This is a genomic window from Acinetobacter pittii (assembly GCF_034064985.1).
Classification (GTDB): Bacteria; Pseudomonadota; Gammaproteobacteria; order Pseudomonadales; family Moraxellaceae; genus Acinetobacter; species Acinetobacter pittii_H.
Genome location: NZ_CP139249.1, coordinates 3,566,751 through 3,682,093, shown reverse-complemented (window position 1 = coordinate 3,682,093; position 115,343 = coordinate 3,566,751). Strand labels below are relative to the sequence as shown.

102 protein-coding genes, 7 tRNA genes, 3 rRNA genes, 2 pseudogenes and 1 riboswitch (1 of these 115 only partly in view) are annotated in these 115,343 nt (G+C 40.3%); of the genes and pseudogenes, 78 read left to right on the top strand and 36 right to left on the bottom strand.

Going from position 1 to position 115,343, the window contains the following annotated elements:
* Positions 1–899, bottom strand: partial view of an oxygenase MpaB family protein gene (locus SOI76_RS17635; RefSeq protein WP_104080475.1) — the 5' portion only. It extends 316 nt beyond the left edge of the window; the window shows 899 of its 1,215 coding nt (coding positions 1–899); the start codon lies at positions 897–899; its stop codon lies off the left edge, out of view.
* Positions 900–985: 86 nt separating this feature from the next.
* Between SOI76_RS17635 and SOI76_RS17630 the strand changes: the two are divergent.
* From SOI76_RS17630 to cysK, 8 genes and pseudogenes are all read left to right on the top strand, one after another.
* Positions 986–1,556: pseudogene (locus tag SOI76_RS17630) on the top strand (TetR/AcrR family transcriptional regulator).
* A gap of 518 nt (positions 1,557–2,074) precedes the next feature.
* Positions 2,075–3,612: ribosomal RNA gene (locus SOI76_RS17625) — 16S ribosomal RNA — on the top strand.
* Positions 3,613–3,671: 59 nt separating this feature from the next.
* Positions 3,672–3,748: transfer RNA gene (locus SOI76_RS17620), tRNA-Ile, on the top strand.
* 55 nt (positions 3,749–3,803) lie between these two features.
* A tRNA-Ala gene (locus tag SOI76_RS17615) sits at positions 3,804–3,879 on the top strand.
* Between the two features lie 362 nt (positions 3,880–4,241).
* Positions 4,242–7,132: ribosomal RNA gene (locus SOI76_RS17610) — 23S ribosomal RNA — on the top strand.
* A gap of 183 nt (positions 7,133–7,315) precedes the next feature.
* A 5S ribosomal RNA gene (gene rrf, locus SOI76_RS17605) occupies positions 7,316–7,430 on the top strand.
* The 16S, 23S and 5S rRNA genes sit together here with 2 tRNA genes alongside, the layout of an rRNA operon.
* 182 nt (positions 7,431–7,612) lie before the next feature.
* A complete protein-coding gene (locus SOI76_RS17600) occupies positions 7,613–8,056 on the top strand; it encodes a hypothetical protein (protein WP_104080681.1) in 444 nt (147 codons plus the stop codon).
* 157 nt (positions 8,057–8,213) lie between these two features.
* Positions 8,214–9,212 (top strand): cysteine synthase A, encoded by a 999-nt coding sequence (gene cysK / locus SOI76_RS17595; protein ID WP_104080682.1) that lies wholly within the window; start codon positions 8,214–8,216, stop codon positions 9,210–9,212.
* A 55-nt stretch (positions 9,213–9,267) separates the two neighbouring features.
* Here cysK and SOI76_RS17590 read toward each other — a convergent pair whose 3' ends face one another.
* From SOI76_RS17590 to SOI76_RS17575, 4 genes are all read right to left on the bottom strand, one after another.
* Complete coding sequence (locus SOI76_RS17590) at positions 9,268–9,876, bottom strand: lytic transglycosylase domain-containing protein (RefSeq protein ID WP_104080683.1); 609 nt, start codon at positions 9,874–9,876, stop codon at positions 9,268–9,270.
* A 280-nt stretch (positions 9,877–10,156) separates the two neighbouring features.
* Complete coding sequence (locus tag SOI76_RS17585) at positions 10,157–10,348, bottom strand: DUF2798 domain-containing protein (RefSeq protein WP_250621818.1); 192 nt, start codon at positions 10,346–10,348, stop codon at positions 10,157–10,159.
* Between the two features lie 46 nt (positions 10,349–10,394).
* Complete coding sequence (locus SOI76_RS17580; protein WP_104080684.1) at positions 10,395–10,961, bottom strand: flavodoxin family protein; 567 nt, start codon at positions 10,959–10,961, stop codon at positions 10,395–10,397.
* An 18-nt stretch (positions 10,962–10,979) separates the two neighbouring features.
* The gene (locus SOI76_RS17575) at positions 10,980–11,465 is read right to left on the bottom strand and encodes a DUF2938 domain-containing protein (protein WP_104080685.1); all 486 of its coding nucleotides are present in this window, start codon (positions 11,463–11,465) and stop codon (positions 10,980–10,982) included.
* Positions 11,466–11,546: 81 nt separating this feature from the next.
* Here SOI76_RS17575 and SOI76_RS17570 point away from each other — a divergent pair, with 81 nt between their 5' ends.
* From SOI76_RS17570 to SOI76_RS17555, 4 genes are all read left to right on the top strand, one after another.
* The gene (locus SOI76_RS17570) at positions 11,547–11,951 is read left to right on the top strand and encodes a helix-turn-helix domain-containing protein (RefSeq protein WP_104080686.1); all 405 of its coding nucleotides are present in this window, start codon (positions 11,547–11,549) and stop codon (positions 11,949–11,951) included.
* A gap of 150 nt (positions 11,952–12,101) precedes the next feature.
* On the top strand, positions 12,102–13,361 hold the full coding sequence (locus SOI76_RS17565; RefSeq protein ID WP_104080687.1) for an esterase-like activity of phytase family protein: 1,260 nt from the start codon (positions 12,102–12,104) through the stop codon (positions 13,359–13,361).
* Between the two features lie 212 nt (positions 13,362–13,573).
* Positions 13,574–15,952, top strand: a complete 2,379-nt coding sequence (locus SOI76_RS17560; protein ID WP_104080688.1) for a YgiQ family radical SAM protein — start codon at positions 13,574–13,576, stop codon at positions 15,950–15,952.
* 314 nt (positions 15,953–16,266) lie between these two features.
* A complete protein-coding gene (locus tag SOI76_RS17555; protein WP_104080689.1) occupies positions 16,267–16,767 on the top strand; it encodes a DUF2726 domain-containing protein in 501 nt (166 codons plus the stop codon).
* A 145-nt stretch (positions 16,768–16,912) separates the two neighbouring features.
* On the opposite strand, the gene SOI76_RS17550 is transcribed toward SOI76_RS17555, so the two are convergent.
* Positions 16,913–17,266, bottom strand: a complete 354-nt coding sequence (locus SOI76_RS17550) for a RidA family protein (protein ID WP_005065666.1) — start codon at positions 17,264–17,266, stop codon at positions 16,913–16,915.
* A gap of 193 nt (positions 17,267–17,459) precedes the next feature.
* Here SOI76_RS17550 and SOI76_RS17545 point away from each other — a divergent pair.
* A pseudogene (locus SOI76_RS17545) lies at positions 17,460–17,522 on the top strand (hypothetical protein); the annotation flags it as partial.
* A 58-nt stretch (positions 17,523–17,580) separates the two neighbouring features.
* Here SOI76_RS17545 and dinB read toward each other — a convergent pair.
* The 4 genes from dinB to SOI76_RS17525 form a co-directional block, all read right to left on the bottom strand.
* Positions 17,581–18,636, bottom strand: coding sequence for a DNA polymerase IV (dinB, locus tag SOI76_RS17540; protein WP_104080690.1), 1,056 nt, complete (start codon positions 18,634–18,636; stop codon positions 17,581–17,583).
* Position 18,637: 1 nt separating this feature from the next.
* Positions 18,638–19,396, bottom strand: coding sequence for a GH25 family lysozyme (gene yegX / locus SOI76_RS17535; RefSeq protein WP_104080691.1), 759 nt, complete (start codon positions 19,394–19,396; stop codon positions 18,638–18,640).
* A gap of 77 nt (positions 19,397–19,473) precedes the next feature.
* The gene (gene mdtD, locus SOI76_RS17530; RefSeq protein WP_069122032.1) at positions 19,474–20,865 is read right to left on the bottom strand and encodes a multidrug transporter subunit MdtD; all 1,392 of its coding nucleotides are present in this window, start codon (positions 20,863–20,865) and stop codon (positions 19,474–19,476) included.
* A gap of 171 nt (positions 20,866–21,036) precedes the next feature.
* Positions 21,037–21,660, bottom strand: a complete 624-nt coding sequence (locus SOI76_RS17525; RefSeq protein WP_205668479.1) for a TIGR00730 family Rossman fold protein — start codon at positions 21,658–21,660, stop codon at positions 21,037–21,039.
* A 326-nt stretch (positions 21,661–21,986) separates the two neighbouring features.
* Between SOI76_RS17525 and yoaE the strand changes: the two genes are divergently transcribed.
* The 6 genes from yoaE (at position 21,987) to fadD (ending at position 30,559) form a co-directional block, all read left to right on the top strand.
* Entirely contained in the window at positions 21,987–23,579 is a 1,593-nt protein-coding gene (gene yoaE / locus SOI76_RS17520; RefSeq protein ID WP_104080692.1) for a TerC family protein, read from the top strand.
* A gap of 71 nt (positions 23,580–23,650) precedes the next feature.
* Positions 23,651–24,118 (top strand): YchJ family protein, encoded by a 468-nt coding sequence (locus tag SOI76_RS17515; RefSeq protein WP_104080693.1) that lies wholly within the window; start codon positions 23,651–23,653, stop codon positions 24,116–24,118.
* 45 nt (positions 24,119–24,163) lie between these two features.
* Positions 24,164–24,808: a trimeric intracellular cation channel family protein gene (locus SOI76_RS17510; RefSeq protein ID WP_002121256.1), complete on the top strand. Its 645-nt coding sequence runs from the start codon at positions 24,164–24,166 to the stop codon at positions 24,806–24,808.
* An 82-nt stretch (positions 24,809–24,890) separates the two neighbouring features.
* Positions 24,891–26,210, top strand: a complete 1,320-nt coding sequence (locus SOI76_RS17505; RefSeq protein WP_104080694.1) for an MFS transporter — start codon at positions 24,891–24,893, stop codon at positions 26,208–26,210.
* A 152-nt stretch (positions 26,211–26,362) separates the two neighbouring features.
* Positions 26,363–28,582, top strand: a complete 2,220-nt coding sequence (gene parC / locus SOI76_RS17500; protein ID WP_104080695.1) for a DNA topoisomerase IV subunit A — start codon at positions 26,363–26,365, stop codon at positions 28,580–28,582.
* Between the two features lie 297 nt (positions 28,583–28,879).
* Positions 28,880–30,559 carry a long-chain-fatty-acid--CoA ligase gene (gene fadD, locus SOI76_RS17495; protein ID WP_104080696.1) on the top strand — a complete coding sequence of 560 codons (1,680 nt, stop codon included), beginning with the start codon at positions 28,880–28,882 and terminating at the stop codon, positions 30,557–30,559.
* A gap of 40 nt (positions 30,560–30,599) precedes the next feature.
* Here the strand turns inward: fadD and SOI76_RS17490 are convergent, their stop codons facing one another.
* On the bottom strand, positions 30,600–30,989 hold the full coding sequence (locus tag SOI76_RS17490) for a hypothetical protein (protein ID WP_104080697.1): 390 nt from the start codon (positions 30,987–30,989) through the stop codon (positions 30,600–30,602).
* Between the two features lie 106 nt (positions 30,990–31,095).
* On the opposite strand from SOI76_RS17490, the gene SOI76_RS17485 reads away from it, so the two are divergent.
* Both SOI76_RS17485 and ppa read left to right on the top strand, forming a co-directional pair.
* Positions 31,096–31,494, top strand: a complete 399-nt coding sequence (locus SOI76_RS17485; RefSeq protein WP_002121258.1) for an MAPEG family protein — start codon at positions 31,096–31,098, stop codon at positions 31,492–31,494.
* A 127-nt stretch (positions 31,495–31,621) separates the two neighbouring features.
* Complete coding sequence (ppa, locus tag SOI76_RS17480) at positions 31,622–32,146, top strand: inorganic diphosphatase (protein ID WP_002121243.1); 525 nt, start codon at positions 31,622–31,624, stop codon at positions 32,144–32,146.
* A gap of 106 nt (positions 32,147–32,252) precedes the next feature.
* On the opposite strand, the gene SOI76_RS17475 is transcribed toward ppa, so the two are convergent.
* Positions 32,253–33,527, bottom strand: coding sequence for an OprD family outer membrane porin (locus SOI76_RS17475; RefSeq protein ID WP_104080698.1), 1,275 nt, complete (start codon positions 33,525–33,527; stop codon positions 32,253–32,255).
* A 737-nt stretch (positions 33,528–34,264) separates the two neighbouring features.
* Here SOI76_RS17475 and SOI76_RS17470 point away from each other — a divergent pair.
* Positions 34,265–34,453 carry a hypothetical protein gene (locus SOI76_RS17470; protein WP_104080699.1) on the top strand — a complete coding sequence of 63 codons (189 nt, stop codon included), beginning with the start codon at positions 34,265–34,267 and terminating at the stop codon, positions 34,451–34,453.
* A gap of 38 nt (positions 34,454–34,491) precedes the next feature.
* Positions 34,492–35,304: a TorF family putative porin gene (locus SOI76_RS17465; protein ID WP_205668480.1), complete on the top strand. Its 813-nt coding sequence runs from the start codon at positions 34,492–34,494 to the stop codon at positions 35,302–35,304.
* 43 nt (positions 35,305–35,347) lie between these two features.
* Here SOI76_RS17465 and SOI76_RS17460 read toward each other — a convergent pair whose 3' ends face one another.
* Positions 35,348–36,226 carry a dihydrodipicolinate synthase family protein gene (locus SOI76_RS17460; RefSeq protein WP_104080701.1) on the bottom strand — a complete coding sequence of 293 codons (879 nt, stop codon included), beginning with the start codon at positions 36,224–36,226 and terminating at the stop codon, positions 35,348–35,350.
* 15 nt (positions 36,227–36,241) lie between these two features.
* Positions 36,242–37,018, bottom strand: coding sequence for an aldolase (locus SOI76_RS17455; protein ID WP_104080702.1), 777 nt, complete (start codon positions 37,016–37,018; stop codon positions 36,242–36,244).
* 111 nt (positions 37,019–37,129) lie between these two features.
* Here SOI76_RS17455 and SOI76_RS17450 point away from each other — a divergent pair, with 111 nt between their 5' ends.
* Positions 37,130–38,563 (top strand): PLP-dependent aminotransferase family protein, encoded by a 1,434-nt coding sequence (locus SOI76_RS17450; protein WP_104080703.1) that lies wholly within the window; start codon positions 37,130–37,132, stop codon positions 38,561–38,563.
* A 14-nt stretch (positions 38,564–38,577) separates the two neighbouring features.
* On the opposite strand, the gene yifB is transcribed toward SOI76_RS17450, so the two are convergent.
* A complete protein-coding gene (yifB, locus tag SOI76_RS17445) occupies positions 38,578–40,065 on the bottom strand; it encodes a YifB family Mg chelatase-like AAA ATPase (RefSeq protein WP_104080704.1) in 1,488 nt (495 codons plus the stop codon).
* A 65-nt stretch (positions 40,066–40,130) separates the two neighbouring features.
* The gene (locus SOI76_RS17440) at positions 40,131–40,358 is read right to left on the bottom strand and encodes an accessory factor UbiK family protein (RefSeq protein WP_002121136.1); all 228 of its coding nucleotides are present in this window, start codon (positions 40,356–40,358) and stop codon (positions 40,131–40,133) included.
* Between the two features lie 278 nt (positions 40,359–40,636).
* Here SOI76_RS17440 and glnK point away from each other — a divergent pair, with 278 nt between their 5' ends.
* From glnK to ribC, 6 genes are all read left to right on the top strand, one after another.
* Positions 40,637–40,975, top strand: a complete 339-nt coding sequence (gene glnK, locus SOI76_RS17435) for a P-II family nitrogen regulator (RefSeq protein WP_000780326.1) — start codon at positions 40,637–40,639, stop codon at positions 40,973–40,975.
* A gap of 57 nt (positions 40,976–41,032) precedes the next feature.
* Positions 41,033–42,427, top strand: coding sequence for an ammonium transporter (gene amtB / locus SOI76_RS17430; RefSeq protein WP_104080705.1), 1,395 nt, complete (start codon positions 41,033–41,035; stop codon positions 42,425–42,427).
* Positions 42,428–42,591: 164 nt separating this feature from the next.
* Positions 42,592–43,050, top strand: a complete 459-nt coding sequence (gene nrdR, locus SOI76_RS17425; protein ID WP_000543541.1) for a transcriptional regulator NrdR — start codon at positions 42,592–42,594, stop codon at positions 43,048–43,050.
* 15 nt (positions 43,051–43,065) lie between these two features.
* Positions 43,066–44,151, top strand: a complete 1,086-nt coding sequence (gene ribD, locus SOI76_RS17420) for a bifunctional diaminohydroxyphosphoribosylaminopyrimidine deaminase/5-amino-6-(5-phosphoribosylamino)uracil reductase RibD (RefSeq protein WP_104080706.1) — start codon at positions 43,066–43,068, stop codon at positions 44,149–44,151.
* Positions 44,148–45,440 (top strand): DNA adenine methylase, encoded by a 1,293-nt coding sequence (locus SOI76_RS17415; protein ID WP_002121221.1) that lies wholly within the window; start codon positions 44,148–44,150, stop codon positions 45,438–45,440. Before ribD ends, SOI76_RS17415 begins: the two co-directional genes overlap by 4 nt.
* A 42-nt stretch (positions 45,441–45,482) precedes the next feature.
* The gene (gene ribC / locus SOI76_RS17410; protein WP_005301612.1) at positions 45,483–46,142 is read left to right on the top strand and encodes a riboflavin synthase; all 660 of its coding nucleotides are present in this window, start codon (positions 45,483–45,485) and stop codon (positions 46,140–46,142) included.
* Positions 46,143–46,200: 58 nt separating this feature from the next.
* On the opposite strand, the gene SOI76_RS17405 is transcribed toward ribC, so the two are convergent.
* The 4 genes from SOI76_RS17405 to pepA form a co-directional block, all read right to left on the bottom strand.
* A complete protein-coding gene (locus SOI76_RS17405; RefSeq protein ID WP_032055635.1) occupies positions 46,201–46,419 on the bottom strand; it encodes a hypothetical protein in 219 nt (72 codons plus the stop codon).
* A gap of 132 nt (positions 46,420–46,551) precedes the next feature.
* Entirely contained in the window at positions 46,552–47,190 is a 639-nt protein-coding gene (locus tag SOI76_RS17400; protein ID WP_104080707.1) for a hypothetical protein, read from the bottom strand.
* A gap of 40 nt (positions 47,191–47,230) precedes the next feature.
* Positions 47,231–47,638, bottom strand: a complete 408-nt coding sequence (gene holC, locus SOI76_RS17395; protein ID WP_032070644.1) for a DNA polymerase III subunit chi — start codon at positions 47,636–47,638, stop codon at positions 47,231–47,233.
* On the bottom strand, positions 47,631–49,079 hold the full coding sequence (pepA, locus tag SOI76_RS17390; protein ID WP_032055630.1) for a leucyl aminopeptidase: 1,449 nt from the start codon (positions 49,077–49,079) through the stop codon (positions 47,631–47,633). Before pepA ends, holC begins: the two co-directional genes overlap by 8 nt.
* 143 nt (positions 49,080–49,222) lie before the next feature.
* Here pepA and lptF point away from each other — a divergent pair, with 143 nt between their 5' ends.
* From lptF to ctpA, 4 genes are all read left to right on the top strand, one after another.
* Complete coding sequence (gene lptF / locus SOI76_RS17385) at positions 49,223–50,323, top strand: LPS export ABC transporter permease LptF (protein ID WP_002121169.1); 1,101 nt, start codon at positions 49,223–49,225, stop codon at positions 50,321–50,323.
* Complete coding sequence (lptG, locus tag SOI76_RS17380; protein ID WP_104080708.1) at positions 50,323–51,393, top strand: LPS export ABC transporter permease LptG; 1,071 nt, start codon at positions 50,323–50,325, stop codon at positions 51,391–51,393. The genes lptF and lptG overlap by 1 nt, the downstream gene beginning before the upstream one ends.
* 126 nt (positions 51,394–51,519) lie before the next feature.
* The gene (gene gpmI / locus SOI76_RS17375; RefSeq protein ID WP_017400161.1) at positions 51,520–53,067 is read left to right on the top strand and encodes a 2,3-bisphosphoglycerate-independent phosphoglycerate mutase; all 1,548 of its coding nucleotides are present in this window, start codon (positions 51,520–51,522) and stop codon (positions 53,065–53,067) included.
* A 15-nt stretch (positions 53,068–53,082) separates the two neighbouring features.
* Positions 53,083–54,267, top strand: a complete 1,185-nt coding sequence (ctpA, locus tag SOI76_RS17370; RefSeq protein ID WP_104080709.1) for a S41 family peptidase — start codon at positions 53,083–53,085, stop codon at positions 54,265–54,267.
* A 3-nt stretch (positions 54,268–54,270) separates the two neighbouring features.
* On the opposite strand, the gene pilR is transcribed toward ctpA, so the two are convergent.
* The 3 genes from pilR to gacA are packed head-to-tail and all read right to left on the bottom strand — an operon-like array spanning position 54,271 to position 57,922.
* A complete protein-coding gene (gene pilR, locus SOI76_RS17365; RefSeq protein WP_104080710.1) occupies positions 54,271–55,683 on the bottom strand; it encodes a sigma-54-dependent transcriptional regulator in 1,413 nt (470 codons plus the stop codon).
* Between the two features lie 24 nt (positions 55,684–55,707).
* Positions 55,708–57,276 carry a sensor histidine kinase gene (gene pilS / locus SOI76_RS17360; RefSeq protein ID WP_205668481.1) on the bottom strand — a complete coding sequence of 523 codons (1,569 nt, stop codon included), beginning with the start codon at positions 57,274–57,276 and terminating at the stop codon, positions 55,708–55,710.
* A 10-nt stretch (positions 57,277–57,286) separates the two neighbouring features.
* Positions 57,287–57,922 (bottom strand): response regulator, encoded by a 636-nt coding sequence (gene gacA, locus SOI76_RS17355; RefSeq protein ID WP_002121174.1) that lies wholly within the window; start codon positions 57,920–57,922, stop codon positions 57,287–57,289.
* A gap of 212 nt (positions 57,923–58,134) precedes the next feature.
* Between gacA and pbpG the strand changes: the two genes are divergently transcribed.
* The gene (gene pbpG / locus SOI76_RS17350) at positions 58,135–59,181 is read left to right on the top strand and encodes a D-alanyl-D-alanine endopeptidase PBP7/8 (protein WP_146065070.1); all 1,047 of its coding nucleotides are present in this window, start codon (positions 58,135–58,137) and stop codon (positions 59,179–59,181) included.
* A 105-nt stretch (positions 59,182–59,286) separates the two neighbouring features.
* Here the strand turns inward: pbpG and thrC are convergent, their stop codons facing one another.
* From thrC to xerD, 4 genes are all read right to left on the bottom strand, one after another.
* Complete coding sequence (thrC, locus tag SOI76_RS17345; protein WP_002048893.1) at positions 59,287–60,426, bottom strand: threonine synthase; 1,140 nt, start codon at positions 60,424–60,426, stop codon at positions 59,287–59,289.
* Between the two features lie 54 nt (positions 60,427–60,480).
* Positions 60,481–61,782: a homoserine dehydrogenase gene (gene hom / locus SOI76_RS17340; protein ID WP_002121263.1), complete on the bottom strand. Its 1,302-nt coding sequence runs from the start codon at positions 61,780–61,782 to the stop codon at positions 60,481–60,483.
* Positions 61,783–62,025: 243 nt separating this feature from the next.
* A complete protein-coding gene (gene dsbC / locus SOI76_RS17335; protein ID WP_032055623.1) occupies positions 62,026–62,838 on the bottom strand; it encodes a DsbC family protein in 813 nt (270 codons plus the stop codon).
* 146 nt (positions 62,839–62,984) lie between these two features.
* Entirely contained in the window at positions 62,985–63,905 is a 921-nt protein-coding gene (gene xerD / locus SOI76_RS17330) for a site-specific tyrosine recombinase XerD (RefSeq protein WP_032055622.1), read from the bottom strand.
* 143 nt (positions 63,906–64,048) lie between these two features.
* Between xerD and feoA the strand changes: the two genes are divergently transcribed.
* From feoA to ftsW, 5 genes are all read left to right on the top strand, one after another.
* Positions 64,049–64,312: a FeoA family protein gene (gene feoA, locus SOI76_RS17325; protein WP_001991212.1), complete on the top strand. Its 264-nt coding sequence runs from the start codon at positions 64,049–64,051 to the stop codon at positions 64,310–64,312.
* Complete coding sequence (gene feoB, locus SOI76_RS17320; RefSeq protein ID WP_104080713.1) at positions 64,309–66,162, top strand: ferrous iron transporter B; 1,854 nt, start codon at positions 64,309–64,311, stop codon at positions 66,160–66,162. The genes feoA and feoB overlap by 4 nt, the downstream gene beginning before the upstream one ends.
* A 20-nt stretch (positions 66,163–66,182) precedes the next feature.
* Positions 66,183–66,434, top strand: coding sequence for a DUF6587 family protein (locus SOI76_RS17315; RefSeq protein ID WP_032006841.1), 252 nt, complete (start codon positions 66,183–66,185; stop codon positions 66,432–66,434).
* A gap of 160 nt (positions 66,435–66,594) precedes the next feature.
* The gene (murD, locus tag SOI76_RS17310) at positions 66,595–67,941 is read left to right on the top strand and encodes a UDP-N-acetylmuramoyl-L-alanine--D-glutamate ligase (protein WP_104080714.1); all 1,347 of its coding nucleotides are present in this window, start codon (positions 66,595–66,597) and stop codon (positions 67,939–67,941) included.
* Positions 67,942–67,965: 24 nt separating this feature from the next.
* On the top strand, positions 67,966–69,162 hold the full coding sequence (ftsW, locus tag SOI76_RS17305) for a putative lipid II flippase FtsW (RefSeq protein ID WP_104080715.1): 1,197 nt from the start codon (positions 67,966–67,968) through the stop codon (positions 69,160–69,162).
* A 54-nt stretch (positions 69,163–69,216) separates the two neighbouring features.
* On the opposite strand, the gene gluQRS is transcribed toward ftsW, so the two are convergent.
* The 6 genes from gluQRS to SOI76_RS17275 all read right to left on the bottom strand — a co-directional run bounded on the left by gluQRS (position 69,217) and on the right by SOI76_RS17275 (position 75,690).
* Entirely contained in the window at positions 69,217–70,200 is a 984-nt protein-coding gene (gene gluQRS, locus SOI76_RS17300) for a tRNA glutamyl-Q(34) synthetase GluQRS (protein WP_104080716.1), read from the bottom strand.
* 2 nt (positions 70,201–70,202) lie between these two features.
* A complete protein-coding gene (gene dksA, locus SOI76_RS17295) occupies positions 70,203–70,739 on the bottom strand; it encodes an RNA polymerase-binding protein DksA (protein ID WP_002121205.1) in 537 nt (178 codons plus the stop codon).
* A 211-nt stretch (positions 70,740–70,950) separates the two neighbouring features.
* On the bottom strand, positions 70,951–71,763 hold the full coding sequence (gene cpdA / locus SOI76_RS17290; RefSeq protein WP_104080717.1) for a 3',5'-cyclic-AMP phosphodiesterase: 813 nt from the start codon (positions 71,761–71,763) through the stop codon (positions 70,951–70,953).
* A gap of 4 nt (positions 71,764–71,767) precedes the next feature.
* Positions 71,768–72,394, bottom strand: coding sequence for an NUDIX domain-containing protein (aspP, locus tag SOI76_RS17285; RefSeq protein WP_057076011.1), 627 nt, complete (start codon positions 72,392–72,394; stop codon positions 71,768–71,770).
* A gap of 75 nt (positions 72,395–72,469) precedes the next feature.
* On the bottom strand, positions 72,470–74,347 hold the full coding sequence (gene thiC / locus SOI76_RS17280) for a phosphomethylpyrimidine synthase ThiC (RefSeq protein WP_104080718.1): 1,878 nt from the start codon (positions 74,345–74,347) through the stop codon (positions 72,470–72,472).
* A gap of 88 nt (positions 74,348–74,435) precedes the next feature.
* Positions 74,436–74,570, bottom strand: a riboswitch (TPP riboswitch).
* A gap of 34 nt (positions 74,571–74,604) precedes the next feature.
* Complete coding sequence (locus tag SOI76_RS17275; RefSeq protein WP_205668482.1) at positions 74,605–75,690, bottom strand: hypothetical protein; 1,086 nt, start codon at positions 75,688–75,690, stop codon at positions 74,605–74,607.
* Between the two features lie 108 nt (positions 75,691–75,798).
* Here SOI76_RS17275 and SOI76_RS17270 point away from each other — a divergent pair, with 108 nt between their 5' ends.
* The 4 genes from SOI76_RS17270 to phoU all read left to right on the top strand — a co-directional run bounded on the left by SOI76_RS17270 (position 75,799) and on the right by phoU (position 79,533).
* Positions 75,799–76,380: a TetR/AcrR family transcriptional regulator gene (locus tag SOI76_RS17270; protein WP_104080720.1), complete on the top strand. Its 582-nt coding sequence runs from the start codon at positions 75,799–75,801 to the stop codon at positions 76,378–76,380.
* On the top strand, positions 76,373–77,278 hold the full coding sequence (gene ywfM / locus SOI76_RS17265; RefSeq protein WP_104080721.1) for a DMT family transporter: 906 nt from the start codon (positions 76,373–76,375) through the stop codon (positions 77,276–77,278). Before SOI76_RS17270 ends, ywfM begins: the two co-directional genes overlap by 8 nt.
* A 95-nt stretch (positions 77,279–77,373) precedes the next feature.
* Positions 77,374–78,705, top strand: coding sequence for a TolC family outer membrane protein (locus tag SOI76_RS17255; RefSeq protein ID WP_104080722.1), 1,332 nt, complete (start codon positions 77,374–77,376; stop codon positions 78,703–78,705).
* 105 nt (positions 78,706–78,810) lie between these two features.
* A complete protein-coding gene (gene phoU / locus SOI76_RS17250; RefSeq protein WP_000075183.1) occupies positions 78,811–79,533 on the top strand; it encodes a phosphate signaling complex protein PhoU in 723 nt (240 codons plus the stop codon).
* 304 nt (positions 79,534–79,837) lie between these two features.
* Here the strand turns inward: phoU and SOI76_RS17245 are convergent, their stop codons facing one another.
* Positions 79,838–80,107: an oxidative damage protection protein gene (locus SOI76_RS17245; protein ID WP_000089995.1), complete on the bottom strand. Its 270-nt coding sequence runs from the start codon at positions 80,105–80,107 to the stop codon at positions 79,838–79,840.
* 9 nt (positions 80,108–80,116) lie between these two features.
* Complete coding sequence (gene argH / locus SOI76_RS17240) at positions 80,117–81,550, bottom strand: argininosuccinate lyase (protein ID WP_104080723.1); 1,434 nt, start codon at positions 81,548–81,550, stop codon at positions 80,117–80,119.
* Between argH and SOI76_RS17235 the strand changes: the two genes are divergently transcribed.
* From SOI76_RS17235 to SOI76_RS17090, 30 genes are all read left to right on the top strand, one after another.
* Positions 81,541–82,680 carry a sensor histidine kinase gene (locus tag SOI76_RS17235; RefSeq protein WP_104080724.1) on the top strand — a complete coding sequence of 380 codons (1,140 nt, stop codon included), beginning with the start codon at positions 81,541–81,543 and terminating at the stop codon, positions 82,678–82,680. The genes argH and SOI76_RS17235 overlap by 10 nt on opposite strands.
* A gap of 60 nt (positions 82,681–82,740) precedes the next feature.
* Entirely contained in the window at positions 82,741–83,481 is a 741-nt protein-coding gene (gene algR / locus SOI76_RS17230) for a LytR/AlgR family response regulator transcription factor (protein WP_104080725.1), read from the top strand.
* Positions 83,482–83,581: 100 nt separating this feature from the next.
* The gene (gene hemC, locus SOI76_RS17225; RefSeq protein WP_205668483.1) at positions 83,582–84,499 is read left to right on the top strand and encodes a hydroxymethylbilane synthase; all 918 of its coding nucleotides are present in this window, start codon (positions 83,582–83,584) and stop codon (positions 84,497–84,499) included.
* A gap of 3 nt (positions 84,500–84,502) precedes the next feature.
* Entirely contained in the window at positions 84,503–85,270 is a 768-nt protein-coding gene (gene hemD / locus SOI76_RS17220) for a uroporphyrinogen-III synthase (RefSeq protein ID WP_104080727.1), read from the top strand.
* Positions 85,271–85,278: 8 nt separating this feature from the next.
* Positions 85,279–86,121: a hypothetical protein gene (locus SOI76_RS17215; RefSeq protein ID WP_104080728.1), complete on the top strand. Its 843-nt coding sequence runs from the start codon at positions 85,279–85,281 to the stop codon at positions 86,119–86,121.
* Between the two features lie 9 nt (positions 86,122–86,130).
* Positions 86,131–87,324, top strand: coding sequence for a heme biosynthesis protein HemY (locus SOI76_RS17210; RefSeq protein ID WP_205668484.1), 1,194 nt, complete (start codon positions 86,131–86,133; stop codon positions 87,322–87,324).
* Between the two features lie 7 nt (positions 87,325–87,331).
* Positions 87,332–87,772, top strand: a complete 441-nt coding sequence (locus SOI76_RS17205; RefSeq protein WP_032055594.1) for an acyl-CoA thioesterase — start codon at positions 87,332–87,334, stop codon at positions 87,770–87,772.
* 194 nt (positions 87,773–87,966) lie between these two features.
* On the top strand, positions 87,967–88,293 hold the full coding sequence (hvrA, locus tag SOI76_RS17200; RefSeq protein ID WP_000801427.1) for an H-NS family nucleoid-associated regulatory protein: 327 nt from the start codon (positions 87,967–87,969) through the stop codon (positions 88,291–88,293).
* A 334-nt stretch (positions 88,294–88,627) separates the two neighbouring features.
* The gene (gspN, locus tag SOI76_RS17195; protein ID WP_032055592.1) at positions 88,628–89,371 is read left to right on the top strand and encodes a type II secretion system protein N; all 744 of its coding nucleotides are present in this window, start codon (positions 88,628–88,630) and stop codon (positions 89,369–89,371) included.
* Positions 89,371–90,207 (top strand): type II secretion system protein N, encoded by an 837-nt coding sequence (locus SOI76_RS17190; protein ID WP_104080729.1) that lies wholly within the window; start codon positions 89,371–89,373, stop codon positions 90,205–90,207. Before gspN ends, SOI76_RS17190 begins: the two co-directional genes overlap by 1 nt.
* Positions 90,208–90,248: 41 nt before the next feature.
* Positions 90,249–92,519, top strand: coding sequence for a type II secretion system secretin GspD (gene gspD / locus SOI76_RS17185; protein ID WP_104080730.1), 2,271 nt, complete (start codon positions 90,249–90,251; stop codon positions 92,517–92,519).
* 40 nt (positions 92,520–92,559) lie between these two features.
* Positions 92,560–93,186, top strand: a complete 627-nt coding sequence (locus SOI76_RS17180) for an FHA domain-containing protein (protein WP_104080731.1) — start codon at positions 92,560–92,562, stop codon at positions 93,184–93,186.
* Positions 93,187–93,251: 65 nt separating this feature from the next.
* A complete protein-coding gene (gene gph, locus SOI76_RS17175) occupies positions 93,252–93,920 on the top strand; it encodes a phosphoglycolate phosphatase (RefSeq protein WP_104080732.1) in 669 nt (222 codons plus the stop codon).
* A gap of 109 nt (positions 93,921–94,029) precedes the next feature.
* Entirely contained in the window at positions 94,030–95,523 is a 1,494-nt protein-coding gene (gene trpE, locus SOI76_RS17170) for an anthranilate synthase component I (protein WP_032055585.1), read from the top strand.
* A gap of 98 nt (positions 95,524–95,621) precedes the next feature.
* A tRNA-Thr gene (locus tag SOI76_RS17165) sits at positions 95,622–95,697 on the top strand.
* Between the two features lie 54 nt (positions 95,698–95,751).
* A tRNA-Tyr gene (locus SOI76_RS17160) sits at positions 95,752–95,835 on the top strand.
* Positions 95,836–95,872: 37 nt separating this feature from the next.
* Positions 95,873–95,948: transfer RNA gene (locus tag SOI76_RS17155), tRNA-Gly, on the top strand.
* A 13-nt stretch (positions 95,949–95,961) separates the two neighbouring features.
* Positions 95,962–96,036 (top strand) — tRNA-Thr (locus SOI76_RS17150).
* A gap of 147 nt (positions 96,037–96,183) precedes the next feature.
* On the top strand, positions 96,184–97,374 hold the full coding sequence (gene tuf / locus SOI76_RS17145) for an elongation factor Tu (protein WP_016142009.1): 1,191 nt from the start codon (positions 96,184–96,186) through the stop codon (positions 97,372–97,374).
* Between the two features lie 60 nt (positions 97,375–97,434).
* A tRNA-Trp gene (locus SOI76_RS17140) sits at positions 97,435–97,510 on the top strand.
* 75 nt (positions 97,511–97,585) lie between these two features.
* Complete coding sequence (secE, locus tag SOI76_RS17135; protein ID WP_002114837.1) at positions 97,586–98,026, top strand: preprotein translocase subunit SecE; 441 nt, start codon at positions 97,586–97,588, stop codon at positions 98,024–98,026.
* Positions 98,027–98,033: 7 nt separating this feature from the next.
* Positions 98,034–98,567, top strand: a complete 534-nt coding sequence (gene nusG, locus SOI76_RS17130; protein WP_016142418.1) for a transcription termination/antitermination protein NusG — start codon at positions 98,034–98,036, stop codon at positions 98,565–98,567.
* Positions 98,568–98,676: 109 nt separating this feature from the next.
* Positions 98,677–99,105 (top strand): 50S ribosomal protein L11, encoded by a 429-nt coding sequence (gene rplK / locus SOI76_RS17125; RefSeq protein WP_001074682.1) that lies wholly within the window; start codon positions 98,677–98,679, stop codon positions 99,103–99,105.
* A 3-nt stretch (positions 99,106–99,108) separates the two neighbouring features.
* Positions 99,109–99,804 (top strand): 50S ribosomal protein L1, encoded by a 696-nt coding sequence (gene rplA / locus SOI76_RS17120; RefSeq protein WP_005065788.1) that lies wholly within the window; start codon positions 99,109–99,111, stop codon positions 99,802–99,804.
* A gap of 312 nt (positions 99,805–100,116) precedes the next feature.
* Positions 100,117–100,623, top strand: coding sequence for a 50S ribosomal protein L10 (gene rplJ / locus SOI76_RS17115; RefSeq protein WP_002115099.1), 507 nt, complete (start codon positions 100,117–100,119; stop codon positions 100,621–100,623).
* Positions 100,624–100,665: 42 nt separating this feature from the next.
* Positions 100,666–101,037, top strand: a complete 372-nt coding sequence (gene rplL, locus SOI76_RS17110; RefSeq protein ID WP_001229360.1) for a 50S ribosomal protein L7/L12 — start codon at positions 100,666–100,668, stop codon at positions 101,035–101,037.
* Between the two features lie 304 nt (positions 101,038–101,341).
* Positions 101,342–105,430, top strand: a complete 4,089-nt coding sequence (rpoB, locus tag SOI76_RS17105; protein ID WP_016142416.1) for a DNA-directed RNA polymerase subunit beta — start codon at positions 101,342–101,344, stop codon at positions 105,428–105,430.
* Positions 105,431–105,516: 86 nt separating this feature from the next.
* Positions 105,517–109,710, top strand: coding sequence for a DNA-directed RNA polymerase subunit beta' (rpoC, locus tag SOI76_RS17100; protein ID WP_025470394.1), 4,194 nt, complete (start codon positions 105,517–105,519; stop codon positions 109,708–109,710).
* Positions 109,711–109,889: 179 nt separating this feature from the next.
* Positions 109,890–110,255, top strand: coding sequence for a hypothetical protein (locus SOI76_RS17095; protein ID WP_016142414.1), 366 nt, complete (start codon positions 109,890–109,892; stop codon positions 110,253–110,255).
* A gap of 206 nt (positions 110,256–110,461) precedes the next feature.
* Entirely contained in the window at positions 110,462–110,818 is a 357-nt protein-coding gene (locus SOI76_RS17090) for a hypothetical protein (protein WP_032054250.1), read from the top strand.
* Positions 110,819–110,862: 44 nt separating this feature from the next.
* Here SOI76_RS17090 and SOI76_RS17085 read toward each other — a convergent pair whose 3' ends face one another.
* Positions 110,863–111,348 (bottom strand): DUF4442 domain-containing protein, encoded by a 486-nt coding sequence (locus SOI76_RS17085; RefSeq protein ID WP_104080675.1) that lies wholly within the window; start codon positions 111,346–111,348, stop codon positions 110,863–110,865.
* Between the two features lie 117 nt (positions 111,349–111,465).
* Between SOI76_RS17085 and SOI76_RS17080 the strand changes: the two genes are divergently transcribed.
* The 4 genes from SOI76_RS17080 (at position 111,466) to SOI76_RS17065 (ending at position 115,329) form a co-directional block, all read left to right on the top strand.
* Positions 111,466–112,344: an alpha/beta fold hydrolase gene (locus SOI76_RS17080; RefSeq protein ID WP_104080674.1), complete on the top strand. Its 879-nt coding sequence runs from the start codon at positions 111,466–111,468 to the stop codon at positions 112,342–112,344.
* Between the two features lie 101 nt (positions 112,345–112,445).
* A complete protein-coding gene (locus SOI76_RS17075; RefSeq protein ID WP_104080673.1) occupies positions 112,446–113,870 on the top strand; it encodes a Na+/H+ antiporter family protein in 1,425 nt (474 codons plus the stop codon).
* 327 nt (positions 113,871–114,197) lie between these two features.
* Positions 114,198–114,788 carry an OmpW/AlkL family protein gene (locus SOI76_RS17070; RefSeq protein ID WP_104080672.1) on the top strand — a complete coding sequence of 197 codons (591 nt, stop codon included), beginning with the start codon at positions 114,198–114,200 and terminating at the stop codon, positions 114,786–114,788.
* 187 nt (positions 114,789–114,975) lie between these two features.
* Complete coding sequence (locus SOI76_RS17065; RefSeq protein ID WP_104080671.1) at positions 114,976–115,329, top strand: lysozyme inhibitor LprI family protein; 354 nt, start codon at positions 114,976–114,978, stop codon at positions 115,327–115,329.
* Positions 115,330–115,343: the final 14 nt, after the last annotated feature.

Genomic DNA, 115,343 nt, shown 5'->3' with positions numbered 1-115,343 from the left:
AAGCTCAATCCTAATTCAATACTGCTGTGATCGGAGCGAGGGTGAGCAAACTGCATCCAGTAAAGTAACCTCCAACCCTCAGATTCAGATTGAATAAGCCATTTTTCATCAATACCCATCAACCAGCCAACATAACGCCAAAAATGTAGAAAACTCTTGGCTTCTTGTTTGGTCGGCCATACACCTAAAGCCCTAATACCGAGTAAAACTACACTGCTAAAAGCCAAATTAGTCATGGCTAAATCAAATTGATTAAGTGGAATTCCCCAAACTTCACTATCCCAACGATCAGACTTTTTTAATTGTCGGCGAACGAGTGTATGAATAAAGCGAACATAAATCGTTGATGTAAAACCTGCGCTTAGACGCTCAAGTCCTTGAGGTTCAGTAATATCAACCCACCATTTAGTGGTTTCAGCTAAATGAGTACCTGCCTGTTTCTTTAATGCACCCGTTAAAATTAGCGGCTGATTAAATCCTGGATATAAATATCCCGCCATTAAGGATAAATCTCTAAGAATAAAACCATTATTTATTCCTAAACGATGAGTAAATTTAACAGCCTCATCAATTTGACGCTGATCTAACCATTCAGGCTTTTGCTCAATGTAATTAAAGAAATTTTCTAACTCAGTAGGTATACGCTCAGATAGATTATCGCGGCCTTGAAATAATATCTTCTCAAAAATCATGCGGTGATCTTTGGGATTTTGCATAACCCAATCAATCACCTTATCCATTTCAATATCCCCTTCATAAAGAGCATGTTGTAAAGACATATATTCCGTATAGTTTGGTTGTACAGGTTTTTCACAACAGATATTTAAAAACTGAGTAAAAAAATTGCTGTCTTGCATGTCATTAAAAGAAGCAAGTCGAGTCGGGCTAATCATTTGCATATCGTTACTTACTTATTGAACTGAATAATAAATAGGCTAATATGAATAATTATTCGCATTCAATTCGCATTTAACGAATAAAAACGATGAGAAAAGCCCCACAGCAACAGCGTTCAAAAATTATTGTTGACCATATTTTAGAGGCGACACAGCAGTGTATCGCCCAGTATGGATTACTACATACGACGACGCCTAAAATTGCAGAGAAATCTGGAGTAAGTGTTGGGTCGATTTACCAATACTTTGAGAATAAAGATCAAATCATAGAAGAACTATTGCGCCGTAAAAGCGAATTGCTGGGGCTGCAACTTAAAGAATTAGTTGTGCGACAAGGAAATATTCCTTTAGAGCTGCTCATTCCCTTAGCAATAGAGTTGGGATTTAATGCATTAAAAGCTGATCAAGGCTTTTTTATAGAAGTGCTGAAACACTGGCATGACTATAGTCATTCGCAAGCTGCTCAGATTTTAGAAAAGCATTTTTTTGAAGTAGGGCTATATACATTCAGTAGAAATCCTCATCAGTGGGACTTCGAACAGGTAAAGTATAAATCCTTTGTAATTATTAATAGTACGCTTTTTACGATGATGCGTTATGTAAGCCAGAACAATTTTCTTATCTCAGAACAACAACTTAAGCGAGAATTATCGAGCATGATACTGGCTTATTTAAGTCAAAAATAAAAAATTAAAATAATTATTAATATAAAACAATAGTTTAATGTGTGTTGTGGTTTAAAAGTAAACGCTCAAGTCATTAATTTTTAATTTTCGCTTGCAAAGGGAATGAGATGGTCTATAATGCACATCCATCGGCGGTGATGCAGATAGAAACTTGTTGAAAAACAGTTACTTGTGATTAGATTGGTTGCTTTAAGTGATGAATTTGATGGTAAGTTGGTTTTGAGAATAAGTTTTAAAAATATCGAAATTACCTGTTGACTTTTAAGAGATTAAGAGTAATATAGCCGACCTAGCTTGCTGGTGACGAACCAGGAAGAAGATCATTAAGAGAATTGAAGAACAACTTGTGTGGATTTTTACTGATTGATTAATCGAAATAATTTTCATTGATTGATTGGTTTAAATTACTCGAAGTTTATTTGAGCGAAATTTAAGTCAGTAATTGATGAGCCAGAATTGGCACCTTGTCTTTAATAAGGTGCAAAATGATTTTAACTGAAGAGTTTGATCATGGCTCAGATTGAACGCTGGCGGCAGGCTTAACACATGCAAGTCGAGCGGAGAGAGGTAGCTTGCTACTGATCTTAGCGGCGGACGGGTGAGTAATGCTTAGGAATCTGCCTATTAGTGGGGGACAACATTTCGAAAGGAATGCTAATACCGCATACGTCCTACGGGAGAAAGCAGGGGATCTTCGGACCTTGCGCTAATAGATGAGCCTAAGTCGGATTAGCTAGTTGGTGGGGTAAAGGCCTACCAAGGCGACGATCTGTAGCGGGTCTGAGAGGATGATCCGCCACACTGGGACTGAGACACGGCCCAGACTCCTACGGGAGGCAGCAGTGGGGAATATTGGACAATGGGCGCAAGCCTGATCCAGCCATGCCGCGTGTGTGAAGAAGGCCTTATGGTTGTAAAGCACTTTAAGCGAGGAGGAGGCTACTTTAGTTAATACCTAGAGATAGTGGACGTTACTCGCAGAATAAGCACCGGCTAACTCTGTGCCAGCAGCCGCGGTAATACAGAGGGTGCAAGCGTTAATCGGATTTACTGGGCGTAAAGCGCGCGTAGGCGGCTAATTAAGTCAAATGTGAAATCCCCGAGCTTAACTTGGGAATTGCATTCGATACTGGTTAGCTAGAGTGTGGGAGAGGATGGTAGAATTCCAGGTGTAGCGGTGAAATGCGTAGAGATCTGGAGGAATACCGATGGCGAAGGCAGCCATCTGGCCTAACACTGACGCTGAGGTGCGAAAGCATGGGGAGCAAACAGGATTAGATACCCTGGTAGTCCATGCCGTAAACGATGTCTACTAGCCGTTGGGGCCTTTGAGGCTTTAGTGGCGCAGCTAACGCGATAAGTAGACCGCCTGGGGAGTACGGTCGCAAGACTAAAACTCAAATGAATTGACGGGGGCCCGCACAAGCGGTGGAGCATGTGGTTTAATTCGATGCAACGCGAAGAACCTTACCTGGCCTTGACATAGTAAGAACTTTCCAGAGATGGATTGGTGCCTTCGGGAACTTACATACAGGTGCTGCATGGCTGTCGTCAGCTCGTGTCGTGAGATGTTGGGTTAAGTCCCGCAACGAGCGCAACCCTTTTCCTTATTTGCCAGCGAGTAATGTCGGGAACTTTAAGGATACTGCCAGTGACAAACTGGAGGAAGGCGGGGACGACGTCAAGTCATCATGGCCCTTACGGCCAGGGCTACACACGTGCTACAATGGTCGGTACAAAGGGTTGCTACCTAGCGATAGGATGCTAATCTCAAAAAGCCGATCGTAGTCCGGATTGGAGTCTGCAACTCGACTCCATGAAGTCGGAATCGCTAGTAATCGCGGATCAGAATGCCGCGGTGAATACGTTCCCGGGCCTTGTACACACCGCCCGTCACACCATGGGAGTTTGTTGCACCAGAAGTAGCTAGCCTAACTGCAAAGAGGGCGGTTACCACGGTGTGGCCGATGACTGGGGTGAAGTCGTAACAAGGTAGCCGTAGGGGAACCTGCGGCTGGATCACCTCCTTAACGAAAGATTGACGATTGGTAAGAATCCACAACAAGTTGTTCTTCATAGATGTATCTGAGGGTCTGTAGCTCAGTTGGTTAGAGCACACGCTTGATAAGCGTGGGGTCACAAGTTCAAGTCTTGTCAGACCCACCATGACTTTGACTAGTTGAAGTTATAGATAAAAGATACATGACTGATGATGTAAGCTGGGGACTTAGCTTAGTTGGTAGAGCGCCTGCTTTGCACGCAGGAGGTCAGGAGTTCGACTCTCCTAGTCTCCACCAGAACTTAAGAGAAGTTCGGATTACAGAAATTAGTAAATAGAGATTTTAAGATCTTGGTTTATTAACTTCTGTGATTTAAGTATCACGGTATTAAGCATGACCTGACGAAGGCATGTTTATTCATTAACAGATTGGCAAAATTGAGTCTGAAATAAATTGTTCACTCAATAACAAAAAGAGAGGAAGTAATTCTGATCTTGGAGTTGATTGAGAACTAGCAAATTAACTGAATCAAGCGTTTTGGTATATGAATTTAGATTGAAGCTGTACAGTGTTTAAGTACACAGACAACAGATAGTAGCGATGAAGAATCGCACGGACAACACTCACTTGTAGGTGTTGACGACTGTTTGGGGTTGTATAGTCAAGTAATTAAGTGCATGTGGTGGATGCCTTGGCAGTCAGAGGCGATGAAAGACGTGATAGCCTGCGAAAAGCTCCGGGGAGGCGGCAAATATCCTTTGATCCGGAGATTTCTGAATGGGGGAACCCACCTACTTTAAGGTAGGTATTGCAACATGAATACATAGTGTTGCAAGGCGAACGAGGGGAAGTGAAACATCTCAGTACCCTTAGGAAAAGAAATCAATTGAGATTCCCTCAGTAGCGGCGAGCGAACGGGGATCAGCCCATTAAGTTATGTGTGTTTTAGTGGAACGCTCTGGGAAGTGCGAACGTAGAGGGTGATATTCCCGTACACGAAAGGGCACACATAATGATGACGAGTAGGGCGAGGCACGTGAAACCTTGTCTGAATATGGGGGGACCATCCTCCAAGGCTAAATACTCCTGACTGACCGATAGTGAACCAGTACCGTGAGGGAAAGGCGAAAAGAACCCCTGTGAGGGGAGTGAAATAGATCCTGAAACCGCATGCATACAAGCAGTGGGAGCACCTTCGTGGTGTGACTGCGTACCTTTTGTATAATGGGTCAGCGACTTATATTCAGTAGCAAGGTTAACCGTATAGGGGAGCCGTAGGGAAACCGAGTCTTAATAGGGCGTTTAGTTGCTGGGTATAGACCCGAAACCAGGCGATCTATCCATGAGCAGGTTGAAGGTTGGGTAACACTAACTGGAGGACCGAACCCACTGTCGTTGAAAAGCCAGGGGATGACTTGTGGATAGGGGTGAAAGGCTAATCAAGCCTGGTGATAGCTGGTTCTCCCCGAAAGCTATTTAGGTAGCGCCTCGGACGAATACCATAGGGGGTAGAGCACTGTTTCGGCTAGGGGGTCATCCCGACTTACCAAACCGATGCAAACTCCGAATACCTATGAGTACTATCCGGGAGACAGACTGCGGGTGCTAACGTCCGTAGTCAAGAGGAAAACAATCCAGACCGCCAGCTAAGGCCCCAAAATCATAGTTAAGTGGGAAACGATGTGGGAAGGCATAGACAGCTAGGAGGTTGGCTTAGAAGCAGCCACCCTTTAAAGAAAGCGTAATAGCTCACTAGTCGAGTCGGCCTGCGCGGAAGATGTAACGGGGCTAAAACTATGTGCCGAAGCTGCGGATTTGACATTAGTCAAGTGGTAGGGGAGCGTTCTGTAAGCCGATGAAGGTGTATTGAGAAGTATGCTGGAGGTATCAGAAGTGCGAATGCTGACGTGAGTAACGACAAAACGGGTGAAAAACCCGTTCGCCGAAAGACCAAGGGTTCCAGTCCAACGTTAATCGGGGCTGGGTGAGTCGACCCCTAAGGCGAGGCCGAAAGGCGTAGTCGATGGGAAATTGGTTAATATTCCAATACTTCTGTGTAATGCGATGAGAGGACGGAGAAGGTTAAGTCAGCCTGGCGTTGGTTGTCCAGGTGGAAGGATGTAGGTATGTATCTTAGGCAAATCCGGGGTACTCTATACTGAGATCCGATAGCAAGCTGTACTTGTACAGTGAAGTGGCTGATACCATGCTTCCAGGAAAAGTCTCTAAGCTTCAGTTACACAGGAATCGTACCCGAAACCGACACAGGTGGTCAGGTCGAGTAGACCAAGGCGCTTGAGAGAACTCTGCTGAAGGAACTAGGCAAAATGGTACCGTAACTTCGGGAGAAGGTACGCTGTTGTTGGTGATGGAACTTGCTTCCTGAGCTGACGACAGCCGCAGAAACCAGGCCGCTGCAACTGTTTATTAAAAACATAGCACTCTGCAAACACGAAAGTGGACGTATAGGGTGTGATGCCTGCCCGGTGCTGGAAGGTTAATTGATGGGGTTAGCGTAAGCGAAGCTCTTGATCGAAGCCCCAGTAAACGGCGGCCGTAACTATAACGGTCCTAAGGTAGCGAAATTCCTTGTCGGGTAAGTTCCGACCTGCACGAATGGCATAATGATGGCGGCGCTGTCTCCAGCAGAGGCTCAGTGAAATCGAAATCGCTGTGAAGATGCAGTGTACCCGCGGCTAGACGGAAAGACCCCGTGAACCTTTACTGCAGCTTGACACTGAACTTTGACCTTACTTGTGTAGGATAGGTGGGAGGCTTTGAAGTTGGAACGCTAGTTCCAATGGAGCCGTCCTTGAAATACCACCCTGGTAATGTTGAGGTTCTAACTCTGTCCCGTTATCCGGGACGAGGACCGTGTCTGGTGGGTAGTTTGACTGGGGCGGTCTCCTCCTAAAGAGTAACGGAGGAGTACGAAGGTGCGCTCAGCGTGGTCGGAAATCACGCGTAGAGTATAAAGGCAAAAGCGCGCTTAACTGCGAGACCCACAAGTCGAGCAGGTACGAAAGTAGGTCTTAGTGATCCGGTGGTTCTGTATGGAAGGGCCATCGCTCAACGGATAAAAGGTACTCTGGGGATAACAGGCTGATACCGCCCAAGAGTTCATATCGACGGCGGTGTTTGGCACCTCGATGTCGGCTCATCTCATCCTGGGGCTGAAGCAGGTCCCAAGGGTATGGCTGTTCGCCATTTAAAGAGGTACGCGAGCTGGGTTTAGAACGTCGTGAGACAGTTCGGTCCCTATCTACCGTGGGCGCTGGAAATTTGAGAGGATCTGCTCCTAGTACGAGAGGACCAGAGTGGACGAACCTCTGGTGTACCGGTTGTGACGCCAGTCGCATCGCCGGGTAGCTATGTTCGGAAGGGATAACCGCTGAAAGCATCTAAGCGGGAAGCCTACCTCAAGATAAGATTTCCCTAGGAATTTATTCCTCTAAAGAGCCGTTCGAGACTAGGACGTTGATAGGTTGGATGTGGAAGCATAGTGATATGTGAAGCTGACCAATACTAATTGCTCGTGAGGCTTGACTATACAACACCCAAGCAGTTGTATGTGAAGCATCAATCGATTCATAAACATGCAAAGCAACTTGATTTAGTTAAACGCTTAGCTAAAATGAACAAAATCAGATTCAATCAGCCCGTCTGTAAAGATTTGGAAAACGCAACGTATCACACAGTGAATAAAACGAAGCAAGTATCCATAAACAGTTGTGCTGGCGACCATAGCAAGAGTGAACCACCTGATCCCTTCCCGAACTCAGAAGTGAAACCTCTTAGCGCTGATGGTAGTGTGGGGTTACCCATGTGAGAGTAAGTCATCGCCAGCTCATTATTCTAAACACCCCCGTTCCAATGAATGGGGGTGTTTTTTTATTATCAGAAAAATAATTAAAAATCTAAATAAGTACGCTGATCCCATATAGTAATTTAATCTAAAAGGTGAAAAAATAAGCAGAATATGAAGAAATAATATCTTAATTTCTTTTTGTGATTTGAATTTAGGTATTTTATGAGAATAATAGCCTTTTTATTTGCTTGTTTAGCTTTTAATAGTTATCCAGCTGAATATATCGATGAACAATTGGTTTTAAATCTTTTAGAAAAAGAAAAACAATCAGTTCAAAACAAGGAAATAATGAATTTTATGGAGTTGTTGTCAGAAGATTTTTCGGGTGCAAAGAAGGATGGTACTCCTCTTACTAAGGAAGATTATAAAGAAGGAGTAATTATAACTTTTATGAATGCTTCCAAAATCCTCCATAATGCTAAGATCAAGTCACTTTATATATCTGAAAATAAGCAGTCAGCAGAAGTGGTGTTAGAAAGTGAAACTAAGTTTTTGTTAGAAAGAGGAAATTATAAAGAAGTGGTTGCAAGTAATAGCGTAACGAAATCTAAATTAATATTAGAAAATGGTGCATTAAAATATAAAAATTCTAGTTATATCAAATAATTAATTGCAGATACTTTTATGTAGATAAAAAATAAAAATTTATACTTAATTAACTTAATAAGTATAAATTTTTCTAAACTTTATATTTACTACTTTTCTGTTTATTTGACAGGTCTATAATGATTCAGAAGCATTCCAAATTTAATAAGGATATAACATGTCTACCGATCAGCAATTTCCAACACCCAATAATTTAGGTATCGCAGTTTATTCAAATAATGCAGAAGCTATTGGTAATACGCCTTTAGTTCGTATCAACCGTTTAATTAAAACTGGTGCAACTGTATTAGCGAAAGTAGAAAGTCGTAATCCTGCCTTTTCTGTGAAATGCCGTATTGGGGCTGCACTTATTGCAGATGCAGAAAAAAGAGGTGTGTTGAAAGAAGGTATGCATATTGTTGAACCAACTAGTGGTAATACAGGGATTGCATTGGCTTTTGTTGCAGCAGCGAAGGGTTATCCCATTACTTTGACTATGCCAGCCAGCATGAGTCTTGAACGTAGAAAAGTATTAAAAGCTTTAGGTGCTAATTTAGTTCTAACTGAACCGGCGAAAGGGATGAAAGGTGCGGTTGATGAAGCGGTACGATTAGCAACTGAGCAACCAGATGTTTATTTCTTACCTCAACAGTTCGAAAACCCAGCCAATCCACAAATTCATGTGGACACAACTGGCCCAGAAATTTGGCAAGCAACAGGTGGGCAGGTTGATATTTTAGTTGCTGGCGTAGGTACTGGAGGTACGATAACGGGTATTTCTCGTTATTTTGAACAGGTCCAAAATAAGCCATTGTACTCAGTAGCAGTTGAACCTGCTGAGTCTCCAATTATTACTCAAACCAAAAATGGTGAAATTATTACGCCTGCACCTCATAAAATTCAGGGGATTGGTGCAAATTTTATTCCAAAAAATCTTGATTTAGATTTGGTTGATGAAGTCTTACCAGTGAGTAGTGAAGAAGCAATTCAATGGGCAAGAAACTGTGCAACTCAAGAAGGTATTTTGGTAGGTATCTCAAGTGGAGCTGCCTTGGCTGCTGCAGCCAAAATTGCAGAGCGTCCTGAAAATACTGATAAAACAATAGTTGTTATTCTTCCTGATAGCGGGGAACGTTATTTATCTTCTGTTTTATTTGAAGGTTTATTTGACGAATAAAATTAACTATATAAAAAAGCCCATTAATAGATGGGCTTTTTTATTCGAACTTAATTTATAATGCACTTCTTAAAGTTTTCTGATGACGTTTCACAGATCGAGCATATTTTTTTGCTTTGTGTCGGGTCCAGAAGCTTCGCTCATATCCAGTCGGTCCCACATTATAATAAGCTGTTGCTTTGAACCAACTATCAGCTGACTGATAATAGTGATTCAAAATATAAGCCCCACATTGGATATTAGTAGGTTCATCATACAAATTCCCAGCACAAGTTTGTTGCCAATAACTCGGAATAATTTGAGTTAAACCGACAGCACCAGTAGGAGAGCGAGCATTACTATTGTAACTAGACTCTTGCCTGATGACTGCTGCGAGTAAAAGAGGGGGGACATTATATTGGTCAGCACTTTGAATAATCATTGGAGATAGCCGATTGGCTGTACTCGCTGGAACAGAATAAGCTTTTTGTAAGCCAGACGAGAGTTTATTGGAGCGCCAAGAAAATGAGCCACTGTTAGGTTCTAAGCTTGTACACCCTGTCATTATTGTCATCAATGCAATAATAAAAAATTTGAGGCTAAGGCGGTGTAATTCTGATGGTTCAAAATGATCTTGAGCTAAAGATGAGGTAAGCAAAATACAAAACCAATAATCAAATTTCAAATGAAATGATGGTATTCAGCCGTACTTATCAGATCAATATAAGTTCTGTTGCTCAGCACATCTATAAAGTAAGAATTTTGTATAATTGAAATGAAAAAACCCCGACATCCTGTCGAGGTTTCTTCGTATTCAGCTTTATGTAGCTAACTCCTGTCAACTACCGCTTCCTGCGTTCTTATTCTTCTTCAATGAGACATCCTGTCTCTCTATGCTTCATATATTATAAAAAAATACTAAAGCTGAATATCCGCAAATCACCGCAAGTTTTGTACGTTTTAACTTACAGGCGTATTTTTTCAACTTTCTTAAATATGATGTCGACTAATTTCTGGGCTATAGGAGCACAAATCAATACACTTTGGAAAGCTAATATCCATGCAATGATCCAAGCCGATAACCATAATGAAACAAAGTGATGATTTAGCCCTACAGCCTTGAAAGTTGAAATACCTGAAACTATCAAAGACATCATTCCTGATTAAATTAAGAGAAATAAAAGTTTCTGTGCTTTCATGGCCTTATATTCCTTGATAAGCATTTAAGGTCAATGCAAAATTTTCTCCAAATTGTTGAGCAGTTTTAATATCTCCTTCATCAAAACCATCTGCCTTACTGCCATGTTCAGCTTGAGCCATTAAGCCTGACCATGAACCAAGACGATTGGCTGCTTGCGTATAAGGAATGCCTTGGTGCTGTTCAGGCATGATTGGATTACCGACCCATAACATGCCGTGTTGCATACAAAAGGTGAAAATCGAAATTAACGTCGATTGTTTATCACCAGCAGGAAGGGAGGAAACGGTAAATCCAGCCGCTAATTTTCCTTTAAAACTTTGTTTTTTCCATAATGGACCAGTTGCATCCATGAGTTGTTTTAATTTGGAAGATACACCACCTAAATAAGTGGGGGATCCCCAAATTAAGCCGTCATATTGGATGAGAATTTCTGGGCTGTTGATAATATCTTCAGTATTGAGTAAATCTGCTTTCATATTTTTCTGGCTCAAAATACCAGTTTGAATTTGCTGAGCAATAAATTGGGTGTGGCCTTGGCGGCTATGGTAAATGATGGCAATAGTTTTCATGAGTAGTCTCCTCTTTATTTAAATTTGAAATAGTTTTGCAGTGAGATATAAGCCACAACCAAAAACACTATGGTTCATCAAACTTTTTAGGCAGTTCAGAAAAGGATGCGGGGTTTTTGAAGAAGCAAAACCACTACCCATCGCAGGTTGCATAATAAAAAATGGAATGAGAACGGTGACTACACCAAACAGAAGTGCTGAATAAAATTGAGGATGGCTAAGCCAATCTGAGCCAACAATGAAAAGAAAGCTAAATGAAAAGATTAGTCCGACACTATAGTGAGCAATCCAGCCCAATAAATATTCACCCTTAATTTGAGGGCTTTGTGCTATAGATTGATGGATGACTTTCCCTTGAAATATCCAGCCGACCCAGCGTCCGAGAAAAGAAAAATTTAAGGTCGGAATTTTGAATATCTTTAATATGAACAGCCAGATATCCATAAATATAGTTGCACCAATACCAAGACATAAAGCTTGAAAGAACAACGTAGAGGTATTCATTTTTACACCTTGCTTTTATACGTATGAAACGTGATAAATTTATTGTGCAAGTTCAAGTTCACTTGAAGTCAAGAGGTTATTATGGATATTGGTGAAGTTGCTAAAAAGGCAAAAGTCACAACGGCTACACTACGTTTTTATGAAGAGAAGGGATTAATTAAATCGATAGGGCGGCAAGGCTTACGTCGACAATATGGTAAGCAGGTCATTGATCAATTGGCATTAATCTCTTTAGGTCGTGCCGCAGGCTTTTCTTTAAATGAAATCGCAACAATGTTTGGGCAAGATGGTAAACCTGATCTTGATCGGCAAAAACTAAAAAATAAAGCTGAACAATTAGAGCAAATGGCAAAAAGATTGCATTTTATCAGCCAAGGATTAGAACACGCTGCTGTATGTCCTGCTGAAAATCATATGGAATGTCCAACTTTCCAAAAATTTTTAAAAGCAGCAATTGCTGGAGAATATCAGCCAACAAAACTTTAATCAGTTCTTAGCGAAGAGGTCGAATTTTTGAGGATTTATTAAATAGTTGATCTTGTCATATTTTCGCCATAAAGATTTCATCTTTTTGAAGTAAAAACTTCATATAAGCTTGATTAAATTTGCTTAATTTTTTACCAACTGTATAAAACCATGAGCAAAAAAACATTAGCGGTATTATTATGCTGCGCTAGTTTAGGATTGGCGGCATGTAATGATGATAACGGCCAAGAACAAACTTCACCTACTGAAAACGTTACCGAACCAACCTTAATTTCTTTTGCTAAATTACCTGTAGAAACTTATGCTGCTGGTCCAGACTCTGGTGCATATGTGAAAGGTGCAAATGGAATTTATCCTCCATTTAAAGGTCAACCTGTACAAGGCTTTTCTGCTGCATTAAAAAATGAAGATGGCAGTTATATGGCAATGGCCGATAACGGTTTTGGAACTCAAGATAATTCAGCAGACTTTTTACTTCGTATTTATAAAATAAAGCCTGATTTCAAAACTAAAGCTAAAGGCACGAGCCAAGTTACTGTACAAAGCTTTATCCAACTGCGTGATCCGAACAAATTAATTCCATTTAATATTGTCAATGGTGATACAGCTGAGCGTTTATTAACGGGTGCTGATTTTGATCCAGAGTCAATGCAACGCACTAGTGATGGGACTTATTGGATTGGAGATGAGTTTGGACCTTATTTACTTCATTTTTCAGCAGATGGCGTGTTATTAGATGCACCGATTGCTCTGCCAAATCCGTTAAATCCGACTCAAGAATTACGTTCACCACAAAATCAGTTTAATAAAGCACAAATTAATTTTGTAGAACCTCTAGTTCAACAAAGTGGTGGTTTTGAAGGAATGGCGATTTCGCCAGATGGGCAGTATCTTTACCCTCTTATAGAAAAGCCAATTAAATCAATTCGAGAAACAGAAAGACAGTTGCTGATTTCGCAATTCGACCTGAAGAAAAAAGCGTATACAGGGAAATATTATTGGTTCCAGTTAGACAGTAAAGCAACCAATATTGGTGACTTCCAACTCTTTAATGATAAAGAAGGTATTATTATTGAACGTGATGCAACTCAGAATAATTTAGGCGGCTATAAAAAATTAATTCGTATTAAATTAAATGAGTCAGGTCAACTAGTTAGCCGTGAAGATTTAGTCGATTTAATTAAAATTGCTAACCCGAATATGTTGTATGGCACAGCTAGAGCAGGGGATATTGGTACGGGACAGGTTTTTGCTTTCCCATTTGAAACCATTGAAGATGTGATTATTGAAAATGGTACGACACTTACTGTTTTCAATGATAATAATTTCCCTGGTTCAACAGGACGTAACGCAAAACTGGCTGATGATAACGAGATTATTCAGATTCGTTTGCCAAAAGCTTTGTTCTAAGCTCTATAAATAAAAATTAAAACTGCGGCGGATTTTGGTCCGCCGTATTTATTCCAAGAATAAAATGTTGAGTAAAGTTTAATCAAATTAATTTCTATAGTGTTGTTTTCGCATGTTTTATAAACAGGGAAAATGAATGAAATTCATGTTAAAATGATCGGCTTTCATCTTTAGATGTCTCTCCTCCATTTGCTAGCCGAGATTCGCAAGCCATGTCTACTGCCTACACCATGCAGACTGCGCCCAAAGCGCTGTTTGATTACGACAAATATTGGGCGTCGTGTTTTGAACCCGCACCATTTTTGCCGATGTCACGAGAAGAAATGGATCAACTCGGCTGGGATGCGTGTGACTTTATTTTGGTTTGTGGCGATGCGTATATCGACCATCCATCGTTTGTATCGGGTGTGATTGGACGTGTACTTGAAGCACAAGGTTTCCGTGTCGGAATTATTGCGCAGCCAGACTGGACCAATGTTGAAAGCTTCCGCGTTTTAGGTAAGCCAACGATTGCTTGGGGTGTAACCGCAGGTAATATGGATTCGATGATTAACCGTTATACGGCAGATCGTAAAATCCGTTCGGATGATGCTTATTCTCCAAACAATGAACCAAATAAACGTCCTGACCGCGCAGCAACAGTATATTGCCAACGTTGTCGTGAAGCATTCCCAGACGTACCTGTGTTATTAGGTGGTATTGAAGGCAGTTTACGTCGTATCGCACACTACGATTATTGGTCAGATAAAGTCCGTCGTTCAATTTTAATGGATTCAAAAGCCGATTTGCTCATGTATGGTAATGGTGAGCGTGCCATTATTGATGTGATGCATCGTTTGGCTAAAGGTGAGAAAATCCACGAGATTACTGATGTTCGCGGTACAGCATTTATTATTAATAAACATAACAAAGCATCAAAAGCAAAGTTTGTTGAAGTTGCGAGTAATGATGTAGATACGGTTGGGCGTGTTGATCCAATTATTAACCCATATGTCATGACAGAAGATATTGATGGCTGTGAGGTTGAAAAAGAAAAGGGTAACTCTTTAGCTCAGTATCAAAATTTCCAAAAAGAGATTGTTGCAAATCCGATTGTGCGTGAAGGCGACAAACTCGATGACGACACTCAAATCGTTCAATTAAAGCCGGCACCGTCAAAAGCAATTAAACACAAATTGCCACCACGAGAGTTGGCGGTTATTCGCTTGCCTTCTTTTGAAGAAGTGGCAAATGATCAAGTGCTTTACGCACATGCAAACCGTATTTTGCACCTTGAAACTAATCCAGGTAATGCTCGTGCGTTGGTACAACGCCATGGTGAACGTGATGTGTGGATTAACCCACCTCCAATTCCTCTAACCACTGAGGAAATGGATTATGTATTTGATTTACCTTATGCACGTTTGCCACATCCTACTTATGGTGATGCGCGTTTCCCTGCATTTGATATGATCAAATTCTCGGTCAATATTATGCGTGGCTGTTTTGGTGGTTGTACATTCTGTTCAATTACAGAACATGAAGGGCGTATTATTCAAAACCGTTCGGAAGATTCAATTTTACGTGAGATTGAAAAAATCCGTGATACGGCACCAAACTTTACCGGCATTATTTCAGACTTAGGTGGTCCAACAGCAAACATGTATCGTTTGCACTGTAAAGACCCAGAAATTGAGAAGAACTGCCGTAAACCTTCTTGTGTATATCCAGGCGTTTGTCAAAACTTACATACCGATCATGCGCCTTTAGTACAGCTTTATCGTAAAGCACGTGCGATTAAAGGTGTGAAGAAAATTCTGATTGGTTCAGGTTTACGTTATGACCTTGCGGTACTCAACCCTGAATATGTCAAAGAGCTGGTACAGCACCACGTAGGTGGTTATTTAAAAATTGCTCCTGAACATACCGAACAAGGCCCGTTATCTAAGATGATGAAACCGGGTATTGGTACGTATGATCGTTTCAAGCAAATGTTTGACCGTTTCAGTAAAGAAGCAGGAAAAGAGCAATATTTAATTCCTTACTTTATTGCTGCGCATCCGGGTACTTCAGATTATGACATGATGCACCTTGCAATTTGGTTGAAAAAGAATGGTTTCCGTGCCGATCAGGTACAGACGTTCTATCCATCGCCAATGGCAACTGCAACAACTATGTATTATTCGGGTAAAAACCCGCTTGCTAAAGTCGCTCGCTATACTGAAAAAGTTGATATTGTAAAAGGTGAGAAACGCCGTCGTCTGCATAAGGCATTCTTACGTTATCATGATCCAAATAACTGGCCATTACTTCGTGAAGCCTTAAAAGAAATGGGCCGTGCCGATTTAATTGGTAATTCGAAGCAGCATTTAATTCCAACTTATCAGCCAAAAGGCACAGAAGGGGAATACAAATCTGCACGTAAGAAGAACTCTTCTGTAGCGGGCGATTCAGCTAAACGTGGTCACGGGCAATCTCGTTCAGCAGCAGGGCAAAAACGTCCACAAAAAGGACAGGTTCTAACCCAGCACACTGGTTTACCTCCTCGTGAAACAGGTGAGAAAAGACCATTTGGTGGTAAAAGTAAACCAAAATCAAAAGCTCGTGGATAATGATAAAACAGGCTCTTAAACAGAGCCTGTTTTGTTTTTTATGACTCTATTTAAATCGTATAATGAGATTTTTGAGGATTAAAAGTACAAAAAACGTAACGAATAATGATAAATAGCAAAAATCTGACGAGCTGCACTTGATTGTTGTAGACTCTATGATTATAAATAATGTGAGGGTGGCTAAATTTAAGCCAAACTTGATAACTACAAGTGAAATTACTAAGTGAACCTTTTAAAAAACGGCTGTGTCGTTATCAATTAAAACAAAGTGTGATCTAGCAAAATCATTATAAGAAACCTAAAGGATTGGACCCATGTACTATTTAATCACGATCTTATTATTATTTTTGGCTGTTGTGATGGCTGTGAAAAGTCTTTCACGAAGGAATCAACACGATAGCGCTTTAAAGCGTCGTGCAGTTTTAACCAGTCATGAGCAAATGACCTTAACCCGACTACAAACAGTTTTACCCAAATTTACCGTGTTAGCACATGTATCTTTTGATGCACTTTTAACTACAAAATATGCGCATACTCGCCGTAAATACCAAAATATGGCAGCGGATTTTGTTGTACTCGACCAAAATTATCAGGTAGTTGTAATCGTTGTTCTGGGGGAAAACGGTTTACGCCGAGCGCATCAACAATATGAACGTCGTCTATTACAATTGGCTGGTTATCGTGTGCTGCATTATAGCGATGTGCCTGATTATCATGATTTAAGAAGAGATTTATTAAGTCCTGAATCAGAGCTAGCAACTTTGCATGCAACGCCACAACTAGAAAGAATGTCAAATGCTTTTGTGAAGTCTTAAAAATTATTCACTATAGCAATTGATAGGAGAATTCATTAAAGAAGATCTTGGTAGTATGCTGATATTAATGATTTTAAAACTATTAAAAAAATGAGCAATATCACAAAAATATTGCTCATTTTTATTTAGATTTATATGTATAAAACTATGGAAGTACCGCAACCACTGTCATTTCTACAAGTACATCTGGTGCATAGAGTTTTGATTCTACGCAAGTGCGTGCAGGTGGATGTCCTTCGCTAATCCATGCATCCCAAACGGCATTCATTGCTGCATAGTCTTTTTCGATATCTTTTAGGAAAATCATGACAGAAAGAATATGGGTTTTATCTGTTCCAGCTTCTGCCAATAGACGGTCAATATTATCTAAAGTTTGTTGAGTCTGCCCTGTGACATCTGCGCTTGTATCATCTGCGAGTTGCCCAGCTAGGTGTACCAAATTACCTGAAATCGCAACCTCGCAGTAGCGTGAAGTAACGTGTAAACGCTTTACCGTCATAAAAATGCTCTAAAGTGGTTTTATTTAATAGTTTTGATTTTATGAAGAGTTGCTAGGTCGGTGCAAGCAAGTAGAAAAGAATTTCAGTAGATTATTGTGAGGAAGGAATAACTAAGCCATGTATCAGAAGAGCCCTGCAATATTCGGATTTGGTCGTCACGCCAATCACAGGACGTTATGCCGAAAGTAAAGGTTGCTTTGGCATGTTGCAAATACATGGGTAATGAATATGCGTTGATTAGGTTACTCTAAAGTTTGAGTAAAAGGGAGCCTATTTTGTTCAAAAGTTGCTCTTTCGAGTAAAAATTAATCAATCACCAGAGGTTAAGCTGGAAGTCATCGGCTTGGGTCTGTAATTGATAAACGCCTATACCAATCAGGCGAAACTGGAAATGTTCGGGTATCTGCATTTCATTTAACAATAAAAATAAAACTTGGATTAAGTCCTGTAGCGACTGGATCGGTCTTTTAAAGCTTTTACTATGTTGTAAAGTCTGAAAATTCTTAAGTTTAAGTTTGATATTCACACCACGTGCATTGAGCTGTTTTTTCTCTAGGGTTTGCCAGACTTTTTCAGCTAATCCCTGCCAATAGGGCTGACATTGAGCCAAAGTAAAATCACTATCGAAAGTGGTCTCTTTCGAAATTTGTTGGCGAGCTCTTTCAGCTTGAACGGGTCTATGGTCAATGCCTTGTGCATATAAATAAAGCTGTTGGCCGTATTTGCCAAAATGGTGAACTAAAATGGATTCTTCAATTTTTTGTAAGTCACCTAAAGTATATAACTGAAGCTGCTGCAATTTTTCCTGAGTCACTTTACCCACGCCTGGAATCTTTTTAAGCGGAAGGTCTTGAATAAAAGTAGCAACTTGCGAAGGTTTGATTACACATAAACCATTAGGTTTGTTCCAGTCGGAAGCAATTTTTGCCAAAAACTTATTTGGTGCTACACCAGCCGATGCAGTAAGCCCAGTTAATCTAAAAATATCTTCTCGAATGTGTATAGCAACTTCAGTTGCACTCGCAATTTGTTTTAGATTTTCAGTGACATCTAAATAAGCTTCATCTAAAGATAAAGGCTCAATAAGTAGCGTATATTGCTGAAAGATCGAGTGAATTTGAGCGGAAACCGTACGGTATTTTTCAAAATTTGGTTCAATAATGACAACTTGAGGACATAGTTTTCTTGCCTGACTCATCGACATGGCAGAACGCAAACCAAATTCACGGGCAGGGTAGGAGGCAGCAGCAATCACAGCTCGCGGATGATGCGAAGAAATAACGACGGGAAGATGCTTTAGATCAGGACGCTCTCGCAATTCGACCGATGCATAGAAGGCATCCATATCGATATGAATGATTTTGCGCATATTATTGTGCTTTCACGATGCCTTGCTGCTGTAAAAAATGATGCCATTCTTTGACTGAACCCTCATAAACATTTAAGTCTACTGGTTTTGTCATGCCTTCAATTTTACCTTGATTACTATGCTGCCAAAAGAGCCATTTTCTTTTGTCTTTCAGCTCAGGTTTTCCTTCGTAATCTCTGACCCAAAGAGGTGTATTGGGAAAATTACCTATTAACACAATGTGATAAAAAGTTTTAGAAATATAAAAAATAGGCTGTTTGCCATAATGCTGTTTTAAGCGATCATGCATGATGCCTATTTCTTTAAGTAATTGTTCTTTGGTATGTGCATTAATACAGTTACCGTCATATTCCAGATCGATAACAGGAGGAAGGGCATCGGCTTTGTTGGGTACAGTCGCAATAAAGTTATTAGCTTGCGTTTTACCATCACGGCATAGACGATAAAAGTGATAAGCACCTACATGAAAACCATGTTCACGTGCTTTAAGCCAGTTTTCTTGAAATTTTGGATCTTTATAATCCCCGCCTTCGGTCGCTTTTAAATAGACGAATTGGAACTTTTCCGGTGATATTTTTTTCCAGTTAATATCACCCTGATGGTGAGAAACATCAAAGCCTTGGACTGGGTAATCTTGTGCAACGGCTTTTTGCTGATAAAAGAGACCAAAATAAGCCAAGACTCCCATAACACAAGCCAAGCCAACTCCAATTAAGGCATTGTGCCGCGCTGTGAAAAAGGTTTTAGCCAGTTTGGTCATGCAAAACTCATTAAAAATTTGAGACAAACATCATAGCGTGATTCGTGAGCGAGAAACCATGCTAAAAATGCAACCGCTTAAACAGACGTATCCTTTGGAATTTGCCAGAAAATAAATGCAGTAATGACATTAATACAACCGAGGCAAATTAAAGTGACATGGAATGCAGTGGTTACATGAGCTGGGCCATAATAATTGGTAAATACGTTAATGAGTGTACCTGCCAGTGCCACGCCAATACTCATTGATAGCATCATGATCATCGACAAGAAACTATTACCGCTACTCGCATCTTGTTGAGGCAAGTCTTTCAAGGTTAATGTATTCATGCCAACAAATTGCAGTGAATTTAATGTGCCAAACAAGAAAAAGTGCAAGGCTCTAAACCAAGTTGGAGTATCGACGGTCATGATTGCAAAAGAGGCAATACATAGCCCAACTAATGTTGTGTTGATGAGTAAAAAACGTCGATAGCCAATTTTTTGAATAATAGGCCTGACAATTGGCTTTGAAAATAATGAGCCCAAGACTAAGGGAATCATCATTAGACCTGCAATAAAGGGTTCAAAACCAAAAGCAACTTGTAGCATGAGTGGTAAAACAAAAGGTAAAGCATTACCACCAAAGCGAGCAAAGAAATTACCTAAAATACCAATCGCATAAATTTTGTTTCTAAAGAGTCGGCTACGAAATAATGCATTTTGATGAGTATGTGAATGATAGGCATACCATAGTGTTGCGATTATTCCGACGACTAATAATGAAATGCTAAACCATTTTGAATATTCAGGTGAGGCTAAATGTTCGATCCCTAAAGACCATCCAATCATGGCCACGACTAATAAGATGAAGCCACCCAAATCGAATGTTTTGACTGAGGGTTCTTTTACATTTGGCATGACTTTTAGTGTCATTAGTATGCCAAGTATGCCCATAGGAATATTGATAAGAAAGATCCAGTGCCAAGTTGCAACTTCAACTAACCATCCGCCCAAAGTTGGACCAGCCAAAGGCCCGAGTAAACCCGCAAGACTCATTAAACTCATCGCAGCTAAAAATTGAGTGCGAGGAATAATTTTTAAAAGTGATAATCGGCCAACAGGAAGTAGTAAGGCGCCGCCTATGCCTTGAATGACTCGGAAAAATAACAGCTCATTGAGACTTTGTGAAAGTCCACATCCTAAAGAAGCCAGAGTAAAAATGACGATTGCCGACAAGAAAATATTTCTAACACCAAAGCGGTCTGCTAACCAGCCACTTAAAGGAATACAAGCGGCAACCGATAATACATAGGCCACCACTACGCTGTGCATGCGTAAAGGATCTTCATTGAGATGATGAGCCATTGCAGGAATCGCGGTATTTACAATGGTTGTGTCCAAGGCCTGCATAAAAAAGCCAATAGAAACCAAAAGAACGAGTAAGCGATATTCAGGCTGCAAGGCTTGGTGAGTCGGCGTGGCATTCATAACATTTGAAAATTAACGTTTTGGTCTAGTGTAAAACAAATTGAATTTAAAAGAAGTAAGCCAATGTTGAATACCCCTTTACTAAATCTAAGTTCTTTTGAAGGTAGAGGTGAAAATAGTTAAAACAAAAAAAGCGGCAGAACCGCTTTTTAAAATAGAGTAGATGGACAACTAGACAACAAATCTTTTTGGCATTTTTAAATTTTTAATGACGTTATAAATTTGATCGACCTCTTCGCATACAATTAATTTAGCTCGGTGCTGAAGGGGAAGGAAACCTTCTTGAACTGCATGGTCTAATTGGGCGATCAATGCGTTATAAAAGCCATTTACGTTATATAAAATCATGGGCTTTTGATGTTGGTTGAGTTGGCCCCAAGTGGCTATTTCCAATATTTCTTCAAATGTTCCTAAACCACCCGGCAACGCAATAAATGCACTTGCGCGCTCTGCCATCATGGCTTTACGTTCATGCATGGTTTCTACAACATGTAATTCAGTTAGTCCTGCATGTGCGACTTCATAATCAAGCATAAATTCAGGGATCACACCGACAGCTTCTCCGCCGTTTGCGAGAACGCTTTCTGCGACTTGTCCCATTAAACCGATACTGGCACCGCCATAGACTAATCCAAAGCCTTGTTCAGCGATTCCATGAGCAAGTTCAATTGCTTTTTCTCGGTAGATTGGGTTATTTCCTGCACGTGAACCACAATATAATGCAATAAGAGGTTGTTTTGTTTTTACAGCTGTTATTGGTAAATCATTTACTGCCATTGTTAATACGCTATTCATTGCTTTATTTTCACCTTATCACGTTCATATTTCTTGTCTACACTAAGCAAAAGATATGACAACTTTATAAGCAGATTTATAAGAAAGATTCATGTTTTGTATGGGTTTGGTGAATGCTGGTTATGTACAAATAAAAATGATGAATTTATGTTAAATCTTGCCTATACTAAAAAATCGTTTAACAACATATGAACAAATATGGGTAGTGGTTGTAGTCGCTCCGTTTTAATTTCTTGTCTTAAAAAAACATTTTCCCCCCTTTGTATAGGCGCGCCTGTTGTGTTGCCAAATAAAGATAAAATTCAAACAACACAGGAGCAGGATCAATGATCTTTGAATGGATGTCTGATCCCTCTGCTTGGGTGGGTTTAGCAACTTTAATCGTTCTTGAAATTGTATTGGGGATCGATAACCTCGTTTTTATCGCAATTTTAGCTGAGAAATTGCCGCCCGAGCAACGAGCTAAAGCACGTATAGTCGGTTTGGTACTCGCCTTGGGAATGCGTCTCATACTCTTAGCCTCGATTGCTTGGGTTGTGACACTAACTGAACCACTTTTCCATATTTTTGATCATCCTTTCTCTGGCCGTGATCTGATTTTGTTATTTGGTGGTGTGTTCTTACTCTTTAAGGGCACTATGGAATTGCATGAACGAATGGAAGGAAAACAACTTCATAAAGAAGATAATCCTGTTCATGCTGCATTCTGGATGGTCATTGTTCAGATTGTCGTGCTTGATGCGGTATTCTCATTAGACAGTGTGATTACAGCCGTAGGTATGGTGAAAGAGCTGTCAATCATGATGGTTGCGGTTGTGATTGCTGTTGGAATCATGTTGTGGGCATCTAAACCACTCATGGACTTTGTCAATAAACATCCAACAGTTGTCATTCTGTGTCTTGGCTTCTTGATGATGATCGGTTTCTCTTTGGTGGTGGAAGGCTTTGGTTTCCATATTCCGAAGGGCTACTTATATGCTGCAATTGGCTTCTCGGTTTTGGTGGAAATTATCAACCAGAGCATGCGCCGCAATCAGGAAAAAATGGTTACAACCACAGATTTACGTTATCGCACAGCTTCTGCAGTTTTACGTATGTTAGGTAGTAAAAATAGCGGTTCTAGTTCCGATGCCCAATCAGCTGATAAAGAAGACGTACTGGCTACACAAGCGTTTGCAGATGAAGTTTTTGACGAAGAAAACGGTGCTTATCACAGTGTGCTTGTACAAGGCGTACTCGGCTTATCAGAGCGCCCAGTAAAGTCTGTTATGACTCCACGCCCTGAACTTGAGTGGATTGATTTAGACGATGAGCCTGAAGTTTTAAAAGAACGTTTAATGTCGATGACACACTCTCGTTTGATCGTTGCACGTGGTGAGCTTGATAATATTGAAGGTATTGCGCTTACTCATAAAGTTTTAAATAACTTTATTGAAACAGGCGTGATTGATTTCCAAAAGCATTTACGTGAACCTGTGATTGTGCATGAAAATGCTCAAGTACTCATGGTTATGGAACAATTACGTCAAGCTCCTTTACAAATGGCCATCGTATTAAATGAATATGGTTCTATCGAAGGTATCGCAACGCCAATTGATATCTTAGAAGCAATTGCGGGTGAATTCCCGGATGAAGATGAATTAGATGCTGCTGCTGAAAGCTTGGCAGATGGTTCATTAATGCTTGAAGGTTCAACAGACATTCGTCACGTATCCCTTCTATTAGGTCGTGATCTAGTTGATGAAAGTGAACAGTATTCAACTTTGTCGGGCTACTTGTTATTCCATTTAGGCCGTTTACCGGAAAATGGTGAAGCTGTTGAGGCAGATGGTTATCGCTTTGAAGTGATTACAATGGAAGGTCATAAAATTGAGAAAGTTCATATTGTTTCTATTGAGCAAGATGAACCAAAAGATTAAATGACGTTTTAAGTCTAGAAACATCATAAAATAGCTCAACTTTGAGCTATTTTTTATTTGAGAAGCACTAAATGACCCAACAAAATTGTCCATGTGGAAAAGGCAGCTATATAGAATGTTGTGAGCCTTTACATTTAGGTACAGCAAAAGCGCTAACAGCAGAGCAGCTTATGCGTTCACGTTATAGCGCTTTTGCATTACAGCAAATCGATTATATTGTGCAAACGACTGCTTTAGGTCAGCAAACAGCTCTTGATAAAGATGCCATTGCAGAGTGGAGCAAAAAAAATCAATGGTTGGGTTTAGAGGTTGTTAACGCCAACGAAAAATTAGATAAAACCCATGCACAGGTTGAGTTCAAGGCTCATTATCATGATGGGCAAAAAGCCCAAATTCACCACGAGGTTTCACATTTTGTTTATCACCAGCAACAATGGTTTTTCCTCGACCCAACGGTCGATATGAAGGTCACGATGAAGCAACCTTGTATATGCGGTTCTGGAAAAAAATTTAAGCAATGCTGTGCACAATACCTATAACTTTATCTTAAAATACGCCCACTGTTTGGCCTGAGGGAAAGGGCGATGTTACTCACCGTTATTTATATTATTGCGATTACTGCGGAAGCGATGACAGGCGCATTGTCTGCTGGGCGACGGAGTATGGACTGGTTCGGTGTCGTACTGATTGCCTGTGTGACTGCTTTAGGTGGTGGTTCGGTGCGAGATGTATTGCTTGGTCACTATCCTTTAACTTGGGTAAAACATCCTGAATATTTGGTTCTGACCTGCTGTGCTGCATTTGTCACGATTATTATTGCCAAATGGATGCGTCATTTACATAACATCTTTTTGGTGCTCGATGCTTTAGGCCTAATTGGGTTTACGATCATTGGTTGTCAGATTGCCCTACAAATGGGACATGGTTTTGTCGTGTCGGCAGTAGCAGGGGTGTTGACTGGAGTATCTGGCGGTATTTTACGTGACATTTTATGTAATGATGTCCCATTCGTTTTCCGCCGCGAACTCTATGCGAGTATCTCTTTTGTGGCAGTCATCTGTTACTGGGTTTGCCAAGATTTGGGTTTAAGCCTAGAGTTAACCGTTATTTCAACTTTAATTTTTGGCTTTACCTTGCGTCTGATTGCAATTTATTTTGGCCTAGAAATGCCTAAATTTATTTATAAAGATGATGATGCAGAATCGGCTTCTTCAACCGACGAACATTAATCATGCAGAATTCGATGTGAGCATGCTATAACAATAAAATATATTGTCTTGCTCACTTATTTTTTCCAGTAGAGTTTTTCCTATGGATCTGGTTTCACGTATACAAAATCTTCCAATTGGCAAATTTCACTACACACTACTGTGGGTGGTTGGTTTAGGTTGGATGTTTGATGCGATGGACACAGGGATCATTGCTTTTATTATGACAACGCTTGTTAAAGACTGGGCATTAACACCAGCCGAAAGCGGTTGGATTGTAAGTATCGGTTTTGTAGGAATGGCTATTGGAGCTGTTTGTTCGGGAGCTTTAGCAGACCGCTTTGGCCGAAAGACAATATTTGCAGTGACCATGGGGATCTATAGCATTGCCACTGCCTTATGTGCTTTTGCTCCAGACTTAAAGTGGTTATTAATTTTTCGTTTTATCGTTGGTCTTGGACTTGGTGGTCAGTTACCCGTTGCAGTGACATTGGTGAGTGAATATATACCTGCACATGTACGTGGTCGTTTTATTGTACTACTCGAAAGTTTTTGGGGTTTAGGCTGGTTAGTTGCTGCACTCATTTCTTATTTTATTATTCCTAAATTTGGTTGGCATATTGCCTTTCTTATGGGTGGCCTTCCACTGATTTATATTTTAGTGATTTGGAAAAAACTTCCTGAATCGATACCTTACCTGATTAACCGTGGACGTGTTGAAGAAGCACACGCATTAGTTCAAAAATTAGAAGCTCAAGCAGGCGTTCAAATTGTTCACCATATTGAAGTCGTGCCTGTCGCTATGCGACAAAAAGTCTCTTTTAAACAACTTTGGAGTGGTCAATTTGCTCGCAGAAGCTTAATGCTTTGGCTCATCTGGTTTGGAATTGTGTATTCCTACTACGGGATCTTTACGTGGCTGCCAAGTTTATTAGTGAAACAGGGCTATGACATCGTTAAATCTTTTGAATATGTTTTGCTTATGATTTTGGCGCAGCTACCAGGCTACTTGGCAGCGGCATGGTTTGTAGAACGATTGGGTAGAAAAATTACACTTGCTGCATTTATCGGTTTTTGTGCGTTGTCTGCATATTTCTTTGGACAAGCCGACAGTGTAAACAGCATTATGTTTTGGGGTTTTCTTATGTCCTTCTTTAATTTGGGTGCATGGGGAGTGTTATATACCTATACACCAGAGCAATATCCAGCCAACATTCGCGCTTTTGGTTCGGGCTGGGCATCTGCAATGGGCCGTTTAGGTGGAATTTTGGCGCCGATAGTCGTCACTCATATGATGGTTTCCAAAAATGGGTTTAGCCATGTTTTTATGATGTTTACTATTGTTTTACTTTTGGTTGCAGCTGTAATTTTAATATTAGGTGAAGAAACTCAAGGTAAAAGATTAGAGTCGATAGGCCTCTAGTTTTGCCTAACTTTATAGCAAGTAACTAAAAATATAGAAAGATGAGACATAATTTGACGCTCAGGTGACAGAGTCCCTCTTGTGTCTGTAACATAGCCCACTTAGCATAAGACTCACTTAAAATAACGACTGATTTGGAAGATAAGCTGACTATGACCAGCCTTGCGCATCAAGCGACAGAAAACCGCTCTGTAGCCGAATTTACTGAACAGGCTTACCTGAATTATGCCATGTACGTCATCATGGACCGTGCATTGCCACATATCAGTGATGGCTTAAAACCTGTACAGCGCCGTATTGTCTACGCCATGAGCGAGTTGGGCTTAAAAAGCAGTGGTAAGCCAAAAAAATCGGCCCGTACTGTGGGTGACGTACTCGGTAAATATCATCCACATGGCGACTCGGCATGTTATGAAGCCATGGTTTTGATGGCTCAGCCATTTAGTTATCGCTATCCTTTAATTGAAGGTCAAGGGAACTGGGGTTCACCAGATGACCCTAAATCGTTTGCTGCGATGCGTTATACCGAGGCAAAACTTTCTGCCTACAGTGAGTTATTACTAAGTGAGTTAGGACAAGGCACAAGTGAATGGCAAGATAACTTTGACGGTTCATTAAAAGAACCGATTACGTTGCCAGCACGAGTTCCTAATATTCTGCTTAACGGTACAACCGGTATTGCGGTTGGTATGGCGACCGATATTCCGCCACATAATTTGCGTGAAGTGATTAAAGGAACAATTGCCTTAATTCGTAATCCGCAAACATCAGACGAGAAATTGGCTGAATATATTCCAGCGCCAGATTTACCAACCAAAGCTGAAATTATTACGCCGCCCGAAGAATTACTCAAAATCCAGACGACTGGACGTGGTAGTTACCGCATGCGAGCGGTTTATACCATCGAAAAAAATGAAATCGTGATTACCGAATTGCCTTATCAAGTATCGGGTTCTAAGGTGATCACTCAAATTGCCGACCAAATGCAGGCTAAGAAACTACCATTAGTGGTAGATGTGCGCGATGAGTCGGATCATGAAAACCCAACACGACTCGTGATTGTACTGCGTTCTAACCGTATTGATGCTGAAGCGGTGATGAGCCACTTATTTGCGACTACAGATTTAGAATCGAGCTACCGTGTTAATTTAAACATGATTGGTGAGGATGGTCGTCCTCAGGTTAAGTCAATTCGTCGTATTTTACTTGAGTGGATTGAGATCCGTAAAAAAACGGTAACTCGCCGTTTAGAATATCATTTAAACCGAATTGAAAAACGCCTGCATATTTTGGCAGGTCTTTTAATTGCTTATCTCGATATTGATACAGTTATTCGTATTATTCGTGAAGAAGATCAGCCTAAACCTGTATTGATGGATCATTTCAAAATTGATGAGATACAAGCAGAAGCAATTTTAGAACTCAAGTTACGCCATTTAGCAAAACTTGAAGAAATGGAAATCCGTCAAGAACAGGATGAGCTCTCAGCAAAAGCAGCGATTATTCGTGAGCAATTAGAAAACCCTGAATCTTTAAAGAATCTAATTATTGGCGAATTAAAAGAAGACGCGAAAAAGTTTGGTGACGTACGCCGTTCTCCAATTGTTGCACGTGCTGAAGCTGTTCAGATTAGAGAACAAGATTTAATGCCGGCTGAAGCAGTAACGGTGGTTTTATCTGAAGCGGGATGGATTCGTGCTGCAAAAGGTGCGGATGTTGATGCCGAGAATTTAAACTATCGCGCTGGTGACCAATATTTAAGTCATGCGGTGGGTAAAACCAACCAACGAATTTATTTCCTTGATGAGACAGGGCGTAGTTATGCCTTACCTATTAGTAGCTTGCCATCAGCAAGGGGATTAGGTGAACCACTAAGTTCGAAACTGGCACCTGCAAGTGGAGTCGCGTTTATTCAGGTCTATTTAGATGATGAAGACTCAGAACTTATTGCTGCTAGCTCATCAGGTTATGGCTTTAAAACTCAAGTTAAACAGCTAGATACTAATGCCAAGGCCGGCAAAAGCTTCTTGTCGGTACCTGAAAAATCAAAAGCTCTACCATTAATCTCCGCCCAAAATATGACACATTTGGCTGTACTCAGCTCAGCAGGTCGACTCCTGATTATTGATTTGTCAGAACTGCCAAATTTAAATAAGGGTAAAGGTAATAAGTTGATACAACTTGAAGCGAAAGAGCAGATTTTATCCATGACAACCCTGAACTTAGATGAAATAATTCAGGTGGTTGCAGGTCAACAACATCTAAAACTAAAAGGTGATGATCTACAAAAATACATGGGTAAACGAGCTTCAAAAGGTCACCTCTTACCACGTGGATATCAAAAAGCAAATAAACTGTTGATTCAGAGATAAAGCTAGCGTCGGGCAACATAAATACGCTATATATGGCAACATGTTCAAGCAATGAACTGAACTTGTTGGTATTGGATAACGATTAAAAGGACAGCAATTTGGAGTACGTAATTTGTACTCCATGCAAAAAATTTGACAGGGTCAAATTGTCAAAACTTCTGTCTCATAATCTTGTTCGAAAGTGTCATGAATGTGCCAATAAGTTTTAAATATGTTCTGGCACCAAGAAGCTAAAGAATAGCTGGGGCATTGAATAACAGTTATTACTAAGGATTACGAATCGGAGATAATGGCATTATGGAAAAGATTTGGTTTGCAGAATACCAAAAAACAGGGATTCCAGAAACAGTAGCATTGCCTGCGGAAAATACTTCTCTTGTTGATATTTTTGAGAGTAATTTCCAAAAATTTGGTTCTCGTGATGCCTTTATCTTCATGGATAAGGCAATGTCATTTAACGAGTTAGAACTTGCAAGCCGTAAGTTCGCGACCTATTTGCAAAATTTGGGGTTAGCAAAGGGAACTCGTGTGGCAGTAATGATGCCGAACGTATTGCAATATCCTGTAGTTGCATTAGCTGTGTTACGTGCAGGCTTAGTGTTGGTGAATGTAAACCCACTTTATACTGCGCGTGAACTTGAGCATCAATTAAATGACTCGGGTGCAGAAGTACTCGTGATTATCGAAAACTTTGCCAGTGTTTACCAAAGTATTTTAGGTAAAACTCCTGTTAAGCATGTTGTAGTTGCGACAGTGGGGGATATGCTTGGTAAACTTAAAGGTACATTGGTGAATTTTGTATTACGTAAAGTACGTAAGCAAATTCCTGCTTGGAATATTCCTGGGCACGTTAAATTTAATACAGCATTAAATAAAGAAAGTCCGAGTAATTATAAGCGTCCGAACTTAACCTTAAGTGATACTGCCGTGCTTCAATATACGGGTGGTACTACGGGTGTTTCAAAAGGGGCTGAGCTGACTCACCGTAATTTGGTAGCCAACCTTTTACAATGTGACGGTATTTTCCAAAGTAAATTTGGTGCAAACGATGGTGCTAAAGGCGACCGTATTGTTTGCGCATTACCGCTTTATCATATTTTTGCGTTCATGGTTTGCGCGATGTACGGTATGTATAAAGGTCAGGCAAATATCTTGATTCCGAATCCACGTGATTTACCAGCGGTAATTAATGAATTACGTAAATACCAGCCATCATTCTTCCCAGCAGTAAATACATTATTTAATGCTTTAGTGAATAATGAAGAGTTTAAACAACTTGACCATAGCAATTTAAAAATGGCGATGGGCGGTGGTATGGCAGTTTTACCTTCTACAGCAGAAGCGTGGAAGAAGATTACTGGTACAACTATTATTGAAGGCTATGGCTTATCTGAAACTTCTCCGGTAGCGACTGCAAACCCTCCTGCATCTACTGAATTTAGCGGCACAATTGGTATTCCATTACCTTTAACAGAAGTTGCTATTTTAGATGATGACGGTAAAGAAGTTGCTTTAGGTGAGCAAGGCGAAATCTCGATTCGCGGTCCTCAAGTCATGAAAGGCTATTGGAACCGTCCTGATGAGACAGCTAAAGTTATGACAGCGGACGGTTTCTTCCGTACGGGCGATATTGGTGTTATGGATAGCCGTGGATATACTAAAATTGTAGACCGTAAAAAAGATATGATTTTGGTTTCTGGCTTTAACGTTTATCCAAGCGAAATCGAAGAAGTTATTGCTAAACATCCAAAAGTATTGGAAGTTGCAGCAATTGGTGTTCCTGATGAAAAATCAGGTGAAGTGCCAAAACTCTTTATCGTGAAAAAAGATCAAAGCTTAACGACTGAAGAAATTTTGAACTTTGCTAAAGAAAACTTAACAGGTTATAAACGCCCTCGTTATGTTGAGTTTATGGATGAGTTACCTAAATCAAACGTAGGTAAAATCTTACGTAAAGACTTACGTAAACCAGCTTAAAAAGTTAATAAAAAAGCGCCTTAGGGCGCTTTTTTTGTTTTTATATTTTATGACTTTTCATAAACCAACGATCTATATAAGGACGACCAATTCCCACCATTCCCACAAAAACAAGCATTGTGCCGAGTTGTAAGCGTAGATGAGTTAAATCGAGCTGACCATAACTTAAATAATTATCTGCTAGGCAATATAGAGTAATCACAATTAACCAATGCCATAAAGGAAGTCGTTTAATACCGACTGCAATAAAAGTAATTGTTAAAATAACAAAGGTGCCTAGTGTCGATTGCCAATTTAGATTTGCACAAATCACACTCAATAAAAAAGCGACAATAGGAAGTACGATTTTTAATATACGGTCTACCTGAAGTTGATTTTGTTTTTGCTTCTCTAAGACGTCAAACAATTCTTTTTGATCAGGTTGTTGCATACATGGCCCTATTAATCAGTGATGACAAGTGATTGCATAAAATTTCAGGTAAAAACGCAATGTTATGATAGCATGATCAACAGTATTTTCAGTGATGGATGGCACTATGCAGGGCATCAGCGGCATTATCTATATTATTTTAGTGGCATGTTTGCTGCCATACGCATTTACCGTAATTGCAAAATTTACAGGTGGTTTTCAGCCCGTTGATAATCAAAACCCGAGAGCTTTTTTGGCTAAAACAACAGGCCTTGCTGCTCGAGCTAACGCCGTACAACAAAATAGCTTTGAAAGCCTGCCTTTATTTTTAACAGCTATTTTAATGGCTGAATATATGGTTGTTCCGGAATATTTTATTCTGAGATTAGGTTGGGCATATATTATTTTAAGAGTTATTTATGGCATTTGCTATTTAAGTAACTGGGCAACTTTACGCTCTATTGTTTGGTTCTTATCGATATTGTGTCCAATCTTTTTACTTGTGGTCACGATTAAACTGACTTGAGTGTCATTCTGTCATCATTCATATCAACTTTCGCGTGTGCCCATTGTATAATCGGCATCATTTTGATGATATCCACGCTATAATCGAGTGGATTTTACATCTGACTTCATAACGAAAGAGTATTGATATGAGTTACAGCAATATCCCTGCAGGTAAAGATGCGCCAAATGACATCTATGTCATCATTGAAATTCCTGCAAATGCAGCACCAATTAAATATGAAATCGATAAAGATTCTGATGCATTGTTTGTAGACCGTTTCATGGGTACAGCAATGTTCTATCCAGCGAACTATGGCTATGTTCCAAATACTTTGTCTGAAGATGGCGATCCATTAGACGTACTTGTTGTAACTCCACATCCTGTTGCTGCTGGTTCTGTAATTCGTTGCCGTCCAGTGGGAAAATTAAACATGGAAGATGACGGTGGTATTGATGCGAAATTAATCGCTGTTCCACACGAAAAATTATCTCCACTTTACAAAGACGTGAAGGAATATACAGATCTTCCTCCGTTATTGATTAGCCAAGTTGAGCATTTCTTCAGTCACTATAAAGATTTAGAACCAGGTAAGTGGGTAAAAATCAGTGGTTGGGAAGGTGCTGATGTTGCTAAAGCAGAAGTATTAAAAGCAATTGAAGCTGCTAAATAAGCTTTAATTTATAAGCTCAGAATTTCTGAATTGATATTCTGAGCCTAATAAAAAACCTACATCTGTTGCCAGACGTAGGTTTTTTCATGCTTGATAGATGTGTGAATTAGAATAATTTCACAGGAATATCAAGGAAGATACGCCATTCATTAGTATCTGGCATATAGTCTGTAGTATAGGCATCGTCAGCACGGTAAATTGAATTACGTAAGCGTAAGCTTGAACCTTTGGCAAAACCACTTTGAACTGTATATTTTACTTGGTTGAAGAATTCGCTTTCACTTGAGTCATCTGCGCCGTTAGACGTTTTGATATCCCAACCGTACACATAAGCTGTGGTCCAGTTTAAACCAGGTAATACGCCTAACTTACCAAAGTCGAGGTTATATTGGATTTGTGCAGATTTTTCATCATTACCAATGAAGTCAGACAAATAAGAGTTTGGCAAGTAAACACTTTGACCACCGTCTTGGTTTACACCATAGTTATAACCAATGTTACCGCTGTTTTGTTGGTACGCCAGCATCACACTATGTGGGCCAGTCGCATAAGTACCTGAAATTGCCCAAATATTGTTGGTTTTGTCTTCACCAGCTGGGCCAGTCGCATACGAAAGATTAGCATCTTTATCAAATTTAGTATGATAACCACTGAAGTCATAAGTAAGTGAGCTGTCATTAGCAAGCGGTTGCTTGTAGTTCACATTGACATAATGACGATTAAGTTTGTCTTTTACATCAACACCGTAGTAAGAACCACTGATTTGATCGTCAAACTTATATTTTGCACCCCAAACCACAGCGCGGTCTAAACCATTTTGGTCAGTTGCAATTTGGTCAGAATATTGGTTTTTAGTAAATTTACCAGCAACCACTTCTAAGTCTTTAATTTCATGGCTAGTTAACAAAGTACCAGTGAAATATTCAGGTACTAAACGAGCCGTGTTGCTTGCAAGCACAGGCAAATCGAGCACTTGAGTACCATAACGTACCGTTGTATTTGAGAAACGTGCTTTTACGTTAGCACCACCACGCGCCCAATGATCGTAAGCTGAACCATCGTTATGTTGTGGAATCATGTTATTACCAGCGTTTTTATTTTCGCCGATTTTAAATGAGCCGTCACCAACAACGCCAACACCGAAACCAACAATACCAGGAGTAAAGCCAGAGTCGATATTTACAATTGCCGTTTGAGCAAATGAGCTATTGTCAGCCCTTCCATCTTTTTTATCACGACTGATATAACCGGTACGGAAGAGAATAGAACCGTTCGCATCTTCAACAAATCCTTTTGCCTCACTTTGCTCGCTTGCCTGAGCTGAGGAAATTATTGCCGCAGAAATGAGAACTGCTAATGTAAGTTTTTGTGCTTTTAGCATATTTAAAGAACCTCATAAAAACGATAAATCCTGTGCCTTGTTATTGTTCAGGGCCTAGGATTTCCATCAATTGTATAAGTAATCTGTAAAAAAGATATATTTTTGTTCATTTTATTTTATATATGCTATGCAGGATTTGATTAATGTGGTAGGGGTTATTTAATAAATTTATAATTCGTCTTTTATACTTAATTTATTGTTTAAAATAAAAAAAGTAATTTAATTTTTAGTGGATTTTTACCATTTATTTTGTATTTAAAGTTAAAAAAATAGTTGATTCTTGTGTTCATTTTTTACTCTTTTTTGTTGGATATGTTTACTTTTTAATCTCATTTTAAGTTTCTTTTTTCATCTCTTTTATTTTTATACCTTTTAAATTGTTACTATATAACATTATTTTAAAAATGGAATGTACAAAAATAGATCACTAACAGTTGGTCAATAGAATATGTTTGGGTTGATCAAATTTAGTGCAATAAATTGCTTGTATTTTGTGCACTACTCTTTTTATCCATATTGTTGCTTAAAAAAGACCCAAAATAGTACATCTACTTTAAACAAGTAATAAATAAAAAAATCCAATGAGTAGAAATGCGCAATCACAGATCATTACAAGCCCTGTCCTCAAGAAATTTACATACTTTTTATATCTCGCCTCTAAGATTAAATAGAAAATTTATGTGCAACAAATGAATACTTCACGCCTCGATCATTAATTTCCGATAAGGGGTTTTCGTATGTTTAGTATTTTTTATCGCATAAAAATTTTATTTTATCACTATGTTTTTTATGGATATATTTTTATAAAAATTACCCAGAAATTTTATAATAAAGTGAGTTTGATCTCAAAATTAATGAAGAGCACTGATAGCAAATTTGTACTTGGCACAGCAATTGCTAAAGCTCAAGTAACACAATTTGTTTAATTCATATAAATCGTGCATTCATTGTGGGGGAGATCAAAATGATGAAATTTGCACTTAAGGCCGTGAGTCTTAGTATCTTTGCAGCAGGTTCAACTATGGCTATGGCTGAAGATGCTCCATCTTTTTATGGAATCACGGCAACAGGTAGTGTGGCAGCAACCACAGACTATCGCTTCCGTGGTGTGACCCAATCATCAAATAACCCAGCCATTCAAGGCGGATTCACTTTTTCTCATAAGTCAGGTGCTTATGTTGCGCTTTGGGGTTCAAGCGTTGACTTTAATACACCGGGTGTTTCAACTGAAACCGATATTTCTTTAGGTTATACTAATAAAATTAAATTATCCGATACGCTCGCACCAACGTATGATGTGGGTGTAATTCATTATGGATACATCGGTTCTGACTCAAAATTTACTAACCCATACAATGGTGATACTGGCTTCGACTTCACCGAATTTTACGGAAAATTAACGTTTGCAGACTCTTTGTTTAAAGGTGATGCACTTAGTGTGGGCGTAAGCTATTCAGATGATTACTGGGGCCACTCTGATGAGTTCTGGTATTTCAACGTCGGTTATTCAGCACCAATTGCAGACACAGGATTTACTGGACTTGCTTCAGTTGGTTATAACAAGCTTAAAAACAAAGACTCTTTACTTGTTGTTGCGGGTGGACCAGGTGAAGACGATAGCTATATCGATTATAAAGTCGGCGTCAACTATAACATTTTAGGCATTGTTGCTGAGCTAGATGTTGTTGGTACAGACATAAGTACTTCTGGTATGACTGATGCTCAGAAAAAACCTTATGACACAGGTTTAGTATTTAGTTTAACTAAAACATTCTAAGTTTGAGTTTTAAAAAAGCGGGTGAGTAAACCCGCTTTTTTTATTAGTTTTCTATTTCCGAAAGTAGCTGTTTTAACTGGTTAAGCTCGATATCTGTGGCGTTGGACAGAGGCTTACGTGGTAAGCCCGCAGAGACACCTTTTAGCTCTAAACCAGCTTTAATCTTTTTAGGTAAACCTCCAGTTACAATAAAGCGTAGTAGAGGAAGTTGCTGATAAAATGAATTTTGGGCTTGTTCTAACTCACCATTTTTTACATGTTCAATAAGCTGTTGAGGTCGTTGACCTAATAGGTTTGGTGCTGCTGTACACCAGCCGCTTGCTCCAGCACATAAAGCTTCTAAAGCTAGAGGGTTACACCCGTTATAAAATGGGAGTTCTCCTTTTGATAGCTCATAAATCTTATGCATGCGCTGAATATCACCGCTACTTTCTTTCACCATCGTAATATTTGCAATGCTATTAAACATACGCACAATTAACTCTGGAGACATATCAACACCACTAGTCGCAGGGTTGTTATAAATCATAATCGGTAAAGTCGTTGCTTGTGCAATTGCCTGATAATATTCAAAAATCTCTTGATCTGTGAGTTTCCAATAAGATACAGGAATTACCATAAGTGCATCTGCACCATAATTTTGTGCGATTTGCGCTTTTTTAATGGCTTGATCAGTGGTGAGTTCTGAAATTCCAATAATGACAGGCACGCGCTTATTAATGCTTTCAATTGAAGTTTTAGCGACTAAGCACCACTCATCCCATTCAAGATAAGCGCTTTCGCCAGTACTGCCCAAAGGTGCAATTGCATCACAACCATTTTCAATCAGCAAATCCAGCATCTGTTTTAAAACAGGAAGGTTAATGGTGTTGTCATCAGAAAAGGGAGTAACAGGGTAGCCAATAATGCCGTTTAATTTCATGGTGGAAATCTCTTTTTAAATACAGTCAGAATGTTTTTTCAAAGCTTTACGTGCGTAGTAAGCAAAGTTCACTTTGTTGCGTTTATCGGTAGAAACCCAGTCATGAGCTTCTGTTGCTAAAGCATGGGGGATGGGCTGGATTTGTCCGGCAGACATGGCTAGCAGTTGCAGTTGAGCTGCGCGTTCAATTAAAAGAGCCAAGTTACATGCTTCTTCAATGGTTTTTCCTGTGACTAATTGACCATGGTGAGACAACAAAACAGCGCGGTTTTTACCAAGCGCAGAAGAAATCAAAATACCTTCTTCATTACCTACAGGAACACCTGGCCAATGACCTACAAATGAGCAGTCTTCGTAAAGTGCGCAAACATCCATTTGGGAAATCATAAGTGGAATCTGTAACATCGATAGAGCCGCTACATGAGTCGGATGTGTATGGATAATGCAGTTTACTTCTGGGTGCTCTTTATAAATCCATGTATGAAAACGGTTGGCTGGGTTGGCCATACCTTCTTGATTAACGGGTTCTAAGTCTTGATTTACCTCAAGTAAGTTTGAAGCAGTAATTTCATCAAAACCTAAACCGAAACGTTGGGTAATAAAGGAATCTTTATTTTCACTACGGCAAGTAATTTGGCCTGCTAAACCAGCATCATGGCCATGGTCAAATAAAATACGACAAGTGAGTGCAAGCTTTTGGCGGTCAGTTAAATCTGAGTCGCTAATCCACTTTTGCATGTCTTGTTGTGCGTGTTGCATCAAGTCGTGTTTGTTTACAGAAGCCGTCTTCATCTCTTCTCCAGTCCAGTTGACCAAATTAAGTAGGTGAAGGCAGAATAGAAAACAACTGGATGAATCAATACATCCAGTTTTTATAAGTTATATGGTCCAGATGGGGCGAATATGCTAAGACCTTGGCAAGTAAATTTTCGTATCGATGAAAGAGAAGAAAAAACGGTTTTTCTAAAACTGACTAACTTGATTAGTCAGGAAATTTTATGTGGCCGTTTAGTGCAGGGGACGATGCTGCCGGGGTCTCGTAGCTTGTCAAAAGAACTAGGAATTAATCGAAAAACTGTACAAGCAGTATATGAAGAGTTAGAGGCGCAAGGTTGGCTTGTGACCCGTCCCCGAAAAGGCACATTTGTGGCGGATGTTTTGCCGGAAAAACAGCTTCAAATAGAGCCAGTATCTAAGCGAAAAGTTAATAATAAACCAATCATCCAAGAAGTGATTCAATATCCACATAACGATGGTGTGCCAGATCCGAGGCTTATTCCCTATGAACTATTTTCACGGGCCTATCGTCACGCACTGATTAAAATTACGCAAAACCAGTACATGGGATATGGTGACCCACGAGGTATGGTTGAGCTAAGACAGGCTTTACAACAAATGTTGTCGATGGAACGTTTTATGAATGTTGCCGAAGATGAAATTTGTATTGTACGTGGTAGCCAGATGGGAATTTTTCTTGCCTCTCGAGCATTACCTAATCGGCAGGGCGTTATCATTGTTGAGGAATTATATTATCCATCTGCTTTTAAAGCATTTCAGTCAAATGGTTTTCAAGTTATTTCTGTCAAATTAGATGAACAAGGTATTGTCATTGAAGATTTAGAACGGATTTTAAAAGAGCACTCAGTTGCTGCCATTTATACAACTCCGCATCACCAATATCCTACAACTGTAACGATGCCAATGAGCCGTCGTCTTCAACTCTTGGAGCTTTCAAAAAAATGGGGCTTTTATATTATTGAAGATGACTATGATCATGAATTCCACTATGACAGTCGACCTATGCCACCCTTGGCAAGTTTGCCTCATTCTGAATTAGTCATTCATGTTGGTTCATTGTCTAAAGTTTTTGCACCCGGTATACGCTTGGGTTATATGGTAGCGTCCCCAACAATCATTCAATCCATTACTGAAGATATTTTATTGATTGATCGACAAGGTAATAACATTACTGAACTTGCTTTAGCAGATTTAATGCAACGGGGTGAAATTAAAAGACACATCCGCAAAATGAAAAAGATTTATCAGTTACGCCGTGACCATGCCTTAGCTGAGTTTCAAAGAGTTTTTGCAGAGAGTATTCAGATACAACCGCCTGCGGGTGGAATGGCCTTGTGGGTAAAATTCCAGAAACCATTTACTCAGGAACAGCTTATAAAATTAAAAGAACTCAATATTGATACAGAGCATAAGTTTAAACAGGAAGAGTCTTCTAATCGTTGTATCCGCTTTGGTTTTGCAGCTTTATCAGAGCAGGAAATTACTTCTTTAATCGAGGCCTTAAATGACGCTCTTAATAAAAGAACAGCGGACTTATAATCCGCTGTTCCATTTTAAGAATGATTGCCTCGATAAGAGAGTGCTTCTGTAAGGTGCGGACTTTGAATGACCTCACTTTGAGCTAAATCTGCAATGGTCCGCGCTACTCGTAAAACACGATGATAAGCACGAGCTGATAGATTTAAACGTTGCTGAGCCATTTCAATCATTCGCTGTGAAGTACTATCGAGAGTCGCGTATTGCTCAAGTTGTTTTGGTGAGAGCGCCTGATTCAAACAATCCTGTCTTTGCATTTGTTGTTCATAAGCATAAATCACACGTTGGCGAACACTACTGGAGTCTTCAGCAGGGGTTGGATCTTGCAGTTCTTGAGCTTTTAATGGCGGTACATCAATATGTAAATCGATACGGTCGAGTAACGGTCCCGATATACGGTTTTGATAACGTTTAATACTCTCAGGCGAACATTGACAACGACTATCTTGATTAAATGCATAACCACATGGGCAAGGGTTCATCGCTGCAATGAGCTGAAAGTTTGCAGGGTAGGTAATTTGCCGAGCTGCTCGTGAAATAATGATTTCTTTTGACTCAAGTGGCTGGCGTAAGACTTCTAGCACTTTTCTGTCAAACTCAGGAAGTTCATCTAAAAACAAAACTCCTAAGTGAGATAAGGTAATTTCACCTGGTTTAGGATGAGATCCGCCCCCAACCAGTGCAATCGCTGATGCTGTATGATGGGGCGCTCGAAATGGCCGTTGGCCAAACGTATGCGGTGTATTTGAAATCGAATAAATACTCGCAACTTCAAGTGTTTCTTGATTAGAAAGAGGTGGCAAAATCGAAGGGAGCCTTGAAGCGAGTAAAGTCTTACCTGTGCCTGGTGGTCCTTTAAAGAGCAGCGAGTGTCCTCCTGCGGCGGCTATTTCTAGTGCACGACGTGGGCGTAACTGACCTTTTACATCTGCCAGATCAAATTTATAAGGCATTTGGTTTGAGGCAGTTGCAGGTTCAACCGAAGATAGAGATTTTGTGCCCAGAAAATGTTCACAAACTTCTTTTAAGTGGCTCACTGGATAACATTCAAGATTCGGTAAATGGTTAATATCCTGACTATTATCGAGGGGTAAAAGCATTTTATGCTTGGCCTGTTGGCATGCCATGGCTAAAGTTAACGTGCCTGATACTGGTCTTACATGACCATCCAGCGCTAATTCACCAATTAATTCAAAATCTTCGGCACAGTTTTCTGGGAGCTGACCAGACGCAATTAAAATGCCTACGGCAATTGGTAAATCTAGACGTGAACCATCTTTGGGCAAATCTGCTGGCGCAAGATTAATGGTTAGCCGTTTAGTCGGAAAGTGGAATCCACTATTAATAATGGCTGAGCGAACGCGGTCTTTACTTTCTCTTACTGCCGCCTCTGCTAGCCCGACAATGGTAAGAGAAGGTAAGCCTTGACTCACATGTACCTCAACTTCAATTAGAGGTGCATGTAAACCCAAAAGTCCCCGTGTATAAATTTTAGAAAAAGACATCTTATTGTTCCATTATGGTGCTTCATTTTTAATCGTTGTAAAGTATAAGTGCGCTACGTTGGTGCTTATTTTTTATTCTTTAAAGTTTCTTCTAACAAACTGACTTGTTTTTGTAGCTCTTCTAAACGTTGATTAGCCGATTGAAGTGCAGTCTTTTGACGGTCAATCTCTTGTTTGGAAACAAGGTCTAACTTTTCGACCGCTTCATTTAATAATGCACGTAAATTTTTTTCCAAATCTTTTTTAGGCTCATCAATTTGTTCCAAAATGGCCTGTAGTAATGTTTCTAACATAAAATATCCAAAGCGTTGTATTACCTTATAGTTTACAGTTTATCACTGCTTGAAGTCGGTATATAGGTTTCAATTCTTTTAGTGCAAATAGAATATTAAAACAGCACTCAACAATACTGAAAATTCATTTTATTTTTAATAGCTCATCTACATCTTGATCACTAAATAGGTTATAAAGAAAGTTCATGCAATAGATTCATTTCCCTCAACCTTTGAAATATTGGCATGAAAATTGAACATAAAACCTTACTGGTGAAAAGAAGCCGAAGGAAACAAACATGAAGCTTGTAACTGCAATTGTAAAACCGTTTAAATTAGATGATGTGCGTGAAGCACTCTCTGACATTGGTGTACAAGGGATTACCGTAACTGAAGTTAAAGGTTTTGGTCGTCAAAAAGGACATACAGAACTCTACCGTGGTGCAGAGTATGTGGTTGATTTCTTACCTAAAGTAAAAATCGAGATTGCGATCAGTGATGAAATGGTTGACGCGGTAATTGAATCAATTACTCGTGTAGCGAGCACTGGAAAAATCGGCGATGGTAAGATTTTTGTTACTAACCTGGAACAAGTAATCCGTATTCGTACGGGTGAGACTGGACCGGATGCTGTCTAAATTGGCACAAAGCTTGCTGAGTAGAAAATAACTCGCAAATGAGGTTGGGGGACACGAATGAAAAAAATACTTATGGCGCTCAGTCTATCAGGCGCTCTTTTGGGTGGTACTGCCTCTTGGGCAGAAGAAGCTGTAACAACGCCAACATCGGAAGTTGCGGCTGCATCAACATCACAAGCTACCGCAACCGTGGCAGAAGCACCAGTTGCTGAAACTCCGGCAGCTCCAGCACCGACACCCACTCTTGATACGGGTGACACCTCTTGGATTCTAGTTTCAACAGCATTAGTTTTATTAATGACCATTCCGGGATTAGCATTATTCTACGGCGGTATGGTACGTAAAAAAAATGTCCTAAGTACAATGATGTTCAGCCTTTCAGCTGCAATCTTAGTAAGTTTGCTGTGGGTGATTGCTGGGTATTCAATCGCGTTCTCTGGCACAGGTGCATTTTTTGGTGATTTGTCTAAAGCAATGCTCAACGGAGTGGCATTTGATGCATTGAGTGGAACAATTCCTGAAAGCCTCTTTGTTATTTTCCAAATGACTTTTGCCATTATTACAGTTGCGATCCTTAGCGGTTCTATTGCAGACCGCATGAAGTATTCAGCTTTCATGGTGTTTATTGCAGTTTGGGTGCTCGTTGTTTACGCACCAATTACCCACTGGGTGTGGGCTGCAGATGGCTGGTTATTTAAAGCAGGCGCATTAGATTTTGCTGGTGGTACAGTTGTACATATCAACTCAGGTGTTGCAGGTCTAGTTGCTGCTTACATGCTTGGAAAACGTATTGGCCTTGGCCGTGAATCTATGGCTCCGCATAACCTGACTTTAACTGTAGTGGGTGCAAGCTTACTTTGGGTGGGTTGGTTCGGCTTTAACGGTGGTAGTGCTCTAGGCGCTGGTGCTCGTGCAAGTATGGCAATTTTAGTGACTCAAGTTGCTGCCGCTGCTGCTGCATTCTCTTGGTTAGTTGTTGAACGTATGATCCGTGGTAAAGCATCTGTATTAGGTGGTGCTTCTGGTGCGGTAGCTGGTTTAGTTGTGATTACACCAGCAGCAGGTTTTGTTGGGGTGGGCGGTGCTTTAGTCATGGGCCTTATTGGTGGCGTAGTGTGCTTCTGGGGTATTACAGCTCTTAAACGCTTACTTAAAGCCGATGATGCTTTGGATGCATTTGGTTTGCATGCGGTAGGTGGTATTGTCGGTGCGATTTTAACTGGCGTATTCTACAGTGACGAAATTATTAAAGCAGCGAACGTTGCATTAGCTCCAACATTCACTGGCCAATTATGGGTACAAGTTGAAGGCGTATTGGCAACCATGGTTTACAGTGGTATCGCGACTTTCATTATTCTTAAAGTGATTGATCTTGTGATTGGTATTCGTGTTAATGCTGATGATGAACGCATGGGTCTGGATTTAAGCCAACATGGCGAACGTATCGAATAATCATCATTAATATATCTGCTGTTTTAAAAGAACAGTCTTGCGCTGTGATCAAAGCGATGCTTTGATCTTGCTCAGGACTGTTTTTTTGTCTTATAGAATGCTGGTTCTGTAAGTGTAGAAATTTTGCTACACTAGGTCAAAGTAATCGACCCTATAAATCCGCTATGCATTGTCCATTTTGCAACGCCGCAGATAGTAAAGTCATCGATTCACGTTTAGCCGCCGAAGGCTGTCAGATTCGTCGACGTCGTGAGTGTGTAAGTTGCGGTGAACGTTTTACCACTTTTGAAAGCTATGAAGTGGTAATGCCCCGTGTGATCAAATCGAATGGAAAAAATGAACCTTTCGATGAGGCCAAATTGCGTCGTTCGTTAATGCATGCTTTGCAAAAACGTCCGGTCACACAAGAGCAGATCGAAACAGTTTTAAGTGATATTCAGTTGCAGATTCGCCGTTTAGGTGAGCGTGATGTGAAATCTAGAACAATTGGCGAAATCGTCATGCAATCTTTATTTGCACTTGATCATGTTGCTTATGTCCGATTTGCTTCTGTCTATCAAGATTTTCAGGATGTTGAAGCATTTCGCCGTCAAATAGAGCAAATGCAGCAACGTGAACACTAATCATTTGAGATTTTTATGTCTGAGTTGAAACAAGATCAGTATTGGATGCAGCAAGCCATTGAACTTGCCAAACGAGGACTATATTCGACCAAGCCTAATCCAAATGTTGGTTGTGTGATTGTCAAAGATGATCATTTAATTGGTGAAGGCTTTCATCCTAAAGCGGGTCAGCCACATGCAGAGGTTTTTGCCTTACGCGAAGCGGGTGAACATGCACAAGGTGCAACGGCTTACGTTACGCTTGAACCATGTGCGCATTATGGTAGAACCCCTCCTTGTGCCGAAGCATTGGTGAAAGCTCAAGTTAAAAAAGTAGTGGTTGCTTGTCCTGATCCAAATCCATTGGTGGCGGGTAAGGGTGTTCAGATTTTGAAAAATGCCGGAATTGAAGTAGAAGTTGGCATTTGTGAAGATTTAGCATCAAAACTTAATCAAGGTTTTTTAAAGGCAATGTCTACAGGCATGCCTTATGTACGTTTAAAGGTAGCCTCAAGTTTAGATGGGCGTACTGCAATGGCATCAGGTGAGTCGAAGTGGATTACTGGTTCGGCTGCGCGCCAAGATGTACAACATTGGCGTGCCATTTCTGGAGCAGTGATTACAGGTATTGAAACTGTGATTGCAGATAATTGTCAGCTTAACGTGCGTTTACTCAATAATTTTGATATCGAGATGGTTGCTCAGCCAAAACGTGTTGTTTTAGATCGCCAAGGACGTTTGCCACTTAACGCTAATATCTTAGAGAATCCTGAAACTGTGATGGTGATGGGGCCGTATCGTCAAGAACTTGCTGATTTAGGCGTGATACAATTAGAAATTCAGCCTTTAAAAATGCTGTTACAGACCCTATCTAAGCAACATCAAATTTATGATGTGCTGGTTGAAGCTGGCGCAACATTGTCTACTGCTTTTTTGCAAGAAGGTTTAGTGGATGAATTAATCAGTTATATTGCCCCGACATTATTAGGGAAAAGTGCAAGGGCCATGTTCAATGCAGAATTTGAATATATGGCAGAGCAACTTCGTTTTACACTTCTTGATGTGACACAAATTGATCAAGATATACGCTTAAGGTTAATCCCTACGCAAGAGAAAGTATGAATTCAGAGCCTTCGGTTTATCACAAACGTCGTCATGCAGCCCGTACGACAGACGAATATCTTTTCCATCAGCTTGTGCCGTACTTGGGTAACAAGCGCCGATTGCTCCATCTAATTTTAGAAGCCCTTGAAATTACAGGGACACTAAATAGCAAGAAAAAGAATCCACCGATTTTTGCCGATTTCTTTGCCGGCAGTGGCGTCGTATCTCGTTTGGCACGTCAAAATGGTTACCGTGTGATTGCGAATGACTGGGAACCTTATAGTCATGCTTTAAATCATGCGATTTTAGCCTGTGTAGATGCGCCTGCTTTTAAAGAACTGGGTGGCTATCAAAAGGCAATCGACTATTTAAATCGTTTACCTGAAGTTAAAGGTTGGGTAACGCATAACCTTTGTCCACGTAACGATGATGTATATGATCCAACCCGTGACCGTTTATTCTTTAAACGCCGTAACGGTATGCGTATTGATGCAATTCGTCAGCAGATTGCCACATGGCAGGCACAAGGTGCAATTAATGATGTAGAGATGAGTGCTTTGCTTGCGCCATTGCTCTATTCAGCTAGTTTTGTCAGTAACACCAGTGGCGTATTTAAAAGTTTCCACCAAGGGTGGGGCGGACGTACTCAAACTGCGCTAGAACGAATTGAGTCATTACTTTGGTTAACACCGAGCCGTTTTTGTGAGATTGGTGATCGCAAACGTCCGGCTGCTGAAATGTGGTGTGTAGATTCACAACATCTAGCAAATCAAATGAGTGGTTTTGAAGTTGATGTTGCCTATCTTGATCCACCATATAACCAGCATGCATATAGTAGTAATTACCACGTTTTAAATGCATTAACTTTATGGGATCAGGTTGATTTACCATCACCAGATACTAAAGGTTATAAGAGTGGTATTGATAGAGCATGGCGTAAAGAGCGTCCAAGTCCATATAACTCTTCTAAACATGCAAAAGATGCATATGAGAAATTACTCTCAACGATCAATGCGCGCTATATTCTGACCAGTTATTCAACTGATGGTAATATCGAACCGAAAGATTTGCTTATGGCCAATCTGGAACGGGGCAAAGTAACCTTGTTAACACAAGATGTTCCGCGCTATCGAGTGAGTAAACAACGACAGTCTGAACGTGCACGCGTGCTTGAGTTTATTGTGATTACTGATACTCATGCTAAGTCAGGACCACCATTACGTCAGTTATTAGGCCAGCTTTACCACTTCGCCGAGCTAGGTGGTGTAGATACTTCAGGTAACAGTACGCAGCTCGCACTTTGGTAAGCGCTGCAATTTAAGCAGTGTAAAAGATTTGGAGATTGAGCCATGTTTACAGGCATCATTGAAAGTTTAGGTAAAGTTGAAAGCCTGCAAAGTGTAGGTGGTGATGTACGTCTACGTATTCAGACTGATCTGGATATGTCTGATGTACATTTGGGCGACTCGATTGCAACCAATGGTATTTGTCTCACAGTGATTGAATGGGGCGATAACTGGTACGCAGCAGATGTTTCCCGTGAAAGTTTAAATCGAACGACTTTAGGTAACTGGAAAGTTGGGCAACGTGTCAATGTTGAAAAGGCAATGTTACCGACAACGCGCTTTGGCGGGCACATTGTAAGTGGTCACGTTGATGGCGTAGGTGAAATTACTGTAGTACGTGAAGACGCTCGTTCAATCTATTATGAAGTTACAGCACCGGCAGAACTTGCTAAATATTTGGCGGAAAAAGGTTCTGTAACTGTTGACGGAATCAGCTTAACGATTAATCACTTACGTGGAAATATTTTAAGCTTGAATTTGATTCCACACACTGCAGAACGTACCAATATTGGAACGTGGCAAGTAGGCAGTAAGGTCAATCTTGAAGTTGATGTGTTGGCGCGTTATATCGAGCGTTTATTGCTAGGTGATAAAGCAGCTGAGCAAAAAACCGAGTCAAATATTAGTATGGCTTTTTTAGCTGAAAATGGTTTTTTAAAATAAAAGCCAGATCATCAAAATAAAAAAACCGGAACAAATGTCCGGTTTTTTATTTTTAAAATTAATGCTTGGTTAGCGTGACCGAATCTGTACCCACCCAAGCTTTATGATGTTGGGTACGTGTAATTGAGAACTTACCTTTTTCAGACTCTCGTGTAAGTAAGATAGATAAAGAATTAAAGTCGTTATGACTCATATAAAGTTCTTGTGCTGAAAATGTCCATTGTTCACCCTGATTAAGCTGCTCAAGTTGCATTGAAATCTGATGCGGAATGTCCATCTTTACCCTCATTAATTATCTTAAAAACCCTACTTTCTATTCTCATAATTAATTGATCTACAAGAATAATATTTATGTCTATTCTGTGACAATTAAATGTCATTTTTATGACAAAAGAGTCTTAAAAAAACTTTACTTTTCTATTTTTTCATCAGAAAACTTAGAGTTCTTTAAAATGTATTCAATTTCTTCTTGAGCTGCCGAATTTAGCTTGGCTCGGAAAGCCGCTACAGACTCTTCAATTAAGTTTTCAGCTTCAAGTTCTAAACGAATGCGTAAACTTTCAAGCTCAGTTAAGATTTGATCATCACTAATACTAAGTTTTACGCCAGCAGAGTAATTGACTGCAGGTGTTTCAGGGTTTTTCTGATAACGTGCAGTTTGCTCTGCAACTTCTTGTTCTAACTGACTGCGGATGGCTTGAAGTGCTTCAGTCTGCTCACTAAATTTACGAACTTCATCGGCTTGCAATTGGGCAGCATAGGCCGCTTCTAACGCTCGTTTATCAGCAAGTGCTTTCTCTAAAGCAAGCTGACGACGAATACGTGCTTGCTCAATCAGCTCTGCCTTGAGGTCCGCGTAAGCTTTTTCAATTTTTTGCTGTGATTCTAGCTGCGCTTTTTCATCATTTAAAACCCAAAGCTGAATCGGAGTTTGAGGTTCTAATAAGTCGCAAATACGTGCCAGATCTTGTTGATAGGCATGACGGACAGCTTCAGGCGCATTTAACCATCTTTTTTTAAAATCTTGCCCGACATTTAATGCCACCATGCTTCTCCTTTGTTCAACAGTAAATTTACATTTTAGCGCGTTATAATTTAAAGGTTCGCGGTTCTATACCCAAACGGCGATACATTTTAAATTTTTCTCGACCAATTTGCTTGGCTGTTTCATTATTTTCAACAATTTCTATAATGTGGCTAAAATGATCAACTTGTTCAAGTGCATGATTGTTAAAATTAAATACTAATAAGCCTTGTTCAAGCGGTTGTTTAGCCGAAATACATACAGCAGCTTCAGTTTGGTCAACTCCATGTGGAATGAAACTGACAGGGTCGAAATCCCATAATCTTTCATCAAGAGTTTGTTGTAGCTGCACATCTGGGCAATACCACCAGATTTTAGGATGCTTCTGTAAAATCTTTCGGCATAAACGGCAAGCACTATCGACTTGCCGTTCTTCACTGGTTTCAAACAGATAAAAACTAACTTTAGCCATTCGTATTTACACGATTCGCTAAAAATTGCATGAGTAATGGTACTGGACGACCTGTTGCGCCTTTAGCCGGACCGGATAACCATGCTGTTCCTGCTACATCTAAATGAGCCCAACGGTATTCACGTGTAAAGCGTTCAAGGAAACATGCTGCCGTAATCGCACCGCCGTATGGACCGCCGATGTTTGCAATATCCGCAAATGGTGAATCAAGTAATTCTTGATAATCCTCAATTACTGGCATACGCCATACACGGTCAAATGATTGCTCACCCGCTTGTTGAAGTTCAGCTGCTAAAGCATCATCTGGTGAGAACAAACCACTCAGTACTTTACCTAAAGCAACTACGCATGCACCAGTTAATGTTGCGATATCAACCACAACTGCTGGATTGAAACGTTTGATATAGGTCAATGTGTCGCACAGTACCAAACGACCTTCCGCATCGGTATTTAAAATTTCAACAGTTTGTCCGCTCATGGTTGTCACAATATCGCCTGGGCGAGTTGCTTTACCTGAAGGCATGTTTTCTGCAGCTGCAATCGCTCCAACGACATGAATAGGGAGTTTTGCTTCGCATAGCGCACGAATAGTACCTAGTACAGAGGCTGCACCGCACATATCGAACTTCATTTCATCCATGCCTAGGCCTGGTTTTAAAGAAATACCGCCTGTATCAAAAGTAACGCCTTTACCAACAAGCACAACAGGCGCTTGATCGATTCCAGCTTGGTATTCGAGTGTTACAATACGACCCGGACGTTCAGATCCTTTGCTGACTGCAAGAAAAGCATACATGCCTAAATCAGCCATTTGCTGTTCATTTAAGACAGTTACTTTAAGTAAGTCAGGGAATTCTGCAGCTAAAGCTAATGCCTGTTCTGCCAAATATTCAGGGAAACAAATGTTACCTGGACGGTTTCCAAGGTCTCGTGCATACGACTGACCAGACTGTACGGCATGCACTAAAGCCAGTTGTTTTTCATCGAGGCTCGTCGTTGAACTAATTAAATCAACCTGTTGTAACACAAATTCATTTTTTTTCGATTTAAACTCATCATAACCATAAGCTGCTTGAGTTAAGCTTAAAGCGAATAAATAATGGTATTCGACAGGTAACGCAGCAATATCAATCGCGATATGCTTAAATTTATTTTGTGTCGATTTGATAATGGTTTGGGCAAGTTTAGCGAGCTTAACCGCCTGAAGTTCGGCTGTTTTTCCTAGGCCAAGTAATTGGCTGTGAGGTTGATTTGAAATCTGACCGAATAAAGGCAGAGTTTCATTGAAGTTGCCTTTGAATTGGGTGGCAGTAAGAACGCTTTCTAGGTTATTGATTTGATATGTGTTGATGTTGCTTTGTAGCTGTTCTGAATCAACTAAAACCCACAAAGATTCATTAGATGTCTGTTCGGGAAAAGTTGTATAAGTTGTAAATTTCATGGCTGCCGTGATTGCCTATAGAAAGTTATGTTGGATTAAAACATTGAAACACTTTCAAGCATAGCGTTGCAATGTGCGGTTTTATATTTTTAACATTCGGGTAAACTAGCACTCGTCCCGATTAGCCTTTTGGAAGTATTACTTTGATTATTCGGCGTTATCTCGTCAAGCAAGTTGTCTCTACCTCATTGGTGGTCATTTCTTTACTGACCTTAATCATGATGGGTGGTCGTCTGATCAAATACTTTGGTGTGGCGGCGCAGGGGCGTTTAGATGCCAGCATCTTGTTCAGCATCATTGGATATCGTTTACCTGAATTTCTAACACTCATTTTACCATTGGGTTTTTTCATTGGTTTAATGTTGGTATTTGGTCGTTTATATGTTGACCATGAAATGGCAGTACTGAATGGTAGTGGTGTAAGTCGTCATCAATTAGCACGATTACTCATTCCAATGACACTTGTTTATATGGTGTTTCAGTCTGTGCTTATGCTCTGGATGACGCCGTGGGGACTACGTGAGTTTGAAAAACTGACAACTACACAAGCTGTTCGGACAGGTTTCGATTTGGTTCGACCAAGAGAGTTTATTTCCTCTGGGCCATATACGATCTATGCAGGTTCATTGTCAGAAGACCGAAAGAATTTGAAGGATATTTTCTTTTATCAGCGCGCTGCTAAAGAAGATAAGCCAGATGTTATGATTTTGGCAAAAGAAGCGACTCGTGTAGAAGTTGCAAATGACACCGCCAATGTCGTTGATCTGGTACAAGGTCGTCGCTATGAAATATTCCCGGGACAACCAAAATATACACAAGCAGAGTTTCAGTCTTATCGTCTACGTTTAGAAAATGACAAAGATGTTAAATTTGAGAGTGGCGATGTAGAAGCACTATCAACAACAAAACTCTTTTCAAAAACAAATGATCCAGTCATCAGAAGTGAGTTGGGATGGCGTTTATTTGGGCCATTCACCATTGTTATTGCGTTAATGCTGTCAGTGGCATTGTCTGAGGTGAGCCCACGACAAGGCCGTTATTACCGTCTTATTCCGGCGATTTTTATTTTTTCCAGTCTGATCGTATTAATGATTGCAATCAAGACTCGTATTAGTAAAGAAGAACTCGATATTTGGGCTTATCCTGCCGTGTTAGTTGTGTATGGCGTTGCTGCTGCCTTATTCTCACGTAAGCAGAAGTTAGGACCAAAAATCAAGAAACAGATCAAGCGAGTGAAATTATAATGTTAGCACGTCGAATAGTCGCCAAATATGTGACGAAAACCACTGCGCTTGCGATGTTTGGCACCACAGTTGTTTTGTCCATTCTTCAGGTCTTATTTACATATCTTGGCGAGTTGGGTGAGCTCAAACCAGACTATAACGCATGGCAAGCTCTCTTTTATGTTTTGTGGGGAGCTCCTCGCTATCTCTATGAAATTTTACCTATCTCTGCCTTGATTGGTGCTGTGATTGGTCTGGGCTCATTGGCAACGAGTAGTGAGCTCATTGTTATGCGTTCAGTCGGTGTTAGCTTATGGCGTATTGTTGGTTGGGTTATGCGCTCAGCTTTACTACTTATTATTTTGTCATTTGCTTTAAGTGAGTGGGTTATTCCTTATACCAATGAAAAAGCACAAAGTGTTAAAAGCCATCGTTCAGTAGCTGCTTTAGGTGAAGTTAAAGGCTATTGGTCACGTGAAGGGCAGCGATTTATCTATATCGACTATGCTAACTCTCAAGGTAATTTAAGAGACATTCAAGTGGTCGACTTTGACCAGAACTATTACTTACAATCATTAATTAATGCTCAGCAAGGACAGTTTATTAAAAATGGTCAATGGGCTTTGAAAAAAGCTGAACAAATGGACATTTTGGCGGCAGGCAATGCCATCAAAACTGACCATGAAGAACAATCGCTTGCTTTAGCATTACAGCCTAAATATGTGCATATGGTGACTTTAGATCCTGAAGATTTATCACCAAGCCAACTGATTAGCTTTATGCGTTATATGGATGAATATAGTCAGGTACCAAAGACGTACCAATTGGCATTCTGGCAAAAAGTTGCTTCGCCATTTTCACTCATCGCATTAGTTCTCGTGGCGTGTTCTTTTATTTTTGGACCGTTACGCCAACAATCAATGGGTTTCCGTTTGGTGATCGCATTGTTTATTGGTTTGAGTTTCTATTATTTGCAGGATTTCTTGGGCTATGCGAGTTTGGTTTATTCTCCATCTCCAGCATGGTTCGTACTTGTACCTATCTTGCTAATGTTTGGTGCCGGAAGTTATTTGCTTTACCGCGCTCGCTAGAAATAAGTGATATTTATGGTTTTCATCAATCGCGGATATTGGTGAAAGCCATAGGAATAAATAGAGTCTTGACCGAAAATTCGGTAAGATATTGTGACGAAATTGTAGACAAAAGAGAAATTGATTATGACGGATGCAACTGCTGGCAAGATCCCTCACGTTCTGGTCATTATGGATGGTGTTGGACACCGTGAAGCGATTGAAGATAATGCTTTTCTTGCAGCAAAAACACCAAATTTGGCGGCAATGAAAGCCAAGCATCCGAATAGTCTAATTTCTGGTTCAGGTGAAGATGTTGGATTGCCTGATGGTCAAATGGGGAATTCTGAAGTCGGCCATATGAATCTTGGCGCTGGCCGTGTGTTATATCAAGACTTTACCCGTATTACTAAAGATATCCGTACTGGTGACTTTTTTAAACATGAAGTGTTGATCGACGCTGTTGAAAAAGCCAAAGCTGCTGGCGGTGCTGTCCATATCATGGGGCTACTTTCAGAAGGTGGCGTCCATTCACATGAAGATCATATTGTGGCGATGTGTGAACTTGCATTAAAACGCGGTGCAAAAGTTTATTTACACGCTTTCCTTGATGGTCGTGATACACCTCCACGCAGTGCTCAGCCGTCTTTAGAAAAATTAGATGCATTATTCGCTCAATATCCGGGCCAAGGCCGTATCGCAACCATGATTGGTCGCTACTTTGCAATGGACCGTGACAACCGTTGGGATCGTGTTGAGCAAGCTTATCGCTTGTTAACTGAAGGTGAGGCACTTCGTACTGCGCAAACAGCAGTGGAAGGATTAGAGTTAGCTTATGCAGCTAATGAAAATGATGAGTTTGTAAAAGCGACTCGTATTGGTGATATCGCTAAAGTTCAAGATGGCGATAGTGTTGTATTTATGAATTTCCGTGCTGACCGAGCTCGTGAAATTACTCGCGCATTTGTAGAGAAAGACTTTGCTGGTTTTGAACGCAAAGTTGTACCTAATCTTTCTAAATTTGTGATGTTAACGCGTTATCAGGCGAGCATTGATGCACCAGTTGCCTACATGCCAGAAGCGCTCAAAAACTCATTAGGTGAGTATTTATCTTCTTTAGGTAAAACCCAGTTACGTATTGCCGAAACTGAAAAGTATGCGCATGTAACATTCTTCTTTAGTGGTGGCCGTGAAGATGAATATCCGGGTGAAAAACGTATTTTAATTCCATCTCCAAATGTTGCGACATATGACCTTAAGCCAGAAATGAGTGCTTATGAAGTCACTGATGAGTTGGTTAAAGCGATTAATTCGGGTGAGTACGACTTATTAGTTGTGAACTACGCAAATGGTGATATGGTCGGTCATACGGGTGTGTTTGATGCGGCGGTTAAAGCAGTTGAAGCGGTTGATACTTGTTTAGGTCGTGTCTATGAAGCAGTTATGGCGAAAAAAGGTCATATGCTCATTACTGCTGACCATGGTAACGTTGAACAAATGCAAGACTACGAAAGTGGGCAAGTGCATACTCAGCATACAACCGAGCTTGTGCCGTTTATCTATGTTGGCCCAACACAAGCAACAATTGCAGAAGGTGGTGTGCTTGCAGACGTAGCACCGACAATTCTCAATTTAATGCAGATTCCTGTTCCTGCCGAAATGCAAGGGCGTAATCTGATTACACTATCTGCATAAGTTAAAGGTGATTGGATGCTGCAACACATTAAATATAAAAAACTTATTGTAAGTATGTTGCTGTGTTGCAGCCAATTTGCTTTTGCAGCGCCAGTTGTAAAAGAAAAAATGTCACCTTTGCATTCGGATTCGGAAGAACCGGAACATAGCTATGCAGAGGTGCCAATCGAGTCGATTCAACAGTTTGTGCAAATCTATGGAATCGTTCGAGATAACTACGTTGATGTGAAGTCTGACGATGCGTTGTTTCAACAAGCCATAAAAGGGTTAGTGAGCGGGTTAGATCGTTATTCGCGTTATTTATCGGCAGAAGAATATCGCCAACTGATTCAATATACAGAAGGTGATCTTGCATCAGTTGATTTTGCATTAAGTCCTGAATCACATGCTCATAAATGGATAATTCGTGATCTCAAAACCGGTTCTGATTCCTATAAATTAGGTTTGAGAAATGGTCAGACAATTCTCAAAATTGATAACCAAGATTTAAAAAATTTAAACCAAGATCAGGTACTTGGCCTGCTTTACGGTTCTATTGGAAGTACACTTCAAGTACAAGCAGAAGAGCTAAACGGAAACATTAATTTAGTCCGTAATAAAAAAATAGAAACCGATATAGAACCTATAATGCTACATAATCAGGTGCTCGTACTCAAAATTAGAGTGTTCCAACAAGATACGGCTAATGAAATTAAAAGATTAATTGAAGAAAACAGTTCTCCACGTTTAAAGGCTGTTTTAATCGATTTGCGAAACAATCCGGGTGGGTTGTTATCGGCAGCAGTTGAATCAGCAGATTTATTTTTAAATAACGGAATTATTGTTTCAACCAAAAGCCGTTCGGAAGGTAACCAGCAGTTTCAGGCTTTGCCCGGTAATGAATTTCAGAATATAAAACTAGGTATATTAATTAATCACCGCTCTGCATCGGCAGCAGAAGTTTTTACTGCGGCGATGAAAGAACACCAGCGTGCTTGGGTGATGGGTGAAAAAAGTTATGGAAAAGGTGTAGTGCAAAAGCTATTTCCTTTGCCAAGTGGGGCGGCTCTACAAATGACGGTCTCACACTACTACACGCCAAATGGCAATATGATTGAAGGGCAGGGTATTCAACCTAACCAGACCTATCCATTGCCAGCAGAAATGAAAGAAGACGTATATTTAGAGCGCGTTGCAGACTTATTCTTAAAGAGGAAGTAATTTTTATACTTCCTCTCCCATTTCGGTATCTAAGCCAAACTTTTTGAGTCGGTAACGCAAAGAACGGAATGTCATTCCTAACTTTTTAGCCGCCAAAGTTCGATTCCAATGCGTCATGTTTAGCGCATTCAATAAAATATCTTTTTCGATATTTTCTAAATAACGTTCTAAACCTTCCATTGGAAATTTTGGATGAGTCTGAACAGTCGGTGCTTGATTTAGTTGTTTCGTTACGATTTGCGGGCTCACGCTACTGCCTCTAAGAGGAGGTGCTAAGTGTGTCAAATCAATGCAATCCTCATCACTTAAAGTAATAGCTCGTTCAATCATATTTCTTAATTCACGAACATTACCCGGAAAGTCTTGCTGCAATAAGTAAGTTTCAGCGCTCGCCGTTAATTGCTTGCTTGAAATTCCCCATTCCGTACAAACCTTTTGAATAAAATGATTGGCCAATAGCAAAATATCTCCACCACGGTCACGCAGTGGCGGCAACATAATATCCATAACATGAATACGGAAAAATAAGTCCTGACGGAATTTACCTTGTTGGACTAACAAATCTAAATCTTGGTGACTCGCACTAATTACTCGAAAATCAACATCAATTTCCTGATCTGAACCTACAGGGCGTATCTTTTTCTCTTGCACAGCCCGCAGCAATTTAACCTGCATAGTTAGCGGCAATTCGGCAATTTCATCTAAAAATAAACTGCCGCCGTGTGCCGATAAAATCAGACCTTGTTTGTCTTGAGTCGCGCCAGTAAAACTACCTTTTTTATGCCCGAAAAGTTCACTTTCCATGAGCTCGGTTGGGATTGCTCCGCAGTTAATAGCAACAAATGGCCCTTCGCTACGGTTGCTTAAGCGGTGAATCAGATTCGCAACAACTTCTTTGCCCGTACCAGACTCGCCTGTAACAAATACAGGAGCTTGGGAGCGGGCTATTTTTTTAATAGCTGTCCGTAAGTTTTGTATAGGTGGTGAACGCCCAATTAATAAGTCATTCTCTAGAGTTGTTTCACTAAACTCATGCTCTGGTTTTGGCTGGTTAAGCGCTTTTTTTAATAGCTGATCTAAATGAATTTGGTTAATCGGTTTGCTGACAAAATCAAAAGCTCCCGCTTTTAATGCTGCAATTGCAATATCCATATTGCCGTATGCAGTTAAGACTGCAATGGGTGTGTGTGGGTAAGTTTCAGAAACATGTTGAACCAATTCTAAGCCACTACCGTCAGGTAGATTTAAATCGGTCAAGCATGCATCGTAATGAAACTGAGTAAAAAGCTGTTTGGCCTGTTCAACCCGATAAGCAAGATGTGTTTTAATCCCCATTCGTGCAAGAGTCATTTGCATTAACAGGCACAAATCTTCTTCATCGTCTACAAGCAAAACGAGTGGTCGCTGTTCTGCCATTTCCCCAAAAACCTAATAAAAAAATCAATATATTATTGGGCACGCTATTCGGAAGCATGCCCCTTGTTTTTGCTCTACATAAGTGAGCTTTGCATGGTTTGCCTCACAAAAACTATGAGACAAATATAATCCTAAACCAGTTCCATTAATTTCGGTACTAAAAAATGGTTTAAATAATTGAGATATATCACGTTTTGAAACACCTTCACCGTAATCGATCACATCAATATAAATTTTATTTGTTTGTGAGTGAATATTGATCAGAACATAGGGAGAGTCGGGTGCATTGTGGCGTAGAGCATTCCTAACAAGGTTAATGAGGACTTGTCTGAGTTGCTTTTCATCAAACAATAGCTTTAAGGATAAATTAGAACTTTTAAGCTCGATCGCATGTTTAACATCAGATAAATCTTCATCTAATAACGTTTTTATGAAGTCGTTTAGTTCAATCTGGATCGGATACGTTCTTTCACTGCGGGCAAGTCCTAAAGTGTCTTGAACAATACTATCAATGCGTTTCGTTTGCTTTCCAATCATATTGCGTAAAGTATTTTGCTGCTCCACATCACTATCTTTGAGTAATTCATTTGCTTGAACAATGGCTGCAAGAGGATTGCGGATTTCATGTGCAATACTTGCTGAGAGTTGCCCTAAAGCGGCAAGTTTGAGTTGTTGAGCTTGCTGATTAATCTGCTGTGCATCTTGTAAGATAAGTAGTGTTAATGCTTGTTGTGGTACTAAAAGATGCTGCACTTTAATATTAATAGAATAAGCCGACAGTCGGGACTCAAAAATAAATCGATCACCTTCTTTTAAATGATCAAACTTAAGAATTTCAAATAAGTCAGCATGCCATTTTGCTAAGGGATATTTTTCACTGGCAAATTGAGGTGGAATTCCTAAAAGAGAGCAGGCGGCTGGATTACTTAAAACAATATCGTAGTTTTCATCTAGGACTAAATAGCCCTCTTCAATTTGTTCCAAGATATAGCGGTTAATATTTTGTAGTTGATAGAGTTCTATTGATTGATGGAAAGTCAGCGCTTCAAGTAATTTAAAGCGCTGGACCGCAATTTGTCCGATTCCGTGTACTACAAAAAACAAGAAGGCTAATAAAGCGCTATTACCAATCGTATTTAAATTATTGTAGTCAAATAAACTGCCAACGAAGCGTTGGTAAATAACCGCAATGACTGCAAGTAATGTAATGAGCAACGACATTCTTGCGCTAAGTAAAATGGCCGAAGTAAATATGGCAATAACATAGAGCAAGCTGAGTTGAAGATTGGGTTCACCTACAGAAAATGTAAGTAAACTCAGGCAAATAACATCAACTACAAAAAATAAAATGAGCTGCCTTGTTGCCTGAGTGGCAATAAACTTAAAACATAAAAGTTGAATAAGGCTTAAGATTGAATAGCCGAGTAGTGTGTAAGAATATAAAGCGGGTTGTTGTAGACTAGTGTCGATTTGAGCATCGGTTAAAACCAAAATAATATTCAGGCTAACCGCAATAATAAGGCGATATAAACCATACCACGTGCCCAAACGAAATATCGTATGGGACAAGGATGAGTTTACGGGAAATTGCATGTAAGTCTGATTAAGGCTTGATCAGACCGTAACGAATCGCGAGATGAGTTAGCTTAACATCACTATCAATGGCTAGCTTTTCAAAAATACGGTAGCGGTAAGTATTCACTGTTTTAACACTTACAAAAAGTTTGTCTGCAATTTCTTGAGCGCTAATACAATTTACAACCATCATTGCAACTTGCATTTCTCGTTCAGAAAGAGAGTCAAAAGGTGATTGCTGTGTATCGGATAAATAAGAACTTGCTAATTGCTCCGCAATATCGGCACTAAAGTATTTGCCGCCTTGCATCACTTTATTGATAGCCCGAACCATTTCTGTAATTGGAGCACCTTTGGTGATGTAACCTTTAGCTCCTGCTTTAAGCAAAAGAGAAGGATAAGGTTCTTCTGCTAAGCCACTGACTGCAATCACTTTTGTATCTGGTGCTGTTTGCAGTAAACGACGTGTTGTTTCTACGCCACCGATGCCAGGCATATTGACATCAAGTAGCACAACTTGAGGATGTTTCTGACGAACAATAGCAATTGCTTCTTCACCCGATTCGGCTTGTCCAATGACCTCTACATCGGCATGATCTTCTAACATACGGCAAATCCCCGTACGTACAAGTTCATGGTCATCCACAACTAAAACTGTAATCAAGAAGACCTCCTTTCTTTCAAAAAACAAGTTTTTTGTTACATAAAGCAAAATTAGCTTGCAATGGAATGACAAAATTAGCAATCCTATTCTTATATAGTGAGCGAATAGTTGTGCACAATTGTGTCGGTAAAAGCGTTATACCTTATACCTCAAATGTAAGGCATAATTATAGTAAGCGCAAATGTGTATCACCCTGAGTCGAGTATTGTGCCGTGAAAAATTCTAAAAAGTCTTTAATGCATGTGCTAAGCATGTCTATTTTGCTTGGTTTGAGTTCAACAAGCTTTGCAGAACTCGTCAATAACCCGTCCTCAGGGAATAGTGGTACTGCAAGCTTAAATTGGTCTTCAGCTGATGCTAGCCAATTTTTAAATGATGAAGATGACGAACCTACTCCGCAAGGTTCAACATCGGTAACCACAACTTTGCGTGGTGGTAGCGCACCTAAAATTGTAGCATCTGCACCGAAAATTGCTCCAATTCGTGATACGACTGGTTACAATGCTCAGCCGAGTGTAAGCGCTCGAGCTGCACTTGTGATGGACGCGCAAACTGGTGAAGTGCTCTACAGTAAAAATACGAATGCTTCTGTGCCAATTGCCTCTATTACTAAATTGATGACAGCAGTTGTAACGGCAGATGCCCGTTTAAACATGTCAGAAGAAATTACACTTGAGCAAATTGATTTTGGTGGTGCAGGTGGTAAAAACTCAAGTTCAACCTTACGTGTTGGCGACAAGATGAACCGTGCAGAAGTTCTTCTATTTGCTCTAATGAAATCTGAAAACCCAGCAGCGGCAGCTTTAGCACGTACTTATCCAGGTGGTCGTCCAGCATTCGTAGCTGCAATGAACGCTAAAGCACGAGCTTTAGGCATGAACGCAACTCACTACTATGAGTCAACTGGTTTAGATCCGCGTAATGTATCTTCTGCGCGTGACTTAGGGATTTTGGCAAGTACAGCTTCTCAATATGGTTTGATCCGTCAATTCTCAACTACACCGACCTATGACTTTAATTTGGGTTATCGCGTGTTGAAATCTAACAATACTAATGCGCTAGTGCGTAATGGTGGTTGGAATATTAACTTGTCTAAAACTGGTTATATTAATGAAGCAGGTCGCTGTGTTGTGATGCACACGACTGTAAATTCGCGTCCGGCAGTGATTGTATTACTGGGTGAGCCAAGTACACAGGCACGTAATAATGATGCAACTAACTTGCTTGGTTGGTTGAGCAATTTGCCAAAACGTATTTAATTTAAATATTCAAAAAACGCTTCTATTAAGAAGCGTTTTTTTATGGCTATAAAAAAGACATAAAAAAACGGCTGTTTAAAACAGCCGTTTTTGAAAAATCAGATCTTACATATTAGATAAAATCGAATCTTTTACTTGGTCCATTGTTGCATCAATTGACAACATCACTGCATCAGCACATTGTTTGATTGCAGTATCAGGGTCTTTCAAGCCATTACCCGTTACTGTACATACAATGACAGAACCTTCAGCAATTTTACCCGCTTTAATATCACGGATCGCACCGCCGATAGACGCAGCAGATGCAGGCTCAACAAATACGCCTTCATACATAGAAAGTAAGCGTTGAGCTTCTAAAATTTCGCTGTCTTGAAGTTCATCAAACCAGCCTTTAGAGTCACGTACTACAGCTTTTGCATGGTTCCAGCTTTGTGGATTACCAATACGGATTGCAGTTGCAACAGTTTCAGGGCTTTCAACTGGAGCACCACGTAAGAATGGAGCTGCACCAGAAGCTTGATAACCCACCATTGTTGGTAAACCTTCAGGTTTTGGACCAGTGAATTGATCAGTAGCAGCATCATAAATCACTTGTTCAAACTGATCAGCAGGCTGGTTTGCTACAGCTTCGGTATAACCCATCCAATGAGCGGTGATATTACCTGCGTTACCTACAGGTAAGCAGTGGTAATCAGGTGCACGGCCTAAAGCTTCAACGATTTCATAAGCAATGGTTTTTTGACCTTGCAATCGGTAAGGGTTGATTGAGTTTACAATCGTTACAGGTGCTTGATCAGCAACTTCTTTTACAAGACGCATACCATCATCGAAGTTACCACGAATTTGCATAGTGATCGCACCATACATCATCGCTTGTGCCATTTTACCCATCGCAATTTTGCCTTCTGGAATCAAAACAAATGCTTTGATACCTGCGCGTGCAGCATAGGCAGCAGCAGCAGCAGAAGTGTTACCAGTAGATGCACAGATAATCGCTTTAGAGCCTTCTTCAACTGCTTTGGTTACAGCCATGGTCATACCACGGTCTTTAAATGAACCAGTTGGGTTTAAACCCTCATATTTCACATAAATTTCAACATCTTTGCCAATAATACGTGGAATATTCTCAAGTTTAATGAGTGGGGTGTTGCCTTCACCCAAAGAGATAGCACGAGTAGTTGCCGAAACTGGCAAACGGTCACGATAACGATCTACAAGACCAGTATAACGATTGGCATTAGACATGATGGTGTTCCAATTAGAGGTGAAGCGGGAGAGGGAATCTTTCCCTCAACCTGATTAACTATCGAGCGATTCTAAACGAATTCTTACGATTTCGCCACGAATTGCAGGTAATGCTTGGATTTGTGCAAGAGCATCATCCATTTTTGATTCAACGATTGGATCGGTCAGAATCACGATTGGAATAAGGTCTTTTAAACGAGATTGTTGCATGATCGCATCAATACTAATTCCGGCGCGACTTAAGATGGTAGTAACATCTGCAAGTACGCCAGTTTGGTCTTCTGCATTTAAGCGGATGTAATAACCTGTGGTCATTTCTTCACGGCTTAAAATTGGCACATTGGTTAATGCTTCAAAAGCCAACTGAGGAATTGTTCCTGCGCCATCTTCGGTATAAGAGATGTCACGAACAATATCAATAACGTCGGCAACAACTGCAGAAGCTGTAGGACCTGCGCCTGCACCCGCGCCGTAATAGAGTGTTGGACCTACGGCATTAGCTTGAACTAAAACAGCATTTTTAACGCCGTTTACATTCGCAATCAGTTGTTCATCTGGAATAAGTGTTGGGTGAACACGTAACTCAATACCTTTTTCAGCACGACGTGCAATACCAAGATGTTTAATGCGGAAACCAAGATCTTCGGCATATTTCACATCTTGCGCAGTGATTTTGCTGATACCTTCGGTATAAACCTTATCAAACTGAAGAGGAATACCAAACGCACAAGACGCTAAAATTGTAAGTTTATGCGCAGCATCAATACCTTCAACGTCAAAAGTTGGGTCTGCTTCTGCATAACCGAGTTCTTGAGCTTCTTTTAATACATCGTCAAATGCACGACCTTTCTCACGCATTTCAGTCAGAATAAAGTTACCTGTACCATTAATAATGCCAGCCAACCATTCGATATGGTTTGCAGCAAGACCTTCACGGATCACTTTAATAATTGGAATACCGCCAGCAACTGCTGCTTCATAAGCAATTTGCACAGCATTGTCTTCTGCTGCTTTAAATAATTCATTGCCATGTTCAGCGAGTAACGCTTTGTTTGCAGTCACGACTTGTTTGCCGTGTTTGATTGCTTCCATGATAACTTCGTAAGCAGGGTGGATCCCACCCATAACTTCTACAACTACATCAACGTCTGGTTGACGAACGATGTCAAGTAAATCGGCGCTTTGTTTAATCCCTTCCAATTCAAGATCTGGACGAGGGCGGCGTGTTCCAACGTGGGTAATTTGAATTTCTCGACCGGTGCGACGTTTAATTTCAGCGGCATTTTCTTGTAGTAGTTTAAGGGCTCCTCCACCTACGGTTCCTAGACCGAGTATTGCCAGGCGAACTGGTTTCACGTCACACTCCATTCATCATTTAATCATTTAGTTGAAGCTAGATCATAGCTAAAAAAAACGCCAGACTCTAGCGCTTTTAGTGCTTGTTCAATGAATTAGAGTGCGATGTTTGGAAAAGAAGAGTAGATCAGTCTTTAAACAGAGGTTGTTTAAATATTAATTATTGAAAAAACAAAGCGCTGCAATAAGAGCAGCGCTTTTTAAAAGAGATAGATGATTAATCATTCATCAGCTTAAAGGGTGTTATTTATCCAGACGTTTAATTAATTCATCTGGTGTTAGATATCCACCTAAGTACTCACCATCAACATTGTAAATAGCTGGTGTTCCATTTACACCCATGTTTAAGCCAAGTTGATATTGTTCACGAACAGGGTTTTTACATTGAGCAGGTGGAATATTGATACCTTGTACGGCTTGGTTAAAGGCAGCTTTACGGTCTGTACTACACCATACAGCTTCCATGGTCGGCATAAACTGTTCACCGCGTGGCCAAGCGATATAGCGTACTTCAATACCCTTTTCATTAATTTCAGGAATGTGCTCATGTAGTTTATGGCAATAAGGACAGCTTGCATCGGTAAACACATAAATCACATGTTTCGCCTTACCTTTTGCAGGGTAGACAATCAAATCTTCATTTTTTAAAGCCGCTAGGTGCTTTTTATTTTCCGATGCTTGGAGGCTATCGCCAATATTATGAAGTTCTTTATCACCTAAACGGATGACATCACCTTGAATAAGGTATTTACCGTCGCTGGTTGTATAAATTGACGTCATTCCTTCGAGGTTTACCCAATATAAGTTAGGAACTTCAGTAGGCTTGATATCTAAAATTTTGGCGTTGATATTTGCATTCTTAAATTGTTTTTGCAAAGTTTCAATTAAACGCTGTTTAGCATTGCGTTCAATAATGGTTGAAGCTTCCCCCGTAGCAGGTGCGGTCGCAGTGAGCGCATCTTCTTTTTGTGGTTTGTTTTCTTTAGAACAAGCACTGAATAACAGGCTAGAAGCCAAAGCACAGGCAAGAAAAAGTTGAGATCGGGTAAAAGACATAGATAACCCTTATTTCATCAGTATTTATAGTCAGAAGCTGCTAAGCATAACAAAAAATCTAACGTGTATTGTTAAAACTTTCTTAACCTTTGTGAACGAAATCAAGTGATTGTTAGGGGTATTTCAAATAATAAGTTTTAAATTTTTTAACCTCTAGGGTGATGTTTTTCATGCAATTGTTGCATTCTGACTTGTGCCACATGTGTGTAAATTTGAGTCGTTGATAAGTCGCTATGACCCAGTAACATTTGTACTACGCGTAAGTCCGCGCCGTGATTGAGCAGGTGTGTTGCAAAGGCGTGACGTAAGGTGTGAGGTGAGAGTTCAGCTTGAATATTGGCTTGTAAGGCGTACCGTTTAATGGCATACCAGAAGTTCTGACGGCTCATAATTCCGCCGTGTTGGGTTAAAAAGAGATAATCCGTCGAGCTTTTGTAGAGTTGAGGCCGCGCATCCTGCAAGTAGCGTTCTACCCATTCACAAGCAAATTGGCCTAACGGAACCAAACGCTCTTTATTACCTTTACCTGTAACACGTAAATAGCCTTGTTTTAAGTTAATGAGTTCTAGGCGTAAGTTCAGCAGTTCTGAAACTCGTAAACCACATGCGTAAAGAACTTCAAACATTGCCCGATCACGTAAACCCAGTGCCGTATCAATATCAGGAGCCTGAATCAGTGCTTCGACATCTTCCTCTGATAGATCTTTAGGTAAGGCTCGACCAATCTTTGGAGAGTGATGGGTTGCTACAGGATTATCACTTCGTAATTTCTGTTCACGTAAAAATTTGTAAAACTGGCGTAGAGCAGATAAGCAGCGGGCAATTGAGCGTGGGCTTTTTCCAGCTTTAGTCAACTCAATCAAAACATCAGCGATATCATCACTTGTCCACTCTGGAAGAGCTGATTTTTTATGAAGTTCGCTGCATTGAATAAGGTCAGATAAATAAGCGTTACGCGTATGTGGACTTACCGTCTGAGCAACGAGATAGTCACGAAAACCTTGTAGAAAGCTCAAATGTTCAGGAATTTGAACAGGGCTTGGAATACGCGGTTTTTTATTCAACATACACTAGATCCTCTAAACCTCTGTACTCTAAAAGAAACTTTAAGGTTTGTCGATTAAACTGAATAAGAAGTGAAATTTAACCTTATTTGGTAATTATTCTCATTTATATGTATACTAGAAAAAAAGGTTTAGGATCGGATGCGGTGCGTTTATCAGCTTTAAAAGTGAAGCAAGCGGCGACCATCACCAAAGTGAATCGGATAGAAGTAGAGTCCGAGCAGCAAGATTTGGTCGCAATTCGTTTGGAAAGTCTGGGCTTTGTACCGGGCACACGAGTGGAAGTGATTACCAAGGGTGTTTTTGGTGGTGATCCGATCTTGATCCAAATTGGCTTTACTCGCTTCGCTTTACGTAAAGCAGAAGCGGAAAAAATTGAAATTCAAGTAGAAGAAGGAGTACCCGCATGAGTGATGCGTTACGTATTGCCCTTGTGGGAAACCCAAACTGTGGTAAAACCTCTCTCTTTAACCATTTAACTGGCACTCGACAAAAAGTTGCAAACTATGCGGGCGTAACGGTCGAGCGTAAGGTTGGTCATTTTCAGTTACCTTCAGGTCGAGCAGTACGTGTGCTCGATTTACCAGGGACCTATAGCCTTAATGCGACCAGTCCTGATGAAGCCATTACCCGTGACGTTTGCTTGGGTAAAATTGCCGAAGAAGGTCAGCAAGATGCCTTTTTATGTGTGGTTGATGCCACTAACTTAAAATTGCATTTAGGCCTCGTACTCGAAATGATCGAGTTAGGCCGTCCGATTTTACTTGTACTGAATATGATGGATGAAGCGCGTCGTCGTGGCATCCAAATTAATACTCAAAAGCTATCCCAGCGTTTGGGCGTACCCGTTGTTGAAACAGTTGCTGTCCGTAATGCGGGTATTGAAAATTTATTACATGCTCTTGATCAAGAAAAATACAGTGTACCACAGACTGAACTCAGTGGTTTAACTGGGACTCATCATCAAAAAATCGATATGATTTTTAAAGATGTGGTTCATTATGTTGATCAGGGCGATAAGCGTACTGATTTTCTAGATCGCATTTTCTTACATCCGGTTTTAGGCCTACTTAGTCTTGCCCTCATGATGTTTATTGTGTTCCAAGCAGTTTTTGCGTGGGCAGCTCCATTCATGGATGGCATTGAAGGCTTCTTCGGTTGGCTAGGTGAAGTAATCGGAAGTGTGATTACCCAGCCCCTACTGCATAGTTTGGTTGTTGACGGAATTATCGCGGGCGCGGGTGGCGTAGTTGTGTTCTTGCCACAAATTTTGATTTTGTTCTTCTTTATTTTAGTACTCGAAGAATCAGGCTATTTACCGCGTGCAGCATTCTTGCTTGATAAATTAATGTTCCAAGCGGGCTTAAGTGGCCGTGCCTTTATTCCTTTACTTTCGAGCTTTGCTTGTGCAGTACCAGGAATTATGGCAACGCGTAGTATTAGTGACCCTCGTGATCGTTTTACGACCATTATGGTTGCGCCTTTAATGACCTGTTCGGCACGTTTACCTGTCTATGCTTTGCTGATTGCTGCCTTCATTCCAGAGAAAATGGTCTGGGGTATTTTTAACCTGCAAGGTTTAGTGCTTTTCGGTCTGTATATGGCTGGTATTGTGAGTGCGCTTTGTGTTTCATTTTTAATGAAATTCTTTCAAAAAGATAAGTCTCAACATGCTTTACTGCTAGAGCTACCAAGTTATCGTTTCCCTGATTTAAAAAGTGTGGGAATCGGTTTATTGGATCGTGCAAAGATCTTCTTGAAACGCGTCGGCGGAATCATTTTTGCGCTCTCTATTTTGCTCTGGTTCTTGTGTACTTTCCCGCAGCCACCAGAAGGGGCGACATTACCTGCCATAGATTATAGTTTTGCAGGGATGCTTGGGCATCTTATCCAGCCTTTATTTGCTCCAGTTGGTTTTAATTGGCAAATCTGTATCGCTTTAATCCCAGCTATGGCTGCTCGTGAAGTGGTTGTCGCGGCATTAGGTACAGTTTATGCCTTGTCTGCAACAGATGATGATGCTGTGGCACAAGGTTTATCACATCTGATTAGTGCAGACGGAACAGGTTGGTCTTTGGCAACAGGTTTATCGCTTTTAGTGTGGTTCATTTATGCTCCACATTGTTTGGCAACACTAGCAACGGTACGTCGCGAAACAGGTTCCTGGAAACATGTTGCAGCTATGACTGCATATCTGTTTGGTTTAGCTTATTTTGCATCGTTTGTTACCTATCAAATTGCTTCCCACTACTGGGGCTAAAGCAATAAAGGAGGTTGTATATGGTTCAATATCTAATTATTGCGGTTTTAGTAATTTGGAGTGCTGTAGTTGTTTTTAAGAAAGTATTTCCAAAAACAGCAAATTCAGTCTTTTCATCACTTTCTGCATTCTGTGAAAAGCAGGGTTGGGCAACTTTGGCAAAATGGCTTAAACCAAAAATGACCTTTGGTTGTGCTGGTGGGTGTGGCTGTTCAAGTGAAGATAAACCTACCAATACAGTTCAAGAAATTAAGCCGATTAAGTGGCAATAAATTTAGTATTTCTTGTTTCGTTTAAAAAGCCATCACATTGATGGCTTTTTTACGCACTGACACAAAAAAAGATGAATAAAGTTCAAACTGAAAAAGCATTCAAAACAGCAAAGTGCTAACATTTTTGCCATTCTGTCGATTGATAAATTGTGGGGCAAAAATGTTAATACAACGTGGTGGGTTAAAAGTTGTAGCAGGCTTGGGAATCTCAGGCGTTTCTGCTGTAAATTTCCTGCATGAACAAGGCTACCAAGTTGCAGTAACAGACTCTCGCCCCACGCCACCAGGACATGATCAGATTCCAGCTGGCGTTAAAACTAGTTTCGGTCAACTTGACCAAGAATTATTATTACAAGCAGAAGAAATTATTTTAAGCCCAGGCCTTGCACCACAATTACCAGAAATTCAGGCAGCTATTGCTAAAGGGATTTCGGTAGTAGGGGATATCCAATTATTACGCCGTGCAACCGATGTGCCTATAGTGGCGATCACTGGCTCTAATGCGAAAAGTACCGTAACGACTTTAATTGGCTTAATGGCTAAAGATGCGGGTAAGAAAGTTGCCGTGGGTGGCAATCTTGGACGTCCGGCTCTAGATTTATTAAAAGATCAACCTGAGTTAATTGTACTTGAGCTATCAAGTTTTCAGTTAGAAACCACGTCTCACTTAAATGCTGAAGTTGCTGTGGTTCTCAATATGAGTGAAGACCATTTAGATCGTCACGGCAATATGTTGGGTTACCATCAAGCAAAACACCGTATTTTCCAAGGTGTTAAAAAAGTAGTATTTAACCGTGATGATGCTTTAAGTCGTCCTCTCGTTCCAGATACCACACCAATGCAAAGCTTTGGTTTAAATGCACCAGATTTAAATCAATATGGTGTTTTAAGAGATGGCGATGGCACGCTTTGGCTTGCGCGTGGTTTACAGCGTTTAATTAAAAGCTCAGATTTATATATTCAAGGCATGCATAACGTAGCAAATGCTTTGGCTTGTCTCGCATTAGGTGAGGCAATAGGCTTGCCTATGGAATCTATGCTTGAAACATTAAAACAATTTAAAGGGTTAGAGCATCGCTGTGAATATGTAAAGACTGTGCATGATGTACGTTATTACAATGATTCTAAAGGTACTAACGTTGGCGCTACGCTTGCAGCGATTGATGGTTTAGGCGCTGCAATTGAGGTTAAAAAAGGTAAGGTTGCCTTGATTTTAGGTGGCCAAGGTAAAGGTCAGGATTTTGGTCCATTACGTTCTTCTATCGAAAAATATGCCAAAGTTGTGGTATTGATTGGTGAGGATGCACCTGTCATCGAACAAGCCATTCAAGGCGCAACCAAAATTTTACATGCAGCAACGCTTAAAGAAGCTGTAGAGCTGTGTCAACGTGAAACACAAGCTGAAGATGTGGTGTTGTTATCACCAGCATGTGCAAGTTTTGATATGTTTAAAAGTTATAATGACCGTGGTCAGCAGTTTGTTGCCTGTGTCAATTCGTTGGTTTAAAGAAAACATGATTAGGAATGTAGTATGGCAGGCTTAGCTCAGACCACAATCCAGAAAATCAATCATTGGTATGAACGGATATTGCCTAAATGGCCAGCGGAAGTGACGCCACGTAATGTCCTGATTTTCTGTGTCGTTGCATTGTTGTGTATCGGTTCAGTGATGGTTGCATCTGCTTCGATGCCCTATGCTGAGTATATGCATGAAAACCCGTTTCACTATGTGATTCGTCATGGTATTTCGATTGTCGCTGCAGCTGTGGTGGCATATTTGACCTATCGGATATCACTAAATACGTGGTTTAAAAATACCTTCCCGCTGTGGTTATTAACCATGGTTCTGTTGCTTGCTGCTTTGGTGGTGGGTTCGGAAGTCAACGGTTCTACACGTTGGATTAAGATTGGTGGCTTTACCTTGCAGCCAACCGAGGTTGCCAAAGTCATGATGGCAATCTTTACCGCAGACTACGTTGTGCGCCGTGCCAAAGAGGTTCGTACTCATTGGAAAGGCTTATTGCGTTTAAGTGGGGTAATGGCAATCACGGTCGGTTTAATTATTGCTGAGCCTGACTTGGGAGCAACGGTCGTTATTGTCATGATGATGGTTGGGGTGTTCTTTTTAGCGGGTGCGCCGCCAACTCAGTTCTTAATCATGCTTGGTGCGATTGTCACAGGTATTGTGTTTTTGATCTTATTTGAACCATACCGTTTCCAGCGTTTGATTTCGTTTACTGACCCATGGGCAGATCCATTAGGTGTAGGTTATCAGTTATCAAATGCATTAATGGCTTTTGGCCGTGGTGAATGGTTTGGTACAGGTTTAGGCCATAGCGTACAAAAACTATCTTATTTACCTGAAGCGCATACTGACTTTATGTTGGCAGTACTAGGTGAAGAGTTTGGTTTTGTGGGTATTTCTATTGTTATTGGCTTGTCTTTCTTGATGCTAGCATGTTGTATCAAAATTGGTCACCGTGCTTTGAAACATCATTACCTTCGTGCTGGCTATTTAGCTTACGGCATTAGTATTATTTTCTTGCTCCAGATTTTAGTAAATGCGGGCATGAATATGGGCTTAATGCCGACGAAAGGTTTGACTTTGCCATTCATTAGTTATGGTGGTACGTCTTTAATGATGTGTGCTGCGATGATTAGCTTAATCTTAAAGATTGATGCATCAACACAAGAAGTTAACCCAGAACGAGAAGAGCCAAACTTCTAATTGATTATTTAGAACTTTAGAAAAGCCCGATTTGATATCGGGCTTTTTTATTATTTATAGATATGTTCCGCTGAGCTCTTGCGCATGGGGAATCAAATCAACATTCCACTGTGCTACAGCCTGTTTGAGCATCGCTCTAGGCTGATCTAAATCAACGTTGGGTTGTCCCAAGGCGAGTATCGCTTTTTGGAGTAATTCAGGCGCTTGCGATAAATCGAGTGCTTGAGCAAGATTTTGTTTAGAGAGCTTTTGTCCTTGGTCATTCATTGCAAGGGGAAGGTGCATATAGCTTAGTTGAGGATAACCTAGAAGCTGGCTTAACCAGATCTGACGTTCAGTGTTATCTAATAAGTCTGCGCCTCGAACGACATGGGTAATACCTTGCAGATAATCATCCACGACGACCGCAAGTTGATAGTTAATAATTCCATCACGGCGCTTAAGAACAAAATCTCCAAGATCGTGTTGTAGATTGGAGCAATGACGTCCTTGTAATCGGTCATCAAAACAGATCTGCTGATCTTGAACTTTTACCCGAATCGCTTGACCTTGAAAATCAAGATTGAGATCGCGGCAAGTACCTGCATAGATTGCATTTGAACCAAGCATTTTGCGGGTACATTGACATGCATAGATAAGACCTTCTTTTTTGAGTTGGTCTAATACGCTTTCATAAATATCTAAACGATTTTTTTGAAAGATGATCTCTGCATCGGGTTCGAACTGGAAGGCTTCCAGTGATGTGAGAATATGCTCTTCACTGCCGGGATAAATGCGAGGGATATCTGTATCTTCGACACGAACGAACCATTTGCCTTGATGGGCTTTTGCATCGCAATAGCTGGCAACAGCAGTAATGAGTGATCCAAAATGCAAAGGGCCGGTTGGCGATGGCGCAAACCGACCTGAGTATGAGCAGCGATTAAGCGGAACATTGTTCCGCCGCTGCGCAAGAGAAAAGCTATGCTTTTCTGGCAGGCGATTTAACTGCTGCGCAAGAGCCGAGTTGTGCTCGGCTGGAGAATTATCAACAGTCACAATTAACCGTTATTTTGCTTCTCTTTGATTTCTGCCAAAGTTTTGCAATCAATACATAAAGTTGCAGTTGGACGTGCTTCTAAACGACGTAAGCCGATTTCAATACCACAAGTTTCACAGAAACCGTAGTCTTCATTCTTAATAGCTTCCATAGATTGTTCGATTTTACGAATTAACTTACGTTCACGGTCACGTGTACGTAATTCAATTGCAAATTCTTCTTCTTGGGTAGCACGGTCGTTTACATCTGGCAGTGCAGTTGATTCGTCTTGCATCGTATTTAAAGTACGATCAACTTCAGACATTAATTCAGCTTTCCATGCTTGCAGAATTTGTCGGAAATGCTCGAGCTGTCCTTCAGACATGTACTCTTCATTTTTCTTAGGTTGATAAGGTGCAATACCAAATAAACTTGCAGTTGTGCCTATGTCAGAAGTTTTAGGTTTCACTTTACGTGCACGTTTTGCAGAAGCTTTGTCACCTTCCACTACAACTTCTGTATGTTCATCCAAAACTTGGTTGTGGTTGTCATTCGCCATAATAGGGCATTCCTCATCATACACGTATTATCTATACGCAAAAAATATGGTGATATGCAAGTGTTTTTATAGAAAACCATCGATGGGATTTTCCCATCGGGTCGTCATCATATAGATTTTTCCTGCAAGATGATAGTCATTCCGACCCGTAAATATTTTCAAAACGTGTTTACCCCAGTCATAATTATATATAAGCATATAAGAAATAGGGCTAATAGCCTGAAATATCAGTATTTATATGCCCTTGAAAATTTTCAAGACGGAAGACTTCTGTTTCAAAACTACCATCGTTTTTTAGATGAATGTAACGGTAGCCGGGAGCATTTTGATCTAAAGCAAAATCATTGCTAAACGGTTTAAACTGCACACTTGTCGAGGGTGTAGAGAAAAATTCAACTCCTTGCCAAGTGTTTATTGAGTCTTGATGAACATGCCCGCAGACTAAAGCTTTTACATTTTTAAATGGAGCCAAGGTAGTAAGCAAGGCATTAGAATTTTGTAACTTGTGATGATCAATCCATTTTGACTTCATGGCAAAAGGGTGATGATGACAAGCTAGCAAAATCGGGTTGTCTGCAAACTCTTTAAGTAAAGCCGTTAAGCTGTCTAGCTGTTCTGCTGATAGATGCCCATCAATATGACCTTTTACCGCACTATTTAATAAAATAACCCGCCAGTTCCCTAAGCAAATAACTACAGGTTCCTGATGATTCTCTTTATGCAATGGGAAATGGTCAACATTGTCATGATTACCTAAGGTCTGAAAAAAGGGCAGCCCCAAGGTTTGCATATATTGAATATAACGGTTGTAGGTAATAGGCGTTGGTGCCTGAGCTAGGTCCCCAGTATGGATAATTGCATCAATTTCAGGATGTTTATTAAGTATCTGTTGAATAATGGCGTGAAAGCTTTCTTCAGGATTCATACCCACAAATTCTAAGTGCGGATACTCCAATAGGTGGGTATCGGTAATTTGTATAATGACATGGTCTTTTTGTGAAAGTGTTGAGACTTGAAAAGTCACCGTCCTACCTCTTCGGGTTTATTATCGTTTTGCTGTGTTGGGCCAGCCATTGTAATGCCATAATGACAGGAGCATTTCTTAAACGTCCGCTGTCGAGTAGAGTCTGGATTTCACTATAATTAAATAAGTGTAATTGAATATTTTCCCCCTCATCATCTACGCCAAATACACCCCCTTCAGTGGGTAATTCAGTTTCGGCAACATAGAGATGGAATAATTCTGAGCAAGCACCAGCTGACGGATAAAAGCTAAATAGATGCTCTAAATTTTGAACTTCGCAACCTGATTCTTCAAGGCTCTCTCGTCGAATACAACTTTCTGGTGATTCATCACCATCTAACACGCCTGCAATTATTTCCAGCTGCCATGGTGATTGAGGATCATCTAAAGCTCCAACACGGAACTGTTCAATCAGTGCAAACTGTTGTTTTTGATCGCTGTAGAGTAGTACACCAGCTGCTTCAGGCCGATGAACGAGTTCACGCTGTAATACATGAGTATATTCAGATTGATTAAATAGACGATGTCGAAGGCTGACTTTTTCAACTTGAATAAAACCACGGAATAGAGATTCACGTGATGTTACTTCGACATCTTTAGATGTATAACTTGGACGTTCAACAATACTCATGATTCGGTCAGGACGAAATCTATTTATTTCATCCTAACCGAGAATCAGGGCTAGGCAAGTGTTTTTTTTGAATATTTACACTTTATGATACAGTTTTTGACCTTGCTCCTGATAAACCTCTTTCATCGCTTTGAGGCCTTCTTCAACCTCTGAATCGTTATTGGTGAGGTTGTTGGCATAGTCGCGTACATTCTGAGTGATTTTCATTGAACAGAATTTTGGACCACACATTGAGCAGAAGTGTGCAGATTTATGAGCCTCTTTTGGTAAGGTTTCATCGTGCATACTACGTGCTGTATCAGGGTCCAAACTTAGATTGAACTGATCATCCCAACGGAACTCAAAACGTGCTTTTGATAAGGCATTATCACGTACCTGTGCACCCGGATGTCCTTTCGCAAGATCGGCGGCATGTGCTGCAAGCTTGTAGGTAATAATCCCGTCTTTAACATCTTTTTTGTTTGGTAGTCCTAAATGCTCTTTCGGTGTGACATAGCAAAGCATTGCTGTGCCGTACCAACCAATCATGGCTGCACCAATTGCAGAAGTAATGTGGTCATAACCCGGAGCGATATCTGTTGTTAATGGTCCAAGCGTATAGAATGGTGCTTCTTTACACACTTCTAGTTGAAGGTCCATGTTTTCTTTGATCATGTGCATTGGCACGTGACCAGGGCCTTCAATCATGACTTGAACATCATGTTCCCATGCACGGTGAGTCAGTTCGCCTAATGTTTTAAGTTCGCTGAACTGTGCTTCGTCATTTGCATCTTGGATACAACCCGGACGTAAGCCATCACCTAAGCTAAATGAAACGTCATAGGCTTTCATGATTTCACAGATTTCATCGAAATGAGTGTATAAGAAGTTTTCTTCATGATGCGCTAGACACCACTGCGCCATGATTGAACCACCACGCGACACAATACCTGTTAAACGGCTTGCTGTAAGTGGCACATAGCGAAGTAATACACCTGCGTGAATCGTGAAGTAGTCAACGCCTTGTTCAGCTTGTTCTATCAGCGTGTCTTTAAAGATTTCCCATGTTAGGTCTTCTGCAACACCATCCACTTTTTCAAGCGCTTGATAAATTGGTACGGTACCGATTGGAACAGGTGAGTTACGAATAATCCATTCACGTGTTTCATGAATGTTTTTACCTGTCGACAAATCCATAATAGTGTCGGCACCCCAACGAGTTGCCCATGTCATTTTCGCAACTTCTTCATCAATTGAAGAGCCAAGCGCTGAGTTACCAATATTGGCATTAATCTTAACCAAGAAATTACGGCCAATAATCATTGGCTCAAGTTCTGGGTGGTTAATATTGGCAGGAATGATCGCACGGCCTTCAGCAACTTCTTGGCGAACAAATTCCGGTGTAATTTCTTTTAAGTTTTTTGCACCAAAATTCTGACCAGCATGTTGACGCATATCAACACCTTCACGCTGGCGTTGATTTTCACGAATTGCAATGTATTCCATTTCAGGTGTGATAATACCTTGCTTGGCATAGTGCATTTGAGTGACATTTTTGCCTGCTTTAGCACGGCGCGGATTTTGAATATGGGCAAAACGAATGTCAGCGGTGCGAATGTCTTTTAAACGTTCCTGACCAAATTTTGAGGTCAAGCCAGAAAGTACGTCAGTATCGTTACGTTCTTCAATCCAGTTTTGGCGAACTGAAGGTAAACCTTTGTCTAAATCAATTTGAACATTTGGGTCGGTATAAACACCTGAAGTGTCATATACCATAACAGGAGGGTTATGTTCACCGCCAAGACCGGTAGGGGTGTCGGTTAAAGAAATTTCTCGCATTGGAACCTGAATGTCAGGGCGAGAGCCTTCAATATAAACTTTTTTAGAAGCGGGTAAGATGCGGGTTAAATCTTTTGCATCTTGTTCATGTTGTGCTGAAATTTCAGCAGAAGAAAGATTCGTTAACTGGTTCATCACATGATCCTTATGAATAACATCAACGAATCAAGCACGACCAAAAACGATGGCGGATTTATCTTTATGAGATAAATTTAAGGCTTAAGTTTTCAGATGGCTTGATTCCTACGCAGGTCTTAACCTGATCAGGTTCAACGGTACTTGTGATCAAACTTGTGTTGCGATAACACGGAATTTACACAATCTCAGCGAGCTATTACTCGCGCTCCGTCAAGCGATTTACAGACTAACATGTTTTAGGTTGGCTGGCATTGTCAATTTGTATCTATACAAACCGCATCCATATGGCAGTCACGATAGACTTCAGTGTTCCATGGGGAGTCTAATTTTAATAGCTGCTCGAGTTGTTCATGAGTCATCTGATAATTTGATTTTTTATCGCCATTCTTATCAGTTAAATCTATTTTAAATTGCTTATTGCGCTCCTCTACAGGCGTGGCAATAAACTTAAGAAATAGTTGAGCAGGTTTCGCTAAACTCGATTGGCTTTGTGTAGATAGAAACTGAATTTGTTGAAGCGCATCTTTATCAAACCATGTGTTTGGAGCATATTCATCTGATACAGGCGTATTATCGAGACCAAAGAAAATAAAATAGCGATATTCGTTAAAGAGTAGTTTTGCATCACTAATAAAATGGCTTTTTGGATACTTTTGAATAAACTTTTCCCAAAATAATGCACGTTCAGTGAGCTCTTTCCATGAAATAGCCAACGCACCATCGTTATAGAAAATATTTTGATTGTCTTTCGCCATACGAGTTAAAAACTCTTTTTGGTCCGCGGGTAAGGCTTTAGAAAAAACATCAACTAAATAGTTTGGCTGACGTCGATAGGTGAACATGCCTTCGCCTTGGTAGAGTAGTTCAATGTAGGCTTGGCCTTCATATTGAAGTAAATATTGATCACGCGGGCTCAGTTGGGCGAAGAGCTTTTTCTGACTTTGAATCACCTTTTTAAGGTCTTGTTGTTTATGTTCTAAAACAGCATAGCCAAAAGCTTCAAACGCTCTACCTGTTTTTTCAGTGTAGTCTTGTTTAATAAAACGTTGATACATGGCAGTTGATGCATCAATCAGCTTAAGCTGCTCATGATTTTTTAAAGAAGGAACATAGGTTTTAAGCTTTTCATTAATTTGATTTAAGTCTTCTATTTTGCTGTTTTGACTAATCGTGTGCATAGCTACCATAATTTGTAAGCAGCTACTGTCTTGTTTTTGAGTGGCCTTTTGCTCAGTGGGTTTTTGCTCTTTAGATACAGCCTGATCTTGCTCTGATGTTTTATTACATCCAGCTAAAAGTAGTGCACCGCACATACTCATTATTAGAACTTTTTTCATCATTGTACTTTTATAGAAATTAATATTGCTCAAATTATAACGCTTAAAAAGATTGCATCATTGTTAGAAATCTTTATTATTAGGTAGGTCGGTCTACTTAGTTAAAAAACTATGAATGATAAAACAGCAAGACAGAAAATTCTCGATGCAGCGGCAACCTTGTTTTATAACGATGGCATTACGGCAACAGGAATCAACACAGTTACGGCTAAAGCAGATGTTGCGAAGATGTCGCTTTATAATAATTTTTCTTCAAAAGGAGATCTTGTTGATGCCTACATTGCTGCACGCCATCAAGAGTGGCTTGATCTCTATCAAACACGTTTAGAAAAAACAAAAACAGCGAAACAAGCCATTTTAGCTGTGTTTGATGCCTATCAAGATCATGCGGAATTTGCCTATGAAAAAGGCTTTCGAGGTTGTGGGTTATTGAATGCTGCGGCTGAGTTTCCGGCCAATAGTACAGGGCGTAGTTCTGTAAGGCAGCATAAAGAAGAAGTGGAGGCTATTGTTGCTGAGCATTTAAAAAAATTAATCCCAGAGTCACAGCGCGTTAACTATGTAGCCACCCAGCTTTCTTTTCTTTTAGAGGGTTCTATGGCACGAGCAGGCTTAGAAGGAAACAGTCGTCAACTTCTATTAGCAAAACAAATGGCAGAAGACATTTTAAATAGAGAATGTCCACATGATTAGCCTCATTAAAAATAGTAGCTATGGAGGCACAATTGCAATTTTAGTTGCTTCTGTTTTGTGGGGAACAACAGGTACGGCGGCAGCATTTGCACCGACACTTGGCCCACTTGCTATTGGCGCTGTAGCGATGGGCGGTGGAGGCCTTTTACAAGCTTTGGTTGCATCACGAGCAATACGCGAAAACCGCCAGTTTATAAGGGAAAATCTTTCAATACTGCTTTTAGGCATAGCGGCGGTGGGTATTTATCCCTTGGCTTTTTATTCTTCAATGTATTATGCAGGCATTACGATTGGCACCGTGGTTTCAATTGGTACTGCTCCACTAATCGCAGCAATTTTAGAGCGATTCTTTGATCGCAAAGCTTTATCTACTATTTGGTTTCTAAGTTTCTTGTGCGGTGTGCTTGGGGTAAGTATGTTATCGATGGGGGAAAGTCATGCGGTTCAAGAGAGTACAAATCAATGGAATAAATACTTCGGTATTTTTCTTGGGCTGGTCGCTGCTACAACTTATTCGCTTTATTCATGGGCCGCAAAAAGATTAATAGATCGGGGTGTTGCTGCTAAAGCTGCAATGGGTATGATTATGGGCGGTGGAGCGGTTATTTTACTGCCTACTTTGTTGATTACAGGTGGAGGGTTACTACAAAGCTCAACCAATCTACTTGTGGCCGGTTATATGATGCTAATTCCTATGTTTTTAGGTTATTTGCTTTTTGGATTTGGTCTAAAAACAGTAAATGCCAGCAAAGCGACGACCCTAACTTTATTCGAACCCTTAGTCGCTGCGATTTTTGCGATTGTTTTGGTGGGTGAGCATGTTTCATGGGTAGGTTGGATAGGCATGTTTTTGATTTTTATTTGTATTTTAATATTGTCAAAAACTAAGAACGCTTAAAAAACTAAAACTTTTAATGGCTTGAGTTTGATTTGAATTTTTCTTAGTCTTAAGGACAAGTTTTATCGTTGATTTAAACAATGAAAATAAAATTAATGGTCGCTGTTGGCCTTTGGAGTTTTGCATCTTCGAGTTTTGCTCTAGATTTGGTTGAAGCTTATGAGCGCGCAAAACAAAATGACCCGACGTGGCAAGCCAATCAACAACAATATGAAGCAGATCAACTGAACTTAGGCTTAGCAACGGGAGCGTTATTACCTACTGTCACATTGTCTGGAAACATTACCCGTAATCGACAAACTGTAAAGCGTTCAAACTTTCCAGGTGTTGATCAAGAAGGGCTTTCTGATGCTTTAGTGAGTAATACCTCAACGACTCGGCAAGCGACCTTAACAGCACGTCAGCCATTATTTCGAATGGATGCTTGGGAAGGTTATAAGCAAGTTAAAACTTCGGTTGCCTTAAGTGAAATTACCTTAAGACTGCAAAAACAAGATCATGTTTTAAATGTGGCAGAAGCCTATTTTAATGTGTTGCGTCAGCAGGCACTTAGTGTTGCATACTTACAAGAAGAAAAGGCTTTGCTTGAACAGCTCAATATGATGAATGCCAAACTCAAAGAAGGGTTGGTGGCACGTAGTGATGTGAGTGAAGCAAATGCTCAATATCAAAATGCCAGAGCCAATCATATTTCAACCAATGTTCAATTACTATTGGCCCAAGAGCAGCTTTCTGAATATATTGGTTCTTATCAAGATAAACTCGCTGTACTGCGCAGTGATTTTAGTTTTCAAAAGCCTTATCCGGCAGAACTTAATGACTGGCTTTCTTTGGCTCAGCAAAAAAACTTAAAGATCCAGCAAGCCCGTTTACAGCAAAAATATAGTGAAGATCAGCGCCGTGTCGAAAAAGCAGCGCTTTATCCTCAAATAGATGCTGTAGCAAGTTATGGCTATACTAAACAAACACCAGAGACACTCATTTCGACTGACGGAAAATTTGATCAGGTCGGGGTAGAAATGAACTGGAATTTATTTAATGGTGGACGGACCCGAACATCAATAAAAAAGGCGACTGTAGAAGCCAGTAAAGCGCAGGCACAACTTGATGCAGCCATCCGCCGTGCCAATGTCGATGTGAAAAGTGCCTTTATGCAGGTCGACACAGATCAAGCCAAACTTGAAGCAAGAAAGGCTGCAATGGATTCATCTTCTTTAGTTTCTCAAGCTTCAAAAGCGAGTTATAACGAAGGCTTAAAAAGTATGGTTGATGTTTTATTGGCGCAGCGTAATGCTTTTTCTGCAAAACAGGATTATCTTAATGCTCAGTATGACTATTTATTGAATGTGCTTCGTTTAAAAGCTGCGGTAGGCCAGTTAGGTGAAAAAGATCTGGTTGAGCTTAATAGCTGGTTAACTTATCAGTAATTAAATGCTTTTATCTGAAATTTAATTTTGTCATAAAAACTTAATGATTGATGTGTTTTAATGCTCAATCATTTTATTCCTGCGCCATCATGTTGGAGGCTTCCCTTGAGTCCGAGTAATCCGGTGTTAAGCCATCATATTTCTTCTCAATTTAATGAAGATTTGCAAGATGTAAACACAAAGTTTATGACCATGGGTGGCTTGGTCGAACAGCAGGTTGCAAATGCAATTCATTCTTTACTTGATACAGACGCAAATTTAGCGATTGATGTTCAATTTAAAGATAATGCCGTCAACCAATATGAACGTGATATTGATGAAGGACTGACGCTAATTTTAGCACGTCGTCATCCAGCAGCGATTGACTTACGTATGGTTATTGCCATGAGTAAAGCCAATACTGACCTTGAACGTATTGGTGATGAAGCAGCGAAAATTGCCCGTATTGCACAAAACCTGTGTGAAGAGGGCGGTTCACCGCGTGGCTACATGGAAACACGTCATATTGGTAATCAAGTTCGTGTCATGATTCATGATGCACTTGATGCTTTTGCGCGTTTAGATGCAGATCAAGCTTTACGTGTACTTTTAGCTGATGCTGATATCGACCGTGAATATCAATCAGCAACACGTACATTAATGACCTATATGATTGAAGACCCGCGCCATATTGCTCGTGTGATTAATGTCATGTGGGTTTTACGTTCATTAGAGCGTATTGGCGATCATGCGCGTAACATTGCTGAGCAAGTGATTTATATGGCAAAAGGGTTTGATGCTCGTCATACCAAAATTGAAGAAATTGAAGCCAAAGTCCACGAAAAGTAATTTTGAGCTGAAATATTTAAAGGCCTTGTTTAAAACAAGGCTTTTTTATTTTTAAAATAATAGATAAAAAAATGTCCCGAACTTTGGGGGGAAGTTCAGGACAGAAAATCAAGTGCATAAACACGACAGGGATCGTGTTCTTCTTGCTATAGAGTGATATTAAGTTCTTCGCTTTTTGATGTCATGTAGAGTCCTGTGCGCTCTATGTAAGGCTTTTTATGTTTGTGTAAGTTTCACGTAAAAAAAGGCGGATCTATGTATATAGACCCGCCTTTTTAATGATGAGTAAGCTAAAACAAACCGATTATTCTGGTTTCCAGCCTTCAGCTTTTTCTACGCTTTCATCATTATTGAAGAATTTCTCACGTTGTTCTTCCAGAAACTTTTTAGCTTCTGGTTCAAACACGTTTAAACGCTTTTCATTAATGAGCGTAGTTTGATGCTGTAACCATTCTTGCCATGCTTGTTTAGAAACATTTTCAAAAAAATCTTGGCCTTTAGCACCTGGGAAAGGAGCGAAGTCTAAACCTTCCATTTCCTTTTGATATTTACGGCAAAATACTTGGCGACTCATGTTTTATCCTTAAGCGTATAACTGTTCTAAACGTATATGGGCACGCGCAATTGCAGCTTCAACCTGTTTTGGAGAAGTTCCACCAATATGATCGCGAGCATTTACAGAAGCTTCTAGAGTTAAAGCTTTATCAAACACATCTGCTGTAATTAAGTCAGAGAATTGCTGTAATTGCTCAAGTGTGAGTTCAGATAAATCTTTTTCTTCCGCAACACCTAATGCAACAGCTTTACCCACAATCTCATGCGCATCACGGAACGCAACGCCTTTTTTCACTAAGTAGTCAGCAAGGTCAGTTGCAGTCGAGAATCCACGAAGTGCAGCTTCACGCATGATTTCAATATTTGGAACCAATGCAGGAATCATGTCTGCAAATGCCATCAGTGAACCACGAACCGTATCGATTGCATCAAATAATGGTTCTTTGTCTTCTTGGTTGTCTTTGTTGTATGCCAATGGTTGACCTTTCATGAGCGTAAGTAAGCTAATTAAGTCACCAAATACACGGCCAGATTTACCACGGATAAGTTCTGGAACATCTGGGTTTTTCTTCTGTGGCATGATTGAAGAACCAGTACAGAAGCGGTCAGGAATATTCACAAATTTGAACTGTGCAGAAGTCCAAAGAATGAGCTCTTCTGACATACGTGATAAATGCATCATAATAAGTGCAGCAGCTGCATTAAATTCGATAGCAAAATCACGGTCAGATACAGCATCAAGCGAGTTTTCAGATACAGCTTCAAAACCTAAAAGTTCTGCTGTATAAGCACGGTCAATCGGATAAGTTGTACCAGCAAGCGCGGCAGATCCAAGTGGCATACGGTTAACACGTTTACGGCAGTCTTGAAGACGTTCAGTGTCACGCACTAACATTTCAAACCATGCTAACAAGTGATGACCAAAAGTTACTGGTTGAGCTGTTTGTAGGTGTGTAAAGCCTGGCATAATTGTATTTACATTTTTGGCAGCCAAGCCTAACAAGCCTTTTTGTAAACGTTCTAATAATTTTAATATATCATCAATTTCGTCGCGCAGGTAAAGACGAATATCAGTAGCAACCTGATCGTTACGGCTACGGCCTGTGTGTAATTTTTTACCTGTAATGCCAATACGTTGAGTCAAACGTGATTCAATGTTCATGTGAACATCTTCAAGATCGATGCGCCACTCAAAGTTTCCAGCCTCAATTTCTGAGCGAATGGTGCTTAAACCTTCAATAATGTCATCGCGTTCTGCTTCTGTCAGTACGCCAACTTTCGCAAGCATGGTAGCATGCGCAATCGAACCAGCGATGTCTTGTTTATAAAAACGTTGGTCAAACTGAACAGAGGCGGTAAATTCGGCTACAAAAGCGTCCGTCGCTTCAGAAAAACGACCACCCCACATACCTGAGGTTTGGTCTGGGGTTACTGAATTAGGGGGATTTGAAGATGTGGTCATGGTGGCTCAGTAAAATAAAAAAGAGTATATCACTTGCCGAAGCTCAACAAACAAAGTTGTTTCCTACAGCATACCGAAATCAAAATTCCTCCTATTTTTTTACGAAAAGCGGGCGTTGGCAACACTTATTCGAATTAATTATCGCAAGTAATGTTTTGGCATTGGTTCTGGCATTGGCTGAAGCACAGTCTTGGCAAGCCTTAAGCGGGGGAAGGCTTTTTCAATACATCGTTTTTATTAACTGGGTAATATTGTCGTTTTTTGCATTGGTTGAACGCTTTCAAGGTTTTTTTAGCAGCTTACGTCAAGAATTTGCTTTGGCTATTGGTTTTGTCATGCTGCAAAGTATTGTTGTTTTGACCACCTTAGTGAGTAATTTTTTTCAGTTTGGTCTTTTAAATAAACATGCTTCTTTAACACAGGGCTGGAGTGTTTATTTTACCAATGTACCTTTATATCTAAGCTATGGAATATTACTCGGGGCTTTCTGCTTACGTTATTTATATGTCAGGGAGCAGTGGCTGCATCAACAATATGCAGAATTAAATGCTCGTATTCAGGCCATGCAAGCGAGAATTCACCCTCACTTTTTATTTAATAGTCTAAATAATGTGGTGAGTTTAATTGCGATAGATCCAGATAAAGCAGAAAGTATGCTCATTAGCCTATCGCGTTTATTTCGAGCGAGTTTCCAAGAATTAAAGTTGGTGAGTTTGCATGAAGAAATTGAGCTCAGTAAACAATATTTAATGATTGAGCAGGTGCGTTTGGGGGAGCGTTTAAAAGTAGATTGGAAAATTGAGCTTTCACCTGTGCAATTAAAACAGGTCACTATTCCTTTATTGACATTACAGCCTTTGTTAGAGAATAGTATTTTTCATGGGGTAGAACCAATGATGGGTAAAGCAACCATAGGGGTATTGGTTGAAATATTGCAAAATCAAGTCAGTATAGTCATTACCAACCCATATACAGACGATACAATAAATTCACGGAAAGGGCATGGAATCGCCCTTGAAAATGTAAAACAACGCCTGAAAGCATATTATGGGAACACCGTTAGATTTCAGGTTTATAAAGGTGAAGCCTTATATACCACTATTATGAGCTATCAATATCAAACAAAATAATAAGTCAGTCAGAGTTAACCATAAAAAAATGGATCAAGTTAACGGTGACAAGGAGGATGAATGAAGGTGCTAATTTGTGATGACGAACCACTTGCAGTGGAACGATTGTCACGTTTAGTTTCAAAGATGGGACATGAAGTTGTATCAACGGCTCATCATGGACAGGAGGCCTTGGAACAGGCACGGCTTCATCAACCGGATGTAATCTTACTTGATATTCAAATGCCAGGTATGAATGGTCTTGTCTGTGCAGAACAGTTAAGCCAGTTCAATCCTCGACCTGCGATTGTGTTTTGTACCGCCTACGATCAGCATGCATTGGAAGCTTTTAAATCTCAAGCTCAGGCCTATCTTCTTAAGCCGATTGACCCGGTAGAGCTTGAGCAAGCTTTAGGTCAATTGACACAGCTTACACAAGCCCAGCTCAACGCTTTGCCACAACCTGAATTTTTACAGGATCTAAAAACACAGCGTCATCAAATTGCCGCAAAAACCTACCGTGGCGTTGAACTGATTCCTGTTGAAAATATCTATTATTTTTTAGCAGATCAGAAATACGTTACGGTGCGTCATAAAAATGGCAGTGTATTAATAGATGAAACATTAAAAGAGCTTGAAACCGAATTCGCAGATCAGTTCATTCGTATTCATCGAAATGCGTTGGTGGCAGTCGCATATTTAGATGGGTTGGAGCTGATCAGTTCAGGGCAATATCAGGTTAGATTACGCGGTCTTGATGAAAGACTTTCAGTGAGCCGTCGACATTTGTCTACGCTTAGAGAGCGAATTCATCAGCTCTAAATTTAAAAGAGTGATCTTGGACTTGCGAGATTTTACTTGCAATTTTAAGGGATCAAGTTAAGTTTAGGGTGTATTGTTTGACCAGCCCATGCTTGAATTTATGAAAACCTTGAAAATTGCTACACGACAAAGCCCACTTGCTCTTTGGCAGGCAGAACATATTCGTGCCCGTTTACAGGAGCTTCATCCTGATTTAACGGTGGAATTGGTTAAATTTGTCACGCAGGGCGATAAAATTTTAGATACGCCTTTAGCAAAGATTGGGGGCAAAGGGCTGTTTGTTAAAGAGTTAGAAGCAGCACTTTTAGATGGGCGTGCAGACTTAGCTGTACATTCAATGAAAGATGTACCAATGGCTTTGCCAGAGGGTTTAACTTTAGCAGTGATTTGTGAGCGTGAAGATCCCTTAGATGCTTTCGTTTCAAATCGGTTTGAAACATTCGCTGATTTACCACAAGGTGCAAAAGTCGGTACATCAAGCTTGCGTCGTAAATCTCAGATTTTAAAACAACGCCCTGATTTGCAAATTATTGACTTGCGTGGAAATGTTGGTACACGTTTAGCGAAGCTAGATGAAGGTCAATACGATGCGATTATTTTAGCGAGTGCCGGTTTGAAGCGTTTAGGTTTGTCAGAACGGATCCGTCATTGTTTAACACCAGATATTAGTTTGCCTGCTGTGGGACAAGGTGCATTAGGTTTAGAGTGCCGTGCAGCTGACCAAGATGTATTGGCTTTAATTCAACCATTATTACACGAAGAAACAGACGTCTGTGTGCGTGCTGAGCGTGCCTTTAATGCCTATCTTGAAGGTGGTTGTCAGGTCCCAATTGCAGGTTATGCCACACTACAAAATGGAAAAATCCATATTGAAGGGCGTGTCGGAAGCCCTGATGGGCAAACATTATTACGTGCTGAACTGACAGATGAAGCTAGCAATGCTCATCAACTGGGTGAAAACCTTGCTCAAAACTTACTTGATCAAGGTGCGGGTGAGCTATTAAAGGCTCTTTACTAAACCATGTTGTTTATTAATACTCGACCTGATTCTCGTGCAGCTGAATTAACAGATGCTTTGCAAAATGAAGGTTATCAGGTTGAGTCTTTACCTCTTTTAGAGCTCGTTGCTAAACCCTTTTCCGAACACTTACTTCAGCTTTACCAACAATTAGTTAAAGCACAAGCTATTGTTGTGGTCAGCCCAACTGCTGTTGAGGTGGGCATGAAGTATTTAGAAAAAAGCGGTCTAAAGCTCAGTGATTTAAAACATATTCAGTGGATTGCGGTAGGGCAGGCAACAGCCAATCGTTTAAATGAATATGGAATAGAAGCACATATTCCCGATGTTGAAACTTCTGAAGGGATGTTGAACCTACCTATTCTGCACAATATGCAACAGTCGGGGAGTGTGGCTTTCTGGCGGGGAGAGGGCGGACGCCAATTTATGATGGAGACCTTGCAACAACAAGGAATTCAGATCTTAAATTTTGTTCTATATCATCGGCAGTGCCCAGAAGCTTCATATTCTACATTCAAACATCTGACACAGAATTCAAATTATAATTTAAATAAATGGCTCGTCTTAATTACCAGTGAAGCGAGCTGGAAGTATTGGTTGGAGCTTTGTTCAAAAAATAATGTACAACCTGATTGTGTATATCTAGTTTTAGGACCTCGTCTTTTTCAAATTGTTAAAGAGTATCGTGATCAGCAACCGGCTCATTTTCACATTATTCAACTTGAAAATTTATCGCCTTCGGGGATGATTCATCACATTCAGGCATTATAAGGATTCGTATGAGAAAACTTGTTTCTATCATCATTTTACTGGGCATGGCTTGGTTGGCTAAGCTCAGTTACGATATGTGGCAAATTTCTCGTACTGTTCCCGAGCTTAAACAAAGTCTGCTGCAATCCGAACAGCACTATGCCAATTTAAATGATCAATTGGTTGCTTTACAGCGACAGTTGCAGAATCAACCCGTAAGTACAGGGAATAAAACCAATTCAGTAGTTCAACCGGATGCTCCACCAACAGGTATTGCACCTACAGTTTTAATTAAACAAAAGTTAGATTTAATTCAATTTGCGATTGACCAGCAGCAGTTGATTTATGCAGTTGATCAATTAAATCAGTTACAGCAATCTCTTGTGCACTATGAAATTGCCCCTGCATTACAACATAGCTTGAATCAATCGCTTGAGCAGGATAAGCAGGCAGTTCAACAATTCACCTTGGCTCAAAATCAACGTCATCAATTAATCGATGATTTATTACAGAACATTGATAAGAATATTCAACAAGCCTTAGCCCAGCCTAAAGTTGAAATGGATCAATCCGAGACTGTGTCTTGGTGGAAAAAATGGTTCCGTATAGAAAAAGTAGAAACACCGTCTATTAATTTAATGAGTCGAAGCGTGGTGCTTAAAGAAGTGCAATTAAGATTGTTAATTGCCGAACAGGCACTCAATCAAGGAAAAATGACTGAGTATCAAAATGAGTTGCAATCTGTGATGCAAAAGCTAGATGAAATGCCTGATGCAACCAGTCAGCAGTTAAAAAAACGTATTGCTAAAGTGGCACATTTATCTGTGGTGCCAGTTCCTAAACTCTCTACACTTGGGCTAATTGGCTCATAAGGAGGATATATGAAACACCTCCTGTGGGTTTATTTCGTCATCAGCTTAATACTTTTCGCAGCCTTAGCTTTATTGAGTTACGGCTATGGAATGGGATACGTCTATATTTACTGGCGACAATTGCAGTTGCAAACAAATGTCTGGGGGTTAACCCTTACTTTTGTGGTAATGAGCTTTATTGCCCAACTTATATGGCTGTGGGTTAAGCGTTATTCATCTCGTGAGCAAAGAAAAAGTGAAAACATCTTTCAGTTTAAAAACCTTCACCCCTATGAACAATTAGGTATTGTCTGGTTATTAGAGGCTGCCGAAGATCAACGAGTATTTATTGAACGTGTTTTTACTCAATCAGGACTTTTAAAAAATATTATTGATGCCAAGTTTCTGGTTTTAAATGGCGACTATCCAAAAGCCTTGGCTGCTCTTGATCAATCACCACCTATGGCATTTGAATTGGCTGAGTTACAGCGAATTGAAATCTTTTTAGCCGAAAATGAAGCCGATCGCGCATTAACTCATCTTGAATTCTTATATCAACATCAATTATCGCCTTGGTTACAAGAAATAGAAACTGCCTACCAGCAAAAATTAACGGCCTTATGGGGGCAATTAGCGCTGCAACATCCATGGGTATATTTACGGTCCATGAAATATGGCTTATTAGATGCTGAGCATCGTGATTTATGGCTGCAGCAACTTCTTCAACAATTTGATCAAGCTTCTATTGATGACTTACATGCCTTACAGCAACGTTATTTAGATTTAGAGTCTGAAATTCAAACTCGACCTTATAGCAGTAAGTTGTTATGGCTAAAACTATTAGCACGTATGCCTGATATGAGCATGCAACATGCAGATTTAACCCTTCACTTGTTAAAAGAGCAGTTTGACCCAGAAGTATTTTATCTATGGTTTCAGCAACAGTTGCTTAAACAAGTTCCAGACTATGCCGATGTTGAAGAAAAAATTATTCAGTTTGAAAATCAATATATGAATTTGCCTGTTTTAACCTTTGCAAAATGGCATGTCTATATGGCAACTGGACGTCAAGCAGAAGCTGAAACATTATTATCATTATATCCAGATAATATTTTAATGAGCTATTTACGTATTAAGTCTACGCTTAAAGAAGATGAAGTGTTAATCAAACAGTTAAATCTAATCTTTGAAAATGATGCAAATTTTTTAAAGTTTAAAATATGAGGTAAAAATGAAAGAACTGTCTGTCTACCCGATAATATATGAACAGAAAGTCGCATGGGGAGATATGGACGCTTTTGGTCATGTCAATAATGTACAATATTATCGATATATTGAAAGCTCACGTATTTTATATATGGAAGCAATAAATATATTAACCCCTCAAATATATCCTGTTGTAGCTTCAAGTCAGTGTAAATATTTAAGACCTGTTTTTTATCCCGATGTATTGAAAGTAGGAGTTCGTGTGGAAGAGATCCGTAATAGCGCATTCCGTATGGCTTATATATTGTGGAGTGAAACCCAACAACAAATCGTGGCGACTGCTGAGGCTGTTCTGGTATGTATGGATAAATTAACAGAACGAAAATGTGAAATACCTCAGGAGATAAAACAAAAAATTATTGAACTAGAAAAATCAGTAGGACATGACTTAATACATTTATCTTAAATAAATATTAATAAAATATATTTCATTTATAATTGATAATGTAATTAAAAGGTAATTTTTTTAGTTATTCTGATGAACACGGCTTTCAAACTATTGCTTATTGAATAGATTATAAATAATATTGGTCTTGATCTTATGTTTTTAAATTTTGTCTGTATTATTTTGAATTGTCTGTAAGACTGGAGTATTTATTAATGAAGCCGGATATCAGTGAATTATCTGTTGAAGAGTTAAAACGCTTACAAGAAGAAGCAGAAGCTTTAATTGCAAGTAAAAAAGATCAAGCAATCGAAGATGCTTATAATCAAATTATCGAGATTGCTGAAAATGTAGGTTTCAGTGTTGAACAACTTCTTGAGTTTGGTGCTCAAAAACGTAAGAAAACAACTCGTAAATCTGTTGAGCCTCGTTACCGCAACAAAAACAATGCTGAAGAGACTTGGACTGGTCGCGGTAAACAACCACGCTGGTTAGTTGCTGAAATTGAAAAAGGCGCAAAACTAGAAGATTTCTTAATCTAATCGTAGTGCCGATTTAAAAAGCCAAGCAAATTTGCTTGGCTTTTTTATTGATAAAAATATCTCAATATTTTGCTATAAATATTATTTAAAAAATTGAGTGTTTAAATTGCTCTTTAAATGAATTGTTGAGATCAAATATACATTTAATTCATTGAGCGCTAAGTTTTCATGATTTTGTCATACGTTCAACTTATAGTCTCAATACCGAAGCCAAGCCCGATTGCTTGGTTTTTTTATATGAAGTGAATTGGCGATGTTGAAAAAGTATGCATAATGTCAGACTAGGGAGCTACTCTCAAAATAAGGACGATAATTTGCATGTTGGTAAGGCTGAATGAAGAAAAAGTCTAAGCAATGGAAGTGGTGGTTTTTTGCCCTCATTGCATTTCTAATTTTTATTATTTTACAGATCCCGGCGACGTGGCTTATTTCTAAATTTTCAAAGAATAATCAAACTCTACACAATGTAAGTGGAAATATCTGGCAAGGCCAAGCAGATTGGCGGCGTGGTAATTTAAGAGGCTCGATTCATTGGAAAACTAGACCTCTAGACCTGTTTTTATTAAGGTTTGCTGCTGATGTAGATATCCATAGTGGAAATACCCAGTTATCTGGGGTAATGGGCTATGGTGTGGGGAAAAAAGTAATTGTAAAGAATATGAATGGTCAGGTTGCACCTGAAACATTAAAACAAATTGTGAATTGGCAATGGCCTGCGAACAGCATTCAACTGAAAGATATTGAGTTTAATTATAAAAAAGAGCAGGGGTTCGCAGCAGTTGATGGTCAATTACATTGGGGTGGTGGTGCTTTAATTTATAATATCGGTGATCGTCAAGATCGTATGAATATGCCTTCTTTAAATGGGCAATTAACGGATCAGAATGGACAGTTGCAAGTTGATATACGCGATCAACGCAGTCAGAAAATGGCGAATCTTTTGTTAGATGCCAATATGATGCTTGATGTACAACTCACGCAAAGATTATTACTTAATATCCCATCTTACGATGGAAAAGCTGGTTTAGATACGTTTGTCATTAGTTCTCGTCAACCCTTAATTCAAGGGGGTAACTAATGAAAGTATGGATTGAGAAATTACAGCAACTACAATGGCAAAAATTAGATCGTTTAAGTGTGGTTGTATTTGCCTTTTTGGTTTTATGGTTGTGTTGGAAATTAGCATCACTATTTTGGTGGGTAATTGCCCCTCCTCAAATGATGCAGTTTGATCGGGTCGAGTTGGGATCACAGCAACCGCAAATTCCTAACATTAGTACTTTTTCGCTTTTTAATGAACCTTCAGCCAATGCAGCTCAGGAAAATGTCAACCTAGAATTACAAGGTGTGATGCTGGGGTATCCGAACCGTTTTTCTTCGGCTGTTATTAAGCTAGACAATATTGCCGACCGATATCGAGTGGGAGAAACAATAGGTTCTACCTCTTATCAGTTGGCAGAAGTTTATTGGGATCATGTGATATTGCGTCAAGGTAATGGAAGTACTCGTGAACTCCAGTTTAAAGGTTTGCCAAATGGTTTGTATCAGCCTATGACACCAGATGCCTCACAGCCAACTGCTACTGCGCCTCAATCATCGGCACCTGTTAATACGGCTCAAGAGGCGTTAGGACAGGCCATTCAGCAAATGCAAGGCAACCGTGAACAATATCTACGTGACATGGGTGTTAGTGGTATCTCTGGTGAGGGTTTTGAAGTTACAGAACGTACACCCACTGCGCTTCGAAATAAGTTAGGTTTAAGGCCGGGTGATCGGATTGTTTCTTTAAACGGTCAAACGGTTGGGCAGGGACAAACGGATGTGCAGTTACTTGAACAGGCTCGTCGAGCTGGGCAAGTGAAAATAGAAATAAAACGTGGTGATCAAGTGATGACCATACAACAAAATTTTTAGTGATAACACGTCACCATAAGAGTTAGGAATTATCGCAAGTTATGGCTTTATTGAATCATCAACGTCCACTTTGGGCATTACTTGCAGCAGCCCCATTGATTGCGACAGTGAGCAGCAGCGTCTATGCCCAAACATGGAAGATCAATTTACGTGATGCTGACTTAACTGCTTTTATTAATGAAGTGGCAGACATTACGGGTAAAAACTTTGCAGTAGATCCACGAGTGCGTGGCAACGTCACAGTAATATCGAATAAACCCCTCAATAAAAATGAAGTTTATGATCTGTTTCTTGGAGTCTTAAACGTAAATGGAGTGGTAGCAATTCCTTCGGGTAACACCATTAAACTGGTTCCGGATAGCAATGTTAAAAATTCGGGAATTCCTTACGATTCGCGAAATAAATTGCGTGGTGATCAGATTGTTACCCGAGTTATTTGGCTTGAAAACACCAATCCTAATGATTTAATTCCAGCACTTCGTCCATTAATGCCGCAATTTGCACATATGGCTGCGATTGCAGGGACTAATGCACTGATTGTTTCGGACCGTGCGGCAAATATTTATCAACTTGAAAATATTATTCGTAATTTAGATGGTACTGGCCAGAATGATATTGAGGCAATAGGCCTCCAATCGAGCCAAGCTGAAGAAATTATTACTCAACTGGAGGCAATGAGTGCTACGGGAGCATCTAAAGATTTTAATGGTGCCCGTATTCGTATTATTGCAGACAACCGTACCAATCGTATTTTAGTTAAGGGTGATCCTGAAACGCGTAAGCGCATTCGCCATATGATTGAAATGCTGGATGTGCCTTCGGCAGATCGATTAGGTGGTTTAAAAGTTTTTCGCTTGAAATATGCAAGTGCAAAAAATTTATCTGAGATTTTACAAGGTCTTGTGACGGGGCAGGCTGTTTCTTCGTCAAATAGTAATAACAGTTCTTCTAATACATCGAATCCGATCAATAATTTGATGGGTAATAACCAGAATTCCAGTTCAAATACCTCTGGTTCAAATAGTAGCTCGATTTCTACGCCATCTATTAATTTAAACGGTAATTCGAACAATAATAATCAGAACAATATCTCTAGCTTTAGCCAAAATGGTGTGAGCATTATTGCGGATAATGCCCAGAACTCGTTAGTGGTTAAGGCAGACCCTCAATTAATGCGTGAAATTGAATCTGCTATTCAGCAGCTCGATGTTCGCCGTCAGCAAGTCCTTATTGAAGCTGCGATTATTGAAGTCTCAGGTAAAGATGCTGATCAATTAGGGGTGCAATGGGCACTTGGTGACATTAATAGTGGTATTGGTCTAATTAATTTTACGAATGCGGGTTCAAGTCTAGCTTCATTGGCAGCAGGTTACTTAACTGGCGGTGCTTCTGGTTTGGGAAGTGCAATTGGAGCGGGTAGTTCAATTGCATTAGGGAAGTATAAAGAGGGTGCGGATGGTTCTCGCCAGCTTTATGGAGCTTTAATCCAAGCTTTAAAAGAGAATACAGCTTCTAATTTATTGTCTACCCCCTCTATTGTAACGATGGACAATGAAGAAGCTTATATTGTTGTCGGTCAGAACGTACCATTTGTAACAGGATCGGTCACTACAAACAGTACGGGGATCAACCCATACACCACGGTTGAACGTAAAGATGTGGGGGTGACATTAAAAGTTATACCTCACATTGGTGAAAATGGCACAGTTCGACTTGAGATTGAACAGGAAGTTTCAAATGTTCAGGCAAGTAAAGGTCAGGCTGCCGACTTAATTACCAATAAGCGTGCTATTAAAACGGCTGTATTAGCAGAACATGGACAGACAGTAGTCTTGGGTGGCTTAGTATCTGATGATGTTGAGTTTAACCGTCAAGGTATTCCTGGGTTAAGCAGTATTCCATACTTAGGTAGATTATTCCGCTCGGATACTCGAAGTAATGTGAAGCGTAACCTTCTGGTTTTTATCCACCCAACAATTGTGGGTGATGCAAATGATGTGCGCCGTTTGTCTCAGCAGCGTTATAGTCAACTTTATAGCTTACAATTGGCAATGGATAAAAATGGTAATTTTGCAAAACTGCCTGAACAGGTTGATGATGTCTATAATCAAAAAATGACACCACCTAGTATTGCTTCTCAACCGAAAAACTATCAGCAGGTCCCGTCGGGTGGAAAAACTTCGACAGTAACCACACCTGTAGCGGTAGAGCCCGCAGTTCAAAAGCAAACCTTGCAGTTACCTGATCCTGAAGTTAATCGTACTAAAAATACAGTAACAACAACGACACTGCGCCCAAGCACAGCACAGTAGTAGCATGTTATGATTGATAAAAAATGAATAGGACATACGCATGACTTGGAAACTACAAGCAATTACTGGTGAAATTACTGGCCAGGAAATTAATGTTGATCGTGATATGTTGGTAGGGCGTCATCAAGATGCCGATGTATTGTTGCAAGCTGCTGAAATTTCACGTCGCCATGCTGCATTGCTTCTAAAAGATCAAGCGCTATGGGTGCAAGACCTTAATTCATCAAATGGCACATTTGTAAACGATATTCGTATTGAGCAAGAAAAGCAGCTACATGATGGTGATATTGTTCAGTTCGCTAGTTTTAAATTTTCTGTACTAGCGCCTGCACAGAAAATCACGGAATTACCTGAAATTGAAGCCGAGCCTGTACATACAACATCATCCCCAGATTTAAGCGATCAAGGAATGCCGAGCCTTGCAGAGCGCGCTGCAGAAGTCGAAGTTCGTCGCGATGGTATGCCGCAGAATATTTCTATTCCAAAACCTGCACCTATTCCAGAAGGTGTGGATATCAATGCACAACAGCAAACGCCTATTGTTTTTGATGAGCCAGTTTCTCGTGTTGCAGAAGAAAAAGAGCAACAGAAGAATGCCTCGGTTGGTTTAATAACTATTATTATTTTAGTAATCTTAGCTGTATTAGCATGGTTATTCTTTAAATAATCCTTTGCTGCTTTTACAATCAAGGCATGCTAAAAGCATGCCTTTTTAATTTTGAGAAGAACAAGATGTCTGTTGCACAACTAAATAAGCGCGATTTAATTTTATTTGATTTGGATGGAACACTAGTTGATTCTGCTGCTGATTTATATAGATCAATGAATTTAAGCTTGCAAGAATTAGGCTGGCCTTTAATAACAGAAGCCCAGATACGAGAATGGGTCGGTAAGGGAGTATCTAAACTTTGTGAAAGTGTTCTGTTTCATATTTTTGGGAAATTAGATACTGAACAGCATAAAATTCTACTGCAGAAATTTGTTGATATTTACAGTGCCGAGCTTTGTGTGAATACTCAAATTTACCCTGGGGTAACTGAGTTTTTAAAACATTGTAAAACTTTAAATATACAAATGGCATGCGTTACGAATAAGCCTGTACAACTTGCCCAAGGGTTACTTGATGCTTTGGAGCTCTCTCCATATTTCCAAGTCGTACTGGGTGGGGATAGCTTGCCTGAGAGAAAACCTCATCCATTGCCATTATTGCACTGCATGCAAAGTCTAAAAATATCTGCTTCACAATCATTAATGATTGGTGATTCAAGTAATGATATTGAGGCTGCGCGTCGCGCGGGAATTGATTGTATTGTGGTTAGCTATGGCTATAATCATGGAGAAAATATCTATGATTGCCAACCTCAGCAAGTTGTTGATAGTTTGGCTGAGTTAATTATCTAATGAATGAAATGGAGATCAGCATGAATAAGCGTATGGTTTTTCGATGGCGTGTCTAAATCGAATCTAGAAAAACACCCTTTTAAATCGAAACCATATTAGAGAAGAATTCATGACTACATTAGCGCAATTTGAACAACTTAAGGCTTCAGGCTACAACACGATTCCAGTCTATCGCCAACGCTTAGCAGACACAGAAACTCCTTTATCTGTTTTTGCTCGTTTTAAAGACCAGACACAGGCTTATTTATTTGAGTCCGTCGAAGGCGGCGAAAATTGGGCCCGCTATTCTATGATTGGTTTAGGCGAGTCGACGGTGTTCTCATGTAATGCTGGTATTCTATCTATACAGCACGCTGATGGCTCAATCACACAACAAGATTGCCAAGATCCATTTCAATATATTCGTGAATTCCAGAAGCAGTTTAAAGTGCCTTCTGTTGAACAGTTGCCAAACTTACCGAGCTTTACGGGTGGATTAGTAGGGTATTTGGGCTATGATGCGGTTCGCTACATAGAACCACGTTTAAAAAATGTCCCTGCGGCTGATCCAATTACATTGCCAGATTTATGGTTAATGCTATCAAAGACGGTTATTGTGTTTGACAACCTTAAAGATACTTTATTCTTAATTGTTCATGCTGACACTACCAAGCCAAATGCCTATGAAGATGCTCAACAAAAGTTAGATCAATTAGAGCAATTGTTGGCTACACCAGTAAGTTTGCAAGCTAAGCCACATACACCTCCACATTTTGAATCAATTACCGGCAAAGAAAAATTCCTTGAGACCATAGAAAAGGTTAAAGAATACATCCGTGCGGGAGATGTGATGCAGGTTGTTCCGGGCCAGCGTATGGTTTCTGATTTTGATGGTGAAGCTCTACAGGTCTATCGTGCTTTGCGTCATTTAAATCCTTCGCCTTATTTATTTTTGGTGCAAGGACAAACCATTACAGATAAAAAGCCATTTCATATTGTAGGGTCATCACCAGAAATTCTTTCTCGCCTCGAAAATGGTATTGCGACAGTACGTCCGCTTGCAGGTACTAGACCTCGTGGAAAAACTAAAGAAGAAGATATTGCTTTAGAAAAAGACTTACTTTCTGATGAAAAAGAGATCGCAGAGCATTTAATGTTGATTGATCTTGGTCGAAATGATGTTGGGCGAGTTTCCAAAATTGGGAAGGTTCAAGTGACTGATCAAATGGTGATTGAGCGCTATTCGCATGTCATGCACATTGTTTCAAATGTACAAGGCGAAGTTCGCGATGATATCGATGCGCTAGATGTATTTAAGGCGACTTTCCCTGCAGGTACTTTATCGGGTGCACCAAAAATTCGTGCAATGGAAATTATTGATGAAGTTGAGCCTGTAAAAAGAGGAGTCTTTGGTGGGGCAGTAGGATATTTAGGGTGGCACGGTGAAATGGATATGTCGATTGCAATCCGTACTTGTGTTATTCGAGATAAAAAAGTGTATGTGCAGGCTGGAGCGGGCTTGGTTGCGGACTCAAATCCTGAATCCGAATGGAATGAAACGCAAATAAAAGCTCGCGCAGTGATCAAAGCGGTTGAATTATCATCAAACGGATTGATTTTATGAGTTTTTAGCGGTTTTTTTTAAAAAACCGCTTGCATCGTTTGGAAGTTTTGCTAAACTGCACACCGTTCCGATACGAAACGTACGAAACACTAAGAAGAGCCGGCATAGCTCAGTTGGTAGAGCAACTGACTTGTAATCAGTAGGTCCACAGTTCGAATCCGTGTGCCGGCACCATCTTAAAGGTGTGTAGTTGTGAAGTAAAGAACAACACTGAAATAAGTGTGATATGGTGAGATTCCCGAGCGGTCAAAGGGGGCGGACTGTAACTCCGCTACGAAAGTTTCGAAGGTTCGAATCCTTCTCTCACCACCATTAACTTCGATTGAAGTGGTATATATACCAACACAGTGCGGGAGTAGCTCAGTTGGTAGAGCGGCAGCCTTCCAAGCTGCATGTCGCGAGTTCGATCCTCGTCTCCCGCTCCATCGAAGGATAATCGCTCTTATAGCTCAGTGGTAGAGCACTCCCTTGGTAAGGGAGAGGTCTCGAGTTCAAATCTCGATAAGAGCTCCAGATACAGTTTAGTAGATTATCTACAAAGATTTAAAAAGCAGGCTTATTAGTCTGCTTTTCAAGTATTGGGTGTTTGATTTTTTTGGCGATATGTCGATGCTGGGTTTTTGCTCAGAATTGTGTTCGACGTAAACGAGGACTATAAACATGGCTAAGGCTAAGTTTGAACGTAATAAGCCACACGTAAACGTGGGCACAATCGGTCACGTTGACCATGGTAAAACAACTTTAACTGCTGCGATTGCAACTATTTGTGCAAAAACTTACGGCGGTGAAGCGAAAGATTACTCACAAATCGACTCAGCACCTGAAGAAAAAGCACGTGGTATTACAATTAATACTTCACACGTAGAATACGATTCTCCAATTCGTCACTACGCGCACGTTGACTGCCCGGGCCACGCCGATTACGTTAAAAACATGATTACTGGTGCTGCTCAGATGGACGGCGCGATCCTTGTGTGTGCTGCGACTGACGGTCCAATGCCACAAACTCGTGAACACATCCTTCTTTCTCGTCAGGTTGGTGTACCTTACATCATCGTATTCTTGAACAAGTGTGACCTTGTTGATGATGAAGAATTACTTGAATTAGTAGAAATGGAAGTTCGTGAACTTCTTTCTACTTATGACTTCCCAGGTGATGACACTCCAGTTATCCGTGGTTCTGCGCTTAAAGCGTTGGAAGGCGATGCTGGTCAATATGGCGAGCCTTCAGTTCTTGCTCTTGTTGAGGCGCTTGACTCTTACATCCCAGAACCAGAACGTGCTATCGACAAAGCATTCTTAATGCCAATCGAAGACGTATTCTCAATTTCTGGTCGTGGTACTGTAGTAACAGGCCGTGTAGAAGCTGGTATCGTTAAAGTTGGTGAAGAAGTAGAGATCGTTGGTATTAAAGATACAGTTAAAACAACTGTAACTGGCGTAGAAATGTTCCGTAAACTTCTTGACGAAGGCCGTGCAGGTGAGAACTGTGGTATCTTACTTCGTGGTACTAAGCGTGAAGACGTACAACGTGGTCAAGTACTTGCTAAACCAGGTACAATCAAGCCGCACACTAAATTCGACGCAGAAGTATACGTACTTTCTAAAGAAGAAGGTGGTCGTCACACTCCATTCTTAAATGGTTACCGTCCACAGTTCTACTTCCGTACAACTGACGTAACTGGTGCAATCCAATTACAAGACGGCGTTGAAATGGTTATGCCAGGCGACAACGTTGAAATGTCAGTAGAATTAATCCACCCAATCGCAATGGACCCAGGTCTACGTTTTGCGATCCGTGAAGGTGGTCGTACTGTAGGTGCTGGTGTTGTTGCGAAAGTAACTGCATAAGCATATTATAGTGACGGATTACGTCTCAGGTTGAGGGCTTTGGCTCTCAATCTGCTTTATAGGTCAGTAGTTCAATTGGTAGAGCGTCGGTCTCCAAAACCGAATGTTGGGGGTTCGAGTCCCTCCTGACCTGCCATATTTTGAAATAAAAAGCTTGATGCTGGCTTAGTTGTTCATATAATAAGTCGCGAGTTCTACGACGAGTACAAAAATGTCGAATGATAAATCGCGTGACGCATTGAGCGACGCGCCAATTCCTCAAAGAAATAATTCCGCTGAAGTTGTTCGTTCTGGTTCGCCTCTAGACATTGTTCTATGGGTGATTGCAATAGCATTGTTGCTTTTAGCTACCATGGTGAATCAGCACTTACCAGCGTATTGGGCGCCTGCAAATAATGTTTGGGTGCGCGTTGGGGCAATTTTTGCTTGTATCGTTGTGGCTTTAGGTTTATTATACGCCACCCATCAAGGTAAAGGCTTCGTTCGTTTGCTAAAAGATGCACGAGTCGAATTGCGTCGAGTAACTTGGCCAACAAAACAAGAAACAGTCACTACTTCGTGGCAGGTTCTATTGGTTGTAGTTGTTGCATCACTGGTTTTATGGTGCTTTGACTATGGTTTGGGTTGGTTAATTAAGTTGATTATCGGGTAAAAGAGCTATGAAACGTTGGTACATTATTCATGCCTACTCTGGCTATGAAAAACAAGTGTTGCGTTCACTTACAGAACGAATCCAGCGTAGCGCTGTTGCTGATAGCTTTGGTGATGTCCTTGTTCCTACCGAAGAAGTGGTAGAAATGAAGGATGGCAAGAAACGTAAATCTGAGCGTAAATTCTTTCCTGGCTACGTGTTAGTTGAAATGGAAATGAATGATGATACTTGGCATATTGTTAAAGAATGTCCAAAGGTTCTAGGTTTTATTGGTGGTACACCTGAAAAACCAGCACCAATCACTCAGCGTGAAGCAGATGCAATTCTTGCGCGTGTACGTAATACTGGTGAAGCACCACGTCCTAAAACGATGTTTGAGCCAGGTGAAGAATTACTTGTTATTGACGGTCCATTCACAGACTTTAAAGGTGTGGTGGAAGAAGTTCAATACGATAAGTCACGTTTAACGTTGACGATTAATGTATTTAATCGACCAACACAGGTTGAACTCGAATTTCGCCAAGTCGAAAAAACGATTTAATCTTAATTGGTTGAAAAGCGCCCGATTTTATCGGGCATTGTTGTTGTAACAGTAGTGTTGCGTAAAGATTGGGGAGCCTAGCGGCGTTTGTACCCAGAGGTATTTTAAAATGGCTAAGAAGATTGACGGCTATATCAAGCTGCAAGTTCCAGCTGGTAAAGCAAATCCATCTCCACCAATTGGTCCTGCATTAGGTCAACGTGGTGTAAACATCATGGCATTCTGTAAAGAATTCAATGCTGCTACACAAAAAGTTGAACCAGGTCTTCCAATTCCTGTAGTGATTACTGTGTACAACGACAAGTCGTTCACATTCATCATGAAAACTCCTCCAGCTTCTATTCTTCTTAAGAAAGCTGCTGGTATTCAAAAGGGTTCATCTGTACCAAACAAAACTAAAGTTGGTAAGTTGACTCGTGCTCAGTTAGAAGAAATTGCGACTACTAAAGAACCAGATTTAACTGGTGCTGATTTAGACGCACGTGTTCGTACCATCGCTGGTTCTGCACGTTCTATGGGCTTGGAAGTGGAGCTATAAGACATGGCAAAGTTAACTAAACGTCAAAAAGCCATTGCTGCTGCTGTTGAAGCAAACAAAGTTTACACTTTGGAAGAGGCGGTACAAGTTCTTAACAGCCTACCTGCTGCAAAGTTCAAAGAATCTTTGGATGTAGCTGTAAACCTTGGTGTAGATCCACGTAAATCTGATCAGGTTGTTCGTGGCGCAACTACATTACCTGCAGGTACTGGTAAAACTGTACGTGTAGCTGTATTTGCTCAAGGCGCTCAAGCAGAAGCTGCTAAAGAAGCTGGTGCTGATGTTGTAGGTTTTGATGACCTTGCTGAAAGCATCCAAGGTGGAAACCTTGACTTTGATGTTGTAATCGCTGCTCCTGACGCTATGCGTGTTGTTGGTAAGCTCGGTACAATTCTTGGTCCACGTGGTTTAATGCCAAACCCTAAAGTTGGTACTGTAACTCCTGATGTAGCGAATGCTGTTAAAAACGCTAAATCTGGTCAGGCTCGTTACCGTGTAGACAAAGCGGGTATTATCCATGCTGCGATCGGTCAATTAGGCTTTGATGCTGCTGCTATCCGTCAAAACGTTGAAACCTTAGTTGCTGACTTGAAAAAGTTAAAACCTGCAACTTCTAAAGGTGTATACATCAAAAAGATCACTTTGAGCTCAACTATGGGTCCTGGTCTTACTGTTGATGTAAACAACGTTTCTAACTAAGTTTAGACTTAGTAAAGAATTTTAAAGTCCTGATTGGGGACAGAGCCTAAATAGAAATATTTTTCTATTAGGTTGGGGGAGGTCAAAGCCTCATCCCTTACTCATCAGGCGGACTTTGAATTGATAAATGAGAATTTATCAGCGTCAAAGACCTCAGGCGAAAAGATGTTGTTTTCGAATAGCACTTTTCTTAATAAAACAGCCTGCGTAGACGCGGTGGTGTGATTTGTTCCTCCTCCGCGTGTAAGTCGAAAGGCTTACGAATTGGGAGTGTGCCTATTGGGTACATAAATCACCTTAGGAGGTTTTACAATGGCTCTTCTTATTGAAGACAAAAAACAGATCGTTGCGGAAGTAAGTGAAGTTGCTTCTAAGGCGTTTGCAGCCGTTGTTGCTGACTACCAAGGCTTAAGCGTAGAGCAATTAACAACACTCCGTGTTGAAGCTCGTAAGTTAGGTGTTTCTACACGTATTGTACGTAACACTTTGGCTAAACGCGCACTTCAAGATACTCAATTCAATATCTTGAACGACAACCTTGTTGGTCCAACAATTCTAGGTTTTTCAACTTCTGAAGATGACATGGGTGCAGCTGCACGTTTGTTCGAAGATTTTGCTAAAACTAATAAAGCATTTGAGTTAAAAGCTGCTGCATTTGACGGCAAAGTTTATCAAGGTGCTGACGTTAGCGTAATTGCAAACCTTCCGAACCAAGAGAAAGCTCTTACTATGCTTGCCTCTGTCCTTCAAGCTCCTATTTCGAAATTGGGTCGTCTTATTACAGCGCTCAAAGAGAAAAACGAGTCAGAAGCTGCTTAATCAATTTTACACACCATTCAATATCCATTTGGAGTTATTCTCATGGCTTTAACTAACGAAGAAATCTTAAACGCAGTTGCTGAAAAAACTGTTCTTGAACTTGTTGAATTAATTTCTGCTTTCGAAGAGAAATTCAACGTTTCAGCTGCAGCTGTTGCTGTTGCTGCTCCAGCTGGTGGCGCTGCTGCTGCTGCTGAAGAACAATCTGAATTCAACGTTGAGTTGACTTCTTTCGGTGCTAACAAAGTAGCTGTAATTAAAGCAGTTCGTGAAGCAACTGGTCTTGGTCTTAAAGAAGCTAAAGACCTAGTTGAAGGTGCTCCTCAAGTTCTTAAAGAAGGCGTTTCTAAAGAAGAAGGCGAAGAACTTAAGAAGAAACTTGAAGAAGCTGGTGCTACAGTTACACTTAAGTAATTGTAAAAGGAGTCGGTTTTTAAATCGGCTCCATAAAATGGCTGATGGCTCTTGGGTCATCAGCCTTTTTGCGTTACAATAATCGGCTCGATTTTTGTAAGTTTTGTTTGATTTTTGAGAAAATCAAAATAAAACAAGAAATTTCAAATGTTTACCAATATTTTTCTTTTTTAAAAATATTGTTAAGCGTTTTTATACCACTAAAAATTGCAGCATTTGTAAACAGTGGTGGCCATATCGGCCTGCGTAATTCCTTCTGAGCCCGTTCTGCAGGCGGGCTTAGTTTACTTTCCGAGGACTCCAGATGGCATACTCATATACCGAAAAGAAACGGATCCGTAAGAATTTTGGTAAATTGCCCCAAGTAATGGATGCACCGTACTTACTATCGATTCAGGTCGATTCGTACAGAACATTCTTGCAAGATGGCAAAACTCCAAAAAACCGCGAAGATATCGGTCTCCAAGCCGCATTTCGTTCAGTTTTTCCTATCGAAAGTTATTCTGGCAATGCTGCTTTAGAATTTGTTGAGTATAGCCTTGGTAAACCTGAGTTCGATGTACGCGAATGTATTCTTCGTGGTTCGACTTATGCGGCACCAATGCGCGTTAAAATTCGTTTGATTATTAAAGATCGCGAAACTAAATCAATTAAAGACGTACGAGAACAAGAAGTCTATATGGGTGAAATTCCACTCATGACTGAAAACGGTACATTCGTCATTAATGGTACTGAGCGTGTAATCGTATCTCAATTACATCGTTCACCAGGCGTTTTCTTTGATCACGATAAAGGTAAAACCCACTCAAGTGGTAAAGTGTTGTATTCAGCACGTATCATTCCTTACCGTGGTTCATGGTTAGACTTCGAATTTGATGCGAAAGACTTAGTTTACGTACGTATTGACCGTCGTCGTAAATTACTTGCTACTGTTGTATTACGTGCACTAGGTTATAACAATGAACAAATCTTGAATTTGTTCTATGAAAAAGTACCTGTGTATCTTGATATGGGCAGTTATCAGATTGACCTAGTCCCTGAACGTTTACGTGGGGAAATGGCGCAATTTGATATTGCTGACAATGACGGTAAAGTTATTGTTGAGCAAGGTAAGCGTATTAATGCTCGTCACGTACGTCAAATGGAAGCTGCTGGTTTAACAAAACTTTCAGTTCCAGATGAATACTTATATGAGCGTATTACTGCTGAAAATATTACTTTGCGTGATGGTGAAGTAATTGCTGCTAATACTTTGTTAAGCCATGAAGTTATGGTGAAACTAGCAGAAGGTGGTGTTAAACAGTTCAATATCTTGTTTACGAACGATATTGATCGTGGTTCGTTTGTTGCTGACACATTACGTGCAGATACAACAGCTGGCCGTGAAGAAGCATTAGTTGAAATTTATAAAGTAATGCGTCCAGGCGAGCCGCCAACAAAAGAAGCTGCTGAAAACTTATTCAACAACTTATTCTTCTCTTCTGAGCGTTACGACTTATCTCCAGTAGGTCGTATGAAGTTCAACCGTCGTTTGGGTCGTCCATACGAAGTTGGTACTGACCAGAAGTCACGTGAAGTAGAAGGTATTTTATCGCACGAAGATATCATTGATGTATTACGTACATTAGTTGAAATCCGTAACGGTAAAGGTGAAGTCGACGATATCGATCACTTGGGTAACCGTCGTGTACGTTCTGTTGGTGAAATGACTGAAAACCAATTCCGTGTTGGTTTAGTTCGTGTTGAACGTGCAGTTAAAGAACGTTTAAGCCAAGCAGAAACAGATAACTTGTCTCCACAAGATCTAATTAACGCTAAACCAGTTGCAGCTGCAATCAAAGAATTCTTTGGTTCAAGCCAATTATCTCAGTTCATGGACCAAAACAACCCATTATCTGAGATTACGCATAAGCGTCGTGTATCAGCGCTTGGGCCTGGTGGTTTAACACGTGAACGTGCGGGCTTCGAAGTACGTGACGTACATCAAACTCACTATGGTCGTGTATGTCCAATTGAAACGCCGGAAGGTCCAAACATTGGTTTGATCAACTCGCTTTCTGTATATGCAAAAGCAAATGACTTTGGTTTCTTGGAAACACCTTACCGCAAAGTGGTAGATGGTCGAGTAACTGATGCAGTTGAATACCTATCTGCGATTGAGGAAGTAGGCACTGTTATTGCACAGGCCGATTCTGCAGTAGATAAAGATGGCAACTTAACAGAAGAGTTTGTTTCTGTTCGTCATCAAGGTGAATTCGTACGTATGCCACCAGAAAAAGTGACGCATATGGACGTTTCTGCTCAGCAGGTCGTATCTGTTGCTGCGTCACTTATTCCATTCCTTGAACACGATGACGCGAACCGTGCGCTTATGGGTTCAAACATGCAACGTCAGGCAGTTCCTACTCTACGTGCGGATAAGCCGCTTGTAGGTACAGGTATGGAAGCGAACGTTGCACGTGACTCTGGTGTGTGTGTGATCGCAAACCGTGGTGGTGCAATTGAATACGTAGACGCTTCTCGTATCGTTATTCGTGTAAACGAAGATGAGATGATTGCTGGTGAGGCCGGTGTAGATATCTACAACCTCATTAAATATACGCGTTCTAACCAGAACACTTGTATCAACCAAAATATTATCGTGAATTTAGGCGACAAAGTTGCTCGCGGTGATATCTTGGCAGACGGTCCGTCTACAGATATGGGTGAGCTTGCGCTTGGTCAAAACATGCGCGTTGCGTTCATGACTTGGAATGGTTACAACTATGAAGACTCGATCTTATTATCTGAGCGTGTACTTCAAGAAGACCGTTTAACTTCTATTCATATTCAAGAATTATCTTGTGTAGCGCGTGATACTAAGTTAGGTGCAGAAGAAATTACTGCCGATATTCCTAACGTTGGTGAAGCTGCACTTTCTAAACTTGATGAATCAGGTATCGTTTATATCGGTGCTGAAGTTACAGCAGGCGACATCCTCGTTGGTAAAGTAACACCTAAAGGTGAAACTCAGTTAACTCCTGAAGAAAAATTGCTTCGCGCAATCTTTGGTGAGAAAGCAGCTGATGTTAAAGATTCATCTTTACGTGTTCCATCTGGTACAAAAGGTACAGTTATCGACGTTCAAGTCTTCACTCGTGATGGCTTAGAGAAAGATGACCGTGCATTAGCTATCGAAAAAGCACAGCTTGATGCTTACCGTAAAGATTTGAAAGAAGAATACAAGATCTTTGAAGAAGCAGCTCGTGAGCGTGTAATTCGTTTGCTTAAAGGCCAAGAGTCTAATGGCGGTGGTTCAACTAAACGTGGTGACAAACTCGTTGAAGAAGTGTTATCTGGTTTAGAGCTTGTTGATTTACTTGAAATTCAACCAGCAGATGAAGCAATCGCTGAGCGTTTAACTCAAATTCAAGTGTTCTTAAAAGAAAAGAGCGCAGAAATTGATGAGAAATTCGCTGAGAAGAAACGTAAGCTTGCAACAGGTGATGAATTAACAACTGGTGTATTGAAAGTTGTTAAAGTTTACTTAGCTGTTAAACGTCGTATTCAGCCTGGTGATAAGATGGCTGGTCGTCACGGTAACAAAGGTGTTGTATCTAACATCCTACCTGTTGAAGACATGCCACACGATGCTAACGGTGTGCCGGTAGATATCGTATTGAACCCACTGGGTGTACCATCTCGTATGAACGTGGGTCAGATTCTTGAGACTCACTTAGGGATGGCGGCTAAAGGGCTTGGTGATAAAATCGAGAAAATGTTGAAAGAACAACGTACAGTTTTAGAACTGCGTGAATTCTTAGACAAGATTTATAACAAAGTCGGTGGTGAGCAAGAAGATCTTGATAGCTTAACTGATGATGAAATCTTAGCACTTTCAGGCAACTTGCGTGCTGGTGTACCTTTGGCTACTCCTGTATTCGATGGTGCTGAAGAAAGTCAAATTAAAGACTTACTTGAGTTAGCTGGTATTTCACGTACAGGTCAAACAGTATTGTATGATGGCCGTACAGGTGAACAGTTTGATCGTCCTGTAACTGTAGGTTACATGTACATGCTCAAATTGAACCACTTGGTTGACGACAAGATGCATGCGCGTTCAACTGGTTCTTACTCTCTTGTTACACAGCAACCGCTTGGTGGTAAAGCACAATTCGGTGGTCAGCGTTTCGGTGAGATGGAGGTCTGGGCACTTGAAGCTTACGGCGCAGCATATACTCTCCAAGAGATGTTAACTGTTAAGTCGGATGACGTTGAAGGTCGTACACGCATCTATAAGAATATTGTAGATGGTAACCATTATATGGATCCGGGTATGCCTGAATCGTTCAACGTATTGACCAAAGAGATCCGTTCTTTAGGTATCAACATTGAACTAAAAAATGGTGATTAAGTCTTAAGACTCACGATTTTTTAGGTAAAAACAATATTTGTGACCCAGTCGGGTAAGCGCTGCTTCCCGACACACGGAGAAAAAAATTGAAAGACTTGCTCGATATCATGCGTAAGAAAACGGACTCAGATGGTCATGCACCAATTGAGTTTGACCGTATCCGTATTGGTCTTGCGTCACCAGAAATGATTAAGTCATGGTCTCATGGTGAAGTTAAAAAACCTGAGACAATTAACTACCGTACTTTTAAACCAGAACGTGATGGTTTGTTCTGTGCCAAAATCTTTGGTCCAGTAAAAGATTACGAATGCTTGTGTGGTAAATACAAGCGTATGAAATACAAAGGCGTCATTTGTGAAAAATGTGGCGTTGAAGTAACTACAGCGAAAGTTCGTCGTGAACGTATGGGTCACATTGAACTTGCTTCTCCAGTTGCACATATCTGGTTCTTAAAATCGTTACCGAGCCGTATCGGTTTGTTACTTGATATGACACTACGTGATATCGAACGTGTATTGTATTTCGAATCATACGTTGTAACTGACCCTGGTATGACTCCGTTTGAAAAGTATCAACTTTTAACAGACGAAGAATACTTCAATGCACTTGAAGAGCACGGTGATGAATTCACTGCGAAAATGGGTGCAGAAGCGGTTCAGGACTTGTTGAAAGATATCGATCTTGAAGCTGAAATCGCACGTTTACGTGAAGAAATTCCTCAAACAACTTCTGAAACGAAGTTGAAAAAAGCGTCTAAACGCTTGAAATTGATGGAAGCATTCAAAGATTCAAACAACAAGCCAGAATGGATGGTGATGAATGTACTTCCTGTACTTCCACCTGACTTACGTCCATTAGTTCCACTTGAAGGTGGTCGTTTTGCGACTTCTGACTTGAACGATTTATATCGTCGTGTCATTAACCGTAACAACCGTTTGAAGCGTCTTCTTGACCTTGCTGCTCCAGATATCATCGTACGTAACGAAAAACGTATGTTACAAGAGTCTGTAGATGCATTGCTTGATAACGGTCGTCGTGGTCGTGCGATTACTGGTTCTAACAAACGTCCATTAAAATCTTTGGCAGATATGATCAAAGGTAAACAAGGTCGTTTCCGTCAGAACTTATTAGGTAAGCGTGTTGACTATTCTGGTCGTTCGGTAATTACTGTAGGTCCTACTTTACGTCTTCACCAATGTGGTCTTCCGAAGAAAATGGCACTTGAATTATTCAAGCCATTCATTTTCGCGAAACTACAAGCTTCAGGTCAGGCGACTACCATTAAAGCTGCGAAGAAAATGGTTGAGCGTGAGACTCCGGAAGTTTGGGACGTTCTTGCTTCTGTAATTCGTCAACATCCAGTCATGTTGAACCGTGCTCCAACACTTCACCGTTTAGGTCTTCAAGCATTTGAACCTATTCTTATTGAAGGTAAGGCAATCCGTCTTCACCCACTCGTTTGTGCTGCGTTTAACGCCGACTTCGATGGTGACCAAATGGCGGTACACGTTCCATTGACACTTGAAGCACAGTTAGAAGCTCGTGCATTGATGATGTCGACAAACAACATCTTGTCACCAGCAAACGGTGAGCCAATCATCGTTCCTTCTCAGGACGTTGTCTTGGGTCTTTACTACATCACCCGTGATGCTGTAAATGCCAAAGGTGAAGGCATGGTGTTTGCGGATACTCATGAAGTAAACCGTGCACTTGCTACTGGTCAGGTTGCGATCCATGCACGTGTTAAAGTACGTGTACATCAGACTGTTATCAATGAAAATGGTGAACGTGAACACGAAACTATTATTGTTGATACAACTCCTGGTCGTTGTTTGCTTTGGGAAATTGTTCCACAAGGCTTAAGCTTTGACATGATCAACCTTGAGATGACTAAAAAGAACATCTCTAAATTGATCAACTCTTGCTACCGTAAACTTGGTTTGAAAGATACAGTTATCTTTGCTGACCAATTAATGTACTTGGGTTTCCGTCAAGCGACTCGTTCAGGTGTATCTGTAGGTATGGAAGACATGCTCATTCCACCTACTAAGCACACCATTATTGATAAAGCAGAAACAGAAGTTCGTGAAATCGAACAACAGTTCGAACAAGGTTTCGTAACTGCTGGTGAGCGTTATAACAAAGTTGTCGATATTTGGGCGCGCACAAACGACCAAGTTGCTAAAGCAATGATGGATAACTTGTCTTATACACTTGTTAAAAACAAACAAGGTGAAGACGAGAAACAAAAATCATTCAACAGCATCTATATGATGTCTGACTCGGGTGCCCGTGGTAGTGCGGCGCAGATTCGTCAGCTTGCTGGTATGCGTGGTTTGATGGCAAAACCGGATGGCTCGATTATTGAGACTCCGATTAAAGCGAACTTCCGTGAAGGTTTAACAGTACTTCAGTACTTTATTTCAACACACGGTGCGCGTAAAGGTTTGGCCGATACAGCATTGAAAACTGCGAACTCTGGTTACTTGACTCGTCGTCTTGTAGACGTAGCGCAAGACTTGGTTATTACTGAACCTGACTGTGGTACAGCGGGTGGTTTAGTAATGACTCCATTCATTCAGGGTGGTGATGTCATCGAGCCATTACGTGACCGCGTTTTAGGTCGTGTAACTGCTGAAGATGTACGTCGTGCATCTGATGATGAAGTTGTATTACCTCGCGGTACGTTAATTGACGAGAAAATCGCAGCTCAGCTTGAAGAAGCTGGTGTCGATGAAGTTAAAGTACGTTCAGTAATCGCATGTGAATCAACATTCGGTGTATGTGCTCGTTGTTATGGTCGTGACCTTGCACGTGGTCACTTGGTGAACCCAGGTGAATCAGTCGGTGTAATGGCTGCACAGTCAATCGGTGAGCCGGGTACACAGTTAACAATGCGTACGTTCCACGTTGGTGGTGCTGCGAGCCGAACTTCTGCTGCGAACAGTGTTCAAGTACGTAACAAAGGTACTGTACGTTTCCATAATGTGAAAACTGTACAACATGCAAAAGGCCACTTGGTTTCAGTTTCACGTTCAGGTGAAATTGGTATTGCCGATGATTTAGGTCGTGAGCGCGAGCGTTATAAACTTCCTTACGGTGCAAGCATCTTGTTGAAAGATGGTGAAGCTGTAGAAGCTGGCGGTATCGTAGCGACTTGGGATCCGCATACACATCCATTGGTAACAGAAGTTGCTGGTAAAGCGCGCTTCAGCCAAATTGCTGATGGCGTAACTGCAACATCGAAAACTGATGATGCAACTGGTATGACTACTGTTGAAATCTTGCCTGTAACAGCTCGTCCTGCTTCTGGTAAAGATTTACGTCCTGCAATCGTGTTGGATACAACAGATGGCGGCGAGCAGTTCTACTTCTTGCCACAAAATACAATCGTAACTGTCCGTGATGGCGAAACGATTGGTGTGGGTGACGTTATTGGTCGTGTACCACAAGAAACATCACGTACTCGTGATATTACTGGTGGTCTTCCGCGTGTAGCTGACTTGTTCGAAGCGCGTAAGCCAAAAGAGCATGCAATTCTTGCTGAAGTATCAGGTGTTGTAAGCTTCGGTAAAGAGACTAAGGGTAAAAACCGTTTGGTAATTACTCCTGATGATGGTTCTGAGATTTACGAAGAATTGATTCCAAAATGGCGTCAAATCAACGTATTCGAAGGCGAGCATGTGAACCGTGGTGAGACTATTTCTGATGGTCCACAAAACCCACATGATATCTTGCGTTTGAAAGGTGAAGTTGCATTAACTAACTACATCGTGAACGAAGTTCAAGACGTTTACCGTCTCCAAGGTGTAAAAATCAACGATAAGCACATTGAAGTTATCGTACGTCAAATGTTGCGTAAAGTTGATATCACTGATGGCGGTGATACAAGCTTCATCAAAGGCGAGCAAGTGGATTACATCCGCGTTGTTCAAGAGAATCAAGCTGTCTTGGCTCAGAACAAGTTCCCAGCGAAGTTTGAACGTCAATTGATGGGTATTACTAAAGCATCGCTTTCTACTGACTCGTTCATCTCTGCTGCATCGTTCCAGGAAACAACTCGTGTGTTAACTGAAGCGGCTGTAACAGGTAAAGAAGATGATTTACGTGGCTTGAAAGAAAACGTTGTAGTAGGTCGCTTGATTCCAGCAGGTACTGGTCTTGCGTACCACTTAGAGCGTCGTCGTCAAGAAGCTGAAGCTGCAGAACATGAGCTGCATAATGACTTTAGCGAAGTAGACCAAGCGTTCAGTCAAGCATTAAACTCAGAACAATTCTAAGTTTAAACTGGCATTAAAAAGGCACCTTAGGGTGCCTTTTTTATTTATCTTTATTTTTAACAATAAAAAGTTGTCATTACATAAAGATCTTAAAGAGTCATTAATTTATTACTTAAGCGAGATAAAAACTTCACAAAAACGCATTAGGCTACCTGCATACGAAGACTGGAGTATATCTAATGAAAAAAATGATGATGATTGTTAGTGTTGGCCTCATGTCAACAACTTTATTCGTTGGTTGCCAAAATGCTAGTCCAGAAAGTAAACGTATTGGTTCGGCAGCGATTGGTGGCGGTGCAGGTGGTGCGGTAGGAAAACATGTGGGTGGTAATATTGGTGCTGGCTTAGGAGCGGCGCTCGGTGCAGGGGTTGCAGCTAATGCAAAGGGATCTAGCAGTAAAACCGTACGTAATAGTGCAATTGGTGCAGGTTTAGGGGCTGTTTTAGGTGGAGCTATCATTGGTGGCGATACTGGTGCAGCGGCTGGAGGAGCACTTGGTGGTAGTGCAGGCGCGGCTTATGAAGAGAAGAAAGGGAAGTACTAACATTCCCTTAATAAAATTTAAAAAAAAGAAGTCTTTATCTTAGTAAAGACTTCTTTTTTTTTAATTAAGTTTTTTATTAATGAGTGTAAAAGGAATAGCTTTACAAAATATCAATCGATTAGGACAGACGAATAACACAATCTGATCAAATTCCTCATAAAAGAGGATTATTCTTTTCATTAGGACAGATAGTAGTGAGTACGGTCATGAAAAAAACAATTGGATTAGTTTCTGCTTTAATGTTGTCTACACTTATGTTCACAGGCTGTCAAAATATGAGCCCATCTGACCAGCGTATTGGTGCAGCGGCGGCAGGTGGAGCACTTGGTGGTGGCTTAGGTAACCATGTCGGTGGCGGTGTTGGTGCAGGTTTAGGTGCAGCAGTTGGTGCTGGCGTCGGTTCTAATACCCAAGGTGGTAGTAAACAAACAACTACCAAGAGCGCAATTGGTGCTGGTATTGGTTCTGTAGTAGGTAAAGCATTGATTGGCGGTGACTCTGGTGCAGCTATTGGTGGTGCAATCGGTGGTGGTGCTGGTGCAGCAATTGAAGAGAAAAAATAAAAGGTTTGCAGATTTATAAAATAAGCGCTAATAAGCGCTTATTTTTATTGAGGGAAAGGCTTAGCTTTTTTACGTCTGATATAAAGTGTTTTTTGAACCTCTGCAATTCGTACCCCAGATTCATCAAAAATATTTAGATGATAGGTTCTTAAAACAGGTGCGTAGTTTTCGGCAAGTTCACGAATTTGTTCAATTTCGGCTAAATCGACTCGAATATCTGCATGTACAGTGCTGCGCCCAGGCGAAAGAAAATTGATTTCGGCAGCTTTGTCCCAAACAATATATTTTGATCCGAGATGATGCATAAGAATCATCATATAAAATGGGTCAACCATTGAATAAAGGCTTCCACCAAAATGTGTACCAACTAAATTTTGGTTTTTCCAAGTCAGTGGCATTTTTACGCGTACATGGCAAAGTTCTAAATTCATGATTTCAATATAAATCCCTGCACCACGATAAGGGGGATAGTGATTAAATAGAAATTTTGAAATCGTAGGATTGTTCTGAAGTCTTCTTAAAATAGCCATAATAGTCAATTTTTTTTATTGCAACAGTATTCATACTAGATAAGTATCATCTTTTTTATAGTGATGGCAATGCTCTATCCGACTAACGACATGATCGATTGAAAAACAAGATAGGAAATGATTATGCAGCCAAAAGTTCATACAGTAACAACAAGTGATCAACAAACGCTTTGTGCTAAAACATGGGGTGACGAAAAAAATATACCGTTGGTTTTAGTACATGGTTACCCTGATAATCAGGAAGTATGGGAATCAATCATTGAGCATTTGATCAATGACTTCTATATTGTTACTTACGATGTGCGTGGAGCTGGTATGTCATCTATACCAAAACGTATACGTGATTACCGTTTAGAGCGTTTATCTTTAGATCTCCAAGAAGTTGTTGATGAGTTATTGCCAAATCGTCAATTCCATATGGCTGCACATGATTGGGGCTCGATTCAGTCTTGGGAGTCGGTCACCGAGCCTAAGTTTAAAGGTCGTTTATTATCATACACCACCATTTCTGGACCATGTCTTGATCATGCTGCTTTATTTTTACGTGATAAATTTAAATCTTCACCAGCTCAAATCTTAAAAATTTTAACTAAATCTTGGTATATCGGGGCATTCCATCTTCCGTTATTAGCACCCATTGTATGGTCTCTTTTTAGTCCAGAAAAATGGGGTAAAGTTCTTACTCAGCTAGAAAGGAAAAGTAATTTACCTTTAAATAATAATATTAATGCTGATGGTAAATATGGCATTAATTTATATCGTGCCAATTTTATTCCTCGCTTAACTGGCCCACGTCAACGTTATGCGCAGTGCCCAGTAAAAGCGGTTATTTTAAAATACGATACGTTTGTAAGCCCAGAATATATCACTGACGCTATGCCAAAGTGGGTTGAAAAATTTGAATATGTAGAGCTTAACGCAAATCACTGGGCAATTCTGAGTGAGCCTGAGAAAATAGCAGCTCATATTCGTGAGTTTATTAAAGCTCAAGCTTAAGAATAGAATGACTGCATAAAACTGTTAATTCGGCGATATTTTCGGCTTCATAGATATGAATCTGCTAGAATATCGCCTTTTGTTTTGCTCTGAACTTATTCATGAATGCTGTCGTTATTGCGATTGCAGTGATGTTCTTATTATCACTGGCGCGCGTTTCTGTCGTACTGACTTTAGTGGTTTCTGCCATTGTGGGCGGCCTCGTAGCAGGTTTAAGCCTTTCCCAAACCGTTGAAGCTTTTAACGCTGGTCTTGGCGATGGTGCTGAAGTTGCACTTGCCTATGCAGTGTTAGGGGCATTTGCTTTGGCTCTATCAAAATCTGGTTTACCTGATTTACTTGCTCATAAGCTGATTGGTTTATTGGGAATGGAAGCTGGGAAAAGCCGTCAGACTAAAGTGAAGTATCTCCTCTTAGGTATTTTATTAATTTCTGCTATTTTCTCTCAAAACCTTATTCCAGTTCATATTGCCTTTATTCCTGTACTGGTTCCGCCACTATTACGGGTAATGAATCATTTAAAATTAGACCGCCGCGCCGCAGCCTGTGTACTTACGCTAGGTTTGGTTGGTACTTATATTTTTCTTCCAGTTGGATTTGGTGCAATTTTCCTTGAACAGATTTTGATGGGAAATATCAACAAAATTGGGGCAGGGTACGGCTTACATGTTGATCGGGCAATGATGCCAATTGGCATGGCCATTCCTGTTTTAGGGATGGTTTTAGGCACCTTGGTTGCTGTATTTATTAGCTACCGTAAACCGAGAATTTATGCTGATCGTGCGATTACCCCTGTGACCACGATTGATTTAGATAAACCTATTCGCGCAACGACCCAGGATGAAACAGCTGACTTAAAAGCAGATGCTGAAGAGTTAAAGCATGAAGCAGAGCAAGCACCAGTTATTGCAAAGAAAACGATCTTGATGGCATTGCTCGCAATTGGCTTGACGCTTGCTGCGCAGCTATATTCAGGTTCGATGATTTTGGGTGGTTTAGTCGGTTTTGCTGTTCTATCTACTGCCGGAATTTTTAAATGGCAAGATGCAGATGATGTCTTTGTACAAGGCATGCGAATGATGGCTTTAGTAGGCTTCATCATGATTTCTGCTGCTGGTTTCGCCTCAGTAATGACTCATACTGGTGATATTAATCAGCTAGTAAATGGTGTAGTCGAGATTATTGGAGATAACCGCGCGCTTGCTGCTTTCCTAATGCTTTGTATTGGTTTATTTGTGACAATTGGTATTGGTTCATCTTTCTCAAGTGTTCCTGTATTAGCTGTTATTTATGTGCCTTTATGTGTGCAGTTTGGTTTCTCACCATTAGCAACGATTGCACTTATTGGTACAGCAGCCGCATTAGGTGATGCTGGATCGCCAGCCTCTGACTCAACCTTAGGGCCAACAGCTGGTTTAGGGGTAGATGGGCAACATGACCATATTTGGGATACAGTAGTCCCTACCTTTATTCACTTTAATATTCCGCTATTAATTTTTGGCTGGATTGCTGCCATGGTTTTATAGTTTTTTATAAAATATTAAAATATAAACCTTCTTAATCATAATCTTTAGATTTAAATTAAGAAGGTTTTTTATTGCTCAAATAAAACATGTATTTTAAATAAATTATATTAAAATACTCAGAATTAAAAGTATATTAAAATGGTTGGTAATATAAAATAATCTTGATTAATGTGGTTGGAATTAAAGCCTATTAAAATAGTTGGTTAATATATAATTTTATTTAAAACAGTTATTTAAAAATAAATAATAAAATAATTTTATAATGAGTATTGCATGGTTTTAAAATAAATGTTTATTATAAATATAAATAAGGTTGGAGATATTAAAGTGTTCAAAAAAGCTTTGGTTATTGCATTAATGGGGATGTCTTCTTTTACTTTTGCTGGTAACTGGCAAGTGAAATTTGGTGGTAGTGTTATTGCTCCATCAGAAGATACAACAACGGATTTAGGTGTAGTAAAAGCAGATCATGAATATGCATTTACACCATCGGTGGAATACTTTTTTGGTCAGTCTCCATTTTCGGCAGAATTATTATTAGCAACACCTATTAATCATGATGTATTGCTAGATGGTAAAAATGCAGCACGTATAAAACAATTACCACCAACAATTACTGCAAAATATCATTTTAAAAACTCTACACGTTTCACACCGTATATTGGTATTGGTGCTACAGCATTTATTCCTTGGGATGAAGAAGGTGCAGCGGTAAAGGTTAAAGAAGATTTTGGTTTGGCAGGTCAAGTTGGTTTTAATTTCCAACCTGCTGATGCTAAAAACTGGGGTGTATTTGTAGATGTACGTTATGCTGATATTAGTCCTGAAGTAACAATTGATCCATCAATTGCTAACTACAAGTTTGATCTAGATATTAATCCTTTTGTTTATACTTTGGGTTATAGCTATAAATTTTAAGCATAATAATAAATAGAAAAATATAATAATAAACCTAGACTCAGGCACCTCACATATATTTTATGTGAGGTTTTTTTATGGATTTTATTTGCACTAAAAAAAGCATAAAACAGACAGTTTTATACATATCTTCTGCAAGTTTTTTTCTAAACTAATTTCTATTCATTACAAGCATGGGAATAAAAACATGAATAACAAATTAGTGATTTGTTTAGCACTTTTGAGCGGTATTGCTTTTACTCAAAATTTACAAGCTGCAAGTTTTTCGTGCGATGCTGCAAAAACGAAAACGGAAAAAAGTATTTGTAAAAATCGTTCTTTAAATGATGCTGATGTAAAAATGGCAACAACGTATCAAATTGTCCTGCATGCTTTACCTATGGGTGGACGTGATAGTCAGAAAGATGCTCAATATCAATGGCTGAAAAAGCGAAATGCTTGTGCGGCTGGCGTAAGTTGTATCAGCAAAGCTTATCAACAACGCCAAAAACAGTTAGACACGATATTGCAAGATAGAGTGTTAAGCCACGGTCCGTTTTAATTAGAGTAAAAATT

Excerpts from the sequence above, each read along its gene's own strand:
- SOI76_RS17600 (WP_104080681.1), top strand. The coding sequence starts at position 7,613 with ATGAGAATAATAGCCTTTTTATTTGCTTGTTTAGCTTTTAATAGTTAT.
- cysK (WP_104080682.1), top strand. The coding sequence starts at position 8,214 with ATGTCTACCGATCAGCAATTTCCAACACCCAATAATTTAGGTATCGCA.
- SOI76_RS17585 (WP_250621818.1), bottom strand. The coding sequence starts at position 10,348 with ATGATGTCTTTGATAGTTTCAGGTATTTCAACTTTCAAGGCTGTAGGG.
- SOI76_RS17580 (WP_104080684.1), bottom strand. The coding sequence starts at position 10,961 with ATGAAAACTATTGCCATCATTTACCATAGCCGCCAAGGCCACACCCAA.
- SOI76_RS17575 (WP_104080685.1), bottom strand. The coding sequence starts at position 11,465 with ATGAATACCTCTACGTTGTTCTTTCAAGCTTTATGTCTTGGTATTGGT.
- SOI76_RS17570 (WP_104080686.1), top strand. The coding sequence starts at position 11,547 with ATGGATATTGGTGAAGTTGCTAAAAAGGCAAAAGTCACAACGGCTACA.
- SOI76_RS17565 (WP_104080687.1), top strand. The coding sequence starts at position 12,102 with ATGAGCAAAAAAACATTAGCGGTATTATTATGCTGCGCTAGTTTAGGA.
- SOI76_RS17560 (WP_104080688.1), top strand. The coding sequence starts at position 13,574 with ATGTCTACTGCCTACACCATGCAGACTGCGCCCAAAGCGCTGTTTGAT.
- SOI76_RS17555 (WP_104080689.1), top strand. The coding sequence starts at position 16,267 with ATGTACTATTTAATCACGATCTTATTATTATTTTTGGCTGTTGTGATG.
- SOI76_RS17550 (WP_005065666.1), bottom strand. The coding sequence starts at position 17,266 with ATGACGGTAAAGCGTTTACACGTTACTTCACGCTACTGCGAGGTTGCG.
- dinB (WP_104080690.1), bottom strand. The coding sequence starts at position 18,636 with ATGCGCAAAATCATTCATATCGATATGGATGCCTTCTATGCATCGGTC.
- yegX (WP_104080691.1), bottom strand. The coding sequence starts at position 19,396 with ATGACCAAACTGGCTAAAACCTTTTTCACAGCGCGGCACAATGCCTTA.
- mdtD (WP_069122032.1), bottom strand. The coding sequence starts at position 20,865 with ATGAATGCCACGCCGACTCACCAAGCCTTGCAGCCTGAATATCGCTTA.
- SOI76_RS17525 (WP_205668479.1), bottom strand. The coding sequence starts at position 21,660 with ATGAATAGCGTATTAACAATGGCAGTAAATGATTTACCAATAACAGCT.
- yoaE (WP_104080692.1), top strand. The coding sequence starts at position 21,987 with ATGATCTTTGAATGGATGTCTGATCCCTCTGCTTGGGTGGGTTTAGCA.
- SOI76_RS17515 (WP_104080693.1), top strand. The coding sequence starts at position 23,651 with ATGACCCAACAAAATTGTCCATGTGGAAAAGGCAGCTATATAGAATGT.
- SOI76_RS17510 (WP_002121256.1), top strand. The coding sequence starts at position 24,164 with ATGTTACTCACCGTTATTTATATTATTGCGATTACTGCGGAAGCGATG.
- SOI76_RS17505 (WP_104080694.1), top strand. The coding sequence starts at position 24,891 with ATGGATCTGGTTTCACGTATACAAAATCTTCCAATTGGCAAATTTCAC.
- parC (WP_104080695.1), top strand. The coding sequence starts at position 26,363 with ATGACCAGCCTTGCGCATCAAGCGACAGAAAACCGCTCTGTAGCCGAA.
- fadD (WP_104080696.1), top strand. The coding sequence starts at position 28,880 with ATGGAAAAGATTTGGTTTGCAGAATACCAAAAAACAGGGATTCCAGAA.
- SOI76_RS17490 (WP_104080697.1), bottom strand. The coding sequence starts at position 30,989 with ATGCAACAACCTGATCAAAAAGAATTGTTTGACGTCTTAGAGAAGCAA.
- SOI76_RS17485 (WP_002121258.1), top strand. The coding sequence starts at position 31,096 with ATGCAGGGCATCAGCGGCATTATCTATATTATTTTAGTGGCATGTTTG.
- ppa (WP_002121243.1), top strand. The coding sequence starts at position 31,622 with ATGAGTTACAGCAATATCCCTGCAGGTAAAGATGCGCCAAATGACATC.
- SOI76_RS17475 (WP_104080698.1), bottom strand. The coding sequence starts at position 33,527 with ATGCTAAAAGCACAAAAACTTACATTAGCAGTTCTCATTTCTGCGGCA.
- SOI76_RS17470 (WP_104080699.1), top strand. The coding sequence starts at position 34,265 with ATGTTTAGTATTTTTTATCGCATAAAAATTTTATTTTATCACTATGTT.
- SOI76_RS17465 (WP_205668480.1), top strand. The coding sequence starts at position 34,492 with ATGATGAAATTTGCACTTAAGGCCGTGAGTCTTAGTATCTTTGCAGCA.
- SOI76_RS17460 (WP_104080701.1), bottom strand. The coding sequence starts at position 36,226 with ATGAAATTAAACGGCATTATTGGCTACCCTGTTACTCCCTTTTCTGAT.
- SOI76_RS17455 (WP_104080702.1), bottom strand. The coding sequence starts at position 37,018 with ATGAAGACGGCTTCTGTAAACAAACACGACTTGATGCAACACGCACAA.
- SOI76_RS17450 (WP_104080703.1), top strand. The coding sequence starts at position 37,130 with ATGCTAAGACCTTGGCAAGTAAATTTTCGTATCGATGAAAGAGAAGAA.
- yifB (WP_104080704.1), bottom strand. The coding sequence starts at position 40,065 with ATGTCTTTTTCTAAAATTTATACACGGGGACTTTTGGGTTTACATGCA.
- SOI76_RS17440 (WP_002121136.1), bottom strand. The coding sequence starts at position 40,358 with ATGTTAGAAACATTACTACAGGCCATTTTGGAACAAATTGATGAGCCT.
- glnK (WP_000780326.1), top strand. The coding sequence starts at position 40,637 with ATGAAGCTTGTAACTGCAATTGTAAAACCGTTTAAATTAGATGATGTG.
- amtB (WP_104080705.1), top strand. The coding sequence starts at position 41,033 with ATGAAAAAAATACTTATGGCGCTCAGTCTATCAGGCGCTCTTTTGGGT.
- nrdR (WP_000543541.1), top strand. The coding sequence starts at position 42,592 with ATGCATTGTCCATTTTGCAACGCCGCAGATAGTAAAGTCATCGATTCA.
- ribD (WP_104080706.1), top strand. The coding sequence starts at position 43,066 with ATGTCTGAGTTGAAACAAGATCAGTATTGGATGCAGCAAGCCATTGAA.
- SOI76_RS17415 (WP_002121221.1), top strand. The coding sequence starts at position 44,148 with ATGAATTCAGAGCCTTCGGTTTATCACAAACGTCGTCATGCAGCCCGT.
- ribC (WP_005301612.1), top strand. The coding sequence starts at position 45,483 with ATGTTTACAGGCATCATTGAAAGTTTAGGTAAAGTTGAAAGCCTGCAA.
- SOI76_RS17405 (WP_032055635.1), bottom strand. The coding sequence starts at position 46,419 with ATGGACATTCCGCATCAGATTTCAATGCAACTTGAGCAGCTTAATCAG.
- SOI76_RS17400 (WP_104080707.1), bottom strand. The coding sequence starts at position 47,190 with ATGGTGGCATTAAATGTCGGGCAAGATTTTAAAAAAAGATGGTTAAAT.
- holC (WP_032070644.1), bottom strand. The coding sequence starts at position 47,638 with ATGGCTAAAGTTAGTTTTTATCTGTTTGAAACCAGTGAAGAACGGCAA.
- pepA (WP_032055630.1), bottom strand. The coding sequence starts at position 49,079 with ATGAAATTTACAACTTATACAACTTTTCCCGAACAGACATCTAATGAA.
- lptG (WP_104080708.1), top strand. The coding sequence starts at position 50,323 with ATGTTAGCACGTCGAATAGTCGCCAAATATGTGACGAAAACCACTGCG.
- gpmI (WP_017400161.1), top strand. The coding sequence starts at position 51,520 with ATGACGGATGCAACTGCTGGCAAGATCCCTCACGTTCTGGTCATTATG.
- ctpA (WP_104080709.1), top strand. The coding sequence starts at position 53,083 with ATGCTGCAACACATTAAATATAAAAAACTTATTGTAAGTATGTTGCTG.
- pilR (WP_104080710.1), bottom strand. The coding sequence starts at position 55,683 with ATGGCAGAACAGCGACCACTCGTTTTGCTTGTAGACGATGAAGAAGAT.
- pilS (WP_205668481.1), bottom strand. The coding sequence starts at position 57,276 with ATGCAATTTCCCGTAAACTCATCCTTGTCCCATACGATATTTCGTTTG.
- thrC (WP_002048893.1), bottom strand. The coding sequence starts at position 60,426 with ATGTCTAATGCCAATCGTTATACTGGTCTTGTAGATCGTTATCGTGAC.
- dsbC (WP_032055623.1), bottom strand. The coding sequence starts at position 62,838 with ATGTCTTTTACCCGATCTCAACTTTTTCTTGCCTGTGCTTTGGCTTCT.
- xerD (WP_032055622.1), bottom strand. The coding sequence starts at position 63,905 with ATGTTGAATAAAAAACCGCGTATTCCAAGCCCTGTTCAAATTCCTGAA.
- feoB (WP_104080713.1), top strand. The coding sequence starts at position 64,309 with ATGAGTGATGCGTTACGTATTGCCCTTGTGGGAAACCCAAACTGTGGT.
- SOI76_RS17315 (WP_032006841.1), top strand. The coding sequence starts at position 66,183 with ATGGTTCAATATCTAATTATTGCGGTTTTAGTAATTTGGAGTGCTGTA.
- murD (WP_104080714.1), top strand. The coding sequence starts at position 66,595 with ATGTTAATACAACGTGGTGGGTTAAAAGTTGTAGCAGGCTTGGGAATC.
- ftsW (WP_104080715.1), top strand. The coding sequence starts at position 67,966 with ATGGCAGGCTTAGCTCAGACCACAATCCAGAAAATCAATCATTGGTAT.
- dksA (WP_002121205.1), bottom strand. The coding sequence starts at position 70,739 with ATGGCGAATGACAACCACAACCAAGTTTTGGATGAACATACAGAAGTT.
- aspP (WP_057076011.1), bottom strand. The coding sequence starts at position 72,394 with ATGAGTATTGTTGAACGTCCAAGTTATACATCTAAAGATGTCGAAGTA.
- thiC (WP_104080718.1), bottom strand. The coding sequence starts at position 74,347 with ATGAACCAGTTAACGAATCTTTCTTCTGCTGAAATTTCAGCACAACAT.
- SOI76_RS17275 (WP_205668482.1), bottom strand. The coding sequence starts at position 75,690 with ATGATGAAAAAAGTTCTAATAATGAGTATGTGCGGTGCACTACTTTTA.
- SOI76_RS17270 (WP_104080720.1), top strand. The coding sequence starts at position 75,799 with ATGAATGATAAAACAGCAAGACAGAAAATTCTCGATGCAGCGGCAACC.
- ywfM (WP_104080721.1), top strand. The coding sequence starts at position 76,373 with ATGATTAGCCTCATTAAAAATAGTAGCTATGGAGGCACAATTGCAATT.
- SOI76_RS17255 (WP_104080722.1), top strand. The coding sequence starts at position 77,374 with ATGGTCGCTGTTGGCCTTTGGAGTTTTGCATCTTCGAGTTTTGCTCTA.
- SOI76_RS17245 (WP_000089995.1), bottom strand. The coding sequence starts at position 80,107 with ATGAGTCGCCAAGTATTTTGCCGTAAATATCAAAAGGAAATGGAAGGT.
- SOI76_RS17235 (WP_104080724.1), top strand. The coding sequence starts at position 81,541 with ATGTGGTCATGGTGGCTCAGTAAAATAAAAAAGAGTATATCACTTGCC.
- argH (WP_104080723.1), bottom strand. The coding sequence starts at position 81,550 with ATGACCACATCTTCAAATCCCCCTAATTCAGTAACCCCAGACCAAACC.
- algR (WP_104080725.1), top strand. The coding sequence starts at position 82,741 with ATGAAGGTGCTAATTTGTGATGACGAACCACTTGCAGTGGAACGATTG.
- hemC (WP_205668483.1), top strand. The coding sequence starts at position 83,582 with ATGAAAACCTTGAAAATTGCTACACGACAAAGCCCACTTGCTCTTTGG.
- hemD (WP_104080727.1), top strand. The coding sequence starts at position 84,503 with ATGTTGTTTATTAATACTCGACCTGATTCTCGTGCAGCTGAATTAACA.
- SOI76_RS17215 (WP_104080728.1), top strand. The coding sequence starts at position 85,279 with ATGAGAAAACTTGTTTCTATCATCATTTTACTGGGCATGGCTTGGTTG.
- SOI76_RS17210 (WP_205668484.1), top strand. The coding sequence starts at position 86,131 with ATGAAACACCTCCTGTGGGTTTATTTCGTCATCAGCTTAATACTTTTC.
- SOI76_RS17205 (WP_032055594.1), top strand. The coding sequence starts at position 87,332 with ATGAAAGAACTGTCTGTCTACCCGATAATATATGAACAGAAAGTCGCA.
- hvrA (WP_000801427.1), top strand. The coding sequence starts at position 87,967 with ATGAAGCCGGATATCAGTGAATTATCTGTTGAAGAGTTAAAACGCTTA.
- gspN (WP_032055592.1), top strand. The coding sequence starts at position 88,628 with ATGAAGAAAAAGTCTAAGCAATGGAAGTGGTGGTTTTTTGCCCTCATT.
- SOI76_RS17190 (WP_104080729.1), top strand. The coding sequence starts at position 89,371 with ATGAAAGTATGGATTGAGAAATTACAGCAACTACAATGGCAAAAATTA.
- gspD (WP_104080730.1), top strand. The coding sequence starts at position 90,249 with ATGGCTTTATTGAATCATCAACGTCCACTTTGGGCATTACTTGCAGCA.
- SOI76_RS17180 (WP_104080731.1), top strand. The coding sequence starts at position 92,560 with ATGACTTGGAAACTACAAGCAATTACTGGTGAAATTACTGGCCAGGAA.
- gph (WP_104080732.1), top strand. The coding sequence starts at position 93,252 with ATGTCTGTTGCACAACTAAATAAGCGCGATTTAATTTTATTTGATTTG.
- trpE (WP_032055585.1), top strand. The coding sequence starts at position 94,030 with ATGACTACATTAGCGCAATTTGAACAACTTAAGGCTTCAGGCTACAAC.
- tuf (WP_016142009.1), top strand. The coding sequence starts at position 96,184 with ATGGCTAAGGCTAAGTTTGAACGTAATAAGCCACACGTAAACGTGGGC.
- secE (WP_002114837.1), top strand. The coding sequence starts at position 97,586 with ATGTCGAATGATAAATCGCGTGACGCATTGAGCGACGCGCCAATTCCT.
- nusG (WP_016142418.1), top strand. The coding sequence starts at position 98,034 with ATGAAACGTTGGTACATTATTCATGCCTACTCTGGCTATGAAAAACAA.
- rplK (WP_001074682.1), top strand. The coding sequence starts at position 98,677 with ATGGCTAAGAAGATTGACGGCTATATCAAGCTGCAAGTTCCAGCTGGT.
- rplA (WP_005065788.1), top strand. The coding sequence starts at position 99,109 with ATGGCAAAGTTAACTAAACGTCAAAAAGCCATTGCTGCTGCTGTTGAA.
- rplJ (WP_002115099.1), top strand. The coding sequence starts at position 100,117 with ATGGCTCTTCTTATTGAAGACAAAAAACAGATCGTTGCGGAAGTAAGT.
- rplL (WP_001229360.1), top strand. The coding sequence starts at position 100,666 with ATGGCTTTAACTAACGAAGAAATCTTAAACGCAGTTGCTGAAAAAACT.
- rpoB (WP_016142416.1), top strand. The coding sequence starts at position 101,342 with ATGGCATACTCATATACCGAAAAGAAACGGATCCGTAAGAATTTTGGT.
- SOI76_RS17095 (WP_016142414.1), top strand. The coding sequence starts at position 109,890 with ATGAAAAAAATGATGATGATTGTTAGTGTTGGCCTCATGTCAACAACT.
- SOI76_RS17090 (WP_032054250.1), top strand. The coding sequence starts at position 110,462 with ATGAAAAAAACAATTGGATTAGTTTCTGCTTTAATGTTGTCTACACTT.
- SOI76_RS17085 (WP_104080675.1), bottom strand. The coding sequence starts at position 111,348 with ATGGCTATTTTAAGAAGACTTCAGAACAATCCTACGATTTCAAAATTT.
- SOI76_RS17080 (WP_104080674.1), top strand. The coding sequence starts at position 111,466 with ATGATTATGCAGCCAAAAGTTCATACAGTAACAACAAGTGATCAACAA.
- SOI76_RS17075 (WP_104080673.1), top strand. The coding sequence starts at position 112,446 with ATGAATGCTGTCGTTATTGCGATTGCAGTGATGTTCTTATTATCACTG.
- SOI76_RS17065 (WP_104080671.1), top strand. The coding sequence starts at position 114,976 with ATGAATAACAAATTAGTGATTTGTTTAGCACTTTTGAGCGGTATTGCT.